Here is a 96,614-nt window from a genome sequence, read left to right as displayed (position 1 = left end):
GCCCGCCGCCGCGTGCAGCACGCTCGGCGTCCGCCCCAGCCCGGGGCGGCCCGCCGCCACCAGCGCCGCCTGGCCCACCGCCCGCGCCACCAGTCGCCGGTCGCCCACCTCGGCCGCCGCCCGCTCGTCGGCGGCCCGCTCCACCAGGAAGCCGACCTGGGCGCTCACCCAGCGCAGCGCCGGATGCGCCGCCCCGGCCAGCTCCGCGAGCCGCACCAGGCGGTGGTGCGCGCCGTCGAGATGGGCCCGCTCGTGGGCGAGCAGCGCGGCGTACTGCGGGTCAGTCAGCGCGTCGCGCATGCCGCGGGTGACCACCACCCAGCCCGGCCGGCCGGGCACCGCGAAGGCCGTCACGGCGGCGTCGTCGACGAGCAGGACGTCGCCGTCGGGGCGCGGGAACGACCGCCCGGCCCGCAGGTCGCGGCGGTGCCGCCGGTGCGTCCACCCGACCGTGGCGACCACCGCCGCCAGCAGCGGCACGCACACCCACGACACCCACGGCACCTCGGCGACGTCGGCCCGGACGATCCGGTCGGACCAGCCCATCAGACGGGCCACGGCCGGGAGTTCGGCGACCGCGTGGAGGGCGAACACCAGCAGGTTCGCCGTCCCGGCCACCGCGACCACCACGGCCGACCAGGTCAGCACCCGCGCGGCCAGCGCGGGGGCGAGCCGCCCCGCGACGAGCGCGGCGACGAGCACGGCCAGCGGCGGCACGACCACCACCGAGACCACGAAGTGATCGAACATGCGGGCACCTCCGGGGCATCAGCCTGCCATGAGATCCGGAACGTCCCGATATAGGGTGGTGCCCCGATGAACACGGACCCTGATGACCACGGACCCCGGTGACCGCGACGGGCGCCGCCCGCCCGGCGGGCTGGAGGCCGCGATCCTGACGGCCCTGCGCGAGGCGGGCCGCTCGCTCACCCCCCGCCAGGTCAGGGACCTGATCGCGCCCGAGGGCGAGTTGTCCTACAGCGCCGTGGTCACCACGCTGACCCGCCTGCACAAGAAGAAGGCGGTGACCCGGCGGCGCGAGGGCCGCTCCCACCGCTACAGCGCCCTGGTCGAGCCGGCCGACCTGGTGGCCCAGCGGATGACCGCCCTGCTCCAGGCCGAGCCCGACCGCTCGGGCGTGCTCCGCAGGTTCGTCGACGACCTGGCCGCCGAGGACGAGCGGCTCCTGCGCCGCCTCCTCGACGACCCCGACGGCGAGGATTGACCGCCTCCGTTCACTCCCCCTTCACCGTTCGATGACGCGGGCGGGTTTTGATCAACCTGCCCGCCGGCGCCAGGCCGGAGGCAGGACACCGGTGGAGGGGCCGTGCCCACATCCCGTTTACGAAGAACCAGCAGGGTCCTGACCGCTCTGCTCGTCATCCTGTCGATGCTGCTCCAGATCGGCTTCCAGCCGGCCGCGCGGGCCGCGACCTCGATCACGCTCGACTTCCCGATGCCCGCGGGGTTCGACCGGGCCGACCTGACCGCCTGGGCGACCGAATTCAACAACCGCAACGACCTGCTCAGCGAGACGATCCAGGAGGAGATCGCCGCGCATCCGGCCGACTTCCCCGGCGCGGAGGACCTGGAACCGCGCGAGTTCGACGGCGCGTTCACCGTGACCGCGACGGGCCTGTCGGTCACGATCGGGGCCGACGTGCACATCGGCGACCTGACCTGGTGGGAGGAGGTGCTGATGTGGGTCAGCGTCACCGCGGGCGGGGTCGTGTTCCGGATCGTGTGCGTGCTGACCCTCGTCCCTGTGATGGCGAACCCGAACTTCGCCAAGGGGATCTGCGCGGGCCTCGCGGTGATCATCAGCAAGGGGCTCATCCTGCTGATCACCGCGCTCAAGCACGGCCCGTCGGACGACTGGCACTTCTGGGAGCGGGCCCTGGCGGCGCTCGTGCTGGAGGCGATCACCGCGGCCGTCTGGGACGCCTGGCTCGGCCCGTGGACCGCGAAGAGCTCGTGGTCTTCGGTCTTCAAGACGATCGGCGACGGGTTCGATTCGGTCGCGAACACGGTCTCCCGCTGGTGGGGCTCGTCCGCCGGCTTCTTCCGGACCCTGGCCGGCGTGGTGCGCGGACGGGGGCCCGGAACCACGGCGAGCACCGTGGAGCGGGCCATGGAACTGGGCTGGATGCCCCGCACGACCGCGCTGCGGGTGATGCCGCTCGGCGACTCGATCACCCACGGCGTCGGCGGTGACCCCGGCGGCGTCGGCTACCGGGCCCGCCTGTGGGACCTGCTGCAGGACGACACGAGCACCCTCGACTTCGTCGGCTCCGTGGACTCCGGGCAGGGCCACATCGCCGACACCGACCACGAGGGACATCCCCGCTGGCGGATCAGCCAGATCGACCGGCTGGCGGCCGAGTGCGCGATCAACCGCCACCGGCCCAACGTCGTCGTCCTGCACATCGGGACCAACGACCTGGCCAACGACGAGGGCGCCGACACCGCCCATCTGCGCCTCGGCACCCTGGTCCGCAGCATCACCGACCTGTCGCCGCTCACCACGGTCATCCTCTCCAGCCTCGTGCCGGCGAAGGACCAGACGGACAACTCGCTGATCGCGATGTACAACTCCCGGCTCCCGGCCCTCGTCACCCTCCTGCGCACCGAGGGCAGACGGGTCAGGCTGGTGGGCAACGGCGCCCTCGGGTTCACCGCGGCCGACCTGGCCGACTCGTTGCACCCCAACAACAACGGCTACCGGAAGATGGCCGACGCCTACCACGCCGCCATCAACGCGGCGATGGACGAGGGCCTGATCATGCCCGCGCTCCAGGGCGACGACCGGCCCTGCACGCCGGCTCCGGCCAACCCGGCGCCGCCCCCGCCGGGCCCCGCCCCGGCCGGCTGGAACTACGTCGGCAGGATCGCCTCGGTCGCCGGCGCGAGCCGGGAGCAGGTGCGCTTCGCGGACCTGAACGGCGACGGCCGCGACGACTACCTTCTGGTGGGCGAACAGGGCCAGGTGAGAGCCTGGATCAACAACCGCGCCGGCCAGGGCGGCGGCTGGAACCACATCGGTGAGATCGCCACCGGGGCGGCCCCCCGCCACCAGGTGCGGTTCGCCGACCTGAACGGCGACGGCCGCGACGACTACCTCGTCGTCGGGGATCAGGGCCAGGTCTCCATGTGGCTCAACACGGGCACCGGTGACGCGGTCGGATGGGCGTCGCAAGGCGTCGTGGCCACGGGTGTGGGCGCGACACGTGACCAGGTGCGGTTCGCCGACGTCGACGTCGACGGCCGCGACGACTACCTCGTGGTCGACGACCAGGGCCGGGTCCGCGCCTGGCTCAATCAGTTCACCCCCGGAGGCGGGGCGTGGTCCTACCGAGGGGAGATCGCCTCGGGCGTCGGGGCCACCCGCGACCAGGTGCGTTTCCACGACCTCGACGGGGACGGCGACGACGACTACCTCGTGGTCGACGGCCAGGGCTACTTCCGGGCCTGGCTGAACAACGTCGGCGGCAACCGGCCGTGGATCTACCAGGGCGCCGTCGCCGGCGGAGTGGGAGTCGGCGGCGCCGGCCTGGCGATGGCCGACATCGACGGGAACGGCCGCGACGACTTCCTGACCGTCGACGACGCCGGTGAGGTCGCCGCCTGGCTGAACGACCGTTACGGCCGCCCCGACCCGTGGGACCGCCAAGGGCAGATCGCCTCCACCGAGGCGCCCCGGGAGCAGGTCAGGTTCGCCGACCTCAACGGCGACGGCCGCGACGACTATCTCCTCGTGGGCGACCAGGGCCAGGTCCAGGCCTGGCTGAACGTCCGGGAGGCCGATCGGGTCGGCTGGGACCACCGCGGCGAGGTCGCCTCCGGCTCCGGCCCGCGCGACCGCATCAGGTTCGCCGACCTCAACGGCGACAACCGCGACGACTACCTCGTCGTCGGCGACCAGGGCCAGGTCGACGCCTGGTTCAACAGCGGCGCCGGGGACGCCGTCGCCTGGTCGGGCAAGGGCCGGCTCGCCTCGGGCGCGGCCCCCCGCGACCAGATCAGGTTCGCCGACGTCGACGGCGACAACCGCGACGACTACCTCGTGGTCGACGACCAGGGCCGGGTCAGGTTCTGGCGCAACATCGGCACCGGCGACGGCGTCTCGTGGAGCAGCCAGGGCGAGATCGCCTCCGGCGTCGGCGCGGCCGGATCCACGGTGACCTTCGCCGACGTCGACGGCGACCGCCGCGACGACTACCTCGTCGTCGGCGACTACGGCCAGCTCCGCGCCTGGATCAACAACCGGGGCGGCTCCGGACCGGCCTGGCTCGCGGCCGGCGAGATCGCCGCGGGCGTCGGCGCGGTGCGCAGCCGGGTCGGCCTGGCCGAGATCAACGGCGACCGCCGGGCCGACTACCTCGTCCACGACGACCTGGGCGGGGTGAAGGCCTGGTTCAACAACGGGGCGAGCGCGTCGACCGGATCGCCCATGCCCGACGACCCCCAGCCGCCCTCACCCGGCGACCTGCCCCTCTGCGTGGCCAACCGATGCTGGTGACCTGAGTCGGGCTCACATCCGGGCCGCCCTCTCCATCCGCTCGACGAACCCCTCCTCCGTGAGGGTCGCGTCGTCGAGGACGAAGTCGAGGAACACCTCGTCGACGCCGGCCTCGCGGAACGCCGCGAGGTCGGCCTCGATCTGCGCCCACGTGCCCTGGAAGGGCCGCCGGCGGGTCCCGGTGAAGCGGACGTTAGCCCGCACGACCACCTCCGGCTCCGGCCGCCCGGCCTTGCGGGCGCTCTCGAACAGGGTCTCCCGCAGGGGCAGCAGCAGCTCCAGCGGCAACCCGCCCGGGAGCCACCCGTCGGCCAGCCGGCCGGCCCGTTCGACCGCGCGGGGGGCGTACACGCCGAGATAGATGCGCGGGGAGGCCGGCTTCGGCTCGAAGGCCGTCTCCGGGACGGTGAAGAACTCCCCCGTGTACGCCGTCGTCCCGGCCGTCCACAGGCCGCGGAGCACCGCGACGAACTCGTCGCTGCGGCGCCCCTGGCCGACGGGCGTGTTCCCGGCCGCCTCGATCTCGTCGAGCGACCAGCCCTGGCCCAGGCCCGCCCGCAACCGGCCGCCGCTCAGCGCGTCGAGCGTGGCCAGTTGCTTGGCCAGCACGACCGGGTTGTGCAGCAGCATGCAAAGGACGCTCGTGCCGAGCGTGATCCGGGAGGTCACGGCGGCGGCGAAGGTCAGCGTCGCGACCGGGTCATAGGCGATCTTCATGGATTCCGGGAGGTTCCCGTCGCGCGTCCCGGGATAGCGGCTGCGCGGCTTGACCGGGTCGAGCAGGCGTTCACCCACCCACAACGAGTGGTAGCCAAGCTCCTCGGCCCGCCGGGCGACCGACGCGATGAAGGCGGGTGAGGCGAGGTGGCCGAGAGACGGCAGGCCGAGTCCGAGTCGCATATACGCGCCCCTTCCCCGATCACCCGCCGTTGACGCTGGACGCGGCGCACGCCGACCCCCTACGGTGCCGTGTGCCTGATGCGTCGACAGAGGGGGACACCGTGCGGCGGTGGGCTGCGGGGATGGTCACGGCCATGCTGGTCGCGATCGTGTGGGGGACGCCGGCGGCGGCCCACGCGGACGACCCCGGGCAGGTGGCGCTCATCGGGGTGCCCGGCCTGATGTGGAGCGACGTCACCGAGGGCGACACCCCCAACCTGTGGCGGCTGGCCGGCGAGAGCGCCGTCGGATCCCTGTCGGTCAAGGCGGTCGGCACCATCACCTGCCCCTACGACGGATGGCTGACGGTGTCGGCCGGGATCAGGTCGGCCGTCGGCTCGCGGTGCGGGCTGCCGCCCGAGCCGGTCGAGGGCACCAACCGGCTGCACGAGTTCGGCTGGTTCGCCTCGGTCGCCGGGGTGCCCACCGCGGGGTCGGTCGGCGTGCTGCCCGGCACGACGGCGGTCGGTCCGGGCGCGGTGCTGGCACTGTCCGACGCACAGGGTTCGGTCGACCGCTACCACGCCACCGTCGACCAGGTCGCCGACTGGTCGGCGCCGGTGATCGCGGTCGACGTCGACACGCTGATCCGCCCCTACATCGACGCCGACGGGAAGCTCTCCCGGGAGCCCGAGGCGGTCGCAACGGCCGACCGGGCGGCGGCGGTCCGGCAGGCCGACGCCCAGGTGGGAGCGGTGCTGGCCAACCTGCCCGCCACGGCGACCGTGCTGGTCGCGGGGCTGGCCGACCACGGGCCGGTGCCCCACCTGCGGGTGGCGATGATGCGGGCGCCCGGCACGACCGGCACCAGCCTGCTCGGCTCGGGCTCCACCCACCGCGACGACATGATCATCCTGCCCGACCTGACCGCGACCCTGTTCAGCGCCGCCGGCCAGGCCGCCGCCATCCCGCCGACCGTCATCGGGCAGCCGTTGCGGGCGGGCGAGCCGATCCCGCTCGACGAGGCCGTCGACCGGCTCAGGAACGCCGACACGGCCGGGCAGACGATCCGGAACATGGGCGGGATCTTCTTCACCACGCTGGCCGTGCTGCAGGTGCTCTTCTACGGGGCGGCGTTCCTGCTGCTGCGCCGCCGGTCGGCGCTGGGCGTGGTCCGGGTGGCCGCCGTGGCGCTGGCCTCGATCCCGGTGTCGACGTACCTGATCAACCTCACGCCCTGGGAGGCCGGCCCCGCGCCGACGCTCACCCTGGTCGGCGGGCTGGTCGCCTGCGACGTCGTGCTCACCGTGCTCGCGCTGCGGGCGGCCCGGCTCACCCGGCCGGAGAACATCCTGGCGCCGCTCATCGTCGTGGCGGGCGTCACCGCCGCCGTGCTGCTCGGCGATCTCCTCTCCGGGACGCACCTGCAGCTCAACAGCGTCATGGGCTACACCGGCGTGGTCGGGGCCCGCTACTACGGCCTGGGCAACATCCCCTTCGCACTGCTGGCCACGGCGGTGCTGCTGGTGGCCACGGCCGTCGCCGACACGCTGGTCCGGCACGGCCGACGGCCGCTCGCGGTCGGCCTGATCGCCGGGCTGGGCGTGTTCGCGATGATCCTCGGCGGCTGGCCCGGGGTCGGCAGCGACTTCGGCGGCGTCATCGCGTTCGTGCCCGGCATCGCGGTCGCCGCGCTCATCGTGGCCGGGCGGCGGGTGTCGGTCTGGAAGCTCGGCCTGTTCTGCGTCGCGGGCGGCGTGACCGTGCTGGCCATCGCCTATCTCGACTACCGGCGCCCGCCCGGCTCGCGCACCCACCTCGGGCGGTTCGTCGGGCAGATCTTCGACGGCACGTTCTGGCCGGTCATCGCGCGCAAGCTCGACGCCATGCTGGGCACCCTGCTCAGCCCCAACCTGATGCCCGTCGTCATCGCCGCCGTGGCGTTCCTGGTGTTCGCGGTGCTGCGGCCGGGCGCGGCGACGGCCGGGGTGCTGCCCGTGGCGTTCGAGCGCGCGCCCACGCTCAAGGCCGGCCTGCTCGGCGCGCTGGTCAGCGGCGGCGTCGGCATGCTGGTGAACGACTCGGGCGCGGCCGTGCTCTCGATGGCGCTGGCCCTGGCGGTGCCGCTGGTGCTGAGCGCCGGGATCAGGGCCATCCAGCTCGACGGGGCCTCACCCGGCGACGGCGGCCGTGCGGAGGGCACGGTAGAGCAGACGCGCGTCGCCTAGCCGGTGGCGCAGCAGCTTCTCCAGCCCGCCGATCGGGACCAGGTTCTGCGGCGCCCTCGGGTCCTTGTAGTCGACCCCGGCCATCGGCGGCAGCGCCACCGTGACCCGGTCGGCCAGCTCGACGGCGTCTTCGGCCGACAGGTCGGCGCCCGCCTCGCAGCGGGCGATCCCGGCCCACGGGGCCGTCGAGATCGTGGGCAGCCGCAGGTACCAGGCGTAGCGGCTCCAGTTGGTGCCCATGAAGAAGACCGGGGTGCGCTGGCCCGGCTTCAGGTCGCTCACCACGGCCGACTGGGCCGGCGGCAGATAGGACGTGTGGTGGGTCTTCACGTAGCCGACCGCGTTGGCCAGGTGGGTGCGCCCCCGCAGCGGCCCGTCGACCACGAGCAACTCGTCGTGCCCGGTCTGCGCGCGATATCCGAGGGCCAGGTCGACTTCGAGCTCGGTCAGTTTCTGCTGGAGCGCCAGTGACCCGTCGTCGTCGCCGGTCACCTCGTGAGAGGTGTACGTCACCGGCCCCGCCACCAGGTCGGCGACCCCCTTGGCCGGGGTGAACACCCCCCTTCTGACCTCGACCGCGACGGGCTCGGCCCCCTCGCCGCACCGCACGATCCCGGCGGCGTAGGAGGCCGCGATGCCGGGCGCGGGCATGCCGCCCTCGGGGTCGTCGACCCAGACCCGGGCGTCGATCCGGCGCACGCCGTCGGCGATCAGCAGCGTCTCGGGCGCTCTCGTCGTCGCGCCGGGCGTGATCGGCCGCCACTGGAGGACGGGGATCTCGACGTCGAGGGTGAGGGCGGCGCTGCTGCCCTCCATCTCGGCCTCGAAGGCCAGGCTCGCGCCGTAGCCGGGGTCCCAGGGATCGACGCTGAACCCGGGGGCGTGGTACGTGGTGGTCACCGAACCACCTTTCTGACGTGGGAGCCGGAGGCGTCGCGGGAGACCTCGAACCGGACCGGAACCCGGTCGGCCAGGGCCGGAACGTGGGTGACGACGCCGATCATGCGTTCATGGCCGGAGGCGAGCTTCTCCAGGGTGGCGGCCACCGTGTCGAGGGTGGCCGGGTCGAGGGTGCCGAACCCCTCGTCGAGGAAGATCGAGTCGAGGCTCCGGGCGGCCGCCGCCGCGAGCCCCGCGACCTGGTCGGACAGCGCCAGCGCGAGCGCCAGGGAGGCCTGGAAGGTCTCCCCGCCCGACAGGGTGCGGGCGCTGCGGCGCAGCCCCGCCTCGGCGTAGTCGACGACCTCGATGTCGCCCCGGCCGCCGAGCACCAGTTCGTACTGGCCGTCGGACAGGTCCTTCAGCGTCTCGGAGGCGGCCGCGACGAGCAACTCGAGCGCCTCGGCGCAGAGCCAGCGCTCGAACTGGTTGGCCCGCAGCAGCAGCGCCAGCTCGTGGGCGACCCGCGCCTGACCTTCGTGATCGGCGACGCGCTTCGCCAGGTCGGCGGCGCGCTCGCGCGCCTCCCGCACCCGGGCGAGCCTCTCGTCGGCCTGCGCGGCGGCTCGGGCGACCTGCTCGGCCATCCGGTCGCCAGAGTTGACCGTGACACCGTGTTCGGCGACCCGCTCGGCCAGCACCCGGCGGGCCTCCTGCGCGGCGGCCCGCGCCCGCTCGAACCGCGCCTCGGCCGCCCCGGCCTCCTGTTTGCGCGCGGCCGCGGCGTCATCGCGCCAGGCCAGCAGGGCGGTCCAGGCGGCGTGGACGTCACCGGGATCGACCGGCGGCGGCACGAAGGCGGCGACGGTGTCACGCGCCGCGTTGAGATCCCGCCACGCCTGCTCGGCCTTGCGCCGGGCCTCCTCGACCGTGCGAGCGGCCTGAGCGGCCTGGCGACGGGCCTCGCGGGCGTCGCGCCGGATGTTCCCGACCTTTCCGGCGGCCGTGTCGATGGCGGCGAGGAGTTTCTCGATCGCGGTGACCCTGTCGGGGTCGGGCGGCGGGGTCGCGGCCAGCTCACGGGCGCGGGTGGTGAGGAGCTCGGCCTTGGCCGCGAGACCGTCATGCCGGGTGCGCGCCTGCTGGCCCTTCTCACGGATCTCGGCCAATCGGCGCTCCGCAGCGGCGAGTTCCTCGACCGGGGAGAGACCGGCCCGCTGGTCGGCGGTCGGGTCAGAGCGATACGGCTCCGGACCGCCGACACGCGCGCTGACTCCTTGAGCGCTCCCCGCACGCGCGGGCAAGTCGTTCGGTCCAGGGCTGCCGGGAAGCGCGGAGACGAGCTGGTGGCAGACCGGGCAGGGGTCGCCCGGAGTCAGGGTGCGGGCCAGGTCGGCGGCCGTGTGGGCGATTCGGGTCTTCGTGAGGTGGCGGTCGGCCTCCTCGTAGTCGCGGAAGGCCGTGGCCAGCGTCTCGGCGGCCTCGGCGAGTTGGGCGGTGACCGTGTCGGCCTCGGCGCGGGCCGCCTCGGCTTCGGCGGTGCGGCGGGTGCGGTCGGTCAGGTCGGCCAGTTCCCGCGTGAGGGCGGTCTGGTCACCCAGGGCCTCCAGTTCGGCTTCCGCCTGTTCCTCCAGCGCGTCGAGGCGGGCCTGTTCCCGGGCCGCCGTCTCGGCGCGTTCGGTGGCGCGGCGGGCCGATTCGGCCAGGCCGGGCACCTCTCCCGGGAGGGCGAGCGCGCCGAGCTGGGCCAGGGCGCGGAGCACGGTCACCCGCTCCGCGTCGGCGGTCTTGGCCGCCTCGTCGAGGGCGCGGAGTTCCTCCAGGTCGGCGCCGACCCGCTCCGACAACGTGTGGAGGGCGGCGGCGCGCTCGCGGGCGGCCTCCTCGGCCCTCTCGTCGGCGTCGTGGAGGCGGGACAACTCGCCCCTGGCGAACTCGGCGGCCTGGTTCTGCCTGCTCTCCTCGGCGACGGCGGCCTTGCGGACCTGTTCGTAGACGTCGGCGTCGAGGAGCTGCACGAGCAGGTCCTGGCGGTCGCTGGGGGTGGCGTGGAGGAACTCGGCGAACCGGCCCTGGGGCAGCACCACGCACTGGGTGAAGAACTTGTATTCCAGGCCGGTGACCTGGGCGACCTCGGCGGCGACCTGTTCGCCTTCGGCCACCGGCCGGGAGGTGGCGGTCAGCTCGACCAGGTCGGCGTCGGCGGGGATCGACGGGTCGAGCAGGTCGAGCCGGGCCTCCTTGGTGCGGACGGTCCCCTTGGCGTCGCGCAGCAGGGTGCGGACGGCGGCGTAGCGGCGGCCGGAGACCTCGAAGACCAGGGCGACCTTGCCCGACGCGGCGGAGGGGGCCAGCGCGTAGGCGACGACGTTCTCCTTGCCCCACCGGGGCACGCTGCCGTAGAGGGCGAAGCAGATGGCGTCGATGACGGTGCTCTTGCCCGCGCCGGTCGCGCCGACCAGCGCGAAGTAGTCGACCTCGGCGAAGTCGACGTCGGCGGCGGCCCGGAAGCTGCCGAAGTTCTCCATGTGGAGCCGGATCGGGCGCATCAGCGGGTCACCTCGTCGTGGAGGCGGTCGAACAGGGCGCCCAGGGCCTCGACGTCCTTGCCCGAGGCGGCCAGGTATTCGCGGACGAGGTCGCGCGGGCCCCTCCCCGCGCCGGTCGCCTGGCGTTTGCGCACGCTCGCGGGCCGGAAGTCGGGATGCAGGTCGACCTGGAGCGCGCCCGGCAGCAGCTCCCTGACGGTGTCGGCCAGGCCCGCCCGGGGCTTCTCGGCCACGATCACCCGGAGCCACGCGTCGCCCAGGTCGGCGGCCATCGCCTCCAGCCGGTCGAGGCTGCCGGTGACGGTGGTCAGCACCTTCGGCTTCTCCAGGGCCACCTCGCGCACCTTCGCCGGTGTGCCCGGCTCGACCTCGACGATCAGCACGCCCGGCTGGTTCTTCTCCTCGCCGAAGTCGACGGCGATGGGCGAGCCGCTGTACCAGATCGGGCACGGCCCCGGCATCTGCTGCCGCCGGTGGAGGTGGCCCAGCGCGGCGTACTGGGCGGTGGGGGGAAACGCAGTCGACTCGAAGTAGTAGGAGAAGATCGTCTGGGCCTGGCGTTCGCCGCCGCCCATCTTCCCGCCGGGGAGGGTGCCGTGGGTGGTCACCAGGTTGACGGTGTCGCCGGTGAAGCCGGAGGTCAGCGCCTCGGCGAGGCGGCCGAAGCGGTCGGCGTAACTGCGGTTGTGCTCCGCCGTCGTCTCGGTGATCAGCTCGGCGGCCCGCACCACGTGGCGGTGGGACAGGAACGGCAGCACCGCGCACTTGACCGGTTCGCCGGTCCGGGCGGTGAACTCGATCAGCCCGCCCTGGTCGGGCCGCCGGAACAGCCCCGACACGTGGATGCCCAACGCCCCCAGCACCGGCCGGTAGACCTCCAGGAGCTGCGCGTTGTCGTGGTTGCCGGCCAGCACGACCACCTCGCGGCCGCCCTCCCGCAACTGCATCAGCGCGTTGACGACCAGGCCCTGCGACTCGGGCGTCGGCGCCGAGGTGTCGAACAGGTCGCCGGCGACCAGCACCAGGTCGACGTCTTCGCGGCGGGCCACGCCCACCAGCTCCCAGAGCACCGCGCGGTGCTCGTCGTGACGCCCCCGGCCCTTGAGGACCTTGCCGACGTGCCAGTCGGCCGTGTGCAGGATCTTCATGACACGCCTCTCAGAACGGGGGGATGTCGTCTTCGGGGGCGGGCAGCCCGGCGAACGGATCTCTGTCGAGTCGCGTGGTGGCCGGGGCCGTCCCGGCCTCGGAGGGCCGGGTCGCCCAGGCGGGGAACGGGAAGTTCACGGCCAGCGGCACGGGGATCTCGGGCTGGACGGCGAACATGGTGCCCGGTTTGGCGATGGTGGCCCGGTCGCGGGCGGTGCCGGTCAGCCAGCCGTATTCCGACCGGGTGGCCTCGGCGGGGTCGAGCCGCCCGGCGATGCGGACCGCGCAGTTGGCGACGATGCGGCGTTCCACCTCGGAGGCGGTCTGCTGGGCCCCGATGAGGATGACGCCGAGCGAGCGGCCGCGCTCGGCGACGTCGAGCAGGATCTCCTTGATCGGCGAGTCGCCGTCGCGGGGGGCGTACTTGTTGAGCTCGTCGAGGACCACGAACAGCAGGGGCCGGGCCGAGCCCGACAGCTCCTTGCGGGCGAACTCGCCGCGCAGCACCACGCCGACCACGAACCGCTGGGCGCGTTCGGGCAGGTTGTGCAGGTCGACGATGGTGACCTGGGCGTCGGAGACGCCGATCGAGTGGGGCCGCCCGGCCGGGAGGTCGCCGCGCACGATCGGGGTGAGCGACCTGATCGAGCTGCGCAGCCGCCGCAGGAACGCGTTGACCGTGCCGAGCGAGGCCGGGAAGCCGGTCCAGGCGGCCCGGCTCGACTCGTCGGCCAGCCGTTCGTCGATCAGGTCGACGAGCTGGGGGTAGGTGCGGCACTCGACGTCGTCGACCTTGACCGCGCCCGAGTCGCCCAGCGGCTCGGCCAGCGTCTTCAGCCGCGCCGCGATCTGGCCGATCAGCAGGCTGTACTGCGCCTTCTCGTCGTCGGCGTCGGCGAACACGTAGCGGAGCAGTTCGGCGTCGCAGAACTCGGCCAGCGTCCAGTAGAAGGAGCTGACGCCCTGGGTGCGGGCCGTGACGTGGGGCACGCCGTGGACGTCGCCGGGCCTCGGCGGCGCGAACACGTGGACGCTCCGGAACGGCTGGGCGGGCAGCCCGAGCGTGGCGTAGGCGGCGCGGGCGGTGTCGTCGACGCGGGTGTTGGCGTGGTCGAGGAACAGCAGGTCCTCGCCCTTGACGGAGAAGATCAGCGCCTTGGTGTTGGCGGCCTCGGGCCCCAGCACCCCGGAGTTGAACACCGAGTAGAGCAGGAACGTCGCGAACGAGGTCTTGGTCGCCACGCCCGACACCCCGGAGATCGACACGTGGGCGCCGCGGGTGCCGTCGAGGAAGTCGAAGTTCAGGAAGGCCGGTTCGCCGTCGCGGCCGAGGCCCATCGGCACCCGGCGCTCCATCACGTCGAAGTAGAGCGCCTGGTCGCGGTCGGCCCCCTTGGCCCGGAACGCCGGCGCCCCCGGCAGCGGCGGCACGAACACCTCGGGCTCGACCCGGGTGACCCGCACCTCCGCGACCTCGACGACGGCCGCCGGCAGCGACCCCTCGGAGATCAGGAAGACGTCGGAGTCGTAGGCGGCCCCCTCGTGGCGGGCCTCGACGTGGGTGACCACCCCGGCGACCAGCACCGGCCCGTGGCCCGGCACCTCGCGCCGCGTCACCACCACCTCGTCGAGCTGCACGACCTTTCCCGGCTCGAGGCCGATCCAGAACGACAGGGGCGAGGCCGACTGTGTGCCCAGCACACGGCCGACAGCCTCCCCAGCAGGGGCACCAGAGAACCCATCCGTCACCCGAGGCAGGGTAGTGCAGCCTTACGACGTTTTCTCGGGCCATGCCCGCGCGAGCAACTCCCGGGTGTCCCGGAGCAACTGTGGTAGGACGCGCGTGTGCCCGACGATCGGCATGAAGTTGGTGTCGCCGCCCCAGCGGGGCACGACGTGCTGGTGGAGATGGGCGGCGATGCCGGCGCCCGCGACGTGGCCGAGGTTCATCCCGACGTTGAAGCCCTGCGCGCCGCTCGCCTCCCGCAGCGTGACGAGCGCCTTCTGGGTGAACTCGGCCAGCTCGGCCGTCTCGGCGGCGTCGAGGTCGGTGTAGTCGGGCACGTGCCGGTAGGGACAGACCATCAGGTGGCCGGAGTTGTACGGGTAGAGGTTCAGGACGGCGTACACGACCTCGCCCCGGGCCACGATGAGCCCGTCGGCGTCGTCCATCTTCGGGATCTCGCAGAACGGGCAGCCGTCGCCGGACCCCGGCCCGGTCGGCTTGTTCTCCCCCTTGATGTACGCCATCCGGTGCGGCGTCCAGAGCCGTCCGAATGCGTCGGGCACGTCTGTCATGTCGGCCAGCATAGGGGGACCAGGTCACGCGACCCCCGCCGACCGGGCCTAACGCCGGACAAACCCTTCGATCTTCCGGCAGAATCCTGCTGACCTGAGGAGATGATCGTGTGACCGACGTCGCGTACGAGCACCAGAACGAGACCCCCTCCGAGGAAGAAGCCCCCGTCGCCGAGGAGAGCGCCCCCGCTCCCCAGATCTCCGTCGCGGGCCTGAAAGGCAAGATCACCGTCGCCGACGAGGTCGTCGAGAAGGTGACCGCCCTGGCCGCCATGCAGGTCCCCGGCGTCGCCGACCTGGGCGGCGACCTGGCTCGCGCCTTCGAGTCGGTGCGCGACCGCATCGGGTTCGGGTCCAAGCGCGCCAACCAGGGCGTGAAGGCCGAGATCCAGGACGGCATGGTCGCCATCGACATCACGATCGTCATCCTCTACGGCCACGTCGTGATGGAGGTCGCCGCCGAGGTCCAGTCGAGCGTGGCGACGTCGGTCGCGCAGATGCTCGGCATGGAGGTCGTCGAGGTCAACGTCACGGTCGACGACGTCAGGCTCCCCGGCGAGGGCAAGGCCGACGAAGCCGCCGCCTGACCGCCACCCCAGGACCAGGCGCACCATCCGAACCACCCGACCGGGCTCCCCGCGGAGCCCGGTCTCGCATGTCCGGGGTGAGGCCACGGTGAGCCGGCTCGATGCGCTCCACCATGGGCGCGCCTCGATCTCGCGAACAAGCTCGACATCCGCGGGTCACCATGCGACCAACCGAACCCATGCGACGGCCGACCCATGCGACCGGCCCAACCTGAGCCACCAGCCCAACCCGAGCCACCAGCCCAACCCGAGCGACCGACCCAACCCGAGCCACCAGCCGAACCCGAGCGACCGGCCGGATCTCAAGCGGGCAGGTTGCCGTCGCCGCCCAGGTTGGCGACCACCCGGCGCAGCACGTTGATGGTCGTCACGTAGTCGTCCTCGTCGATGCCCGCGCGGGTCTTCTCCAGGACCGGTGCCAGCCGCTCCCAGGCGCGCCGCCGGCCGGCCTCCCCGCCCGGGGTCAGGGTCATCGTCCCGTCGTCTTCGGTCAGCCAGCCCCAGCGGACCAGGTCGTCGAAGATCTGGTCGAAGTCGAGGCCGAGGTCCTCCCACGTCGACAGGCGCTCGGCCAGTTCGGCCCGGGTCCAGCGGCCCGGTGCGCCCGCCGCGTGGTTGATCGTCCACCAGTGGGGCTGGGTCAGCCCCTCGACCGCCAGCTCGGCGCGGATCGCGCCCACCACCCGCCGGTAGGCCTCGCCCGTCCACGCCCCGAGGGGCTGGCCGTTCAGGACCTCCGGCGGATACTCCTTGATCGTCGTCATGCCTGACGACGCTAGGACCTCAAGCCGACTTGACGTCAACTAGGCGAGGCGGCGTTCCACCGCGTCGACGATCTCGGCCACCGCCTGGTCGACGGAGACGCCGTTCTTCTGCTCGCCGTCGCGGTAGCGGAACGACACCGCCCCGGCCGCGACGTCGTCGTCGCCGGCCAGCAGCATGTAGGGCACCTTCGACTTCTGCGCGTTGCGGATCTTCTTCTGCATGCGGTCGGAGGAGGCGTCGACCTCGACGCGGATGCCGTGGGCCTTGAGCTTCTTGGCGACGTCCTGCAGGTAGGCGACGTGGTCGTCGGAGATCGGGATGCCGATCACCTGGACCGGCGCGAGCCAGGCCGGGAACGCGCCCGCGTAGTGTTCGGTCAGCACGCCGAAGAAGCGCTCGATCGAGCCGAACAGGGCCCGGTGGATCATGACCGGGCGCTGCCGGGAGCCGTCGGCGGCGGTGTATTCGAGCTCGAAGCGCTCGGGCAGGTTGAAGTCGAGCTGGATGGTCGACATCTGCCAGGTGCGGCCGATGGCGTCGCGGGCCTGGACGGAGATCTTCGGGCCGTAGAAGGCCGCGCCGCCCGGGTCGAGGACCAGTTCGAGGTTCTCGCCCTCGGCGACCTCGCGCAGGACGGCGGTCGCCTCCTCCCAGGTCTGGTCGTCGCCGACGAACTTCACCGGGTCCTTGGTCGACAACTCCAGGTAGAAGTCGTTGAGGCCGTAGTCGCGCAGCAGGTCGAGCACGAAGCGCAGCAGCGAGACCAGCTCGCCGCGCATCTGCTCGCGGGTGCAGTAGATGTGCGCGTCGTCCTGGGTCAGGCCGCGGACGCGGGTCAGGCCGTGGACGACGCCCGACTTCTCGTAGCGGTAGACGGTGCCGAACTCGAAGGTGCGCAGCGGCAACTCGCGGTAGGACCGGCCGCGGGCCCGGAAGATCAGGTTGTGCATCGGGCAGTTCATCGGCTTGAGGTAGTAGCGCGCGCCCTCGAGCTCCATGGGCGGGAACATGCCGTCGGCGTACCAGTCGAGGTGGCCGGAGACCTTGTAGAGGTTGTCTTTGGTGATGTGGGGCGTGTTGACGAAGGAGTAGCCGGCCTCCTCGTGCTTCTTGCGCGAGTAGTCCTCCATCACCTTGCGGATCACGCCGCCCTTGGGGTGGAAGACCGGCAGGCCGGAGCCCAGTTCGTCGGGGAAGGAGAACAGGTCGAGCTCGGCGCCCAGCTTGCGGTGGTCGCGCTTCTCGGCCTCTTCGAGGAAGGCGAGGTATTCGTCCTGCTTCTCGCGGGACTCCCAGGCGGTGCCGTAGATGCGCTGGAGCTGCGGGTTCTTCTCGCTGCCGCGCCAGTAGGCGCCGCCCGACCGCATCAGCTTGAAGGCGGGGATCACGCGGGTGGTGGGCAGGTGGGGACCCCGGCAGAGGTCCTTCCACACCAGGTCGCCGCTCTTGGGGTCGAGGTTGTCGTAGATCGTCAGCTCGGCCCCGCCGACCTCGACGCTCTCGCCCGAGTCGCCCTCGGCGGCGCCGCCCTTGAGGCCGATCAGCTCCAGCTTGTAGGGCTCGGCCGCCAGCTCCTCGCGGGCGGCGTCGTCGGAGACGGCCCGGCGGGCGAAGGTCTGCCCCTGCTTGACGATCTCGCGCATGCGCTTCTCGATGCGCTTGAGGTCGTCGGGGGTGAACGGCGCCTTGACGTCGAAGTCGTAGTAGAAGCCGTTCTCGACGGGCGGGCCGATGCCGAGCTTGGCCTCGGGGAACAGCTCCTGGACGGCCTGGGCCATCACGTGGGCGGTGGAGTGGCGCATGATCGCCCGGCCGTCGTCGCTGCCGATCTCGACCGGCTCGACGACGTCGCCGTCGGCGGCCGGGGCGGCGAGGTCTTTCAGGCCGGCGGGCACCCGGGCCGCGATCACGGTCCGGCCGTCGGCCTCCAGCAGCTCGCCGTACGTCGTGCCCTCCGCTACCGAACGCTCGACCCCTGCGACGGTGACGGTGATAGCGGACACGATGGTTCTCCTCAAACAAGACGAGCGTGGATGTCAGGCCGACTCTACCGGGATTCCCGCACCCCTATTTCGCGCGCCGGTCCGGGGCGCCCAGGGCGAGCAGCTCGGCCACGGTGCCCGCGAAGACGTCGAGATCGAGCGGGCTGGCGGCGTACTGCTGGATGGCCCAGCCGGACCAGGGCGCGGGCACCCGCGGCTGACCGATCGGGCGGCCCGGGTCGGCGATCCACAGCGGATAGTCCGCCAGGCCCTCGCAGTTGCCCTCGGCGGCGAAGTGGAGGTGCGTCCAGACGAACGGGAGCAGCCCGCAGCGGCGGGTGACCTCGGCGCACCAGCGGCGGCCGAACTCGGCGACCTCGGCGGCGGGCAGGCCGTCGGTGGCCTTGAACTCCAGCGCGGCCAGGTCGCCGGGGGCCAGCCGGACCGTCTCCAGGAAGTGCCTGGCCTGGGCACGGGCGTCGCCCAGCGGCCGGGCCACGTGATAGGCGCCGCGCACGAACCCGGCCCGCCCCATGGCCGCCCAGTTCTCCGCGAACCGGCTGTCGGCGAGCCGGTCGCTCTCGGTGGCGCGCGCGAAGGCGAACACCGCGTCGGTCTCGGCCTGGGCCGACCAGTCGACGGGGCCCTGCCAGTCGGACACGTCGATGCCGTGGATCACCGATGAAGGGTAATACCGGCGTCATCGGGTCGCGACCGGTTCGAATATTTGACCGCTCGCTTAGATAGGCCTACCGCCTTGGCATGGCACGATGTCGGGCCACCTGGCCACCGCGCGCACTCGACGACCGGACCACGATTCCAGTCGCCTGGGGGGCGGCGTGGCGGTCTTGCTCTTCTACCGAGGTGGGTCCTCCTGAGGCGAGAAACCTGCACTGGATGATCAACGGCACCAAACGCCCCCGGCCCCAACGGCAACCTCCAGGTGCGCGACCTGGTCCTCGAAGGCGGCCGGGGGACGACTCCGTCCGCGAGCTCGCCGTGCCCGGCCCCTACTTCGACCCGGTGCCCCGCGCCCTGGCCGGTCTTCGCGAACCGCGCGGGTGTGGGCCGCAGCACCTTCTTCCTCTACTACCGATCCGAGGAAGACGCGCTCTTCCCCGACCACGACACGACGCCCGGCTGGAGGCCTCCACGGCGAACTCCGCCATCGCCGCCGTCACCGACGCGCTCCGCATTGTCCTGACCCACCACACATAGGACGCCGAGGTGTCCCCGCGCCGATACCGGCTGCACAGGAGATCGCCAGCCTGGGCAGCGGCTGTTCCGAGTTCATCGGGACGTGGCTGACCGGCCCTCGTGACGCCGACCTGCGCGCCGAGCCGATGTCGGCGTCCGTGGTTGCGGCCCACGACCAGGCTGCGCGGCCGACTCCGCACCGGCGGCACCTACGATCCGACGGGGCCGCTCGACCATGCGCTCCGGTACGTGATCGCGACGTTCTCGCGTGCGGCCTCGCCGCAGGCGGTCATGGAGGCCATGGAGGCCCACCTGCGCGATGAGGCCTTTGGGTTCATAATTGGAAAAGGCAAGGCAGGTAGCGAATAGCGGAATATCCGGCGGTTCGAACGGACGCTACTGCGATAATCTCCGTCATCCCGACCGCGAACACTCGCCACAAGGGAATTCCAGATTTCCCGATCGACACGAAGCACTTGTCGACTCAGAGAAATTCGGCCGCTGGATGAGATTCAACGGACAGGTCTACTAAGCCGATAGGCTGCCGATGATGCGATGTTCGTCTGCGAGTAGCATCCGACCAACTTTGGCCGTTCGATGAATGGTAGAAACGATGCCCTTACGAGTGCGGAACCTCGCCGCCGTTCCGCTTGCCGCTTGCCTGGTTCTTCTGACCTCATGTGCGGATGGGGGCCGGGAGCTCACGCGTGACCAGTGGGCGGAGCAGTACTCGGCGTACGGAATCGCCCTGGCTGTCAATCGTCCGGACTACGGGTCGGGTCTTCTCACCGACTACAGCGAGGCGAAGAACACCCTTCCCACGGATGCGCCGTCGGCCGTCTCGGTCGACCTGGCCCCCATTCCCGGAGGTCTGGGGATATCGCCCACGACGGTGACTCTGACCCCGGATAGAGAGGGAGACTTTGAACTGATCGGGGTGAGCGAAACAGCCGCCACCGAGGTGTTTCACAACGGCTACCTGACGGGAGCCGGGAGATCCGATCAGGAACGCCGCAAAGTGGAGCGCTTCCTCGATGGTCTGGACAAGGCGGTTTCCAACTCGGGCCTGGATCGCCGGAAATTCGGCATCGCCCTCATCGCGGAGCTGGAACAGCCGTTGACGACCCGCGAACTGGAGTCGGCCGGCCTCGACTCGCCGGCCAGCAGGGTGCTGTTCCCGGTCATCGGACCGGCGGACCTTCCGATGTCCTGGTCGGAGGACAACTGCGGCGCCCTCCGCACCCCCGCTTGTGACGGGGTGGACGAGGTCGAACAGTTCCGCGCGTGGTTGAAGAGCCTCCGCCCGGCACAACGCCAAGCGCTGACGGGGAGAGCGTTCGATCTCGGGAAGATGCAGCAAGCCGCCGCCGACGGACGGATATCGGGGCTGATGGTCGATTGGATTGAGCCCAGCGGCGCCCTGGAGATCGTCCGGAATCCGCGTGTGAGCGCCGCGTACATCGTGGGAGTGGTGCAGTTACTCACCTGACCCCACAGCCCCGCTGAGCGTGACGGTCGCGGCGAGTGCCTCAGCCGAAGGAAACAGGGCAACCGCGATCCGACGACGCACGCCCCTATCCATCTCCACGCCCGGTCTCGCGAGCAGAACGGCCCGAGAAGCGTCACCGCCCTCAACTGGGCCGAGGCCGAGCGAGCAAGGCGCTCCAGCCCGAAGACCCCCCGCACGATCTGCATTGGCCCTGGCCCCCGCCCACCTCAAAGCCGCCGCGTCCCTCGCCGACGTGCTCCACGCCCGCACGCCCGGCCCTCACCCTGACACGATGGGGTGGAGCACCGCCGACGTCGGCCGCACCCCGCGCCTGCCGAAGTCGCGCATCTCCCGGTTCTCACCCCAGGCCGACCCGGGCGCCTAGACTTCTCCAGTCCCTACAGACCCTTTCGCCTGACTGGGACCCACGCCGCCTTGTCGGCCTGACTAACCGACACGCGAGGCGGCCGAGCTCCCGCCGGCCTCGGCCGACGGGGGCTCCAACTCCTGTCGAAGACGAACACGGCCCGGAATCAGACCGAAATGCCGACCCGGGCTCATGTTTCCGGGATGCTGCGAATGATCGCCTGGACATCCGCCGGCGTCATCCACCCGGCCGCCACCAACCCGCTCCAGCGCGTCTCGCGTCGGGTCAGCGGCGTTCCAGCAGTTCGGTGAACAGGGCCTCCCAGCGCGGCATGATCGATTCGGCCGTGTAGTTGCGGGCCGTCTCCAGGGCCGCCGCGCCGAGCCGCTTGCGCAGCGTGTCGTCCTCGATGAGCCGGGTGATGCCCTCGGCCAGCGCGGTGACGTCCTTGGGCGGCACCAGCAGGCCGTTGACGTTGTGGACGATCACGTCGCCGGGGCCCGTCGGGCAGTCGAAGCTGACCACGGCCAGGCCGTGGGCCATGGCCTCCAGCATCACCATGGGCAGCCCCTCGAACCGGGAGCTGAGCACGTAGATGGAGGAGTCGGCCAGTTCGTCCCAGAGCCTCTCGGTGCGGCCGCGGAACCGGATGCGCTCCGCTTCGGTGATCTTGTTGAGCAGCTTGGGGAGCGAGGAGCCCTCCCCGTACACGTCGAGGGTCCAGTCCTTGTGCGGGACCTGCTCGAAGGCGGGGATCAGCAGGTCGAAGCCCTTCTGGGTCTTCAGCCGGCCGGCCGCGATGACCCGGCGGTTGGTCAGCTGCGACTGGCGGCGTCCGGCGATGTGCACCGAGTTGGGCATCAGCCGGGTCTTCACTCCGGGGGCGAGGCGTTCGTACTCGTTCTTGTCGGTCTTGGTCAGTACGGTGACCAGGTCGAGGCGGCCGTAGTGGCGGGCGATGTCCTGGCGCACGGGCTCCTTGTGGGTGCGCAGGTTCATGTGCTCCTGGCCGACCCGCACGACGCTCTTGCGGCCGTGCCGGGCGGCGATCAGGTTCAGGCCGGGCCGGGTGGTGACCAGGATGCCGTCGTCGAGGCTCGCGACGTACTCGGTGACGGCCTTCTCGACATGGGCGGTGAACCAGTGGGCGGCGAACTCGCCCTCGGGCACCGCCTTGCCGCGCAGCCGCCGCATGACGCGGTCGGTGAAGGTGACGGGCTCGATCCCGCCGCGCTCGTCGACGACGGCGGTGACCTTGACGCGGGGGTCGATCTCGAACTGGGGGCGGTCGCGGCGCTGCACGGCGCTGACGATCTCGACGTCGTGGCCGCGCTGGGCCATGGCGTTGGCCTGGGTGATGACGGTCCGAATTGTTCCACCCATGCCGTACGCGTGGAGGAGCATATAGCGGATCTTCACTTGGACAGGTACCCCCAGCTAACGCTCATCGGGCGGAGCACGTCGGGAATCTCGGACTCGTCGGGCAGGTCACGCCCCTTCTGGACCTCGCCGGAACGGATCTTGTCCTTCCAGTCGCCCAGGCCCTTCTGCACGACCGTCTGCGCGGAGCCGTAACGCAGCATGCCGGGTTCGAACTGGATGCCGAGGAAGTCGCAGACCGCGCGGATCTCGTTCTCGGGGTCGGCCGTCAGGTCCTCGTAGTGGATCGTGTGGCCCTTGAGGCCCTTGCGGGCGCGTTCGACGGCCTTCATGTAGCGCAGCGCGTCGGCCGCCGCCTCGGTGAAGTCGCGCTTCTCCGGGTCGGCCTCGTGCCACGACCGCGCGATCGAGACGGGGTGGCGCAGCAGGAAGACGAACCGGGCGTCGGGCCAGCAGGCCGCCAGGCGCTCGAAGGCGAAGGCGTTGGCCGGGGTCTTGTCGACGATGTGGCTCTTGCCGCTGCGCAGCAGCTCGCGGTGCAGCACCCGGTCCCACAGCAGGTGCTCCAGATCGGCCTGGTTGTGGCCGAGGGCGTGCATCGCCCGTTCGGCCAGCCCGGTGCCGAAGCCGACGGTCAGGCGGCGGACGTGCAGTTCGTGGGGGGCGTGCAGCAGCGAGTGGGCGTTCAGGATCGAGCGCAGGAGGGTCGATCCCGACCGGACCGGCGACATCACGAAGATCGGGGCGCGCAGCAACCGGTCGGTGCGGGGGTCGGCCGGCGGCCGCACCTCCGAGGCGGGCGCGGGGGCGGGCTTGGCCGCCTTCGCCGCTTTCCCCGCCTTGCCGGTCTTGGACGGGTTCGCGGTCGCGGACTCGCCCATCTTCGTCAGATGAAACCCGGTGAACTCGCCCAGCGCAACGTTCACTCGTTGTTTCCAGTTCATGTGTGGACCTTACGGACTTTCCCTGAGAATTGCCTGGAACTGACCGTAGGTTGGCACATCAATGCCGGTGCGTGTGATCGGGATGGTTGATGTCGCCGGGATGCTCGTAACCGGGCGTTAACACCGCGGCGGCGCAGCGGGCGTCCGCCCACAGAGCGAACCGCCGCCGCCGGGCGGCGTCCAGGAGCGCCGCGCGGATGCGCGGCGCCGCCTCGGCGAGGCTCAGATCCCGTCTCGTGTACGCCCCCACGACGAACACCTCCCCGCCATGGGTCACGTGGTCGCCCTCGGCCACCCGGAACACCGCCTCGGGCACGAGCTCGGCGCGGGTCACCTCGTATTCGGCCGCCACCCCGTTCCGCCAGTGGGTGACGGCACGCGCCGGTCCCGGCCGGTAGCGGTCGGGGTTGGCGGCGTAGTAGCGGCGCACGTCCTCCTCGGAGACCGTGACCCCGGCCGTGAGCTCGCGGTAGAGGGCCTGGGCCAGCCGGTCGCCGGAGAGCACGGCGGCCATGACGCTGCCCAGCTCCAGCCGGGCGGTGGCGGACAACTCCATCGGCGGGCCCGCCCAGGGTTCCAGGCCCCGGCGCGCGGCCTCGGCGGCGACGACCCGTTCGGCGACCAGGAGCTGCACGACCCAGCGGCGGAGCTGGCGGCCCTCGGTGGTGCCGTCGGCCGGGAGCAGGTCGCCGCGGGGACCGCGGCGCAGTGCGGCCATCCGGCCGGCGACCTGCTCCAGCGTGACGGGGGCGCCCTCGACGAGAGCGGCGATCACCGGTGCCCCCGCACCCGAAGCGGCACGGCGGGCGAGTAGCTCACCCGGCCGAACCACATGGCCTTGACCAGCACCCACCAGTCCCCCGGCCGCATGCCCAGCGGCACCTCGGCGACCACGTCGAGCACGGTCTCCTCGCCGGGCGCGATCTCCAGCGGGCGGATGAGCGGCCCGGTGACCTCCCAGGTGCCCCACGGGCCGAGCACCTGGATCTCCCCCCGGATGGCGAAGGCGGCGCGATTGGTCAACGTCACCGGCAGCCGCGACCGCTTTCCCGGGCGGGCCTCGACGCCCTCCTCCGGCACGTCCACCGCGAGCAGCGACGCCGGGCCGGGGCTGACCGGGTGGCCCGATCCGTCGAAGAAGACGACGTCCTCGTGGGTCTGGCCGCCGTGGGCCAGGGTGACCGCCGCCGGCCAGGGGCCCTCCCCCGCTCCGGGCGCGGGCGTCACCGCGACGTCGAAGGTGGTCCAGCCGCGTGGCGGGAGCCGTACCGGACGACGGGACGGCGTGGCGGTCCAGCCGGGCGGCACGACCACGCGGACCTCGCCCTCGGCGGCGGCGTCGACGAGGTCGGAGGCCAGCGAGACCGCGACCCCTCCGGGCACGGCCCGCGCGTGCACGCTCAGCGGCTGGTAGCCGAGCGGCGCCGAGCCTCGGTTGTGCAGCCAGTAGCGCGAGAACACCGGCTGCGCGGGCTCGGCGGCCCGCCCGAGGCGGTCGCCCGGACCTTCGGGGTCGCGCGCGTCGGTCTTCAGCACGAACGTGGCGATCTCGCTCGGCCCGAGGTCGGCGACCAGCACGCCGTCGCGGACCTTGGCCTCGCTCGTCGCGGTCTCCAGCAAATCGGCCACCGCCGCCTCGACCAGCGGGAACGGCGAGGTCACCCGCAACCCGACGGACGTGCCGTGCGGCTCGTAGAACCGCGCGGTCACCCCGGCGCGCGGATCGGCCGGGACCGCCCGGCCGCCCGCCGTCGGGTTCCCGGCCGCCTTGAACGCGGCCAGCACGGCCGCTCCGGCGGGTTCGACCGTCAGCAGGGACGCGGTGGCGGGCAGGCCTCCCGCGTGGGCCGGTTCGACGACCGGGCGCAGCGGGTGGTTGTAGTCGTGCGCCTTGGCGACGATCCCGGCCTCGCGCCAGTCGCCGCCGCCGGAGGCGATGGCGTAGTCGAAGGTGTGGCTCCAGTGCTGGAGGCCGAAGCCGGTCCCGTCGGGGGCGGTCCGGCGCGGCGGGTCGATCCACATGCCCGACGGCCAGCCGGTCGACGACCGCATGAGCGACAGGTGCAGCCGCCCCCTGGTGTCGACGGCGAACCCGGGCACGCCCCGGTTCAGCACTGCGACGGTCCGGCGCTCCTCGGCGTGGTCGGCCCTCTGGTCGACGCGGATCACGTGATCCTCGATAACGTTGTCCGGCGACCCGGCGAGCACCACGACCGGGATGTCGAGCACGCCACGCAGGTCCGACTCGGGGTGGAAGGCCTGCTCGCGGGTGTACCGCGCGGGCAACCAGACCACCGCCGACCCCTTCTCCGCGAGCTGCCGCTCCAGTTCCTCGGTGTACGCCGGCCCGGCCGCCCGCAGGGCCTCGGCGGTGAAGGCGTTCTCGTGCGGCCCGCCGACGGCGAACCGCACGTCGGGCAGGTTCGAGTCGAACGACAACAGGCCGTAGCGGGTGCCGTGGGCGTACGCCGTCGTCGAGGTCACCCCCGACTGGGCGAGCTTCACCGCCAGGTCGCGCGCGCCGGCGGTGTCCTCCTCGTGCGGCACGACGATCTCGGCGACCGCGATCGGCACGCCGGTCCCGTTCGCGAAGGCGATCCGGGCCGGGGCGCTGAGCCCGAACCACTGGTAGGCGGGGTTGTCGAGGGTCCACGGGTGCTCGGCCGTGTCGACGTCGGGGTGCGCGAACGGTCGCCCGACGACGGCGTGGCCGACCTCGGAGACCGGCACCGCGCCCGGCACCGCGCACGGCCAGCGGAGCCGCACCAGCTGGTCGGCGCCGTCGAAACCGTCGACGTGGGTGGCGCAGTCCACCCGCGCGAGGCCGTACCACAGAGTGACCGTCTGCGTGTACGTGACGGAACCGAGCGAACCGGTGACGGTGATCCGCCGGCCGAGCCGCGACCGCTCGGTCGTCACCGAGCGCGCGGGGAGTGCGGCGCTCCCCGTGGAGACGCCCGTCGGCAGCAGGTGCCACGGGCCCTCACGGAAGACCGGGTGTTCGTGGTACTCCTCGTACACCACCAGCTCGTTGCCCACCTCGCCCGGCGTGATCAGCTCGTCGCCCGTGGTCAGGTCGACCAGCGAGACCACGCCGCCGCCCCGCGCCGGGTCGACCGTGAGCCGGTGGAACTCGTTCTCGATCGTGTACGTCTCCTCCACGGCCCATTCCTCCCCGGCACCCGATGCGGCGAGGCGGTAGGAGCGGTAACCGACCGACGGCACGTCCTCGGCCAGGAAGACGATCTCGGCGCGGGTGTCGTCGGCGTGCTCGACCAGACAGGGGACGCCCGCGATCGTGCGGCCCGCCGGCACGGTGACCCGGACGAGGTCGGTGCGCGGCCACGCGTTGGCGTTGTAGACGATCACCGTCTCGCCGTCGGTGGCGGTGCGGGCCGCCAGGTGCCGCAGCGCCGCCGTGTGCACCTCCGCCGCGAGGTCGTACGCCTCCCGCCACCCCGCCAGCAGGTCGAGATAGACCTGGTCGGACTCGGTGCCGGTGATGGCGTCGTGGTGGGCGCCGAACACGAGCTGCCGCCACGCCTTGTCGAGCGCGGCCTCCGGATACTCCGCTCCCCCGGCCAGGCACGCCAGGGCGGCGAACCGTTCGGCGTCGAGCAGCTCGTTCTCGGCCGCCCGCTGCGCCTGCTTGGTGTCGATGTACGACACGTCCTTGCCGGTGTAGATCGGGTTCATGTCCCGGGTCTGCGGCGACAGGCGGCGGCCCTCGGCGGCCAGTTCGGCGGTGACCGCCGAGAAGAACTCGCGCGGGATCGCGCAGTTGAACCTCGGCCAGACGTAGCGGGCGTTCCAGTCGCGGTGGATGTCGGTCAGCCACTTGTTCGGCGGGCTGTAGTCGGTGCCGACCGGGATCAGCACGTTCCGGGTCGCGGCGACCTTCTTGAGGTCGAGGAACAACCCGTACACCGACTGCTCGGCCGCCTCCAGCGTCTGGGCGGAGTCCATCGACCAGCCCGCGCCGTAGTGGGCGGCCATGTAGTGGGTCAGCAGGCCGCGCCCCGACGGGGAGATCCACTCGAACTCGGTGCGGAACTGCATGTCGGAGGGGTCGCCGTGGGGGGTGTCGTAGGTGCCGACCTCCAGGATCGGCCCCCACTGGTGGAACGGCCCGCGCGCCCACGCGCTGGAGGTGAGTCCGGCGTCGGCCATCATGCCCGGGAACTGCGGGTCGTGCCCGAACGCGTCGAGCTGCCAGGCCGTCGAGGGTTCCCCTCCGAGGACGTCGCGCTGGAACCCGACCCCGTAGACGGCGTTGCGGATCGTCGTCTCGGCGCCGGTGAGGTTGGTGTTGGGCTCGTTGTACGTCCCGCCCATGATCTCCAGGCGGCCCTCGCCGACGAGCCGGGTGATGATCGCGCGCTGCTCGGGGAAGGTGTCCCAGTAGGGCTTCAGGTAGTCGACCTCGGCCAGCACGAACTTGTAGTCGGGGTCGCGGCGGGCCAGCTCCAGGTGGGCGTCGATGAGCTGGAACGCGGTGAACTGGAAGCTCATCCGGATCTCTTGGGCGTCCGGCTGGTCCTCCCACTCGCTGGCGTACCCGGCCTGGGTGTTCCACCAGACGGGGTCGTAGTGGAAGTGGGAGACGAGGTGGACGGTCCAGCCGGGCTCGGCGACGAGGAGCGTCGCCTCCTCCCGCAGGTCCCCGGCCCGCACGGTGATCGGCACCTGTTCCCCCGGCCGCGCCCGCGTCGAGACGGGGACCTCGTGGGTCCCCGTACCGGGGACACCCCGCAGTTCCCCCCACGCCCCGCCGGTGACCTCGACGTCGATCGGGCCGGGCCCCGACGTCGTGACGCGCAGGATCTGGCGCGGGGCGTCGGCCGGTCCGGCGAACAGCTCGGTGGACTCGATCGTCAGATTCATCCCTTGACCGCTCCGCCGGTAAGGCCCTTCACGAAGTTCTTCTGCAGGGCGAGGTAGAAGATGAGGATCGGCAGCGTCGCCAGGAACATGAAGGCGAAGACCGATCCGAAGTCCGATTGGTACTGCCCGATGGCCCGGTAGACGCCGACCGTCACGGTCGTGCCGCTGTCCGGGCCGAGCACGATGAGCGGGGTCAGGAAGTCGTTCCAGATCCACACGCCCAGGAAGATCATCACGCTGGCCGACGCGGGCCGCAGCAGCGGGAAGACCACCTGCCAGAACACCCGGAACCGGTTCGCGCCGTCGAGCGCGGCGGCCTCTTCGAGCTCCAGCGGGACGCCGCGTACGAAGCCCATGAAGAGCAGCACCCCGAACGGCACGTAGTAGCCGACGTTCACCAGCACGAGCCCCTGGAGGGTCGTCATCAGGTCGAACCACTTCAGCACGGTCGTGATCGGGGCCATGATGACCGGCACCGGGATCATGAGCCCGCACAGCAGCGTGGCCATGACGACCTTGGCGGCCCAGTGCCTTGCCCGCGCCAGATAGTGGCCGAGCATGGCGGAGAAGACGGTGAGGACCGTCACCGACAGGGCGGTCACGGCGATCGAGTTGATCAGGCCGAAGGTGAACAGGTGGTCGGGCCGGTTCAGCACCGCCGCCAGGTTGTCGAAGGTGGGCGGGAACGGCAGCCCGGCGGGGTCGGCCACCACGGCCGCGCTCGGTTTGAAGATGTTCACCAGCACCAGGTAGAGGGGCAGGAAGAACACCACGCCCACGAACGTGGCGACGATCGGCCGCGCGTTCACCGGGACACCTCTCTCTTCTGCAGGAACCGCAGCACGACCACCGAGATGAACGCGACGATCGCGAGCATCACCGCGGCCAGGGCCGAGGAGTAGCCGATCCGGTTGCTCACGAAGGCGGTCTGCACGACCTGGAAGGCCATGGTCACCGTGGTGCCGTTGCCGGGGCCGCCGTTGGTGATGACCCGGATCTGGTCGTAGGCCTTGAAGCCGGTGATCAGCAGCATGACCACGTTGATGGTCAGCGCCGGGGCGAGCATCGGCCAGGTGACGTTGCGGAAGCGCTGGAGCGCGCTCGCGCCGTCGATCGCGGCGGCCTCGCTGAGCTCGCGGGGCACCCCCTGGAGCCCGGCCAGGTAGACCACGACGCAGAAGCCGAGCATCTGCCAGGCCATGATCCAGGCGATGGAGTAGATCGCCAGGTCCGGGTCGGACAACCAGCCGGGCGGCTCGTCGACGCCGAGCCCGCGCAGGGCCGAGTTGAGCAGCCCGTCGTCGGTGAGAATGGCCTGCCAGATCACGCTGATGACGACCGAGCTGAGCACGACCGGGGTGAAGAACACCCCGCGCAGCAGGATGTAGAGCCTGGTCGGCCGGTCGAGCAGCATGGCGATCAGCAGGCCGCCGACGTTGGCCAGCACGGTGATGATCGCCGTGATGATCACGGTGTTCAGCAGCGCCTGGTGGAACTCGGCGTCGCTCAGCAGGGTGACGTAGTTCCGCAGGCCCACGAACCGGGTGGGCGGGTTGAAGGGGTTGAGGTTGGTCAGGCTGTTGTACGCCGTCATCCCGATCGGCACGAGCACGAAGAATGCGTAGGCCACCAGGCCGGGCAGCGCGAACAGGGCGAACCTGCCCAGGCCGGGCAGGAGCCTGCCGCGTCGCCGGGGACGGGGCACGGGATGGACCTTCTCGGGCGCCCCGCGCCGCATCGTCTGAGTCATCCGGTCACCACGTCGCGTTCGCGGGCCGGGTGAGGGCGCGGGGCCCTGCCTTGCTGGATCTGGGTCATGGTGTTACCGGGCCGGCCGATCGGGTGGGCGCGGGGCGCGCGGACGCGCACCCCGCTGAGCCTGTCTGGACATGGGGGTTACTGGGTCGCCTTGGCGTACTCGTCGTCGAGGAACTCGGCGAACTGCTGGGCGTTCTTCTTCCCGGTGATCAGGTCCTGGACGCCGAGGGCGGCCTTGTCGGCCAGGCCCGGGGGCAGCGCGCCGTCGCCGGCCTCCTGCGAGAAGGCGTCGTAGATCGAGCCCTCCTGCATGCCCTTCTGGTAGATCGCGACGGTCGCGTTGTAGACCGGGCCCATGTCGGCGGGCGGGGTGTAGCCCTTGATCGCCGGGATCGAGCCGTCGGCCTTCACGAACGCGTCGTTGTTCTCCTTGTCCTCGTCGAACGCCAGGGCCCACTTCTTGGCCAGCTCGACGTTCTTGGCGGTCGCGCTGACGAGGGTGCCGCCGCCGGTGAAGGTCGGGGTGACAGGGGAGCCGTCGTCGGTCGGCCACGGGAAGGCGCCGACCTCGAACGAGGGCTTGTTGGCGTCGGCCGAGGTGGCGAACCAGGAGCCCATGGGGTACATGGCGCCCTTGCCGTCGCGGAAGGCCTGCTCGGTGTCGGCGTAGGACCTGCTCAGGCCCGCCGGGTCGATGTACTCGTTCTTGGCCAGGTCCTCGATCTTCTTGGCGGCGGCCACGAAGTCGGGGTCGGTGAACTTGACATTGCCCTGGGCCCGCTGGAGCAGCCAGTCGGGCGTCTTCCGGTAGACGTCGGTGGCCACGGTGCCGGTCAGCGGGTACATGTCCGCCCACGTGTCGGCGCCGCCGCCGCCCACGATGAACGGGGTGACGCCGCCGTCCTTCAGCTTCTTGGAGATGTCCAGAAGCTCCTGATACGTCGTCGGCGTCTGGGTGATGCCTGCTTTGGCGAACATGTCCTTGTTGTAATAGACAACCGGGATGACCTGCGTGTTGTACGGGAGCTGGTAGACCTTGCCCCCGATGGCCCCCGCCTTCGGCGCGATGAAGTTCTTCAGCTCCTCATCGGTGAACGGCGCCAGCTTCCCCGCCTGGGCGAACCCGGCGGGGTTGACCGACTGCAGGATGTCGGGCAGGTTGCCCGCGGCGTCGAGCTGCTTGGCGTACGCCGTGCGGTCGATGTTGGGCGTCACCAGCTTCTTGATGGTCACCTCGGGGACCTTGGCGGAGGCCCGCGCGATGGCGGCGTCCCAGAACGCCGCGTTCAGGTTGGGCGTCTCGAAGACCAGGAAGCTCAGCTCCACCTTGCCGCCGGCCGACGCGCTCGCGCCGCCCTCGGCCCCCGGGGTCTCGCCCACCCCACAACCGGCCGCCGCCAGCACCGCGGCCAGGCCGAATATCAAAGTTCTGCGCATCAGCACAGCCCTCCTCGTTGCCGATCCGGCTCCCCGAAGCCGATTGAGATAACGTTATCCCGATACCGTAGAGTGTTGCGCGGAGGTTTCAAGAGCGAGGCGGGCAACGAATTGGTCACGGGCCGAATGGCGCCAACGGGCGATCATGCGGATGATAGGCGGATGCAGGAGAAGCCGAGGACGCGGAAGGGCCGCAGGCCGACGATGGTCGACGTCGCCCGCGAGGCGGGCGTCGCACTGCGGACGGTCAGCCGGGTCGTCAACGACGACGCCACCGTCGGCGCCGAACTGGTCGAACGGGTCAGGAGCGCCATCGCGGCCCTCGACTACCGCCCCGACGAACGCGCCCGCCACCTGCGCCTGGGCGTGACCGGCACCCTCGGCGCGGCCGTGCGCCAGCTCTCCCACGTGAACCCGGTGCTGCGCGCCGTCGAACGCGCCGCCCGCGCCGCCGGCCTCATGGTGCTCGCCGCCTCCACCGAAGACGACGAGAAGATCGAGCGCCACGTCGTCGAGTCGATGTGCCGCCGCCGCTTCGACGGCATCCTGCTCGAACCGATCGGCGCCGACCACGGCTACCTGGTCCCCGAACTGGCGGCCGGCCTGTCGCTCGTCGCGGTCGACCGCCCGGTGCTCGGCCTGGAGGTCGACTGCGTGCTGTCCGACAACGTGGCCGGCATCGAGACCGCCTTCGCCCACCTGGTCGCCCACGGCCACCGCCGCATCGCCTACATCGGCGACGACGAGCGCATCTACACCGCCCAGGAACGCGCCACCGCCTTCCGGGCCTGCCTGCGAGCGCAGGGCGGCGCCGCCGACGCCATGATCCACACCGGCCCGATACAGCGCGAACGCATCCACCACGCCCTGGAGAGCGCCCTGTCGGGCCCCGACCCGGCGACCGCCGTCATCACCGGGAACGCGACACTCAGCGTCGAGACGGTCCGCTGGTTCCGCGACCACGCCGACGACGTGGCGATCGTCGGCTTCGACGACTCGGAACTCGCGACGCTGCTGCGCCCCGACCTGACGGTGGTCGCCCAGGACGACGCGGCCATCGGCGACACGGCCATCACCATGCTCCGCACCCGCATCGCCGACCCGGCCACCCCGGTCCGGAAGGTCACCGTCCCGGTGACGCTCCAGGCCCGGGGCTCGGGCGAGACGCCACCGAAGCGGACCTGACCCACGGAGACCAGCTCGCGAGTGGTCGCGCCGGTGCGGCGGCACACATGGCAACGCCGTCGGCCGGGTCTGGCCGGACCACGCCGGCACCACCCACAGCAGGTTTCCGTCCCCCGCGAGTGAGCGCCACGTTCGACATTCGCCGTTCAGGTCACGCACCTCGTCCTGAGAGCGTGTCTCCTGTGCGGAAGCGAGCATCCGCACCCGTCGCCATGCGACGTCCCGCCGCGCCCATGCCCTCGGCAATCCGGGTGGGGCCGGTCCGGTGCTACGCGTCGCCCTCGCAGGCGGTCTCCTTCTCGGCCGTGCACAGGTCGGCGCCCGGACCGCCGAAGACCTGGTCGAACGCGCCTTCGTCGCCCATCAGGACATCGTCGCCCCCGTTACCGTCCATGAGGTCGTTGCCGCCCTCGCCTGAGACGAGGTCGCGAGCCGAGCCGCCGTAGTAGAGGTCGCCGTCCGGCCCGAGGAAGGCCTGGGCCGGGAGGGCGGTGTTGTTCCGCACCGTGTCGGCCCCCGTGTTGGTGCGCACCAGCATCTTGGTGATGCCCGTGGCGGCGCACCGGACCGTGCGGGGGTCGACGTTCGTGCAGGTGACGCTGCCCGCGAAGATGGCGTCGTTGAAGTTCCGGACGACGAGGAAACCGTTTGCGACGTTGATGGAGATGTCGTCGCCGGCGAATCCCGCGCTGACGAACAACTGCCCGCCGGACGCCACCACGTTGGTGGCGGCCATCGCGGGTGTGGCGCTGACGGCCGCGAGGGGGACGGCGAGCAGCGCTCCCATCGCCAGCGCGCGGAGACCGTTCTTGAGTGTCACGACTGTTCCCTTCCTGGTGAATGCGACGGTTGTCACGTCAGGAAGTACAGCGGCGTCGTCACCGGCGGAGTATGTCGAACTACCGACTGTGCAAAGGCGGAGTTCCCGCGGGAAGTCACCCGACGGAGGTTCTGCCTCCGGCTGTGCCGACGCGGTTTGCGGTGCGTCGGCCTTGCTCCGCAAGGAAATCGCGTGCGCCCTGGAGAAGACCGCCGGGGCGGCTTTCGCCTCCACCCCGGCGGGCGTTCTCACTGTTCCGCCGGCAGCGCCTCGCGCAGGGCCGCCACAGCCGCGGTCTCGGCCCGGTGGATCTCCGCCAGCCGCTCGCTCAACGCCGGGAAGAAGCCCGGCTCCGGAGGCGTCGCCTCCGCCTTCAGCGCCCACAGTTCGGCGGCCGCCGCCTCTGCGTCCGCCGCCCCGGCCGAGCCCTCGGCCACGGCGGCGCGGACGGTGGCGGTGAGTTCGCGCAGCCGCCGGTTCTCCGCCTCCGGCAGCGCCGTCTCGGCGAAGTCGTGCCACAGGCCGTGGATGCGCCGGAACTCGGCCGCGAGATCGTGCAGGGGCAGGCCGAGCAGGCCGGCCGCCTCGTCGAGGCCGTCGGCGAACAGGTCGCGGTGGTTGCCGCCGTCGGTGCCGACCGGTTCGACGGCCTCCCAGATCGACCGCATCGCGCCGGCCAGGCCGCGGCCGTCGGCGAACACCTTCGGCCAGCCCTTGGCCGCCGAGCCGTCGACGATGGTCCGGCTCCACTTGCGCCAGGCGGGCAGCGAGAACGACGCGGAGGTCCCGCCGAGGTGGGCGGCGCAGTCGCGCAGCCCGGCCAGCACCGCCTCCTCCAGCCGGGGCCGGGCGGGGGTGACGGCGTGCAGCAGGTTCTTGTACGACACCACCCGCCCCCGAGCCGCGTCGAGCCGGGCCCGGTCGACGCGCAGCGGCGCGAGGTTGCGGTCGTCGACCCAGACGCCGTCGCCGTCCTCGCGGTAGACGACGATCGGATGCCCGCCGTAGCCGTCGAGGACGGCGGGGGCGTGCCAGTAGCCGACGTGGTGGCGGTCGGGCAGCACCACGCAGGCCCGGCCCGCCGCCAGCTCGGCCGACAACCGCGCCGACGCGCCCTTCGCCCCGCCCGTGGTGTGGACGTCGAACGGCACCCCGAGCCGGGTCAGCGTGGTGTCCATCCACTTCTGCGGGTACTGCCAGCGGTTGCGGAAGCCCAGCACGACCACGGCCGAGTCGTGGCGTTTGAACTCCCAGAGGATGTAGCCCGCGCCGAGCCCTCCCCCGGCGAGGTAGACGAGCGGCTCGCTGACGGGGAACCCGCCGTTGCGCAGCACGTTGGCCACCGCCGCCGAGGCGGAGTGGCGGCCGCCGTGGAGGGTCCAGCCGTGGTCGGTCTGCGGGCCCGCCGCGCCCGCGACGTGCATGCGGGCGGTGGTGTAGCTCTCGCCGGTCTTGGCCATGCGCGCCCGGATGCGCGCCTTCAGCTGCTTCTTGCCGGTCATGACGGCTCCATCGCGGCACACGCGGACACCCGGTCCACGCCCGCGGTGTTCGCTCCGGCCGCTTCGGTCGTCGCCGTGCACGGTCCGCCGCGCTCCAGAGGCGATGAGGTCCCCTTTGCCTCCGCGTGCGGCGGGCCGCGTGGAGGCCCGCTGAAGGAGGTTGGGCGGTGGAGCCCGCCACCGCCGAACCTACACCTTCGGGATGTCGATCGCGATCTCGTCGCCGAGCCGGTATCCCGTCGCCAGGTCGAGCCGGTCGCCGCTCCAGAACCGTCCCGGGTCGTACCAGTTGGCCGCCTTGCGGCCGGTCAGCAGGCCCATCGCCTCGTACGTCACCGCCACCACCTCGGCGCAGTAGGCCGACTCCAGGGCCATGTCGCGCGAGCGCCGCGACGGCAGCCGCCCGCGTATCCAGCGCCCGGCCAGACGGGCGGTCGAGGGGAACGGGGTGCCGTCGAGGCGGGCGATGGTCTTGAGGACGGCGTCTTCCATCTCGCGGGTGACGTCGGGCTGGAGCTGGCGCAGCCAGCCGCGCTGGCCGTATCTGTTCGACCAGGTCACCACGGCGTCGCGCAGGTCGTGGAGCTGGACGCCGCGCTGGCGTGTGCCCGTCCACATGTCGACCAGGGACTTGCCGAGTTCGGCGTGCCACATCAGCGGGGGCAGGTCCTCGATCACGACGGACATGCCGACGTGGTTGACCGGGCTGTTGGTCGTCATCTGGATCGCCCGGTCGGGGACCGAACGGCCGCGGAACACCCAGACGTCACCGGTCCGGGTCTGGGTCAGCGCTTCGTCGAGGGAGATGCCGCTCATATCGGTAACCTAAGCACATGCGCTGGTGGAAAATCCTGGGCCTGGCCGCCTTCGCCGGAGTCGCGGCGAGCGGAGTCGTCGCGGTGCGCGCCGAGCGCCGCCGCCGGGCCTACACCCCCGAGGAGATCCGCGACCGGCTCCGCGAACGGACGGCCGAGATCTCCTCGTAGGGCGGTCTCCTACCCGCGCACCGATCGGGGCGGCACCGTGTTGCCCGTCAGCGCCGCGTCGTCGATCGAGACGGGGCGGTAGGGCAGGCGGGCCAGCTTTTCGCGCATGAACCCGACCGGGTCGGCCAGGGTGTCGGCGCGGGCGCTGACGAACGCCCATTCGTGCTCGTCGGAGCCGTAGTAGACGACCGAGGGGAACGCCTGGGTGAAGCGCGCCCAGGAGCGGCGCAGCGTGTCGTTGCGCCACAGGGTCATGCATCCGGCCTGGGTCGACACGACCCCGCCGGGGGCCAGCGCCTTGCGGCACATCTCCAGGAACGCGGCGCCGTAGAGGCGGTCGTGCTGGGCGTCGCCCTCGGCGCTCTCGTCGGGCAGGTCGACGACGATGACGTCGTAACCGGCGGCCGACTCCAGGAAGGCGTAGCCGTCTTCGTAGCGCATCGTGATCGGGCCGGCGCCGCGCTCGGCCGCGGCGAGCTCGGCGACGGTGTAGCCGTAGGGCAGGTGGTCGGCGCAGACGCGGACCGCCCGCCGGTCGATGTCGACGTGGTCGACGGCCTGGGCGCCCGCCTCGACGAGGATCTGGCAGGCCACGCCCTCGCTCGACCCGATGACCAGGCAGCGGTCGAGCCGGTCGGCGAGCAGGGCCGGGGGGATGACCAGGGCCTCGTGGTAGACGAGCTGGCTGAACTCGGTCGACTGGCGCTCACCGCCGCAGAACAGGCTCGCGCCCTGCTCCGTCACGGCGACCAGGATGTCTTGGAACGGGGTCGTCTCCTCGTGGAGCACGGCGTCGACCCGCCACAGCCGGCGTGTGCCGGGGGTCGTCGGCTCGTCGATCCACAGGTGACCGTCGTGTTCGATCAAAGGGTTGCCTCCACTCGCTGACCGCCTCTGCCGATGATCCTCGTCGTCACCCGGCCGGGTGTCAGCTCGGCGGCCAGTACGGTCATGGCCTTGCGGGGGTCGGCCCGCTCACCGCAGGTGAAGACGTCGACGAACGCCGCGCGGTGCTGGGGGTAGGTGTGGAGCGAGGCGTGCGACTCGGCCAGCAGGGTCAGCACGGTGACCCCCTGGGGGACGAACCGGTGGGAGACCACCTCCATGACGGTCGCCCCCGCTTCCTTCATGGCCCTGGGCAGCAGCGCGCGCAGCAGGGGCTCGTCGTCGAGGAGCGCCGGGTCGGCGTCCTCGAACTCGACGATGACGTGGATGCCGCTGAACCGGCCGATCTGCGCGGTCATCAGCCCGGCACGCAGAAGGTCGGCAGCGCGGGCAGGCCGTTGACCGCCGCGCAGGAGTAGCTGGAGGTGTACGCCCCCGCGTCCATGATCTCGATGGGGTCGCCGGGGGCCAGCGAGAGCGGCATGGCGTAGTCGGTGTGCTTGTAGAGCACGTCGTCGCCGTCGCTGGTCGGCCCGGCCAGCACGACCGGCCCGTCGGGGCCGAACCCGGCGGGGGCGTGGATGCGGTAGGCGATGGTGTCGTTCTCGGTCTCGACCAGGCCGTTGTAGCGGCCGACGTCGAGGAACACCCAGCGGCGCGGGTCGGCGGGCACGCCGCCGCGGACCGCCACGACCTCGGCGCGGATCATGCCAGACGGGCCGACGAGGGATCGGCCCGGCTCGATGACCAGTCGCGGACGGTCGCGGGGTTCGAAGTGGCGGGCGAGCGACAGGTCGACCGCGCGGGCGAACTCCTCGGAGGAGGCCGCCGGCTCGCGGTAGGAGATCGGGAACCCCCCGCCGATGTCGATGGCCGGCAGCCGCACGCCCTCGGGTTCGAGCATCTGGGCGATCTTGGCGGCGGCGGCGATGCCGGCGTCCCAGGCGGCGAGGTTGCGCTGCTGCGAGCCGACGTGGAACGTGACACCCTGTGGCCGCAGCCCGCGGTCGGCGGCCTCGGCGAGCATCTCGGGCGCCGCCTCCTCGGGGCAGCCGAACTTGGCCCCGAACGGCATCGCGGCGGCCGGCGGGGTCACCTGGATGCGGCAGAACACCTTCGAGCCGGGCGCCTCGACGATGATGTTGCGCAGGTCGCCGGGGTTGTCGAAGGCGAAGGTGCGCACTCCGCGCTCGTAGGCGGCGGCCACGTCGGAGCGCTTCTTCACCGGGTTGCTGAACGACAGCCGGGACGCGGGCACCCCGCGCGCCAGGCAGAGCTCGATCTCGGCGAGGCTGGCGACGTCGAAGCCGGCCCCTAACCGGGCGAGCGTGGTGATGACGCCGGGTGCGGCGTTGGCCTTGACCGCGTAGAGGATCTCGGCGCCGATGAACGCGAGGCTCATGGTCCGGTAGGTCGACTCAAGGGTCGGCAGATCGATGAGCAGGCAGGGACTGGGTGTCTCGTGACGGTCGGCGAAGGCGCGCAGCCGCACTGCGGCCCCCTCCATCGCGCCCTCGACACGTCGCGTGAGAGTCAGGTCTGGCACGGCTCCCCCTTACTTTCCGTGGTATATCGCCCACCGAAAGTAGTCACACGAGAACCCTGATGACCATAACCTGAAGGTGACACGGACCTTACTTAGCGAATTGGTAGAGCCCCGAGGTTTTAACTCTGTGACGGGAAGGGCAGAAGAGGAGATTCCCGTCCGCCCATATGCGGATATTTCACCAATCATCGGCTAGAGGTCCAGGACGACGTCCTCCCGCACCGGCACCGAGCAGCAGATGAGCGCGTCCCCCACCGCCGGCGGCTCCAGCGGCTCGGTCCGGTAGCGGACGGCCCCGGCCAGCAGCCCGGTCACGCAGGTGTGGCACACCCCGGTCCGGCACGACCACCGCACCGGCACGTCGCACGCCTCGGCGAGTTCGAGCAGACTGCCGTACTCCTCGCCCCACCGGACGGTCAGCCCGCTGCGCGCGAAGGTGACCTCCGGCCCGGTCCCCTGGGACGCCGGCGGATGCGGCCGGACGTGCCGCGCGCCCACCACACCGGGGTTGACAGCGGCCAGCGTGCCGAACAGTTCGGTGTGCACCCGGCCGGCCGGGAGCCCCACGCCGGCCAGCGCGTCGGCCATGGCGGTCATGAAGCCGGCCGGACCGCATATATAGGCGTCGGTGTCGGGCGTGATGCCGAGTCCGGCCAGGCCTGAGGCGGTCGGGCGGCCGGTCTCGGCGTGCGGCGGCAGCGGTTCGCCCGGTTCAGGAGCGGTGAAGAACACCTTCTGCCGGGCCCCGGGGATGCGGTCGAGCAGCGCGCGCACCTCGTCGGCGAACACCTGCGTCCTGACAGAACGTGTCACGTGCAGCCACCGGACACCCCGTTCGGCGCCCGTTTCGACCAGCGCGTGGAGCATCGCCAGCACGGGGGTGATGCCGATCCCGGCCGAGATCAGGGCGACCGGCGAGGAGGCGTCGGCCATCGTGAAGTCGCCCCGGGGCGCGGCAACCTCCAGGGCGTCACCCTCGGTGACCCGGGAGTGCAGGTATCCACTGACCTCGCCGCCGGGTTCGTGCTTGACGGTGATTCGATAGCCGGACGATCCAAGCGACAGCGAGTAGCTGCGCACCGAGCCGTCGGGCACCCGTACCGTCAGGTACTGGCCCGGCAGGGCCACCGGCAGCGCCGAACCGTCGCCGGGCGCGAGATAGAAGGAGACGGTGTCGTCGCTCTCCCGCCGCACCCGCGTGACGGCGAGCGGACGGAACCCCGGCCAGGCCGGCCGGGCGACGGGGCTCTCGGCGAGCAGGTCGCGGAAGGAGCCCTGCCAGCCGGGGCTCAGCGCCGGGTTGTCCAGCGCCGCCCGCAGCCGGGCGGGGTCGCGCGGCCCGGGAAGGTAGAGCAGCGCGTCGGCCTCGGTGACCGAGACCTCCCCCGAGCCGACCGACAGCCGCTCGATGTCGTCCCCTGCCGTCACGTCGCCCTCGGTGATCACCCTCAGGTAGAAGCCGGGCCGCCGGTGCCCGACGAGCAGCGAGGCCATCTCGGGCACGCCCATCCGCAGGCCCACCCGGAAACAGGTGACGCGGGGCTGGGTGACCTCGAAGACGGCGGTGCCGATCCGGTAGCGATCGCCGATGCAGACCTCGTCGTCGGGCAGCCCGTCGACGGTGAAGTTCTCGCCGAACTGGCCGTAGGCGAGATCGTCGCGGCCGAGGTGACGGCTCCAGTGGGCGTAGGAGTCGATCTGGTAGACCAGCACGGCGCGCTGCTCCCCGCCGTGTCCCTGGAGATCGCCCTGCCCGTCGCCGTCGACGTTGAGCCGCCGCACCCGCCGCGGCCCCTCGACACTGGTCTTCCAGATGCCCGTGTGGACGGTGCGGCCCTCCCACGGCACGTCCTTGGGCAGGCCCACGTTGACCGACAGCAGTTTTCCGACAATTCCCCCCATACCGGAAACCTACCCGGCTCAGCGCTCGCGGCCCCGGGGCTTGAGCCGGAGAGAGGGCAGCTCAGGGGCGCGGAGCGGATCGCCGTCGTAGCCGGGCACCGGGCCGAGGGCGCCCTCGCCCCACGACCGCCGGAACTCGACGATCTCGTCGTGCGAGCGGCCGACGAAGTTCCACCACATGACGATCCGCTCCTCGAACGGCTCGCCGCCGAGCAGCAGCAGCCGGGCGTCGCCCGCAAGATCCACCGAGGAACGGCCCGCGCCCAGGTAGAGCAGCGGTCCCGGTTCCAGCGCCGTCCCGGCGACCCGCGCCGTCCCCGACAACACCAGGGCGGCGTACTCCCAGGCGGGCTTCAGCGGCAGCCGCGCGGGCGCGGACACCACGATCTCGGCTCCCACGATGGGCGTGTGCGCGGTGGCGGGCGAGGTCAGCCCGGCCAGTTCCCCCAGCAGCACGGTCACCGAGCAGCCCGGCTCGGTCAGCTCGGGCAGGTCGGGGTGGTGCTCGAAGGCGGGGGCGGTGTGCCGGGCGCTCTCGGGCAGCGCGACCCAGAGCTGCGCGCCGTGCAGCCGCCCGAATTCGGACTCCTCGGAGTGGGCGATGCCGCGCCCGGCAGTCATCAGGTTGAGCTGCCCCGGCTTGATCACCTGCTCGCTGCCGAGCGTGTCACGGTGCAGCACCTCGCCCTCGACGAGCCAGCTCACCGTCTGCAACCCCGTGTGGGGATGGGGCGGCACCGTCATCGCGGCCGGTTCGGGCCCGTAGGCGTCGGCGAAGCACCACGCCCCGACCATCCGCCGTCCGGCGGTGGGCAGCGTGCGGGTGACCTTCATCCCGCGGGTCCCGCCCAGCACGACGTCGCGGCCGGGCAGCAGCTCCGGTTCGCCCGCGCCCTCGCCGCCGCAGACGGCCTCCCGGGGGTCGCTTTCGAGGTTGCTCATGTACCGGAATCTACGCCGACACCCATACAGGAGACGACGAAGGCCCCGCTCGCGGACGAGCGGGACCTTCACGACAAGGCGGTTCAGCCGGCGTGGGCGCCGTTCACCGACAGGACCCGCTCGGCCTGCGGAATGGCGGGGAACTGGCCGGTGTCGACGATGCCGTGCTCCAGGTAGGCGGCCTCGATCAGCGCGTGGGCCTTGGCCTCCAGCTTCCAGAGCGAGCGGAACTCCTTGCACATGTCGATCGGCACGCCGGTCTCGCGGGCGATGTCGGCCGCGCGGGGCACGAAGCGCTCCTCGATGGCCTGGTCCCAGTAGGCGCGGGCGGCCTTGATCCACGACGAGCGCTGCATGATGTCGACCGGGGCGGCGACGGGCCGGCGCTGCTCGTCCTCCTCGTCGGCCGGGGCCATCAGGGCGCGCATGGCGGCGCTCTGCTGCGGGGGCTCGGGCTCCCACGGGACCGGCGGGTGGAGGTCGAGCAGGGCGCTGGTGTTGAACAACGCGCCGATCTGCGAGAGCAGCGCCTCCTGGCGCTCGGCGTCGTTGGCGAGGCCGGTGTGCTCGACCGCCTGGTCCATGGCCCGGTCGAGGCGGGCCAGCGCGGCGCGCATGCGACGCTCGGAGGCGCCGGTCTCGCGCAGGTGGCGCGCGCGCTTGGCGGCCAGGGCGACCCGGGTGAGACGGCGGTGGGCGTCGACGTCGCTGGCGGTGCGGTCGCTCGACTCGGCCAGGCCGAGGCGGACCATCGCCCGCTCGGGGGTGAGCCGCCAGTGGATGCGGCTGCGGCCGGTGAGGCGGACCCGCTCGATGGCCATGCCGCGCTCCCAGAGCCAGGCGGCGACCAGCGGGGCGGCCAGGCGGAAGATCGCCTCGGCGACGCTGGCGGCGTCCATGGCCGACAACACGGCCGACAGGCCGGTGAGCACCCAGACGGCCAGGCCGTCGATGCCCGCGGCGTAGTTCTCCCGCATGTTGCGGCGGGCCCGGACGGCCGAGGTGATGACGGCGACCTCGATGAACGCGAAGAGCAGCAGCCGCAGGGGACCGTCGAATCCGAGGACGTCTCCGGCGAACTGCCACATGCCCTGGGCCGACACACCGGTCGCGATGCTCGCCGCGACGATGGTCAGGATGTCTTCGGTCGGCCGGGGGGCGACGTACTTGGTGAAGACACGGCCGGCTCCGCGCCAGACGGCGCGCAGGACATAGAGCAGGATGACGAGCGCCACCAGGGCGAAGACGGCGATGATCGCCGCGCCGACCGGGTTCGCGGAGACCCAGGCGGAGACCTCTTCGAATTCAGGCATACGAACCATCAATCTCGACGTCCGACGGTATAACGACGCGATCATTCCAGAATGTCGCGTGCCACGCGCGCGAAACCCCTGTGACAGCGGGGAAATCGGTGATTCCAGCCTCCTGTCGCGAGAAGCCATATCGGGTACCGAACCGGCCCGAATCGTTGTTAGATGGCCCTCGGCGGAGGAGGACACGAATGGACGTCGCCGACCTCGTCAAAGGGGCCGCCGGTGGAGACGAGACCGCGTGGAACGCTCTCGTGGCCCGGTTCACCGGGTTGTTGTGGGCGGTGACGGCCGGGTTCGGGCTGGGCGACGACGACCGGCGCGACGTCGTGCAGGAGGCCTGGTTACGGCTGGCCGAGCGCCTCGACCGGATCGAGCAGCCCGACAAGGTCGGCGGCTGGCTGGCCACGACCGCCCGGCGCGAGGCCCTGCGCATGGCGAAGGCGGCGGGCCGGGTGACGCCGTCCGGAGACGGCTTCCTCGCCGACGTCCGGTCCCCCGACCGCACCCCCGAGCAGGTGCTCCTCGACGCCGAGCAGGCGGCGCTCGACGCCGCGCGGGCGGCCCGGCTGCTGGCGGCCTTCGAGCAGCTCGGGCAGCGCTGCCGCGACCTGCTGCGGATGCTGTCGGCGACGCCGCCGCTCAGCTACCTGGAGATCGCGGCCACCCTCGACATGCCGGTCGGCAGCATCGGGCCGACCCGCGCCCGCTGCCTGAAGTCGCTGCGCGCGAAACTCGGCGGCCCGGAGTAGGTATCAGGACCGGCCGGTCACCCTCCTACCTTCCGTGACAATCGTGTCTGAACTGAGGGCCGCCTTCGTCGGACGTGACCGCGAACGCGCCGCCCTCCACGCGTGCGCCGGCCGGGCCCGTTCGGGCCGCCCGGCGCTGGTCCTGGTCGACGGCCCGCCGGGGGTGGGCAAGACCGCGCTGGTCCGCAGTGCGCTGGAGGGCTTCCGGGTGCTCGCCGCGAGCGGCGATCCCCTCGAAAGCTCCTTCGATTACGGCTTCGCCCAGCAGTGGCTCCACGACGGCGTCTCCGGCGACCCCATCGACGTCGGCGCCCGCCTGCTGGGCGTGCTGACCGGCTCGGAGGAGCCGGTGGCCCTGGTGGCCGACGACGCGCAGTGGGCCGATGCCCCCTCGGTGCGGGCGCTGGCGTTCGCGCTGCGCCGCCTGCACGCCGGGAACGTGCTGGTCGTCGTGGTCACCCGCGACGAGCCGCCCGACGGGCTGCGGCGGTCGCTGAGCGAGGCGACCCGGTTGTCGCTGACCGGGCTGAGCGTGGCCGAGCTGGGGGAACTCGCCGCGCACCTGTGCCCGGTGCCCCTGGGTGCGGCGGCGCTGGACCGGTTGCGGGCGCACACGGGAGGCTCCCCGCTGCACGCCGAGGCGCTGCTCCGCCAGACCTCGCCCGACGTGCTGGCCGACCCCATGGCGCGGCTGCCGGCGCCCCGGGGGCATGCGATGGACGTACAGGACCGGCTCGGACGGCTCGACGAGCGGACCCGCGCGCTGGTCCGGGCGGCCGGCGTGCTCGGCGAGGAGTGCCCGCTCTGGCAGGCCGAACGGCTGGCGGGCGTCCCCGGCGCGATCCTGCTGCTCGACGCGGCGGTGGCGGCCGGGCTGCTGGTCCACCGGGTCGGCGGGGAACTCATGGTGGGCTTCCCCGATCCGCTGACCAGGGCGGCGGTCTACGAGGGGCTGCGGCCGGGCGAGCGGGCGCGGCTGCACCGGGACGCCGCCGTGATCTGTCCCGATCCGGTCGACCAGGTGCGCCACCGGATCGGCGCCGTCTCCCGGGCCGACGACGCGTTCGCGCGGGAGGTGGCCGCCTTCGCACGGGAGCAGGGGGCGTCCGGGAACTGGGAGGTGGCGGCCGACCACCTGGAGTGCGCCGCCCGGCTGACCGCGTCGCCGCGGGAGCGCGGGGTGCTGCGCGCGGAGGCGGTGCACGCGCTGCTGCTGGCCGGGCGGCCCGGTCGGGCCGCCGAGCTGGCGCGCGAGCCCAACGCCCATCCGGGCGCGCGGGCGTTCGCGGCGGGGCTCGTCGAGGAGGCGAGCGGGGACCGGGCGCGGGCGCGGGGGCTGCTCGAACGCGCCTGGCTCGACCGGGAGCCGGCCTTCGAGGGCGCGGTCGCGACGGCGCTGGCCCGGCTGTGTCTGTCCGACGGCCTGCTGCCCGAAGGACATCGGTGGGCGTTCCGGGCGTCGGGGGTGGGAGCCGGCTTCGTGCACATGGTCTCCCGGTTCGCCGCCGGACGGACGGCCGACGTCCTGGACCTGCGGCTGCCCGACCCGGCGGTGGCCGCGCCCGGGGAGCTCGACCTGCTGACCGGCCGGGCGGCGGTGCGGCTCTGGACGGGCGACGCGGCCGGGGCCCTGGCCGACCTGAGGGGTGTTCCCGGCGAGGTGGCCGAGACGCTGCGCTGTCTGGCCGAAGTGCGTTCGGGGGCCTGGGACGACGCGCTCTCCCGCCGACCCGGCACCTGGACCGCGCCCTACACCGTCGCGGCGCAGGCCATGGTGCACGCCGCGCGGGGCGAGGTCGCGACCGCCCGGACGCTGCTCTCGCACGGATGGGGCGCCGTGAGCGGGCTGGCCCGGATGTTCCTCGACGCGGCGGCGGCGTTCGCCGACCAGGTCGAGGCCGGCGATCCCGATCCCGAGATCGCGCCCGGCGCCGGGTTCGCCGCGTGCGCGGGGATGTTGCCGATCGCGCCGGGCGGGCGAAGGGAGGCGGCGCTCTCCCCCGATCCGTTCGAGCGGGCGCGGGCCGAGTTCGCCGACGGCTCGAACCTGCGAAGGTCGGGGCGGCGCACGGACGCGGCGGTCCGGCTGCGGGCCGCCTGCGACGCCTTCCGGGCGCTGGGCGCCACGCCGTTCCTGGAACGGTCCATGAGGGAGCTGGCCGCATGCGGGCGGTCGAACGACGCGCTGACGGCCCAGGAGAGCACGGTCGCCGGGCTGGTGGTGGCGGGGCTGACCAACAAGGAGATCGCCCGGCGGCTGACGCTCAGCGTGAAGACGGTCGAATATCACCTGTCGAACGTGTTCGCGAAGCTGGGGGTGTCCTCCCGGACCGCTCTGGTGGCGCTGCTGGTGCGGGGTCAGCCCCGGCGGGCGTAGAAGCGCCCGTCGTGGCGGTCGATGCGCAGGGGGCGGCCGAAGCACTCCGACAGGTGCTCGCCCGTCAGCGTCTCCTCGACCGGACCGCCGGCCAGCACCCGGGCGTCGCGCATCAGCAGCGCGTGGGTGGTGGTCGCGGGGACCTCCTCCAGGTGGTGGGTGACCAGCACGGTCGACAGGCGGGGGCGGCCGGCGAGCTCCTCCAGGGCCTCGATCAGGTCTTCGCGGGCGGGCAGGTCGAGGCCGGCGAAGGGCTCGTCGAGGAGCAGGATCTCGGGGTCGGCCATGAGGGCGCGGGCCACCCGGACACGGGCCCGCTCGCCCTGGGAGCAGACGACGAAGAGCCGGTCGGCCAGGTCCTTGCAGCCCAGGTCGGCCAGCAGGGACTCGGCCTTGGCGTGCTCGGCGGGGCCGTACTGCTCCCAGAGGGGGGCGCTGGTGCCGGTGTGGCCGGTCAGCACGACCGTCTTGGCGGTCGCGCCCTCCTCCTCCAGCAGGGACTCGTCGACGAGCCGCTGGCTGGCCGCCACCAGGCCGATGTGGCGGCGCAGCTCCCGCAGGTCGACCTTGCCGAGCTGTTTCCCGAGCACGCGGGCGGTGCCGGAGGTGGGGTGGCGGACGGTCGCGGCGACCGACAACATCGTGGTCTTCCCGGCCCCGTTGGGACCGAGCACCACCCAGTGCTCGCCCTTCCGGACGGTGAGGTCCACGTCGGAGACCAGCGCGCGGCCGACCGCGCGGACGCTCACCCCGTGGAGTTCAAGCGCGAGATCGTTCATCCGCACAGCATGTCAGGGTGTTTCAGGACACCCGGAACCGGCCTCCCACCCGATCGAGGTCGGCGGGGTGGTCGGCGATGTGGATGCGGTCGCCGTGCTTCACCCCGGCGGGGACCGCCGAGTCGAGGTAGGTGTTGACCCCCTTCACCAGGAAGTCGTCGAGCTCGCCGTCGACCAGGCGCAGCAGCGCCGCGCCGCCCTTGGCGGTGATCAGCTCGATCGGCCGCCCGTCGAGTTCGAGGCAGACGGCGCCCTCGTGGTCGCTCTGGGTCAGCACGGTCAGGTAGGCGACGTCGCGCTCGGGGTGGACACGCAGGTAGGCGTCGGCGTGGCCGTGCGTGACCCGGACCCGCGACTCCACGGCGGCGGGGGCCGAGGGGAGGGCGTCGGCGAGGACCGTACAGGGGCGGAGGTCCTCGTCGAGGGACGGCGCCGGGCCGTCGACGACGACCGAGCCGCCGGCGGCGATGTGCGCGGCCAGCAGCGCCTGCACGTGGCGGTGCATGAACGGGCCGCCCGGGACGGTCACGCTCCCGTGCGCGGCCAGGTCGTCGACGGTGGCGCTCTGGAGCTCGACCAGCGCGTAGTCGACCCCCGCGGCGCGGCAGCGCTCGTGGTAGGCGCGCAGCGACCGGCCCAGCTGCGGGGCGTCGGAGCCCTCGGGCGAGAAGGCGGCGATCCCGGCGTAGGGCAGGTAGAGGCCGTAGGCGCCGGCGCGCTCGGGGCGGGACTCCAGGAACTCGGCGCCGTGCAGCGTGAGGAAGTCGGACATCGACTTCAGCGTGTGGGCCTTCGGGGTGGCCTCGCCGTTCTCGTCGATGGGGGCGCAGTCGGGGTAGGGCGACTCGTGCACGTCGTCGAGGTCGTCGGTCCAGCCCGAGGTGTTGACGCCGGTGTAGACGTTGAACCCGGTCGCGCCGGCCGCCAGGGCGAGCAGCGTCTGGTGGTAGGAGGTCGTGCCGTCGGCGTAGGCGGGGTCGTAGAGCTTGGAGAAGCCCCAGTTCTCCTCCAGGTTCGGGCCCGGGGCGCGCTTGGCGGCCGTCACGTAGCGGGCGTGGGAGTCGCGGTTGGCCGAGACGACGCCCATCCAGTTGGTGAAGCCGTAGTTGATGCCGTCCCAGATCTCGGGGCGGACGCGGGCCAGCCAGTCGTCGAACGAGTGGTGGTGCTCGGCCGGCGGGTTCAGGTTGACCACGACCGGGACGCGCGCGGCGACGGCGGCGCTCCAGCGGTGGTAGACCTCGGCCATGTACTCGGCGTGGAAGCGTCCCCAGTCGGCGTAGGACTGCAGCTCCTCCGATCGCGCAGGCCCGGTCCACTCCCTCGGGGGCTCGATGTCGGACCAGTCGCCGATCGCGGTGCCGTGGAGGCGGTCGTACTCCTCGACGGTGCCGTACCAGTCCTTCAGCCGGTCGCGGTAGAAGGCCAGCGCCGAGGCGCTGTAGTCGTAGGCGCTCAGCGGGAGCGCGCCGCTGGTGTAGATGCCCTCGTTGGCGATCTGCATGAGGATGATCGGCCCGTTCGGCCAGGTCGCCGGCTCGATGACCTCCTTGCCGGTCGCGTTGAGCCACTGGGTGACCATGCCGTCGAACAGCGGCGCGAGCGGTGCGGGCAGCGGGTCGCCGAGCCAGTTCGAGGCCTCGCCGGCGGCGTCGAGCACGGCCTCGATCGCCGGGTTGTGCTTCGGGCACACCCAGTCAGGCAGACCGCCGTAGTTGGTCTCGGCGTGGATGAACGGGCCGGGTTTGGCCACCACCTGGATCCCGAGCTCGTGGCAGAGCGCCAGGAATCCCACCACGTCACGGTTCCCCTGGCTCTCCCCCGAGAAGTCAGGCGGCCCGTCCGGGGTCGGCTGGTGGTGCCGCCACGGGAGGTAACACGTGATCACGCGGATGCCCAGCTCGTCGCGGATGGCGATGAGCCGGTCACGCCACACCGAGGGGTCGTCCCGGTAGTAGGGATAGTCGGCCGTCACGAGCACCTGCGGCTCGCCGTCGATGACGGTAACACCGTCGCGGACCTCGATGGCCACGCTCACTCCTTCGCTGGTACACCGTATTGCTCTAATACATAGTCTATATCTTGAAAAAAGTCACCCACGGATCATTGGTAACGCTCCGACCACGTCGGATGACTTATTTTTGGCTCTGATCTAACATGGGCGCAGACGTGGGGGAAGGAAGATCATGGTGAGGCCCGAGCGACGTACCGTCCGCGATCTCCGAAGGGGGAACCGGGCGGTCCTGTTGCGCGCCCTCTATTTCGCGGGACCGACGAGCCGCCACGAGCTGACCGCCCTGACCGGCCTCAGCGCGGCCACCGTCAGCAACGTGACCGGCGACCTGCTCGCCGACGACATCATCGTCGAGGCCGGGCTGGTCGACAGCGACGGCGGCCGCCCGCGGGTGCTGCTGCGGGTCAACCCGACCTACGGCTTCGCGATCGGCGTCGACGTGGGCGAGACCCACGTGCGCGTCGAGCTGTTCGACCTCGACATGAACGAACTGGCCAAGAGCGAGTTCGCGCTGCGCCCCGGCGCCCACGACGTCGACGTCGTCGTGCGTCACGTGTTGTCGGGGATCGACGCCGTCGTGGCCGACAGCGGGGTGCCGCCGTCGAAGGTCCTCGGCGTGGGCGTCGGCGTGCCCGGCATCGTCGAACGCGGCCCCGAGGCGATGATCCACGCGCAGACCTTCGGGTGGGACTCGGTCCCGCTCGGCACCCTCCTGCGCGCCGGCACCCCCTTCCCGCTGCACATCGACAACGGCGCCAAAACAATGGGCCAGGCCGAGATGTGGTTCGGCGCCGGCCGGGGCTCCCGCCACGCGGTGATCGCGCTGATCGGGTCGGGCGTGGGCGCCAGCATCATCGCCGACGGCATGACCTACCGGGGCGCCAACAGCTCCGCGGGCGAGTGGGGGCACACCAAGATCGCCATCGGCGGCCGGTCCTGCCGGTGCGGGGGGCGCGGGTGCCTGGAGGCCTACATCGGCGCCGAGGCCGTGCTGGAACGTGCCGGAATCGACGTCGACACCTCGACCGAGCAGGCGGCCTTCGCCGAACTGGTGACCTCGGGCTCCCCCGTGGTCGAGGAGACGGTCGAATACCTCGGGGCCGGCCTGGCCAACCTGATCAACCTGTTCAACCCCGAGCGCATCGTCGTCGGCGGATGGGCCGGCCTGCTGCTCGGCCAGCACCTGCTGACCACGATCAAGCAGAAGGCCGCCGAGAACTGCCTCACCCAGCCCTATTCGACCGCCTCGATCGTGCTCGGCCGGCTCGGCCCCGACGCCGTCGCCCTGGGCGCGGCCACCCTGGTGGTCGACGAATTCCTCCTCAGCACCACCTCGTCGTCAGTGTCGCGGGAGCCCGCCGTAAGCTAGTTCGGCGCGCTGACCTTACGGATTTCCGTCGCGTGAGGGAGCGCATACCGCAGAATGGCGTCAAACCCCCCACTGGCCGAGGAGATCACTTTGGGCACTTCACGCGACATCCTGGACCTCGCCCTCAGCGCCCGCGAACTGGCCGACAACCAGCCCGCCGGCACCCTGGAGCACGCGGCCGCCACCTCCGTGGCGATCACCTGCGCGACCACGCGAGACGAGGACCAGGCTCGATCGGTGCTGGAGGGGGTGTCGCCGGAGGAGGTCAGGGCCGCGGCCCTGGAACTCTTCGAACGGCTCGCCCAGCAGTAAAGAGGCCCGGCTCCGGCCTGTGGGGGCGCCGGAGCTTCAGGTCGTGCACGCCCTGAGCGCGGCCTGCCCGACGAACCGTCTCAGGTGACCGGGCCCGGCCATCGTCGGCCGAGCGCCCGAACCGGCCGCTCTCCCCGGTTCACTCGGCCCCGGCTGCGGCCTGCCCGACGAACTGTCTCAGGTGACCGGGCCCGACCGCTCTCCCCGGTTCACTCGGCCGCGTCGGCGGGCTCCCCCGCCACCACCTCCAAGACCGACTCACCGTATTTGGCCAGCTTGTTCTCGCCGATGCCGCTGATCGTGCCGAGTTCGGCGAGGGTCGACGGCAGGCGGGTGGCGATCTCCTTCAGGGTCGCGTCGTGGAAGACGACGTAGGCCGGCACACCCTGTTCCTTCGCGGTGGCGGCGCGCCAGGCGCGCAGGCGTTCGAACAGCGGCCTGGCCTCGGAGGACAGGTCGGCCGCCTGGGGCGCGGACTTCGCCACGGCGACCCTGACCTTGCGCTCCGGGTCTTTGCGCATCTCGATCGTCCGCTGACCGCGCAGGACGTCGGCGCTGGCGTCGGTGAGGATCAGCGTCGGGTAGTCGCCGCCCTCGACGTCGAGGATGCCCAGGGCCAGCAGCTGGCGGATGACCGCGCGCCATTCGGGCTCGCGCAGGTCGGTGCCGACCCCGTAGACGCTCAGCGTGTGGTGGCCGTATTGCCGGATCTTCTCGTTGTCGCGGCCGAGCAGGATGTCGGTGATGTGGGCGGCGCCGAACTTCTGGCGGCGTTCGCGGTGCAGGCGCAGGATCGTCGACAGGACCTTCTGGGCGGCGACCGTGCCGTCCCAGGACTCGGGCGGGGTCAGGCAGGTGTCGCAGTTGCCGCACGGCCCGGACTTCTGCCCGAAGTAGTCGAGCAGGCCGACGCGGCGGCAGCCGACCGACTCGCACAGGGCCAGCATCGCGTCGAGGTGGCGGGACAACCGCCGCCGGTGGGCGTCGTCGCCCTCGGAGGTGTCGATCATGCGGCGCTGCTGGACGACGTCCTGCAGCCCGTAGGCCATCCAGGCGGTGGACGGCAGGCCGTCGCGCCCGGCCCGGCCGGTCTCCTGGTAGTAGCCCTCGATCGACTTCGGCAGGTCGAGGTGGGCGACGAACCGGACGTCGGGTTTGTCGATGCCCATCCCGAACGCGATCGTCGCCACCATCACCAGCCCCTCCTCCCGGAGGAAGCGCGCCTGGTGGGCCGCCCGGGTGCGGGCGTCGAGGCCGGCGTGGTAGGGCAGCGCCGGGATGCCGTTCTGGGCGAGGAAGGCGGCCACCTGCTCCACCGAGTTGCGCGACAGGCAGTAGACGATGCCGGCGTCGCCCTTGTGCTCGTTGCGCAGCAGGTCGAGCAGCTGCTTCTTCGGCTCGTTCTTCGGCACCACCCGGTATTGGATGTTGGGCCGGTCGAAGCTGGCGACGAAGTGGCGGGCGTCGTCGAGCTTGAGCCGACTGGCGATCTCGGTGTGGGTGGCCGGGGTCGCCGTGGCGGTGAGGGCCACCCGGGGCACGTCGGGCCACCGCTCGTGGAGGGCCGACAGGGCCAGGTAGTCGGGCCGGAAGTCGTGCCCCCACTGGGAGACGCAGTGGGCCTCGTCGATCGCGAACAACGAGATCTTCGCCCGGTCGAGCAGGTTCATCGTCTGCTCCGACCGGAGCCGCTCGGGCGCGAGGTAGAGCAGGTCGAGCTCACCGGCGACGAACAGCGCCTCGATGGCCTGCCGCTCCCCCATGTCCTGCGTCGAGTTGAGGAACCCGGCCCGCACGCCGAGTGCGGTCAGCGCGTCGACCTGGTCCTGCATCAGCGCGATCAGCGGCGAGACGACCACGCCGACACCCGGCCGCACGAGGGCGGGAATCTGGTAGCAGAGCGACTTCCCGCCCCCGGTCGGCATCAGGACCAGCGCGTCGCCGCCCGCGACGACGTGGTCGATGATCTCCTGCTGCCCCTCACGGAAGGTGTCGTAGCCGAACACCCGGCTCAGCACGTCGTGAGGATCGGTGAACCGGGTCTCCTCGGCCCAGGGGGCCATCTCGAGCCGTGGTTCGTCTTCGTCGTCCCAGTCGGGGGCCTCGGCGTCGGGCCAGGGGACGAGCTCGTCGGGGGAAGCCACCCGCACACCCTAACGAGCCCGGACGACAATCCCGCCACTCCTCCCGAGAGCCGTTCGCGCCCGAACCGACGGATCATGTCGCCGATTAGTCGATGAAGGCAATTGTCGCCCTTTGCCGTGATTGGGCAGCCGAAAGGCCCGAGGTCTCATTTTCCACGGGTATACGCTCGCTTACTTGAAAAAGTCGACGGCACCGTTCCCGGAAACCCTCCGTCGCACCCACTAGAGGGATGAGCATGATCTCAGCCGGGAACTCTCCACCACCATGTCCGGGTCGGCGGAGCAGCTCCTTCCGGCCGCGACGTGCCACGGCGTGCCCGAACCCCTCCTCGGCCGCGCCCCGGATCCCCGTGCACGACGATCTCCTCCCTCGATTCAGAATGACGTTCACTCACCCATGGAAAATGAATGCACAGACCAGTTGGAGCATGTCATGAACATGCATTTCGGCGCGATCGGGAGGTACCTCGCCACGAAGGGATATGACTCGGCGGCCATCGAGGACGCACGCCAGTACGCTTTCATCCAATCGTGGGGAAAGATGAAGGCCGGCGACTGGCACACCATCGAGAACCCGGGAGCATGGCTCAAGAAGGTGGCGCTGCGCCATGCCTCCCGGTCGAACTCCCCCGCCCGCCGTCGCGAGCTTCCCCTCGCCCTGCACGAGCAGGCGCTCACGACGGACGATTTCAGCGAGGAGGTGATCGCCGACCTGATCACCGAGGAGGCCATACGATCCCTCGATCCGATGAGCAGGATCGTGGCCACCATGGACAGAGACGGGTTCACGTCTCACGAGATGGCCCGATGTCTCAGCATCTCAGAGCAGAAGGTCCGCGACCTGCGCAAGAGATATCTCAAACAGCTCAGACGCTTCTTCCTCAAGCAGTCGGCCGGGGAGGTGGGCGGATGAGCGACCACGAGAAGGACCACGGCTTCGACGAGAACGAGACAGGCGATCTGGAGGCCCTGCTCGCCGGGCAGCCCGGATACGCGTCGGTCTATCTCGGAATCATGGAGGCGGAGGAACAGGGACTCATCGGCCCTCCGCTGTCACATCGCCAAACGGCGGCCGAGGACTTACGCGCGCGATGGCTGCACCACCTGATCGGACTTCGAAGCCTGAGGACCCCCGTACCCGACAGGGTGGCCGAGTCGGTCATGGGATTCGCGCAGCGACTCTTACGCGCGCTCAAGCCCGACCTGTTCCATCTCCGCGCCTCCTCCGAGACCTTCGACGTGGGTAGCCATCTGGCCAAGTCCCTCGCCAGCAACCTGTCGCTCAATTTCGTCTCAGATCTCGAGTTGGCGTACGAGCTGGGATGCCAAGATCCCGAGACGATGGACTCAGTGCGTGCCAAGCAATTGGTCGCCGCACTCAGCCGGGCCAGAAACGTCACGCTCGACCGAGCCGGGGCGACCCGGCGAAAGGGTCTGATCTGGCCCAAGGAGAAGCCGCCTCCAGTCCACCGTGTCCTGGAAGCCGTACGGATGCTGGAGACCGGCGACGGACCGTGTTTCTCGGGATCGCCGGACGCCCAGGAACTGGCGGCGACGTGGAGCCGGGCGTCCGGTCGCTCCTCAGGATTCGGCGGCGCCTTCGAACTGGAGGTTGTCGACGACCCTGACAGCCAGAGAGCGTTCAGCATCGGAACCGACATGACCCGCGCCCTCTCGCTCGCCCGGGAGGTCGCGATCGCGCTCGAGATCGTCGAGGACTGCCACCACAAGGAGGCGGACATCGGCCTCCCCCGGTGGCTTCGGAGGCGGCACATGGACGCCCGCGATCTCGACCTTTCACAGACCGGCATCGACGAGCCCGAGCCCCTTGAGGGCCTCATCTGGTCACCCGAAACCCGTCTTCCTCCGGCCGTGGCGGAAGACCTCGAAACGGATTCCATTCACATCGTGGAGGAGACGAGGGTCCGCCACTACCACGCGGACAAGAACCCTGACTGCTCGGCATCGCAATGGAGCATGCTCGGAGCCCCGAAGGTCGACAACATGGTGCTCCTTTTCGCTCTGGCCCCCAGGGCCGCCGGCTAGCCCCGCTGAGACGACGCTGAACCGCGTACGGAGAATCGGCGACCAAGACGCGGAAGGGCCCATCGTCTGGGCCCTTCCGCTCTCGGCTTCCGCCAGCTTGGTCGAGTCGGAGCCTTCCCGCAGTCAGGGGCGGCCGGCCCTGACCATGTCCGCGTACGACACGATCGCCCGTAGTTCCTCCGCGCTCCACGGCATGCGGGCGCTGATCTCCTCGCTGTTCTCGTCCCACATTCTCCGGGTGGCGGCCTCGGTGCCCGTGCCGGCCGTGTGGAATGCGGCGCCGAGGGCGTCCCATTTCGCCACCACGTCGCGGGCCTGGTCCGAATCGGGGGCGACGTCGTTTCGTACACAGGCGAGCAGGGATTCGACCAGTGTCCGGAATTCCTTTTTGGCCGATTCGACGGCTTCGGGGCCGAGGGCCTCGCGGCGGGCGGTCAGGGAGTCCTGTTGTTCGGGGGTGAGATAGGCGTCGAACATGGCCATCAGCTCCAGTGCTTTCAGGTAGTCGTCGGGGTCGTCGTGGTCGAGCAGGCGGGTCAGCTGCGCTTTCAGGGCGTCCAGTTCGGCGGCGCGTTTCGACAGAAAAGCCAGTTGTGCGTGCAGGAGCGTTTCCATGGCCTCGGGAGCCTCCAACGACGCGGCGATTTGCTCCAAGGACATGCCGAATGTCCGCAATGACCGGATGCGATAGAGTCGCCGCAGATCTTCCGGGCCGTAACGGCGGTGCCCGTTGGGGGTTCGTTCCGTCGGGCGCAGGAGACCTATCTCGTCGTAGTGACGCAGCGCGCGTACGGTCGTTCTGGTCGCCTGCGCGAGCTGGCCGATCGTCCACATGCGGCAACCGTACGACCTGCCGTAACGTCCGAATCAAGGGGAGATTCCCATGTTGGTGGCACGACTCCACGGGGCGGCCGATCTGCGGATCCACGAAGAGGCCGATCCGGTGCCGCAGGCCGGGGAGACCGTCGTCCGGGTGACCTCGGTCGGGGTGTGCGGGTCGGACCTGCACTGGTTCGGCGAGGGCGGCATCGGCGACGCCCAGCTGACGCAGCCGCTCGTGGTCGGCCACGAGTTCGCGGGGGTGACGCTCGACGGGCGGCGGGTGGCCGTCGATCCCGCCGTGCCCTGCGAGGTGTGCCCCTCCTGCCTGCGCGGCTACCGGAACCTGTGTCCCAATGTGCGGTTCGCCGGGCACGGGCGGACCGACGGCGCCCTGCGGGAGTACCTGGCCTGGCCGAGCGCCCACCTCCACCCGCTGCCCGACTCGGTGTCCGACCTCGAAGGCGCGCTGCTGGAGCCGCTGGGGGTCGCCATCCACGCGTTCGACCTGGGGCATCTCCCCCTCGGCGGGACCGCGGGCGTGGTCGGGTGCGGGCCCATCGGGCTGATGCTGATCCAATTGCTGCAGATCGCGGGGGCCTCCATGGTCGCCGCGGTGGAGCCGCTGCCCCACCGGGCCGCGAAGGCGCGGGAGCTGGGGGCCGACACCGACCCGCACGGCGACCTCGACGTGGTGTTCGAGGTGGCCGGCACCGACCAGGCCGTCGACACCGCCTTCGAGATGGCGCGGCCGGGCGGGCGGGTCGTGCTGGCCGGGATCCCCGACGAGGACCGCACGGTCTTCCGGGCCTCGACCGCGCGGCGCAAGGGGCTGACGATCGCGATGGCGCGGCGGATGAACGACGTCTATCCGCGGGCGATCAAGCTCGTCGCCCAGGGCAGGGTCGACCTGGTCTCGCTGGTGTCGGGCCGGTTCGCGCTGCAGGACGCGGCCAAGGCGTTCGGCGAAGCGCAGTCACGGCAGGGTCTCAAAATCGTTATCGAGCCCTAAATCGCGATTTGGGCCATACCTAAATCTGGCTACGGTCGGATCGTTAGCGCCTTGAACTAACCCATGAAATTCATGGTCCGTTCCACCCGGTCCGATCGCCCACGTCAGTTTCGATTGTCAACCCGCAAAAGTCAGACAGAAGCGCGCACCTGACGCCGGAAGGCGCTCGAAAGCACCCCTAAAAAGGTTATCAACGTGCCGACTTTTGCCTTGCAGCCGTCAAAAGTCCCGCTTAACATCCGGCAATATGGAGGACACAAACCAGAAACCGGCTGAGTCCGCGCAGGTCATCCTGCGTATGACTGGCATCGGCAAGAGTTTTCTGGGGATCCGCGTCCTGCGCGGAATCGATCTGTCGGCGAACGCCGGAGAGGTGCACGCCGTCGTCGGCGAGAACGGCGCCGGCAAATCCACCTTGATGAAGATCCTCGCCGGGGTGCACCAGCCCGACGAGGGCACCGTCGAGATCGGCGGCACGACGCGGTCGTTCGCGCACCCCGTGGAGGCGCAGCGCGCCGGGGTCGCGATCATCTACCAGGAGTTCAACCTGCTGCCCGAGCGCAGCGTGGCCGACAACGTCTTCCTCGGGCGGGAGCCGACCCGCCGCGGGCTGGTCGACCGGGCCGCGATGGAGGAGGCGACGGCCCGGCTGCTCGATGAGCTCGACGAGCACGGGTTCGGCCCGCGCGACCTGGTCAAGGACCTGTCGGTGGCGCAGCAGCAGGTCGTCGAGATCGTCAAGGCCCTGAGCGTGGACGCCCGGATCGTCGTGATGGACGAGCCCACCGCCGCCCTGGCCGAGCACGAGGTCGAGCTCCTCTACCGGCTGATCCGGCGCCTGCAGGGACGCGGGATCGCCGTCCTCTACATCTCCCACCGGCTCCGCGAGGTGTTCGACCTGGCCGACCGGGTGACCGTGCTCAAGGACGGCGCGCACGTCGCGACCGTGCCGGCCGCGGACGTCACCACGGCCGAGCTGGTGAAGATGATGGTCGGGCGGGAGCTCGACGCCTACTTCCCGCCCCGCGCCGACGCCTCGGCCGTCGGGGAGGTCCGGCTGACGCTGGCCCAGGCCGGCAACGCCAAGCTCGACGGCATCGACCTCGAACTTCGCGCCGGGGAGATCGTCGGCGTCGCCGGCCTCCAGGGATCGGGCCGGTCGTCGCTGGCCAAGGCCATCTTCGGGGCCGAGCCGTTCACCCGCGGCGAGATGACGCCGGTGCGGCCCGCCAGCGTCCGCGAGGGCGTGGCCGCCGGGATCGGCCTGGTCACCGAGGACCGCAAGGCCGAGGGCCTGGCGCTCAACCAGCCGGTCCGCGACAACGCCCTCCTGGTGGCCCGCGCGATCGGCCACCGCTCCCGCACCGCCGTCTCCGACCTGCTGCGACGCGTGCAGCTCTCACCACCCCGCGAGGAGACCGAGGTGAAGTACCTGTCCGGGGGCAACCAGCAGAAGGTCGTGCTGGCCAAGTGGCTGACCGTCGCCCCCAAGGTCCTGCTGTTCGACGAGCCCACCCGGGGCGTCGACGTGGGCGCCAAGGCGGCGATCCACGACCTCATGCGGGAGATCGCCGGCGCCGGGACCGCGATTCTCATGATCTCCTCCGAGTTACCCGAGCTCATCGGCATGAGCGACCGCATCGTCGTCCTCCGCGACGGCCGCGTGGCCGGTCACCTGCCGGCCGGGGCGACCGAGGAGGCCGTCATGGCGCTGGCCGCGGCCGACGAGGCCGCCGCATGACCGGTCGTGTGGTCGCCCTGGTGGCCAACCCCACCCGGGCCGTGTACGCCGCCCTCATCGCCACCCTCGCCATCGGCTGGGCCCTGGTCGCCTTCGACGGCGGCACCTTCACCCTCAACGACCTCGTCGGCATCCAGCAGCGGTCGGCCGCCCTGGGCATCGTCGCGATCGGCCAGACGCTGGCCATCCTGGCCGGGTCGCTGGACCTGTCGGTGGCGTACCTGATCAGCCTGGTCTCGCTCGTCGCGGCCGAGACGATGGCCGGGCAGTCGTCCAACATCCTGACCGCCGTCGTCGTCGCGCTCGGGGTGAGCGCGCTGGTCGGGCTGGTCAACGGCGTCGTCATCACCAAGCTGAAGGTGCACGCCTTCATCGCCACCCTCGGAGTCGCCCTCGTGATCCGGGGTGTGCTCGACCACCTCTACGACGGGCCCGCCGGGCGGGTGCCGGTCGAGTTCCAGCAGCTCGGATACTCCCGCGTCGGCCCTGTTCCGGTCGCGGCGATCCTGTGGGCCGCGGTCGCGGTCGGCGTCTGGTTCCTGCTGCGGCGCACCCGGTTCGGCAACCGCGTCTACGCCGTCGGCGGCGACGTCGAGGTCGCGCGGCTTTCGGGCGTGCGCACCGACCGCGTGGTGATCGCGGCGCACGTGTTGTGCTCCCTCTGCGCGGGCGTGGCCGGGCTGCTGCTGGCCAGCCGTCTCGGCGCCGGGGCCCCCACGGTCGGCACCGACGGCGGCTACGACCTGGAGTCGATCGCCGCGGTGGTGCTCGGCGGCACCGCGCTGGCCGGCGGCCGGGGCGGGGTCGCCGGGACGGTCGGCGGGGTGCTGCTGCTGGCGGTGCTCGACAGCGTCTTCAACCAGCTCGAAGTGAACTCCTTCTTCAAGGACGTCGTGCGCGGCGTCGTCATCGTCGTCGCGGTCGCCGTCTACGCCCGCCGGACCGGCAGGAGGGCGTCGTGAAACGGGCCATCCCCATCTTCGTCGTGCTGGCCGGGCTGCTGGTGGCCATCGCCGCCGCCAACCCCTTCTTCCTCGAACCGGCCGGGTTCCTGGCGTTCCTCAAGCGGGTCGCGCCGCTGGCCATCCTGGCCGCCGGGCAGTACTTCGTGATCGTCTCCGGGGAGTTCGACCTGTCGGTCGGGTCGCTGGTCACCGTCGAGGTGGTGGTCGCGGCGCGGCTGATCGACGGCGACGAGGCGATGACCTGGCCGGTGCTGGCCCTGCTCGTCGTGATCGGGCTGCTGGTCGGCCTGGTCAACGGGCTGGTCACCACCAGGCTGCGGGTGCCCTCCTTCATCACCACGCTGGGCGCGATGCTCATCCTCTCGGGCGCGGTCTTCCTGTGGACGGGCGGCGCCCCGCGCGGCGCGCTCTCGCAGGGGTTCCGGGTGTTCGGCCGCGAGGGCGTGTGGGCGGTCGCGATCCTGGCCGTCGTCGTGGTCGCGGCCGTGCTGCTGATGCGGGCCGACTTCGGGCGCACCCTCGTCGCGGCCGGGGACAACGAGAAGGCCGCGCGGCTCAGCGGCGTCCGGGTCGACCGGGTGCGGGTGTTCGCGTTCATGCTGTCCGGACTGTCGGCCGCCGTCGCCGGGATCCTGCTCGGCGGGTTCGCCGGGGTGTCGGCGCAGGTCGGCCAGAGTCTCGAGTTCCAGGCGATCACCGCCGTCGTGCTCGGCGGGGTCGTGCTCGGCGGCGGGCGCGGTCACGTGGTCGCCGCCATCGCGGGGGCGTTCACCCTCGAAGCTCTTTTCACCCTGCTCAACCTGCACGGCATCTCCGGCGCGCTGGAGTACGCCGTACAGGGAGTGATCATCATTGCCGCCGTGGCGGTCGGGGGCCTGCGGCTCCCGGCCCTGCGGTTGACACCTTCGAAAGTGTAAGGAGTGACGTCCATGCGTCGTTTACTGGTGGCGGTCGCCGCCTTGGCACTGGCCGCCGCGGGATGCGCCAGTGACCTGCCGCCGACCGGGGCGAGCGCCCAGCCGAGCGCCGCGCCCGCCACGTCGGCCGCGGCCTCCGAGGCGGCCTCCGCCGGGACCGGCGAGCAGTCGGACTTCTTCGTCCAGGCCGACTACGACGCCCAGCTCGCGATGCGGACGCAGACGGCCGAGGGGCCGGGCGACAAGCCGTGGGAGCAGGCGATCGCGCCGCAGATGGTCGACACGGCCAAGTACAAGAAGGACGGCCCGTACCACCTGTGCTTCTCCAACGCCGCGGTCAACAACCCGTGGCGACAGGTCGGCTGGACGACCATGCAGGAGGAGGTCGCGCTGCACAAGGAGATCAAGGAGTTCACCGCTCTCGACGCCGAGGGCAAGGACGACAAGCAGATCTCCGACATCGCCGAGCTCCAGTCCAAGGGCTGCGACGCGCTGATCATCTCCCCGAACACCACCGCGACGCTGACCCCGGCCGTCTCGGGCGCCTGCCCCGAGGTCCCGGTCATCGTCTTCGACCGCGGCGTCGAGACCGACTGCCCGGTCACCTTCATCAAGCCCATCGGCGGGTACGCCTTCGGCGCCGACGGCGCCGAGTTCCTGATCGAGAAGGTGCCGGCCGGCGGCAAGATCCTGGCCCTGCGCATCCTCCCGGGCGTCGACGTGCTGGAGACCCGGTGGTCGGCCGCCAAGGTCGCCTTCGACAAGTCCCAGCTCCAGGTGATCGGCGTCGAGTTCACCGACGGCGACGCCGCCAAGACCAAGAGCATCGTGTCCGACTACATCGCCCGGCACGGCAAGATCGACGGCGTCTGGATGGACGCGGGCGCGACCGCCGTGGCCGCCATCGAGGCGTTCGAGGACGCCGGGGTGCCCGTTCCCGCCTTCGTCGGCGAGGACCAGCAGGACTTCCTGCAGAAGTGGAAGGACGGCAACCTGACCGCCGTCGCCCCCACCTACCCGACCTACCAGTGGCGCACCCCGATCATCGCGGCGCTGAAGATCCTCAAGGGCGAGGAGGTGCCGAAGATGTGGAACCTGCCGCAGCCGAAGATCACCCAGGAGAACCTCGGCACCTACCTGCAGCCCAACATGCCGCTGCTGCACTACGCGCTGTGCGGCTGCGAGTCCATGCCCGGCTTCCCCGGGAAGTGGGGCGGGAAGTAGATGCTCCCCATCGGCGTCAACACCTGGGTCTGGGTGTCGCCGCTGACCGACGGCGACCTGGCGGCGCTCGCGCCCCGGGTCGCCGGCTGGGGGTTCGACGTGCTCGAACTCCCCGTCGAGAACCCCGGCGACTGGGATCCCGGGCGGGCCGCCGACGTGCTGGCCGAGCACGGCCTGCGGGCGTCGGTGGCGCTGGTGATGCCGCCGGGCCGTGAGCTCGTGGACGCCTCGGCCGACGTGGTCCGCCGGACCCAGGACTACCTGCGGCACGTCGTCGACGTCGCCGTCCGCGTCGGCGCCCCGGCGATCGGCGGGCCCGCGTACGCCTCCGTCGGCCGGACCTGGTTGTTGTCCGCCGAGGAGCGGCGGGCGGCGTACCGGCAGCTCCGGGAGAACCTGGCGCCGGTCGTCGACTACGCCGCCGAACGCGGCGTGCGGGTCGGGGTCGAGGCGCTGAACCGGTACGAGACCAGCCTGGTCAACACCGTCGAGCAGGTCCTTGAGGCCATCCCGGAGAACTGCGGGATCATGCTCGACTCGTACCACATGAACATCGAGGAGAAGAGTCCCGCCGAGGCCGTGCGCCTCGCCGGTGAGAGGGTCGCGCACATCCAGGTGTGCGGGACGGACAGGGGGGCGCCCGGAGACGACCACTTCGACTGGAAATCCTTCATCGACGCGGTGCACGAGATCGGCTATTCAGGGCCGCTCGTGATCGAGTCCTTCACCGCGGAGAACCGCACGATAGCCACGGCCGCCTCCATCTGGCGGCCCCTCGCCCGGAGCCAGGACGCCCTGGCAACCGACGGGCTCGCGTTCCTCCGGGCTCTCTGACACATCCCGCACCCTCCCAGGGAGCGCCATGCGCAGGTACTTCATCGCATTGATGACCCCGCTGTTGATTCTGTTAGCGCTACCAGCCCCGGCTGCGGCGGCGCCCGTCTTCCGGGCGCTGCTGTTCACCGAGACGGCCGGCTACGTGCACGACTCGATCTCCGCGGGCGTCACGATGGTCAACAACATGGCGGCCGCGAACAACTTCGAGGTCGTCCAGAGCAACAACTCCAGCTCCTTCACCACGTCCAACCTGGCCACCTTCGACGTGATCATCATGCTGCAGAACTCCGGCATGGTCTGGGACAACGACTCCCAGCGCCAGGCCCTGCAGAGCTACGTCGAGGGCGGCGGCGGCATCGTCGCCATCCACAACGCCACCGACATGGGGATCGAGGCGACGTTCCCGTACTGGGACAACCTCATCCAGGCGGGCGCGCACATGCCGGCCCACTCCGCGATCGTCCAGGGCACCGCGAAGGTGGCCGACGACGTTCATCCGTCCACGTCCGGGTTGCCTGACCGCTGGACGCGGACCGAGGAGTGGTACAACTTCGACCGCAGCATCCGCGGCGACGCCCACATCCTGGTGACGGCCGACGAGACGACCTACTCCCCCGGCGGCAACGCCATGGGGCACGACCACCCGATCTCGTGGTGCCGTGAGGTCGGCACGGCCAAGGTCTGGGCGACGGCGATGGGGCACACCGCCTCGACGTACAGCGAGCCCTACTTCCAGCAGCACGTGCTGGGCGGGATCCGCTGGGCCGGCGGCGAACTGCCCGGCGGCTGCGGCGGCACCGTCTGGAACCGGTTCCAGAAGGTGACCCTCGACTCGGCGCCCAACCAGCCGATGCAGCTCGACATCGCGCCCGACAAGACGGTGTTCTACGTCAGCCGGGCCGGCCAGCTCAAGACGATCAACCCGGCCAACGGCCAGATCTCGACCGCGCACACCCTCAACGTCTACACCGGCGGCGAGGACGGCCTGGTCGGCCTGGCACTGGATCCGGCGTTCGCCACGAACCGCTATCTCTATCTCTACTATTCGCCGTCCGGCAGCCAGTCGATCGTGCGGGTGTCGCGGTTCACGTACACCGCCTCGGCCGCGCCCAGCGCCCTGAGCGACGAGCGCGTCCTGCTCACCATCCCGGCCGAGCGCATCGACGAGCCGGGCCACACGGGCGGCTACCTGACGTTCGGCCCGAACGGCAACCTGTACATCGGCGTCGGCGACGACGTGAACCCGAACGCCTCGTCCGGCTACGCGCCGATCGACGAGCGCTCGGGCCGCGCCCACTTCGACGCCCAGCGCACCGCGGCCAACACCAACGACCTGCGGGGCAAGATCCTGCGCATCCACCCGGAGGCCAACGGCACGTACACGATCCCGAGCGGGAACATGTTCGCGCCGGGCACCGCGCAGACCCGGCCCGAGATCTACGCCATGGGCTTCCGCAACCCGTTCCGGTTCGCGGTGAACAAGGAGAACGGCTGGATCTCGATGGCCGACTACGGCCCCGACGCGGGTTCGGCCAACTCCAGCCGAGGCCCGGCCGGCACGGTCGAGTACAACCTGATCAAGTCGCCCGGCTTCTACGGCTGGCCCTACTGCACCGGCAACAACACCCCGTACAACGACTTCAACTTCGCGACCAACACGTCGGGACCGCTGTTCAACTGCTCGTCGCCGACCAACACCTCGCCCAACAACACGGGTCTCCAGACGCTGCCGGCCGCGCGGGCGGCGAACGTCTGGTACACCTACAGCGGCGCGGCCCAGTGGCCCGAGATGGGCAACAGCGGCGGCGCGGCCCCGATGGGCGGCCCGTTCTACCACTTCGACCCGAACAACACCTCGGAGACGAAGTTCCCGCAGTACTTCGACGACACCCCGTTCTTCTACGAGTGGAGCCGGAACTTCATCGCCGAGATGCGTCTCGACAACTCCGGCAACCTGCTGAAGATCAACCGGTTCCTGTCGTCGATGCAGTTCCGCTCCCCGATGGACATGAAGTTCGGCCCCGACGGGTCGCTCTACATGATCGACTGGGGTACCGGCTTCGGCGGCGCCAACACCGACGACGGCGTCTACCGCATCGACTACATCAACGGCTCCCGGGCCCCGATCGCCAGGGCGTCGGGCACGCCGACCTCCGGTCAGGCGCCGTTGACGGTGCAGTTCTCGTCGGCGGGCTCGGCCGACCCCGACGGTGACGCCATCACGTACGCGTGGGACTTCACCGACAACGGCTCGGTCGACTCGACGTCGGCCAACCCGAGCTTCACCTACACCTCCAACGGCAACTACACCGCGCGCCTGACCGTCAGGGACGCCGGCGGCAAGACCGGCACCGCCACCGTGCCGGTCGTCGTGGGCAACACGGCGCCGACCCTCCAGTTCTCGGCACCGCCGAACGGCGGCGCGTTCAACTTCGGGGACACGATCTCCTACACGATCACCGGCAGCGACCCCGAGGACGGGGCGATCGACTGTTCGCGCGTGCAGGTCATCGTCGCCCTCGGACACGACACGCACAGCCACGACGTCGAGCAGCGCACCGGCTGCTCGGCCACGATCACGACCGGGCAGTCGGGCCACGAGCCGACCCAGAACGTGTTCTACGTCCTGTCGGCGACGTACACCGACAGCGGCGGCCTCACCAAGGGCGCCGAGCTGATCCTCCAGCCCAAGCAGAAGCAGGCCGAGCACTTCACGAACTCCTCCGGGGTCCGGGTCGTCGCGCAGGCCGCGGCGGAGAACGGCAACCGGGTCGGCGACATCTCCAACAACGACTGGATCGCGTTCACGCCCATGGCGACCCAGGGGGTGACCGGCATCTCCTACCGGTTGTCCTCCATCTCCACGGGCGGCTCGATCGAGCTGCGGGCGGGCTCGGCGACCGGCACCCTGCTCGCGACGACGTCGGTGCCCTCGACGGGAGGCTGGGACAACTACGTCTCGACGCCCGTCACCAGCGTGACAGGGGTGAGCGGCAGCCAGACGTTCTACCTGGTGTTCAAGCACCCGACGGCCAACCAGTTCGACCTCGACTCCTTCACCCTCCAGGGTCAGGGCGTCGGCGGCGGGACGTCGACGACCGGACCGGTGGCGAACGGCGTCTACCAGATCGTCAACGTCGGTTCCGGCAAGGCCGTGGACATCGAGGGCCAGTCGACGGCCGACGGCGCCAGGGCCGTGCAGTGGACGATCGGCACCGGGACCAACCAGCGGTTCCGGTTCGTGGACGCGGGCAGCGGGGCCTTCCGGCTCCAGGCGACGCACTCCAGCAAGTGCCTGGACGTGTCGGGCGCGTCGACCGCGGCGGGCGCGCTCGTGGTCCAGTGGGCCTGCCACACGAACCCGAACCAGTCGTACCGGTTCACGGCGCAGGGGTCGAACTGGCGGATCCAGGCGGGGCACAGCAACCTGTGCCTGGAAGTGCCTGACACCGCCAACCTGACCCAGCTCCGCCAGAACACCTGTTCCTCGGCCGGCAGCCAGCAGTGGTCGCTGACCCGGATCAGCTAGCCTGACCGACCGGCCCCCGGAGATCGTCCGGGGGCCGGTTCCGGGTGACACCCCGGCGCAGGGCGCGGATCGCCAGCACTGAAAAACGTTTCAACCTATACGGGACGGCAGAGGGCGTTACCGCGCCGTCAATAGCAGGTTTCCCCGCCGTTTCGCCCCAACGGAACACCTCACGTTGCCCCCTGGGACTTATTACGTTTTAATCGACGTCCATGAGCGACGTGGGCATCAAGGATGTCGCCGCGCGAGCCGGAGTGTCGCCGGGCACCGTGTCCAACGTGCTCAACCGACCCGAGAAGGTGTCGCCCGCGACCCGCGAGAAGGTCGAGGCGGCCGTCCGGGAGCTGGGGTTCGTGCGCCACGGGTCGGCCTCCACGCTGCGCGCCGGGCACAGCAAGACCATCGGCCTGTCGGTGATCGACATCGGCAACCCGTTCTTCACCGACGTCACGGCCGGTGTGGAGGAGGTGGCCAGCGATCTCGGCTACGCCGTCATCCTCAGCAACTCGGCCGGGTGCCGCGCCAAGGAGGAGCGCAACCTGCTCGTGCTGGCCGAGCAGCGGGTGCGCGGGGTGCTGATCACCCCGTCCGACGAAGACCCGGCGCGGCTCGACCGGCTGCGCGAGCGGGGCATCAGCGTCGTCCTCGTCGACCATCCGGCCCACCGCCCCGACCAGTGCTCGGTCGCGGTCAACGACATCGGCGGGGGCATGACGGCGGTGCGCCACCTCCTGGAGACGGGCGCGAAGTCGATCGTGTACGTCACGGGCCCCCTCACCATCCGCCAGTGCCTCGACCGCAGGGCGGGCGCCGAACGGGCCTTCGGCCGTCCGCTGCGTGTCGTCGAGATGGGCGCGATGAACCCCCGCGCCGGCCAGCAGGCCGCCGAGAAGCTGCTCGGCGAGGGCGACCTGCCCGACGCCGTCTTCTGCGCCAACGATCTGCTCGCCCTCGGCCTGATGCGCGGCCTCACCCACGCGGGCGTCCGGGTGCCCGACGACGTCGCCCTGATGGGCTACGACGACATCGACTTCGCGGCCGCCTCGGCGGTGTCGCTGACCTCGGTCCGCCAGCCCACCCACCAGCTGGGCCGGGTGGCGACCGAACTGCTGCTCGACGAGTGCGACAACCCGGCCACCCACGCCCACCAGCAGATCATGTTCCAGCCCGAACTGGTCGTGCGCGAGTCGACCCGGTGATCCGTCAGACCGACTCGCTGGAGAGGTAGACCCAGGCGGTGAGCCCCGACTTGAGGGTGCGCAGCCGGCGGGCGTACTCGACGCCCTCGTAGGCGTCGGCGGCGGCCAGCTCCGCGGGGCTGAGCTGGTAGATCAGGCCCAGCACCTCGTCACCGGGCGAGCGCTGGACGATGGGGAACGTGCCGCCGGGGATCGTGATCGTGGTCAGGCGATGGTTCGGGAGGGCGTCGGGGCGACCTTCCAGGCGGCGGCCGAACTGGGCGAGCTGGACCCGTTCGAGCTGGAGGGTGCCGTACGAGAAGAGAAAGATCACCCGCCCAGTGTGCCAGTGAGCAGGGTCTTGCCGAAGACGAGCCTGGCCTCCATGGCGGCGTGCGCCGACGCGGCCTCGGCCAGCGGGAACGTCTGCCCGACGGCCGGCCGGAGCGTGCCCTCGGCGGTCAGCCGCAACGCCTCGGTGAGGTGGCGGACCCGGTCGTCCGCGGAGAGCTGCGCCACCTCGATGCCGGTCGCGGCGACGTCCGGCCGGTCGACCGTGGTGAACGCCCCACCGGCCGCGCCGTGCGCCGAGAACCTGCCGCCGGGGTTGACCAGGGGGACGGCGCGGGCGCCGAGCGCGCCCCCGACGTTGTCCAGCACGACGTCCGCCCGGGGCCATTCCGGGTCGGCGGCGTCGACCAGCACGTCGGCGCCGAACTCCTCGACCCTCGCCAGTTTGGCCGCCCGCGCGACCGCGATCACCTTGGCGCCGCGAGCCCGCGCGAGCTGGATCTCCAGCACTCCGAGTCCGCCACTGGCTCCCACGACGAGCACCGTGTCCGACGGCCCGATCCTCGCCGCCTCGAACAGGGCCAGTGCCGTCGTCGCGTCGTGCAGCAGGGCGGCGGCGGCCTGGAGGGAGACCCCGCCGGGCACCTCCACGACCGAGGTGGCCACGGCCTTGGAGGCGTAACCGCCGTAGCCGTTCGTGTACCCGGCCACCCTCCGCCCGTCGGGGTCCCACCCGGCGACTCCCCCACCGGGGACGTACGGCGGCCGGATCGGCCAGAAGTCCCGCCCCAGCCCCGACCGGACGACGGTCTCCAGTAGCAGGGTGTCGGAGGCCTCGACCTCCACCAGGGTCTGGCCGTCACCCGGGGCCGGATCGGGGGTCTCCACGAGTTCCAGCACGTCAGGACCGCCGAACCTGGTCACCATGACCGCATGTGTCGTCATGTCCGGCAGACTAGGAGTTCAACATTTGTTGAAGTCAAGCCCGGGAGGCCCGCATGACGCTGACGGTGGGAGAGCTGGCCCGCGAGAGCGGCGTGGCCCCTTCGGCGGTCCGTTTCTACGAGACCCACGGCCTCCTCACGGCCGAACGGACCGCGGGCAACCAGCGGCGGTTCCAGAAGTCCGACGTCTGCCGGACCAAGGTCGTCCGCGTCGCCCAGCGCGTCGGCCTGTCGGTGGCGGAGATCAAAGAGGTCCTGGACGACCTGCCCCCGGACCCGTCGCCCGACGACTGGCGGCGCCTGGCCGAAAGCCTCGTGGCCGAGGCCCACCGCCGCATCCGCCACCTCCAGCAGGTCCTCGGCGAGATCACCGGCGGCGGGAGACTGTGCGAAACGGAAGAGCCGGCCGCCATGGGCGGCCGGCTCGGAAATCACTTGGCGTAGCGGCGGCGGAAGCGCTCGACGCGCCCGGCCGAGTCCACCACGCGGCTCTTGCCCGTGTAGAACGGGTGGCTGGCGGAGCTGACGTCGACGTCGACGACCGGGTAGGTCTGACCGTCCTCCCACTCCACCGTCTTGTTCGACCGCACCGTCGACCTGGTCAGGATCGCGAAGCCCGCGCTCGGGTCGCGGAAGACCACGGGACGGTACTCGGGGTGGATGCCCTTCTTCATGCGCTATCGCTCCTCTCGGAAGGTCACGTGCTGCCGGACGACGGGGTCGTACTTGCGCAACTCCATCCGGTCTGGGTCGTTGCGACGGTTCTTCCTGGTCACATAGGTCACACCGGTACCTGCGGTGGACCGGAGCCGGACCAGCGGGCGGAGGTCACTTCGCTTCACGGGATCGAAAACCGTTTTCAAAGCTGGGATATTCCCACGGGATCGAGAACCGGCGCAGCGCCTGCCGATCCATGCTCTCGGCAAGCCCGGACGCCACTAGTCCCCTTCCAGGTGCAGTTCGAGGTCGGCTTCGGCGGCGCAGCGCTCGGCCAGCGCCCTGACCTGCTCGACCGCGTTCCGCGCCGGGTCGTCGCGGACCAGCGTCGACGTCTCGGTCAGTTCGGCGAGAAACTGGGACATCTCTCCCGAGGTCAGGACCAGCGATCCGTAGGGGTCCACGCGCCGCAACATCGGCAGGCGGCTCTCGCGGCAGACGGTCGCGAACACGTCCCGCACGTCGGGGAAGGAATCGGCCACCTCCAGACGGCGTCCCTTCGGACTGGTCCCCTTCCGGATGACGCGCACGACGATCACGTCCACACCCATCAGACCCCTCCCACCGGCCCGCCACGGCGGCCTATGCCTGACGGCCAGAACTGGAATCGCCATTCCTCGAAGTGGCGCCACGCCAGTTCGAAGGCGTCGTCGTCCTCGGGGTCGAAATCGTCGCCGAGAACGGGGCCCGGCAATGGGATGCGATACGCACGCATCAGCCAGGAGCGTTCCGGCGCACCGAGGTCGAGCAACGGCCCGGCAGTGCCCCGGGAATTGGTCGGCCGTACCTTGCCAGAACTGCTGAAGAGTTCGACGGTGCGGTTCTCTCCGCTGACGGGAGGCTCCGCGTCCCACAGTTCGAGCGCGAATTCGGCCTTGTGCCAATATGTCCGGCTGCGCGCGGCCGCCATGTTCGGAGTGGCGGCCAGCCAGTCGCCGTCTTCGTCGGTGCGCTCGAAGAGATCCCACGGATCCAGCGCGTCCGGCCGATCGGAGAGTCCGTCGAGGTCGAGGATCGAGAACGACCCGTAGTCGATCCAGAGAACGCCTGAGACTCGCCTGATCACGACGTCTCACCCTAACCGACGTTATGAAGTCGTTGCTTTCGGCGCTCTTTGAAACCTCCAGGTAACAATCTACGGTGCGGGATAACGTTATCCCATCTCGCCGTCCGGGCTACCACGGAAAGGCACCTCCATGATCAGAACGCGTGGCTTAGCCATGGCCTCCGCGCTCGCCCTGCTCGCCGGCCTGACCACGGCGACGTCCGCGCAGGCCGCCACCCCCACCCCCGACCAGCAGTGGAGCGCCGTCCAGTCGCTGGTCGGGGCGGTCAAGGGGCGCTGGACCAACCAGGCCTACGCCGGGTCGGTGACCGACACCATGCCGGACACCGCGCTCCTCGGGAACGGGGACGTCGGGGTCGTCTCGGGCGGCGGTGAGGGGTTCAAGACGTTCCGGATCGCCAAGGGCGACTTCTGGACGGCCAGCGCCAACCGCTCGCTCGTCGCCCTCGGATCGGTCTCGATCAACCCGGTCGGCAGCGCCGGGTCGCCGAACCTGGCGCTCGGGTCGACGGCGACGGCGTCCAGTTCGCACTCGTCGTTCCCGCCCTCCCGCGCTGTCAACGGGGCCTGGGGGGCCGGGTACGAGGGGTGGGTCTCCAACATCGGCAAGCCGCAGACGATCACCCTCGACCTCGGGTCGGCGAAGACCTTCACGCGGTACCTGCTCCGTCACGACGCCGCCGCCCGGCCCGCCGAGACGGCCAACACCACCAAGGACTGGACGCTCCAGACCAGCACCGACAACGCGACCTGGACGACCCGCGACACCGTCACCAACAACACCGCCGCCACGACCGACCGGACCATCGGGAGCGTCACCGCCCGGTACGTGCGGCTGGCCATCAGCGAGCCCACCCAGGGCACGACCTCCGACAGCCTCACCAACCCCCGGGCGCGCATCGGCCAGTTCGAGCTCTACAACGGGACCGGCGGCGGAGGCGGCGGCACCTCGTTCCTGGAGGAGCAGAACATCCTCAAGGGCGACGTCGACACCACGATGAGCCTCGGCGGTGCGCCCGTCACGATGCGGACGTGGGTCGGCGCGACCGACAACCTGGTCGTCACCCGCATCCAGGCCGCCGCCGCCACGACCGTCCGGGTCTCGAACACGACCCAGATCCAGAACGGGCGGTCGGGCTTCACCAGCACGTCGGGCACGTCGGGCGGCACGATCTGGGCCGCCCGGCAGACCTCCTCGGGTCTGTGGACGTCCCGCGCGGCGCTCGCCACCCGGGTGATCGGCGGCACCCAGTCGGTCGCGAACAACCAGATCACCGTCTCGATCCCGGCCGGCGGCGTGGTCGACGTCGTCACGGGCGTCGCGGGCGGCGGCACGAGCACGAGCGACCCGGCCCCGGCGGCGCGGAGCCTCGCCGACGCCCAGTCGGCGGCGAGTCTCGACACGCAGTACAACGCCCACCTCGAATGGTGGAAGCAGTACTGGCTGAAGTCCTACGTCGACCTCGACGACGACGTGCTGGAGCGCTACTACTACGCCGCCCAGTACTTCATCGGCTCCTCCAGCCGCGCCGGGAAGACCGCGCCGGGCCTGTTCGGCATCTGGGCCACGACGGACTATCCGTTGTGGGGCGGGGACATGCACCTCAACTACAACTGGATCGCCAACTTCTACGGCGTCTACTCCTCCAACCGCCCCGAGCTGGCCCTGCCGGTGTTCGACCTGGTCAGCGCCTACCTGCCGGAGGCCCGCCGCCGGGCGACCCAGGACCTGCGCCGGGTCAACACGGGCTACGTGAACGGCCGCTTCCCAAGCGGCGGCGTGCCGTCGGGCGTGCTGTTCCCGGTCGGCATCGCGCCCAACGGCTCCACCGCCGACGACAACTACCACCAGCAGGTCGGCAACAGCCTGTTCACCGCGACCCAGTACGTCGCCTACTGGCAGTACACCCGCGACCAGACGTGGCTCTCGCAGCGCGGCTACCCCTTCATGAAGGAGGTCGTCACGTTCTTCCAGCACTGGCTGCAGCTGGAGAACAACCGGTTCAACCTCTACTCCGGCCCGCACGAGGGCACCTGGGCACGCAACTCCAGCGCCGACCTCGGCATGCTGAGGACGTTGCTGGCCACCACGATCGACGCCAGCACCCGGCTGAACGTCGACTCGGGTCTGCGCGCCACCTGGCAGGACATGCTGAACCGGCTCGCGCCGATCCCGCGGACGACCTACAACGGCGTGCAGGTGTTCGCCCTGGGCGACCCGGGCACCCTCAGCGACGGCCGGGCCATCCGTCCCGGCGACAACACCGTCAACCTGGAGTTCGTGCACCCGGGTGAGGCGCTCGGCATCAACGGTCCGGCGGCCGACCGCCAGGTGGCGATCCAGACGCTCGACGCGATGAACTCCTGGGGCCAGGACAACTCCTTCCCCAAGGTCTTCACCCAGGCGGCCCGGGTGGGCTACCCGGCGCAGTCGCTCATCGACCGGCTGAAGACGCAGATCACCAACCGGTCGGCGGCCAACCTGCGAGTCACCGACCCGCACCACGGCCTGGAGAAGTCGGGCGCCGTCGAGGCGATCAACAGCATGCTGCTGCAGAGCGACCTCGGGATCCTGCGCGTCTTCCCGGTCTGGCCGTCGGGCAAGAACGGCTCGTTCGTGAAGTTGCGGGCCAAGGACGGCTTCGTCGTCTCGTCCGCGCGCAGCGGCGGGCAGGCGGCCTACGTCGACGTCACCAGCACGGTGGGGGCGCAGCTGCGGCTGCAGAACCCGTGGCCGGGGCGCGGCGTGACCGTCGTCCGGGTCGGCGGCGGCTCGGTGACGCCGTCGTTGAGCAACGATGTCATCACTTTCTCCACCGTTGCGGGGGCGACGTACTCGATCACACCTAACTAGATCACCAGGAAGGCCGGTCACCACGTGTGGCCGGCCTTTTGTGTGCGCAAGAACGACAAACTAATACGCAACTTCCCGACTGTCTTGAACCAGAAATCCCCCATACACGACAAAAGCCCCAAACAACAGGGGGTTGACAGGATTTAAGGGCAATGCAACTCTCGCAAGCATGTTACAAGAATATGAAAATAGATTCGAGTAACTCGAATGCAGAGTGGTCGTAAATCAGCAAGCGTCGACAAGGCATTCGAGCTGGTGCACGCCGTCTCCGACGCCGGGCGCGACGGGATCACCCTGGGCGCGCTCGCGAGCCGCGCCGGGATCGCCGTCAGCACCGCCCACCGGTACGTGACGTCCCTGCTCGAACTCGGAGTGCTCGACCGTGACCCGGCCGGGTCCTACCGGCTCGGGGTCACCCTGATCGTGCTGGCCGGGCAGTACCTCGACGAGGACGGCCTGCGCGCCGCCGCCCGGCCCTACCTGGCCGAGCTGGTGGAGCTGAGCGGGGAGACCGTGCACCTCGGGGTCCTGGTCGGCGAGCAGATCGTGTACGTCGACAAGGTCGAGAGCGCCAAGTCCATCCGCCTGGTGTCGCACATCGGGAAGCGGGCGCCGCTCCACTGCACCGCCATGGGCAAGGCAATGCTCGCCCTGCTCGATCCCACCCGTCGCGACGAGATCCTCTCGGGGCCTCTCGACGTGCGTACGCCGAAGACCCTCACCGGGAACGCCCTGCTCGCCGAGCTGGGCGTGGTGCGGGACCAGGGCTTCGCGATCGACGACGAGGAGAACGAGGAAGGGGTGCGCTGCGTCGGCCTGGCGATCATGAACGCCTCCGGCGAGCCGGTCGGCGCGTTCAGCGTGTCGGCCCCGGCCGCGCGGTTCAGCCGCGACGACTGCCACCGCCTCGCCCCCAAGGCCCGCGCGATGGCCGCCGACATCAGCAAACGCATCGGCGGGCGAACCCCCTATCGAAGGAGCAGCAGATGAGCATTGTGGTGCGGAACCCGGGGACCGGTGAGCCTCTCGGCGAGGTGCCCGACCTGGACGCCGACGCGGTCGTGGCCGCCATCGCGGACGCGCAGAAGGGGCAGCGCGCGATGGCGGCCATGCCCGGCCACGAACGGGCGGCCCTGTTACGCCGGGTGGCCGACCTGATCGAGGGCGAGGCCGAGTCGCTGGCGAGCCTGCTGGCGAGCGAGAACGGCAAGCCCCTGATGCAGTGCCGGGGTGAGGTCGAGGCCGCGGTCCGCATCTGGCGCGGCTACTCCGCCGAGGCGACCCGGTTGTTCGGCCGGCAGACGCCGATGGACGCGGTGCCGGGCATGGAGCGCCACCTCGCGGTGACGATCCGCGAGCCGCTGGGTGTGGTGGCCGCGCTGGTGCCGTTCAACTACCCGGTCGAGTTGTACTCCCACAAGGCCGCCGCCGCGCTGGCCGCCGGGAACGCGGTGATCGTGCAGCCGCCGGCCAAGTGCCCGCTCGCGCTGGTCCGGGTCGCCGAGCTGGTCGACGAGGCGGGCGCGCCCGAGTTCGCCCACCAGGTCGTCACCGGCGGCGTCGCGGTCTCGACCACGCTGGCCGAGGCCCCGGGCGTCGCCGCGATCTCGCTCACCGGCAGCACCAACGCCGGCCGGGCGATCGCCAGACTCGCCTCCGGCACCCTGAAGAAGGTCTTCCTCGAACTCGGCGGCAACGACGCGATGATCGTCTGCGACGACGCCGACGTCGAGGCCGCCGCCACCGCCGTCACCCTCGGGCGGCTGGCCCGCGGCAACGGCCAGATCTGCTGCGCGGTCAAGCGGGTGTACGTCCAGGACGGCGTCCACGACGCCTTCGTCGCGGAGCTGTCGGCCCAGGCGGCCAAGCTGGTCGTGGGCGACCAGATGGACGACGGCACCGACGTCGGGCCGCTGATCACCGAGCAGGCCGCCGAAGAGGTCGAGAATGCCGTCGGGCGGCTGGTCGGCGAGGGCGCGCGGCTGGTCGTCGGCGGTGGCCGCCGGGGCTCGTTCGTCGACCCGGTGGTGCTCGTCGACGTGCCGGTCGAGAGCCCGACCTTCGCCGAGGAGATCTTCGGGCCGGTCGCGCCGATCGCCCGGTTCTCCGACCCGCGCGAGGCCGCGGCGCTGGTCTCCGACTCCCCCTACGGGCTGCACGCCTCGGTGTTCACCCGCGACGTCTCGCGCGCGTTCACCCTGGCCAAGCTGCTCGACGTCGGTGGCGTGATCGTCAACGGGTCGACCGCGATCCGGGCCGAGAACCTGCCGTTCGGCGGCACCAAGGACACCGGCGGCTACCGCGAGGGCCTGCACGAGACCGTGCTCGACTTCACCCGGCAGAAGACCGTGCTGGTCATGGAGGCCTTCGGATGAGCCTTTCGCTCCGGAACGTCCGGAAGAGCTACGGCGACGTGGAGGTGCTCCACGGCGTCGACCTCGTCGGGCGCGACGGCGAGGTCCTCGCCGTCGTCGGGGCCAACGGCGCGGGCAAGTCGACGCTGATCCGGATCTTCTCCGGCGCGCACGAGATGTCGTCCGGCGAGATGCGCATCGACGACGAGCCGGTGCACCTGCGCTCGCCGCACGACGCCCACGAGCGCGGCATTCGCACGGTCTACCAGGAGTTGTCGATCGTGCCCGGCCTGTCGGTCACCGAGAACCTGCTGATGGGCCGGTTCCCGAGGCGCAGGAGCGGCCTCATCGACTGGCCGGCCGCGCACCGCAAGGCCAAGGAACTGCTCGACGCCGCCGGTTTCGGCGCCATCGAGCCGCGCACCGTCGCCGGCCGCCTCACGGTGGCCCGCCAGCAGATGGTGGAGATCGCCAAGGCGCTGGCCGGGGAGGTGCGGGTGCTGGTCCTGGACGAGCCCTCGGCGGTCCTGGCCGGCAGCGACCTGGACGCGCTGTTCGACCTGATCCGCCGGTTGAAGGCGCGCGGGGTCCTCGTCGTGTACGTCTCCCACCGCCTCGCCGAGGTCATGGAGCTGGCCGACTCGATCGTCGTCATCAAGGACGGCGTGATCATCGAGACGACCGAGCCGTCCCGCACGTCGGAGGACGAGCTGATCCGGCTCATGGCCGGACGCCGGCTCGAACAGATCTATCCCGACCGGCGTGACGAACCGGGAGAAACCCGTCTGAAGGTCGATTCGCTCTCGCGGCAGGGCGAGTTCTCGGACGTCTCCTTCGAACTGCGCGCCGGCGAGATCGTCGGCCTCTTCGGCCTGGTCGGCTCCGGGCGCAGTGAGATGGCCCGGTGCGTCTTCGGGGCCGAACCGCCCACGTCGGGCAGCGGGGCGTTCCGCTCCCCCGCCGACGCGATCTCGCACGGACTCGCCCTCGTCACCGAGGACCGGAAACGCACCGGTCTCGTGGGCGGGATGACCGTGCTCGACAACATCGCCCTGGCGACCATGCGGGCCACCACCAGGGGGCCGCTGATCGACATGCCGGGGCGCAGGGAAAGGGTCGCCGGGATGATCGACCGGCTCAGCATCCAGCCCGCCCGGTGCGCCACCATGCCGGTGGCCGCGCTCAGCGGCGGCAACCAGCAGAAGGCCGTGCTCGCCAAGTGGCTGCTGGCCGAACCGCGGGTGCTCATCCTCGACGAACCGACCCGGGGCGTCGACATGGCCACCCGGGTCGACATCTACCGGATGATCGACGCGCTGGCCCGCGAGGGCCTGGCCGTGCTGCTCATCTCCTCCGACCTGACCGAGGTGCTCGGCGCCACCGACCGCGTGCTCGTCATGCGCGAGGGCCGGCTCGCCGGTGAGCTGCGGTCCGAGGGGACCACCGAGGACGAGGTGCTCGCGCACGCGATCGGAGTGGCCGCGTGAGCGTGAACGCCCTGCCCAAGATCTCCCGCGACCTGCTCGTCACGGCGGCCTTCGGCCTGCTCATCGTGGTGATGGTCGTGGTGGCCGCGGTGACGACCGAGTCGTTCCTCACCCAGGCCAACCTGACGAACCTGCTCAAGCAGATGGTCACCATCGGCCTGCTGGCCTACGGGATGCTGGTCGTCATCCTCACCGGCGGCATCGACCTGTCGGTCGGGTCGGTGGTGGCGTTCTCCGGCATCCTGACCGCCGGGATGGTGTCGAGCCTGCCGATCCCGGCCGCGATGGCCGTCGGCGTCGTGTCCGGCATCGGCTTCGGGCTGGTCAACGGCGTGCTGGTGGCCCGGTTCGGGCTGGCGCCCTTCGTGGTGACGCTGGCGTCGTTGACCACCATCCGGGGTCTGGCGTTCGTCTACTCCGAGGTGCCGATCGCGCCGGAGGACCCGGCGTTCTTCACGCTCGGGTCGGCCATGGCCGGCCCGATCCCGGTCTCCACGCTCATCATGTTCGCCGTCTTCCTCGTCGGCGGAGTCTTCCTCACCCGCACCCCGGCCGGGCGGTCGATCATCGCGATCGGCGGCAACGCCGAGACGGTGCGCCTGGCCGGCATCAACGTGCGCCGGCACGTCGTGCTGGCGTACACGATCTCCGGCCTGTGCGCCGGTCTGGCCGGGGTGATCCTGGCCAGCCGGGTCGGCATCGCCCAGCCGAGCGTGGGCGTGGCGTTCGAGCTCGACGCCATCGCCGCCTGCGTCATCGGCGGCGCCAGCCTCGCCGGCGGCAAGGGCTCCGTCCGCGCCACGTTCGGTGGCGTGCTCGTCCTGGTCCTGATCAACAACCTGCTCAACCTGTACGGCGTGCAGAGCTTCTGGCAGCAGGTCCTCAAGGGGTTGATCATCATCGCCGTCATCCTCGCCCAGCGCACCAACCGGGTGCGCGCGTAACCCCCCAGGAGAAACACCGTGATTTCCAAGAGAATCCTGGCCGGCGCCGGCCTCTGCCTTGCGATGCTGACCGCCTGCTCCTCGGGTTCGGAGGAACCGACGACCGGCGCCGCCGCGTCGGGCGACGGCGGCTACACGATCGGCGTCGCCAACTTCATGCTGAGCGGCCCCTACTTCAGCGGCATGGACAAGGCGATCGCCGCCCAGGCCCAGAAGAAGGGCAACGTCGAGATCATCAGCACCGACGCCAACGGCGACGCCGCCAAGCTCGCCAGCAACGTCGAGGACCTGCTGACCAAGAACGTCGACGCCGTCATCATCTCCGGCGGCCCGCTGGAGTCGGCCCCCGCCGTGCTGAACAGCATCAAGGCGGCCGGCAAGCCCGTCGTCCTGGTCGACCGCAAGTTCCAGACCGGCGAGTACACGAGCTGGATCGGCCCCGACAACGAGGCCATCGGCCGCCAGAACGGCGAGTACCTGTCGACCGCGCTGCCCGACGGCGGCAAGGTCGCCATCATCAAGGGCGGCCCGGCCGACAACAGCATCGGCCTGGCCCGCACCAACGGCGTCAAGTCGGTCCTGTCGGCCAACTCCAAGTTCACGCTGGTCGAGGCGCCCGACTTCGGCAACTGGGGCTCCGACGGCGGCCTGACCGTCATGGAGAGCCTGCTCGCCACCAACAAGGACATCAAGGCGGTGTTCTGCGAGAACGACGCCATGTGCCTGGGCGCCCAGCGCGCCATCGCGGACGCCGGCCTGTCGGACGGCATCATCATCGCCGGCGTCGACGGCCAGGCCGAGGCGCTGAAGGCCATCCTCGACGGCACCAACTACAAGGTGACCGGCCTGAACGACGCCGACATCATCGGCGCCAAGGGCCTGGACCGCGCGGTGGAGATCCTCGGCGGCGCGGCCAACGTCGAGAAGGACACGGTCGTGCCCTCCCCGATGGTCACCAAGGACAACGCCGCCCAGTTCCAGAACCCGGACGGCAGCTTCTAGACCTCCTCCTTTCACCCGCCGGGGTGGCGGGCGGCGACGCCACCCCTTTCTCACCCAGAGAGGTTGCGCATTGCGTACACGAAGAGGCACAGCCGCACGCCGAGCGGCGCTGGCGCTGCTGCTGACCAGCTCGGCGCTGACCCTGACGAGCACGCCCGCCCAGGCCGACGACCCGACCCGGCCTGGCTGGACGCTGCTCTACAACGAGAACTTCGCCAACCCGATCAACACCGGCAACGCGCCGTGGGTGCGCGACGACTACTCCCAGCCGTTCGACACGATCATGGACGACCCGGGCCAGTGGTACCGCAACGACTACGGCCCGGCCTGGACGACCGCGCTGAACTCCTTCAACACGTACCGGAAGGAGTTCCCGATCGGGCAGAACGGCTGGCTGACCGCCTCTCTGTCGGCCCGTGACTGGAACAAGGACGGCAACATCGAGTCGCCGCCGAGCCTGACGACCCAGACGCTCGGCAGCGAGAAGGTCGCCGTGATGAACGTGCCCGACCACACGGGCGGCGTCATCCTGCGGCCGTCCCAGAAGCTCCCCGACTACTACCGCATCGAGTACAAGCTCAAGACGCTCGACTTCGGCGGGAAGCGGAACGGGTCGATCGAGTACAACGGCCGCACCAACGGCTACAGCAACACCGGCTGCAAGACGCAGCACCCGTGGGGCGAGGGCCAGAACTCGCCCGGCTGGTCGGGCAACGCCTCGGCCCCCTACTGCGAATGGCAGGACGTCCGGCGCGGCACCTACGGCTACAACGGCTTCCACTTCCTGTCGATCGTCGACTTCGCCAACCCGGCCCCGCGCAACAACCACTTCTGGCACTACCGCCGCAAGGTGTTGATGGACGCCTTCTCCCAGCACCCTGACCGTGTGGGGAGCGGCACCGGCGGCCGGGTCTGCAACGCCGCGACCAACACCTACTACAACTACCGCGACGGCAACTTCAACACCGTCAACATGTGGATCAGCGGGATGCCGAACTGGAACCCCGGCCCCGGCGGCCTGGCCGGCAACTCGCAGTGGTTCATGACCCCCTGCTCGGGCGGCGTCGCCGAGCAGCAGCTCTCGTCAGCGGCCGAACTCCAGCCGGAGCTGATGCCGAACGAGTTCTACACCTTCGCCATCGAACGCGACCAGACCGGTTACGTCCTGGAGGTGACCGGCAACTTCGCCCGTTCGGGCCAGCGCACCATCCGCATGCACCGCCCGTTCGTCGTCAACAACAACCCGATCTGGCACTACAACGTGAAGGCCAGTGAGTACAACGGGCAGTTCAACGGCAACCTGGTGCAGAACGACGACAACGGCTCGACCACCTGGTCCAACCAGTGGCCGGCCGGTTCCGCCTACCCCGACTACTTCGTGATCGGCGACCTCTACACCAACGTGTACGAGGGCAGCGCCTCGCTGACGGACGTCCGGCTGTACGTGCCACAGACCACCGGCACCCCGAACCTGGCGCTGAACAAGACCGCCACCGCCGACTCGTCGTGCGCCGCGAACGAGGGCCCGGCCAAGGCCGTGAACGGCTCGGTGTCCGGCGGCAACACCGACAAGTGGTGCTCGCTCGGATCGAGCAAGTGGATCCGGGTCGACCTGGGCTCGAACCAGAGCGTGGGCAAGATCGTGCTGAAGCACTCCGGGGCCGGAGGCGAGCAGGCGGTCTGGAACACCCGCGACTTCGACGTCCAGGTGAGCACGAACGGGACGACGTGGACCAACGTGGCCCAGCCGCGCGGGAACACGGCGAACATCACCACGCACACCTTCACGCCGCGCGATGTTCGGTATATCCGGGTGAACGTGCTGGCGCCGACGAGTAACTCCGACACGGCGGCCCGCATCTACGAACTGGAGGCGTACGCGAGCTGACGCCCGCCTCGCGAGGGGCCGGTTTCCCAGCGGAAACCGGCCCCTTTTCCGCGTTTGGACGGCGTTGCCGCCGCCGAATTCACCGGGTTACTTTGCTGTGGCTCCGATAAGAAAGGAAAAAGGTGTCCACAGCGAAACGACTGATAAGAAGTAAGCCCCGAATGTGGGGGTGGACGTTCCGATGACGGTGACGGAAGCGAGGATCGCGGGCGTCGGCACCGCCGTCACGCCCGAGTCCTACGGGCAGGCCGAACTCCTGGACATCCTGCGGATCGACGACCCGAAGGCCCGCTCGGTCTTCCTCAACAGCGCCATCGACCGCCGGCACCTCACGCTGCCGCCCGCCGACGAGACCGGCGCGCGCCTCCCCGAGTCGCAGGGCGACCTGCTCGACAAGCACAAACGGCTGGCCGTCCAGATGGGCGCCGAGGCGCTGGAGGCGTGCCTGAAGAACGCCGGCGCCGGCCTGGGCGATCTGGGCCACCTCTGCTGCGTGACGTCGACCGGCTTCCTGACCCCGGGGCTGAGCGCGCTGCTCATCCGCGAGCTGGGCATCGACCGCCACTGCGGCCGGACCGACATCGTCGGCATGGGCTGCAACGCCGGGCTCAACGCGCTGAACGTCGTGGCCGGCTGGGCGTCGGCCCACCCGGGACGGCTCGCCGTCGTGCTGTGCGCGGAGGCGTGCTCGGCGGCGTACGCGATCGACGGGACGATGCGGACCGCCGTGGTGAACAGCCTGTTCGGCGACGGCGCGGCGGCCGTGGCGCTGGTCGCCGGGGAGTCCGTGCCGGGGCCGCGGGTGATCGACTTCGCCAGCTGCGTCATCACCGACGCCGTCGACGCCATGCGCTACGACTGGGACCGCGACCTGGGCCGGTTCAGCTTCTACCTCGACCCGCAGATCCCCTATGTGGTCGGCGCCCACGCCGAGCCCGCCGTCGACCGGCTGCTGCGCGCCAACGGGCTGCGCCGCGACCAGATCTCCCACTGGCTGGTCCACTCGGGCGGCAAGAAGGTGATCGACGCCGTCTCGGTGAATCTCGGGCTGACCCGCCACGACGTCCGGCACACGACCGGCGTGCTGCGCGACTTCGGCAACGTGTCGAGCGCTTCTTTTCTTTTCTCCTATGAACGCCTCACGCAGGAGGACGTCACCTTTCCCGGCGATTACGGCGTGCTCATGACGATGGGCCCGGGGTCCACGATAGAAACGGCGCTGGTGCAATGGTGAACACAATTGAATTGACCCTGGAAATAGACGGGACGGCGCCGATGTCGGCCTCCGTCGTCGAGACGGTGACCGCGTTCTGCGACCGCGTCCACGACCACGGAGGGCCCGGCGTCGCCCGGTTCGCCCTGTCGGGCACGCCCGGCGAGGGCTGGAGCCGCGAGGTGTCGGTCGGGCTGGTGACGAAGTGGGAGCGCACGGTGCGCCGCCTGGAGCAGCTCCCCGTGACGACCGTCGCGCTGGTCTCCGGCGACTGCGGCGGCACCGCCCTCGACGTGCTGCTCACCGCCGACGTGAGGGTCGCGGCGCCGGGCACGCGGCTGATCCTGCCGATGGCCGGTGGGGCGACGTGGCCGGGCATGACCCTCTATCGGCTGGTGCAGCAGGCGGGGGCAGGGGCGATCCGCCGGGCGGTGCTGCTCGGCGCCCCGATCGACGCCGACCGGGCGGTGGCCGCCCGGCTCCTCGACGAGGTGACCGACGACCCGGCGCCCGTCGTGGCCGGAGACCGGGAACTGGCCGTCCGGCGGCTGCTGCTGTCGGAGGCCGCGACGACGAGCTTCGAGGAGGCGCTGGGCGCCCACCTCGCCGCCTGCGACCGCGCGCTGCGCAAGGCGGCGGTCTCGTGACCACCCTGGCGCGGGCCGCCGCGCGGGTCACCGGCCGCGACGAGCGCGGCCGGTTCATGGCCGAGCACGCCACCCACGTCTACGACGAGCTGACCGGCGGCCGGTCGCGCCGCCTGCGCCTGCGCGAGCTGGTCGACGCGGCCCGGCAGGTCTTCCCCACGCTCGTCCCGCCCGAGGAGCGCGGCGTGCCGCAGGCCGCCAAGGAGGGGCGCGAGATCGACGAGGGCGTCTTCCTGCGGGGCATCCTCGACTGCCCCTTCGCGGGCTCTCACCTGCTCGACACCATGCGCCGCCCGACCGAGCGCGCGCTGGCGCTGCTGCCGGAGTTCACCCGGACCGGCCTGGTCGAGATGGAGTCGGTCGTCCTGGAGCGCCGCGATGGGGTGGCCCGGCTGACCATGGTCCGCGACGGCTGTCTCAACGCCGAGGACGAACGCCAGGTCGACGACATGGAGACCGCCGTCGACCTGGCGCTGCTCGACCCGGGCGTCACGATGGGCCTGCTGCGCGGGGGGGTGATGACCCATCCGCGGTACAAGGGCAGGCGGGTGTTCAGCGCCGGGATCAACCTCAAGAAGCTGCACGCCGGGGAGATCACCCTGGTGGGCTTCCTGCTGCGGCGCGAGCTCGGCTACATCGCCAAGCTGGTGCGCGGCCTGAGCGGCGACGGCGGCCGCCCGGCCGAGAAGCCGTGGACGGCCGCCGTCGACACCTTCGCGATCGGCGGCGGCGCCCAGCTGCTGCTCGTCTTCGACCAGGTCCTGGCCGCCTCCGACTCCTACGTCAGCCTGCCCGCCGCCCGCGAGGGCATCATCCCCGGGGCCGCCAACCTGCGGCTGACCAGGGCCACCGGCGCACGGCTGGCCCGCCAGCTCATCCTCCAGGGACGCCGGGTCTGGGCGACCGAACCCGACGCGCGGGCGTTCGTCGACGAGGTCGTGGAGCCCGAACGGCTCGACGACGCGATCGAGGCCGCGCTGGGGCGGCTCGACGGGGAGGCGGTCGTCGCGAACCGGCGCATGCTCCACCTCGCCGAGGAGCCCGAGGACGTGTTCCGCCGCTACATGGCCGAGTTCGCCCTCCAGCAGGCGCTCCGGATGCACGGACCGGACGTCCTGGAGAAGGTGCGCCGGTTCGCATGAGCCGGGTCCGCTACGAGAAGGCCGGCCACGTCGCCCGCGTCACGCTCGACCGTCCCGAGGTCCTGAACGCCATGGACTCCCGCACCCACGAGGAGCTCGCCGCGATCTGGGACGACGTCGAGGCCGACGACGCGGTCCGGGTGGCCGTCCTCGGCGGGGCCGGCGACCGGGCGTTCTGTGTCGGGCAGGACCTGCGCGAACGGGCCCGCCTCAACGAGACGGGCGCGCCCGCGACGACGTTCGGCAGCCGTGGTCAGCCGGGCTGGCCCCGGCTGACCGAGCGCTTCACCCTGACCAAACCGGTGGTCGCCCGCGTGCACGGCTACGTGCTCGGCGGCGGCTTCGAACTCGCGCTGGCCTGCGATCTGATCGTCGCGGCCGACGACGCGGTGTTCGCCCTGCCGGAGGCCCGCCTCGGCCTGGTGCCGGGCGCCGGCGGGGCGTTCCGGCTGGCCAGGCAGCTCCCGCTGAAGGTCGCCATGGGCCACCTGCTGACCGGCCGCCGCATGGACGCCGCCACGGCTCTCCGGCACGGGCTGGTCAACGAGGTGGTGCCCCGTTCGCAGCTCGACCGGTGTGTCGACGAGTGGGTCTCCGACCTGCTCAGGAGCGCGCCGCTGTCGGTCCGGGCGATCAAGGAGAGCGTGCTGCGCTCGCTCGACCTGCCGCTGGAGGAGGCGTTCACCACCACGTACACGTGGGAGGAGCGCCGCCGGGCCGGCAGCGACGCGGCCGAGGGGGTGCGGGCGTTCGCCGAGAAGCGGGAGCCCAGATGGTCAGGCGATTGAAGATTCGACCAACTGCCTGATCGAGCAGTTGGACACGGGAGCGGGCGCCGGCACCGGCGCCCGCTCCTTCGTGTCACCGGGCGTGTCACCGGGCCATCCACTCCTCGATCGCCCGCCAGGCCAGCTCCAGCATGTCGGGCCGCATCAGGTCGGAGTGGCGGCACGGCAGGCCGACCTCCGCGACCGCGCCGTCGACGTGGGGCTGCCAGCGGGGGGCGGCGGCCTCCGGGTTGTCCTTGCCCTCGACGGCGGTCAGCAGCAGCGCGTCGCCACGGAACACGCCCGGCTCGTGGGCCCGCCTGAGCTCCGTGTTGTTGGTGAAGATCTTCGCGATGAGGAGCAGCTCCTCGTCGGAGATCCCGCCGAGGACCTCCCCCACCTCCTCGCGGAACCGCTCGGCGGTCCGCCGGAGCCTCTCCTCGGGATCGGTCTCCTCGGGCGGCGGCCCGGCCGGTTCGGCCAGGCGCTGCTTGAAGGGGTACGCGTCCATGATGACCAGCGCGGCGACCGTCTCCCCCGCCTCCTGGAGCTGCACGGCGATCTCGTGGACGGGGATGCCGCCGAACGAGAACCCCAGCAGGTGGTAGGGCCCCGACGGCTGGACCTCCCGGATGCGCCGGACGTAGTCGGCCGCCATCTCCCGCACGTCCCGGGCGGGCTCGCCGCCCTGGAGCCCGGCCGCCTGGAGCCCGTACAGGGGGATGTCGTCGGGGACGAACCGGGTCAGCGGCCGGTAGCACCAGCTCAGGCCGGCGCCGGGGTGGACGCAGAAGAAGGGCGGACGCTCGCCTCCGGTGCGGATCGGCAGCAGGCCGCCCAGCGAGTCGCCCAGTGACGACAGGCTGAGCCCGGCGATGAGCCCGGCGACGGTCGGCGCGGCGAACACCGCCCGGACGGACGTCGAGACCCCGCGTTCGGCCAGGCGGGTGACGAGCGTGACGGCCAGCAGGGAGTGCCCGCCGAGGTGGAAGAAGTCGTCGTCGACCTGCACCGACGGCACCCCGAGCACCTCGGCGAACGTCTCGGAGACGAGGTTCTCCAGGGCGGTGGCGGGACCCCGGCTCACGGCCGCCCAGGCCGCCGCCGCGAAGTCGGGGGCGGGCAGCGCGCGGCGGTCGAGCTTGCCGTTGCCGGTGAGCGGGAGCGCGTCGAGGCTCACGAACGCGGCCGGGACCATGTGGGCGGGCAGCCGTTCGGCGGCGTACTCCCGGAGGTTCCCGGTCTCGCCGACGACATAGGCGACGAGCCGGTCGTCGCGGGCGACCACGGCGGCCTGCGAGACGTCCGGATGTGCCAGCAGGACGGCGGTCACCTCGCCGGGTTCGACGCGGAAGCCGCGGATCTTGACCTGGTCGTCCGCACGGCCCTGGAAGATCAACCTGCCGTGGGGGGTCCACTTCGCCAGGTCGCCGGTGCGGTACATGCGCTGACCGGTGTCGAAGGGCGAGGCGACGAAACGTTCGGCGGTCAGGCCCGGGCGGGCCACGTAGCCGCGGGCCAGCGGGGCGCCGGCCGCGTAGAGCTCGCCCGTCACGCCGACCGGGAGCGGGTGGAGGGCGTCGTTCAGCACGTACAGGCGGGTGTTGGCGATCGGGGTGCCGAGCTCGACGCCGGCGGTCAGTTCCGCGGTGGTGACGCCGATCGTCGTCTCGGTGGGGCCGTAGTGGTTGAAGATGCGGCGGCCGGTGGCGACGAGGTCGGCGACCAGCGCGGGCGGGGCGGCCTCGCCGCCCAGCACGAGCGAGGCGGCGGGCGTCATCCGTTCGGCGCCGGTCGCGGCGGCGAGCGCGGCCAGGTGAGAGGGCACCGCCTTCAGCGCGTCGATGCGGTGGTCGGCCAGATACCGGGCCACCGCTTCGGGATCGGTGACCGAATCGGGGTCGAGCACGTGAAGGTGCCCACCCGTGGCCAGGCTGGTGAACACGACCGTGTTGCCCAGGTCGGTGACCTGCGGCTGGAGCAGCGCGTAGCGGGTGCCCGGAGTGGTCCAGCCCAGCCGGGCCGAGACCGAGGCGACGTAGTTCGCCAGCGAGCCCTGGGTGACGGCCACGCCCTTCGGCCGGCCGGTCGACCCCGAGGTGTAGATGACGTACGCCAGCGAATCCGGCTCGGCGTCGTGGTCGGGCGGCGTGGCGGGGAGGGTGCTGAGGATCACCTCGGTGAACGGGTCGTCGAGGGCCACCATGCGGACCCGGCCCGCGGGCAGGTCGCCGAGGACGTCCTCGGTGCCGAGCACGACCCTGACCCCGCTGTCGGCCAGCATGAACGCGATCCGCTCGACGGGCAGCGTCCCGTCGAGCGGCAGGTAGGCGGCGCCCGCCTTCCAGACCGCGACGATGGCCGTGATCATGTCGAGCCCGTCGGGGAAGCACAGCCCCACGACCGACTCCGCTCCCACGCCGAGCCCGATCAGATGGCGGGCCAGCCGGTTGGCGCGGGCGTCGAGCTCGGCGTAACCGACCTGGGCGCCGGGTGCGGTGATCGCCACCGCGTCCGGAACGGTCGCCACCTGACGCGCGAAGGCCTCGACGAGCGGGAGCGGGACACCGGGGGCGGCGGTGTCCGTCCAGGCGCCGAGGAGCAGGTCCCGTTCCGCCGGGGCGAGCGGGTCGACCGCGTGGAGGCGCAGGTCGGGGTCGGTGGTCACGACGTCGAGCACGCGGGCGAACCACTCGCCGATCCGGCCCGCCGTGGCGGCGTCGAACAGGTCGGCCGAGGCGGTGACCGCGCCGCGCAGCCCGGCCGGGTTCCCGTCACGGTCGAAGGTCTCGGCCATCGGGAAGTAGAGGTCGAACTTGGCCGGGACCAGCTCGGGACCCGACGCGCCCACCTCCGGGCGTTCCTCTCCGGCGCGTTCGGGGTTCTGCATGGTCAGCACCGTCTGCACCAGCGGGTGGCGGGCCAGGGACCGGGCCGGGGCGAGCTCCTCCACCAGGCGTTCGAACGGCACGTCCTGGTTGGCCAGCGCGCCCAGGCTCGCCTCCCTGACCCGGCCCAGCACCTGCCGGAACGCCGGATCACCGGTCAGATCGGTGCGGATGACCAGGGTGTTGACGAAGAAGCCGACGAGGTCGTTCAGCGCCTCGTCGAGCCGCCCCGCCACGGCGGAGCCGATCGGGATGTCCGAGCCCGCGCCGAGCCGGGAAAGGGTCACCGCGAGAGCCGCCTGTACGGCCATGAAGACCGTCACCCCCTCCTCCCGCGCCAGCCGCACGAGCCTGCGGTGCACGTCGGCGGGGATGCGCAGCGGGACGTGGTGGCCGTAGTGGGTCGCGGTGGCCGGTCGCGGGCGGTCCGTCGGCAACGCGAGCTCGTCGGGGAGCGCGGCCAGGGTCTCGCGCCAGTAGCCGACCTGTTCGGCCAGCAGGGTCTCGTCGAGGAGGTCGTGCTGCCAGAGGGCGTAGTCGGCGTACTGGACCGGAAGGGGGGTCCACTCGGGGGCCCGTCCTTCGAGCCGGGCGGTGTAGGCGGTGGTGAGGTCGCGGCTCAGCGGGGCCGACGACCAGCCGTCGCCGGCGATGTGGTGCATGACCACGACGAGGGTCTGGTCCCGGCCCGATTGGAACAGCCAGGCCTTCACCGGGACGTCGGTCGACAGGTCGAAGGCGTGCCGCCGCGCCGCCGCGGCGGCGGCCGCCATCCCGTCCGGCTCGACCTGCTCCACCTCCAGTGACCAGTCGAGGCCCTCCATCGGGACGACGTGCTGGTACGGCTCGCCGTCGACCGACGGGAAGATCGTGCGGAGCGCCTCATGGCGCTCCAGGACGTCGCGGAGGGCGGCGTTCAGCGCGGTGACGTCCGGTGCGCCGCTCAGGCCGATCGTCATCGGGATGTTGTAGGTCGGGCTGGGGCCTTCGAGCTGGCCGAGGAACCACAACCGTCGCTGCGCGAACGACAGGGGGACCCGTTCGGGCCTGGTGCGCCTGCGCAGCGGCGGGCGGGTGCGGCCCACGTCCGACCCGGCCAGGTGGGCGGCCACTCCGGCGGGGGTGGGGTTGTCGAAGAGGGTCCACAGCGGGACCTCCGCCCCGAGGACGGTCCTGATGCGGGAGACGAGCCGCGCGGCGAGCAGGGAGTGCCCGCCCAGGTCGAAGAAGTCGTCGTCGACGCCGACTCTCTCCAGCCCCAGGACCTCGGCGAAGGCGTTGCAGAGCATGTCCTCCTGGACGGTGGCGGGCGCCCTGCCGGAACCGGTGACCCGCTGGGGTTCGGGCAGGGCCCGGCGGTCGAGCTTGCCGTTCGGGGTGAGGGGGAGTTCGTCCAGCGTGACGAAAGCCGCGGGGACCATGTAGTCGGGCAGCCGCTCGGCGGCGAACTCCCTGAGGCCTTCCGCCCGGCCCACCACATAAGCGACCAAGCGGTCCTCGCGGGCGACCACGGCGGCCTGCGAAATACCCGGACTCTTCAGCAGGACGGCGGCGACCTCGCCCGGTTCGACGCGGAACCCGCGGATCTTGACCTGGTCGTCGGCGCGGCCCTGGAAGATCAGGCGGCCGTCGGGGGTCCACTTGGCCAGGTCGCCGGTACGGTACATGCGCTGGCCGGTGTCGAAGGGTGAGGCCACGAACCGCTCACCGGTGAGATCAGGGCGGCCGAGATACCCCCGCGCCAGACCCAGACCGGCGACGTACACCTCCCCCGCGACCCCCGGCGGAACCGGCGCGAGCCGATCGTCGAGCAGATAGACCCGCGAGTTGGCGATCGGCCGCCCGAACGAGATCGGCCCCTCCTCATCGGCGTCGACCTCACCGGCGGCGACGATGACCGTGGCCTCGGTCGGCCCATAAGCATGGACGAGCCTTCGGTTCCGCGCCCAGCGGCGGGCGACGGTCTCGGTGATGCCCTCCGCACCCACCACGATCGGCCCGATATGCGAGAAATCGGCCGGGTCGAGCACGTTGAGCAGCGAGGGAACCACACTGGCCGCCCCGACCCCGGTCAGCTCCCGCAGCAGTTCAGGCTGGGCCCGCCTGCCCTCATCCGCGACGACCAGCGTCGACCCGGTCGCCAACGCCACCGCGACATCCAGCACCGAGGCGTCGAACCCGAACGAGGCGAACTGCAACAACCCCACACCCGGCCCCGCACCCAGCAAAGGCCCGAACACCTCGACCAGATTGACCAGCCCGCGATGACTGACCGCCACTCCCTTCGGAGTGCCCGTCGACCCGGACGTGTAGATGACATACGCCAGCGAGTCCGGCTCCACCCGAACGTCGAGCGGACCCTCCTCGCCCGACAGGCCCGGCCCGTCCCCGGTCCCCGCAGAGGCCGGCACCGCCGAATCCTCCACGGCCGCAAGGCCCGGCTCATCCCCGATCCCCACAGAGACCGGCACCGCCGAATCCCACGTGCCCGTGAGCTGAACGATCTCCATCCCGGCGGGAACCAGCTGCCGGGTTTCGGCACAGGCCAGCACGCACGCCACCCCGGCATCGGTCAGCACCGCCCCCACCCGCTCAGCGGGATTGCCGGGGTCGACGGGCAGGTAGGCCGCGCCCGCCTTCCACACGCCCACGATGGCGGTGATCATGTCCGCGCCACGCGGCAGGCAGACGCCGACGATCGACTCCGGACCGACGCCCACGGCAAGCAACCGCCGCGCCAGCCGGTCCGACCGGCGATCCAGCTCGCCGTAGGTCAGCTCACCCTCGACCGCGAAGGCGTCAGGGGCCTGCCGGCTGATCAGGTCCACGATGCTCGAAGAGGGCACCTCGCGGGCCGTGTCGTTCCAGCCGCGCAGAACCCGCTCCCGCTCCCCCTCCGCCAGCACGTCCACCGCATGCACCCGGACATCCGGTTCCGCCGTCACTTGTTCCAGCACGCGGGTGAAAGCGCCGATCAGGCGTCCCGTGGTCGCGGCGTCGAACAGGTCGATCGAGGCGATCATGGAGCCTTGGAGACCGGCCGGGCGACCCTTGTCGTCGAAGGTCTCGCGGATCGCCACGTCGAGGTCGAACTTCGCGGGAACCAGCGCCGGGCCCTCCGGACCGGCCGGTGCGGACCTCCCACCGGCCCGGACCTCGGGCAGGTCGAGCGAGGCCCGCTCCGTGTTGCGGACCAGCAGTGCCACCTGGAACAGCGGGTGCCGGGAGAGCGAGCGGGCGGGCGCCAGGGTCTCCACCAGGCGTTCGAACGGCACGTCCTGGTGTTCCAGCGCGTTCAGCCCGGCCTCTCTGACCCGGCCGAGTACCTCCCGGAACACCGGGTCGCCCGACAGGTCGGTCCGGATGACCAGGGTGTTGATGAAGAAGCCCACCAGGCCGTCGAGTGCCTCGTCGGTCCGCCCGGCCACGGCCGAGCCGATCGGGATGTCGGTCCCGGCGCCGAGCCGCGACAGCGTCACCGCCAGCGCCGCCTGCACGACCATGAACACCGTCGCGCCCTCGGCCTGGGCCAGTTCCGTCAGGCGGCGGTGGACGTCGGCCGAGGTCCGCATCGGCAGGGCGTGCCCCCGCCGGGACGACACGGCGGGCCGTACCCGGTCGGCGGGCAGGGTCAGCTCCTCCGGCGCCCCGGCCAGCGCCTCCCGCCAGTAGGCGACCTGACGTGACAGCGGACTGGCCGGGTCGGACTCGTCGCCGAGCAGATCGCGCTGCCAGAGGGCGTAGTCGGCGTACTGGACCGGCAGCGGCGACCATACGGGCGCCTCGCCCCGGAGCCGGGCGGCGTACGCGGCGGACAGGTCCGCCGCCAGTGGGGCGAGGGACCATCCGTCGGTGGCGATGTGGTGCATGGCGAGCACGAGCACCTGTTCGCCGTCCGCGGCCTGAAACAGCGTCGCCCTGATGGGGAGCTCCCGTTCGAGGTCGAAGGCGTGCCACCGGGCCCGGTCGACGGCGTCGGTGAGGTCGTCCGCGGCGACCTGGACGACGTCCAACAGCCGGCCGAGCCCGTCGAGGTCGACGACCTGCTGGTAGGGCTCGCCGTCCTGCGAGGGGAAGACCGTGCGCAGCGACTCGTGGCGGCCGAGCACGTCGCGCAGCGCGGCGTCCAGGGCCTCGACGTCTACGTGTCCCCTGAGGGGGATCGCGACCGGGATGTTGTACGTCGGACTCGGCCCCTCCAACTGCGCGAGGAACCAGAGGCGCCGCTGCCCGAACGAGAGCGGCACCCGCTCAGGACGCGCCCGCCGCGCCAGAACCGGCCGCGTGTCCGGCCCGGCCAGCAGCGCGGCCAGCCCGGCGGGGGTGGGCGCCTCGAACAACATCCTGATGCGCACCTCGGCGCCGAGCCGGGCCCTGATCCGCGACAGCAGCCGGATCGCCAGCAGCGAGTGCCCGCCGAGCTGGAAGAAGTCGTCGTCGACCCCGACCGACTCCAGACCGAGGACCTGGGCGAACACCTCGCACAGGGCCGCCTCCCGCTCGTCGGCGGGCTCCCTGCGGACAACCGGCCGGTCGGGGTCGGGCAGCGCCGCCCGGTCGAGCTTGCCGCTGGAGGTCAGCGGCAGCGCGGACAGTGCGACGAAGGCCGTGGGGACCATGTAGGCGGGCAGGCGCTCGGCGGCGAACTCCCGCAGGCCCTCCGTCTGGCCGACGACATAGGCGATCAGGCGGTCATCCCTGGCAAGGACCGCAGCCTGCGAAATATCCGGATATCTCAGCAGAACGGATTCGACCTCGCCGGGCTCGACCCGGAAGCCGCGCACCTTGACCTGGTCGTCGGCGCGGCCCTGGAAGATCAGCCGCCCGTCGGGGGTCCACTTCGCCAGGTCGCCGGTCCGGTACATGCGCTGACCGGTGTCGAAGGGCGAGGCGACGAAGCGTTCGGCGGTCAGTCCGGGGCGGGCCACGTAACCACGCGCCAGCCCGGCCCCGGCCGCATACAGTTCCCCCGTTACGCCGGGCGGAAGCGGATTCAGCGCCTCATCCAGCACATACAGACGGGTGTTGGCGATCGGGGTGCCGAGCGCCACCTCGCCGGTCAGTTCGGCGGTCGTAACGCCGATGGTCGTCTCGGTGGGCCCGTAGTGGTTGAACACCCGCCGGCCCGTGGCGACCAACTCGGCCACCCACTCCGCCGAGGCCGCCTCTCCACCCAGGACCAGCGAATCTGCCGGCATCAAAGCCTCGACCCCGGCCACCGAGGTGAGCGCGGCCAGGTGCGAGGGCACCGCCTTGAACGCGTCGATCCGATGCTCGGCCAGATACCCCGCCACCGCCTCGGGATCGGTGACGGCCTCCTCATCCAGGATGTGCAGCATGCCGCCGGTGGCCAGGCTGATGAACACCACCGTGTTGCCCAGGTCGGTCACCTGAGGCTGAAGCAGCGCATACCGGGTTCCCGGCTCACTCCAGCCCAGCCGCTGCGACACCGAAGCGACATAGTTGGCCAGCCCCGCCTGGGTGACCGCCACCCCCTTGGGAGTCCCGGTCGAACCTGAGGTGAAGATCACATACGCCAGGTCACCCTCACGATGCCCAGCCCCGGTTTCGGGAAGATCGGACAGGTCGTCCAGCACGATCTCAACCCCGGCGTCGGCCAGCATCGCCTCCACCCGCGAAGCGGGCAGTTCCGGATCGATCGGCAGATAGGCCGCACCGGCCTTCCACACGCCCAGGATCGCCGCGATCATGTCCGCGCCACGCGGCAACCGCAACCCCACCACCGGCGCGTCCGCCACTGCGGCCGCGACCTTCCGGGCCGACTCGTCGAGCTCTCGGTAGGTCAGCTCGCGGCCGTCGGCGACCACCGCCACCGCGTCCGGACGCAGTGCCACCTGCCGCTCGAACAACCGCAGCACCGGCTCCGCCACCCCGCCGGAAGCGGTGTCGTTCCAGGTGCCCAGGAGCGCGTGGACCTCCTCGCCGAGGACGTCCACGGCACGCAACGCCAGGTCGGGAGAGGCCGACAGGGCCTCGGTGACGTTCTTGGTCGCGGTCCGCATGAGCGACCCGACCGCCTCGCCGTCGATTCCGGCGGCCGCGAGGATGCTCAGGCTGAGTCCATCCGCACCCCGGTCGTTGACCGAGACGGTCAGCGGATAGCTGTTCTGGACGCGGGTCAGCACGTTGCGGATCCCCGGCACCTCCGGCTGCCGTTCGTCCCGTTCGCCGCCCTGCCCGGCGAAGCGGTAGTTGAGCAGGGAGGTGAACAGCGGCGTGTTGCCCTCCAGGCCCGCCGCCTGCTGGGCCAGGGCCAGCGGCGCGTGCTCGTGTTCGAGCAGCCCCGCCAACTGCGCCCGCATCCCCTCCACGGCCTGCCTGATCCCGGCACGACCCGAACGCACCCGCACCGGAAGGGTGTTGATGAACGGCCCCACCACCCGGTCGGAACCCTCACCCGCGTTCATCCGCCCGAACAACACCGTCCCGAACACCACGTCGTCCCGGCCCGACACCACCGACAACACCCGCGCCCACGCCACATGCATGATCGTCGCCACGCTGACACCGAGGTCCCGCGCCGCCGCGCGGAGGGCGGTGACGGTCTCGTCGGGGATGGTGACCAGCGACGACGTCGCGTCAGCCCCGTCGCCGTGCACGTCGAGCACCCCATAGGGGGCGGTCGTGCCGGTGACGTCGCCGAGCAGGTCGGCGAAGAAGCGTTCGTGCTCCTCGCGGGAGACTCCGTCGCGGGCCTGGGCGACGAAGTTGCGGAAGGGCAACGGCGCGGCCAGCCGACCGGGCTCGCCGGAGAGGACCGCGCGGAGCTCCCTGACCAGCACGTCCAGGCCCTGGTGGTCGGAGACCATGTGATGCATGCGCAGCAGGCCGAGCAGGCGGCCGTCGGCGGTCTCGGCGACGTGGAGATCCATGAGGGGGGCGCGGCCCAGATCCATCGCCGAGCCCACGGCCTCCACCAGGGTGACGCCCGACTCCTGGCGGTCGTGCTCGACGACCTGGAGTTCGGCGTGCCGCCTCACCACCTGGACGGGTTCGCGCAGACCGTCCCAGACGATGCCGGTCCGGTAGATGTCGTGCCGGGCCACCACCTGGCGCAGCGCGTCGGTGAACGCGTCGAGGCGGTCGCGGGAGTCGAACTCCAGAACCTGCTTGCGCACATAGGCGTCGACGCCGTCTCCGGCGAGGAGGTGGTGGAAGAGCATGCCCTCCTGGAGCGGGGCCAGCGGATAGACGTCCTTCACGTTGGCCGCGCCGCCCTCGGCCGAGGCGACGACCCGGCCCAGCTCGGCCTCGGTCAGGTCGACCAGCGGGAGCATGTCCGGGGTCAGGCGGACGGCGTCCTCGGGGATCCGGTTGGCGGGGACCTCGACGGCGGTCGTGGCCGCCGCACGCGCCAGTCCCGCCGGGGTCGGCGACTCGAACAGCGCCCTGACCGACACCGGCACACCCCGCTGCCGGAGCACCTCCACGAGCCGGACCGCCAGCAGGGAGTGCCCGCCGAGGCGGAAGAAGTCGTCGTCCACACCGACCCGTTCCAGGCCCAGGACCTGGGCGAACGCTGCGCAGAGCACTTCTTCTCTGACGGTGGCGGGAGCGCGTCCCATGCCGCTCGCGAACTCGGGCTCGGGGAGGGCCCGGCGGTCGAGCTTGCCCGAGGCGGTCAACGGGAGTTCGTCCAAGGCGACGAAGGCGGCGGGGACCATGTAGGCGGGGATACGCTCGGCGGCGAACTCCCGCAGGCCCTCCGTCTGGCCGACGACATAGGCGATCAGCCGGTCATCGCGGACGATCACCGCCGCTTGTGAGACATCGGGATGTTTCACCAGAACGGCCGCGACTTCACCGGGCTCGACCCGGAACCCGCGCACCTTGACCTGGTCGTCGGCCCGGCCCTGGAAGACCAGCCGGCCATCTGGGGTCCACTTCGCCAGGTCGCCGGTACGGTACATGCGCTCCCCCGCCGCGAAGGGCGAGGCCACGAACCGTTCGGCGGTGAGAGCGGGCCGGGAGACATAGCCACGCGCCAGACCCGCCCCGGCCGCATACAGCTCACCCGCCACGCCGGGCGGGAGCGGGCTGAGGGTGTCGTCCAGCACATACAGGCGGGTGTTGGCGATCGGGGTGCCAAGCTCGACGCCCGTGGTCAGTTCGGCAGTGGTAACGCCGATGGTCGTCTCGGTCGGCCCGTAGTGGTTGAACACCCGACGGCCCGTGGCGACCAACTCGGCCACCCACTCCGCCGAGGCCGCCTCCCCGCCCAGAACCAGCGAATCGGCCGGCATCAACCGCTCGACCCCCGCCACCGAGGTGAGCGCCGCCAGATGCGAGGGCACCGCCTTGAACGCATCGATGCGATGTTCGGCCAGATACGCGGCCACCAGCTCGGGATCGGTGACAGCCTCCTCATCCAGAATGTGCAACGTCCCGCCGGTGGCCAGGCTGATGAACACCACCGTGTTCCCCAGGTCGGTCACCTGCGGCTGAAGCAACGCATACCGGGTACCCGGCTCGCTCCAGCCCAGCCGGGCCGACACCGAGGCGACATAGTTGGCCAGCCCCGCCTGGGTGACCGCCACCCCCTTGGGAGTCCCGGTCGAACCGGAAGTGAAGATCACATAGGCCAGATCGCCTTCACGTCCGGACAGGTCCCCGGCTTCGGGCAAGTGGTCCAGCACGATCTCGACCCCGGCGTCGGCCAGCATCGCCTCCACCCGTGAGGCGGGCAGTTGCGGATCGATCGGCAGATAGGCGGCGCCCGCCTTCCACACACCGAGAATCGCCGCGATCATGTCCGCGCCACGCGGCAACCGCAACCCCACCACCGGCGCATCGCCGACCTTGGCCGCGACCCTCCGGGCCGACTCGTCGAGCTGTCGGTAGGTCAGCTCGCGGCCGTCGGCGACCACCGCCACCGCGTCCGGACGCAGTGCCACCTGCCGCTCGAACAACCGCAGCACCGGCTCCGCCACCCCGTCGGAAGCGGTGTCGTTCCACTCGTGCAGGACCTGGCGGCGCTCGTCCGGGTCGAGCACGTCGACCTCGTGGAGCCGGATGCCCGGGGCGGCGGTGACCTGGTCGAGCACGCGGGCGAACCGGGCGGCCAGGGTCGCGGCCGTGCCGGCGTCGAACAGGTCCGTCGAGGCGGTGAGCGAGCCCCGCAGTCCTGCGGGGCGGCCCTGGTCGTCGAGGAGCTCGCTCAAGGACAGGTCCAGGTCGAACTTGGCCGTCGCCGTCCGCGACTCGGGCGGGGCCGCGCCGCCCCGCACGCCCGGCATGCTCAACGACGTCCGTTCGATGTTCTGCAGGGTCAGCATCACCTGGAACAAGGGGTGCCGGGAGAGCGAGCGTTCCGGGGCCAGTTCCTCCACGAGCCGCTCGAACGGCACCTCCTGGTGGGCGAGGGCGTCGAGGCTCGCCGCCCGTACCCGGGCGAGGACCTTGCGGAACTCGGGGTCGCGGGACAGGTCGGTGCGGATCACGAGCGTGTTGACGAAGAAGCCGATCAGGTCGTCGGCGGCCTCGTCGGTGCGTCCGGCGACGGCCGCGCCGATGGGGATGTCCGTGCCCGCGCCCAGACGCGACAGCGTCACGGCCAGCGCGGCCTGGACGACCATGAAGACCGTCGCCCCCTCGGCCCGTGCCACGTCCACAAGCCGGCGGTGCACCTCGGCCGGGAGGTGCAAGGGGACGCGGTGCCCCAGGTGGCCGGTCACGGGCGGGCGCGGGCGGTCGGCGGGCAGCCGGAGCTCCTCCGGAGTACCCGCCAGGACGCGCCGCCAGTGGCCGACCTGGGACGAGAGCAGGTCCTCGCCGAGGAGATCGGCCTGCCAGAGGGCGTAGTCGGCGTACTGGACCGGGAGCGGCTCCCATTCGGGTGCGCGGCCCTCCACACGGGCGGCATAGGCGTGGGAGAGGTCGCGGGCCAGCGGGCGCATCGACCAGCCGTCGGCGGCGATGTGATGCAGTACCAGCACCAGCGTGTGCTCCACGTCGCCGGTGAACAGCGACGCCCTGATGGGGATCTCGGCCGACAGGTCGAAGGCG

At 71.2% G+C, this 96,614-nt stretch carries 71 protein-coding genes (1 of these 71 only partly in view); 34 read left to right on the top strand and 37 right to left on the bottom strand.

The features are described from left to right. The coding region (locus GT755_RS35475) for a M48 family metalloprotease (protein WP_161483927.1) at positions 1–750 on the bottom strand (750 nt) is incomplete at its 3' end. 82 nt (positions 751–832) lie between these two features. Here GT755_RS35475 and GT755_RS35470 point away from each other — a divergent pair. Together GT755_RS35470 and GT755_RS35465 are read left to right on the top strand one after the other, a co-directional pair. After that, positions 833–1,225, top strand: a complete 393-nt coding sequence (locus tag GT755_RS35470) for a BlaI/MecI/CopY family transcriptional regulator (protein WP_161483926.1) — start codon at positions 833–835, stop codon at positions 1,223–1,225. 102 nt (positions 1,226–1,327) lie between these two features. After that, positions 1,328–4,519: an FG-GAP-like repeat-containing protein gene (locus GT755_RS35465; RefSeq protein ID WP_161483925.1), complete on the top strand. Its 3,192-nt coding sequence runs from the start codon at positions 1,328–1,330 to the stop codon at positions 4,517–4,519. Between the two features lie 12 nt (positions 4,520–4,531). On the opposite strand, the gene GT755_RS35460 is transcribed toward GT755_RS35465, so the two are convergent. After that, positions 4,532–5,419, bottom strand: coding sequence for a TIGR03619 family F420-dependent LLM class oxidoreductase (locus GT755_RS35460; protein WP_161483924.1), 888 nt, complete (start codon positions 5,417–5,419; stop codon positions 4,532–4,534). A gap of 101 nt (positions 5,420–5,520) precedes the next feature. Between GT755_RS35460 and GT755_RS35455 the strand changes: the two genes are divergently transcribed. Continuing rightward, positions 5,521–7,626 carry an alkaline phosphatase family protein gene (locus GT755_RS35455; RefSeq protein WP_161483923.1) on the top strand — a complete coding sequence of 702 codons (2,106 nt, stop codon included), beginning with the start codon at positions 5,521–5,523 and terminating at the stop codon, positions 7,624–7,626. Here GT755_RS35455 and GT755_RS35450 read toward each other — a convergent pair. The 5 genes from GT755_RS35450 to GT755_RS35430 all read right to left on the bottom strand — a co-directional run bounded on the left by GT755_RS35450 (position 7,570) and on the right by GT755_RS35430 (position 14,501). After that, positions 7,570–8,526: a hypothetical protein gene (locus tag GT755_RS35450; protein WP_161483922.1), complete on the bottom strand. Its 957-nt coding sequence runs from the start codon at positions 8,524–8,526 to the stop codon at positions 7,570–7,572. The genes GT755_RS35455 and GT755_RS35450 overlap by 57 nt on opposite strands. After that, entirely contained in the window at positions 8,523–11,054 is a 2,532-nt protein-coding gene (locus GT755_RS35445; RefSeq protein WP_161483921.1) for an AAA family ATPase, read from the bottom strand. Before GT755_RS35445 ends, GT755_RS35450 begins: the two co-directional genes overlap by 4 nt. Beyond that, positions 11,054–12,202, bottom strand: a complete 1,149-nt coding sequence (locus GT755_RS35440; RefSeq protein WP_161483920.1) for a metallophosphoesterase family protein — start codon at positions 12,200–12,202, stop codon at positions 11,054–11,056. Before GT755_RS35440 ends, GT755_RS35445 begins: the two co-directional genes overlap by 1 nt. A 10-nt stretch (positions 12,203–12,212) precedes the next feature. Next, positions 12,213–13,904 carry an ATP-binding protein gene (locus GT755_RS35435; RefSeq protein WP_328794731.1) on the bottom strand — a complete coding sequence of 564 codons (1,692 nt, stop codon included), beginning with the start codon at positions 13,902–13,904 and terminating at the stop codon, positions 12,213–12,215. 69 nt (positions 13,905–13,973) lie between these two features. Then, the gene (locus tag GT755_RS35430) at positions 13,974–14,501 is read right to left on the bottom strand and encodes an HIT family protein (protein WP_231515693.1); all 528 of its coding nucleotides are present in this window, start codon (positions 14,499–14,501) and stop codon (positions 13,974–13,976) included. Between the two features lie 110 nt (positions 14,502–14,611). On the opposite strand from GT755_RS35430, the gene GT755_RS35425 reads away from it, so the two are divergent. After that, the gene (locus GT755_RS35425) at positions 14,612–15,088 is read left to right on the top strand and encodes an Asp23/Gls24 family envelope stress response protein (protein WP_161483918.1); all 477 of its coding nucleotides are present in this window, start codon (positions 14,612–14,614) and stop codon (positions 15,086–15,088) included. 302 nt (positions 15,089–15,390) lie between these two features. Here GT755_RS35425 and GT755_RS35420 read toward each other — a convergent pair whose 3' ends face one another. The 3 genes from GT755_RS35420 to GT755_RS35410 form a co-directional block, all read right to left on the bottom strand. After that, positions 15,391–15,852, bottom strand: a complete 462-nt coding sequence (locus GT755_RS35420; protein WP_161483917.1) for a MarR family transcriptional regulator — start codon at positions 15,850–15,852, stop codon at positions 15,391–15,393. Positions 15,853–15,891: 39 nt separating this feature from the next. Further along, on the bottom strand, positions 15,892–17,856 hold the full coding sequence (thrS, locus tag GT755_RS35415; RefSeq protein ID WP_161483916.1) for a threonine--tRNA ligase: 1,965 nt from the start codon (positions 17,854–17,856) through the stop codon (positions 15,892–15,894). A gap of 64 nt (positions 17,857–17,920) precedes the next feature. Next, positions 17,921–18,514 (bottom strand): glycoside hydrolase family 25 protein, encoded by a 594-nt coding sequence (locus GT755_RS35410; protein ID WP_161483915.1) that lies wholly within the window; start codon positions 18,512–18,514, stop codon positions 17,921–17,923. A gap of 1,143 nt (positions 18,515–19,657) precedes the next feature. Between GT755_RS35410 and GT755_RS35405 the strand changes: the two genes are divergently transcribed. Continuing rightward, on the top strand, positions 19,658–20,521 hold the full coding sequence (locus tag GT755_RS35405) for a hypothetical protein (protein WP_161483914.1): 864 nt from the start codon (positions 19,658–19,660) through the stop codon (positions 20,519–20,521). 205 nt (positions 20,522–20,726) lie between these two features. Continuing rightward, complete coding sequence (locus tag GT755_RS35400; protein ID WP_161483913.1) at positions 20,727–20,906, top strand: hypothetical protein; 180 nt, start codon at positions 20,727–20,729, stop codon at positions 20,904–20,906. Between the two features lie 267 nt (positions 20,907–21,173). Here the strand turns inward: GT755_RS35400 and GT755_RS35395 are convergent, their stop codons facing one another. From GT755_RS35395 to GT755_RS35365, 7 genes are all read right to left on the bottom strand, one after another. Then, positions 21,174–22,292, bottom strand: coding sequence for a glycosyltransferase family 4 protein (locus GT755_RS35395; protein WP_202610908.1), 1,119 nt, complete (start codon positions 22,290–22,292; stop codon positions 21,174–21,176). An 11-nt stretch (positions 22,293–22,303) separates the two neighbouring features. Then, positions 22,304–23,194 carry a sulfotransferase family protein gene (locus tag GT755_RS35390; protein WP_328794730.1) on the bottom strand — a complete coding sequence of 297 codons (891 nt, stop codon included), beginning with the start codon at positions 23,192–23,194 and terminating at the stop codon, positions 22,304–22,306. A 76-nt stretch (positions 23,195–23,270) separates the two neighbouring features. Further along, positions 23,271–23,987 (bottom strand): DUF7158 domain-containing protein, encoded by a 717-nt coding sequence (locus GT755_RS35385; RefSeq protein ID WP_202610907.1) that lies wholly within the window; start codon positions 23,985–23,987, stop codon positions 23,271–23,273. Continuing rightward, the gene (locus GT755_RS35380) at positions 23,984–28,096 is read right to left on the bottom strand and encodes a glycoside hydrolase family 38 N-terminal domain-containing protein (protein ID WP_161483910.1); all 4,113 of its coding nucleotides are present in this window, start codon (positions 28,094–28,096) and stop codon (positions 23,984–23,986) included. The genes GT755_RS35385 and GT755_RS35380 overlap by 4 nt, the downstream gene beginning before the upstream one ends. Further along, positions 28,093–28,905, bottom strand: coding sequence for a carbohydrate ABC transporter permease (locus tag GT755_RS40255; RefSeq protein WP_202610906.1), 813 nt, complete (start codon positions 28,903–28,905; stop codon positions 28,093–28,095). Before GT755_RS40255 ends, GT755_RS35380 begins: the two co-directional genes overlap by 4 nt. Then, positions 28,902–29,846, bottom strand: coding sequence for a carbohydrate ABC transporter permease (locus GT755_RS35370; protein ID WP_161483909.1), 945 nt, complete (start codon positions 29,844–29,846; stop codon positions 28,902–28,904). Before GT755_RS35370 ends, GT755_RS40255 begins: the two co-directional genes overlap by 4 nt. Positions 29,847–29,992: 146 nt before the next feature. Then, positions 29,993–31,291 carry an ABC transporter substrate-binding protein gene (locus tag GT755_RS35365; RefSeq protein ID WP_161483908.1) on the bottom strand — a complete coding sequence of 433 codons (1,299 nt, stop codon included), beginning with the start codon at positions 31,289–31,291 and terminating at the stop codon, positions 29,993–29,995. Between the two features lie 162 nt (positions 31,292–31,453). On the opposite strand from GT755_RS35365, the gene GT755_RS35360 reads away from it, so the two are divergent. Beyond that, a complete protein-coding gene (locus GT755_RS35360) occupies positions 31,454–32,476 on the top strand; it encodes a LacI family DNA-binding transcriptional regulator (protein ID WP_202610905.1) in 1,023 nt (340 codons plus the stop codon). Positions 32,477–32,744: 268 nt separating this feature from the next. On the opposite strand, the gene GT755_RS35355 is transcribed toward GT755_RS35360, so the two are convergent. From GT755_RS35355 to GT755_RS35345, 3 genes are all read right to left on the bottom strand, one after another. Further along, positions 32,745–33,296, bottom strand: a complete 552-nt coding sequence (locus GT755_RS35355) for a hypothetical protein (RefSeq protein ID WP_161483907.1) — start codon at positions 33,294–33,296, stop codon at positions 32,745–32,747. Positions 33,297–33,544: 248 nt separating this feature from the next. Beyond that, positions 33,545–34,798, bottom strand: a complete 1,254-nt coding sequence (locus GT755_RS35350; RefSeq protein ID WP_161483906.1) for a BtrH N-terminal domain-containing protein — start codon at positions 34,796–34,798, stop codon at positions 33,545–33,547. A gap of 189 nt (positions 34,799–34,987) precedes the next feature. Beyond that, positions 34,988–35,614 carry a hypothetical protein gene (locus GT755_RS35345; RefSeq protein WP_161483905.1) on the bottom strand — a complete coding sequence of 209 codons (627 nt, stop codon included), beginning with the start codon at positions 35,612–35,614 and terminating at the stop codon, positions 34,988–34,990. Between the two features lie 17 nt (positions 35,615–35,631). On the opposite strand from GT755_RS35345, the gene GT755_RS38915 reads away from it, so the two are divergent. Continuing rightward, positions 35,632–35,784, top strand: a complete 153-nt coding sequence (locus GT755_RS38915) for a hypothetical protein (protein ID WP_169807662.1) — start codon at positions 35,632–35,634, stop codon at positions 35,782–35,784. A gap of 9 nt (positions 35,785–35,793) precedes the next feature. Here the strand turns inward: GT755_RS38915 and GT755_RS35340 are convergent, their stop codons facing one another. From GT755_RS35340 to GT755_RS35315, 6 genes are all read right to left on the bottom strand, one after another. Next, on the bottom strand, positions 35,794–36,651 hold the full coding sequence (locus tag GT755_RS35340; protein ID WP_161483904.1) for a spermine/spermidine synthase domain-containing protein: 858 nt from the start codon (positions 36,649–36,651) through the stop codon (positions 35,794–35,796). Further along, the gene (speD, locus tag GT755_RS35335; RefSeq protein ID WP_161483903.1) at positions 36,648–37,028 is read right to left on the bottom strand and encodes an adenosylmethionine decarboxylase; all 381 of its coding nucleotides are present in this window, start codon (positions 37,026–37,028) and stop codon (positions 36,648–36,650) included. Before speD ends, GT755_RS35340 begins: the two co-directional genes overlap by 4 nt. Continuing rightward, positions 37,028–38,215, bottom strand: a complete 1,188-nt coding sequence (locus GT755_RS35330) for a type III PLP-dependent enzyme (RefSeq protein ID WP_202610904.1) — start codon at positions 38,213–38,215, stop codon at positions 37,028–37,030. The genes speD and GT755_RS35330 overlap by 1 nt, the downstream gene beginning before the upstream one ends. Positions 38,216–38,407: 192 nt before the next feature. Beyond that, on the bottom strand, positions 38,408–40,117 hold the full coding sequence (locus tag GT755_RS35325; protein ID WP_161483902.1) for an MOSC and FAD-binding oxidoreductase domain-containing protein: 1,710 nt from the start codon (positions 40,115–40,117) through the stop codon (positions 38,408–38,410). An 18-nt stretch (positions 40,118–40,135) separates the two neighbouring features. After that, the gene (locus GT755_RS35320) at positions 40,136–41,059 is read right to left on the bottom strand and encodes a pirin family protein (RefSeq protein WP_161483901.1); all 924 of its coding nucleotides are present in this window, start codon (positions 41,057–41,059) and stop codon (positions 40,136–40,138) included. An 83-nt stretch (positions 41,060–41,142) separates the two neighbouring features. Beyond that, positions 41,143–42,372: a hypothetical protein gene (locus GT755_RS35315; protein ID WP_161483900.1), complete on the bottom strand. Its 1,230-nt coding sequence runs from the start codon at positions 42,370–42,372 to the stop codon at positions 41,143–41,145. 188 nt (positions 42,373–42,560) lie between these two features. Here GT755_RS35315 and GT755_RS35310 point away from each other — a divergent pair, with 188 nt between their 5' ends. After that, positions 42,561–43,121, top strand: coding sequence for an RNA polymerase sigma factor (locus GT755_RS35310; RefSeq protein ID WP_161483899.1), 561 nt, complete (start codon positions 42,561–42,563; stop codon positions 43,119–43,121). Positions 43,122–43,164: 43 nt separating this feature from the next. Next, positions 43,165–45,498, top strand: coding sequence for a helix-turn-helix transcriptional regulator (locus GT755_RS35305; RefSeq protein ID WP_161483898.1), 2,334 nt, complete (start codon positions 43,165–43,167; stop codon positions 45,496–45,498). Here the strand turns inward: GT755_RS35305 and GT755_RS35300 are convergent. Together GT755_RS35300 and GT755_RS35295 are read right to left on the bottom strand one after the other, a co-directional pair. Continuing rightward, positions 45,480–46,277: an ABC transporter ATP-binding protein gene (locus tag GT755_RS35300; protein ID WP_161483897.1), complete on the bottom strand. Its 798-nt coding sequence runs from the start codon at positions 46,275–46,277 to the stop codon at positions 45,480–45,482. The two genes, GT755_RS35305 and GT755_RS35300, sit on opposite strands and share 19 nt — an antisense overlap. Positions 46,278–46,299: 22 nt before the next feature. Beyond that, positions 46,300–48,309, bottom strand: a complete 2,010-nt coding sequence (locus GT755_RS35295; protein WP_161483896.1) for a beta-galactosidase — start codon at positions 48,307–48,309, stop codon at positions 46,300–46,302. Positions 48,310–48,463: 154 nt separating this feature from the next. Between GT755_RS35295 and GT755_RS35290 the strand changes: the two genes are divergently transcribed. Both GT755_RS35290 and GT755_RS35285 read left to right on the top strand, forming a co-directional pair. Beyond that, positions 48,464–49,660 (top strand): ROK family protein, encoded by a 1,197-nt coding sequence (locus GT755_RS35290; RefSeq protein ID WP_202610903.1) that lies wholly within the window; start codon positions 48,464–48,466, stop codon positions 49,658–49,660. Between the two features lie 90 nt (positions 49,661–49,750). After that, the gene (locus tag GT755_RS35285; RefSeq protein ID WP_030456848.1) at positions 49,751–49,972 is read left to right on the top strand and encodes a hypothetical protein; all 222 of its coding nucleotides are present in this window, start codon (positions 49,751–49,753) and stop codon (positions 49,970–49,972) included. A 209-nt stretch (positions 49,973–50,181) separates the two neighbouring features. Here GT755_RS35285 and recQ read toward each other — a convergent pair whose 3' ends face one another. After that, the gene (recQ, locus tag GT755_RS35280) at positions 50,182–52,116 is read right to left on the bottom strand and encodes a DNA helicase RecQ (RefSeq protein ID WP_328794729.1); all 1,935 of its coding nucleotides are present in this window, start codon (positions 52,114–52,116) and stop codon (positions 50,182–50,184) included. Between the two features lie 313 nt (positions 52,117–52,429). Between recQ and GT755_RS35275 the strand changes: the two genes are divergently transcribed. Together GT755_RS35275 and GT755_RS35270 are read left to right on the top strand one after the other, a co-directional pair. Continuing rightward, a complete protein-coding gene (locus GT755_RS35275; RefSeq protein WP_161483895.1) occupies positions 52,430–53,029 on the top strand; it encodes an RNA polymerase sigma factor in 600 nt (199 codons plus the stop codon). Beyond that, positions 53,026–54,162 carry a hypothetical protein gene (locus GT755_RS35270; protein WP_161483894.1) on the top strand — a complete coding sequence of 379 codons (1,137 nt, stop codon included), beginning with the start codon at positions 53,026–53,028 and terminating at the stop codon, positions 54,160–54,162. Before GT755_RS35275 ends, GT755_RS35270 begins: the two co-directional genes overlap by 4 nt. A gap of 123 nt (positions 54,163–54,285) precedes the next feature. On the opposite strand, the gene GT755_RS35265 is transcribed toward GT755_RS35270, so the two are convergent. After that, positions 54,286–54,996 carry a MerR family transcriptional regulator gene (locus GT755_RS35265; RefSeq protein WP_161483893.1) on the bottom strand — a complete coding sequence of 237 codons (711 nt, stop codon included), beginning with the start codon at positions 54,994–54,996 and terminating at the stop codon, positions 54,286–54,288. Between the two features lie 49 nt (positions 54,997–55,045). On the opposite strand from GT755_RS35265, the gene GT755_RS35260 reads away from it, so the two are divergent. The 8 genes from GT755_RS35260 to GT755_RS35225 all read left to right on the top strand — a co-directional run bounded on the left by GT755_RS35260 (position 55,046) and on the right by GT755_RS35225 (position 66,405). After that, positions 55,046–55,993 (top strand): zinc-dependent alcohol dehydrogenase, encoded by a 948-nt coding sequence (locus GT755_RS35260; protein ID WP_161483892.1) that lies wholly within the window; start codon positions 55,046–55,048, stop codon positions 55,991–55,993. A gap of 298 nt (positions 55,994–56,291) precedes the next feature. Then, the gene (locus GT755_RS35255; protein ID WP_235968074.1) at positions 56,292–57,734 is read left to right on the top strand and encodes a sugar ABC transporter ATP-binding protein; all 1,443 of its coding nucleotides are present in this window, start codon (positions 56,292–56,294) and stop codon (positions 57,732–57,734) included. Further along, on the top strand, positions 57,731–58,696 hold the full coding sequence (locus tag GT755_RS35250) for an ABC transporter permease (protein WP_161483891.1): 966 nt from the start codon (positions 57,731–57,733) through the stop codon (positions 58,694–58,696). Before GT755_RS35255 ends, GT755_RS35250 begins: the two co-directional genes overlap by 4 nt. Next, entirely contained in the window at positions 58,693–59,616 is a 924-nt protein-coding gene (locus GT755_RS35245) for an ABC transporter permease (protein WP_161483890.1), read from the top strand. Before GT755_RS35250 ends, GT755_RS35245 begins: the two co-directional genes overlap by 4 nt. A gap of 3 nt (positions 59,617–59,619) precedes the next feature. After that, the gene (locus tag GT755_RS35240) at positions 59,620–60,840 is read left to right on the top strand and encodes a substrate-binding domain-containing protein (RefSeq protein ID WP_407929445.1); all 1,221 of its coding nucleotides are present in this window, start codon (positions 59,620–59,622) and stop codon (positions 60,838–60,840) included. Beyond that, positions 60,841–61,674, top strand: a complete 834-nt coding sequence (locus GT755_RS35235; protein WP_161483888.1) for a sugar phosphate isomerase/epimerase family protein — start codon at positions 60,841–60,843, stop codon at positions 61,672–61,674. A 28-nt stretch (positions 61,675–61,702) separates the two neighbouring features. Next, entirely contained in the window at positions 61,703–65,206 is a 3,504-nt protein-coding gene (locus tag GT755_RS35230) for a ThuA domain-containing protein (RefSeq protein WP_161483887.1), read from the top strand. 212 nt (positions 65,207–65,418) lie between these two features. Next, positions 65,419–66,405 carry a LacI family DNA-binding transcriptional regulator gene (locus GT755_RS35225; protein ID WP_161483886.1) on the top strand — a complete coding sequence of 329 codons (987 nt, stop codon included), beginning with the start codon at positions 65,419–65,421 and terminating at the stop codon, positions 66,403–66,405. A 4-nt stretch (positions 66,406–66,409) separates the two neighbouring features. Here the strand turns inward: GT755_RS35225 and GT755_RS35220 are convergent, their stop codons facing one another. Together GT755_RS35220 and GT755_RS35215 are read right to left on the bottom strand one after the other, a co-directional pair. Continuing rightward, entirely contained in the window at positions 66,410–66,718 is a 309-nt protein-coding gene (locus GT755_RS35220; RefSeq protein ID WP_161483885.1) for a gamma-glutamylcyclotransferase family protein, read from the bottom strand. Further along, positions 66,715–67,620, bottom strand: a complete 906-nt coding sequence (locus tag GT755_RS35215) for a zinc-binding dehydrogenase (protein WP_161483884.1) — start codon at positions 67,618–67,620, stop codon at positions 66,715–66,717. Before GT755_RS35215 ends, GT755_RS35220 begins: the two co-directional genes overlap by 4 nt. 53 nt (positions 67,621–67,673) lie before the next feature. Between GT755_RS35215 and GT755_RS35210 the strand changes: the two genes are divergently transcribed. After that, on the top strand, positions 67,674–68,063 hold the full coding sequence (locus GT755_RS35210) for a MerR family transcriptional regulator (protein ID WP_161483883.1): 390 nt from the start codon (positions 67,674–67,676) through the stop codon (positions 68,061–68,063). Here GT755_RS35210 and GT755_RS35205 read toward each other — a convergent pair. From GT755_RS35205 to GT755_RS35190, 4 genes are all read right to left on the bottom strand, one after another. Beyond that, entirely contained in the window at positions 68,051–68,293 is a 243-nt protein-coding gene (locus GT755_RS35205; RefSeq protein WP_062339748.1) for a type B 50S ribosomal protein L31, read from the bottom strand. The two genes, GT755_RS35210 and GT755_RS35205, sit on opposite strands and share 13 nt — an antisense overlap. A 3-nt stretch (positions 68,294–68,296) precedes the next feature. After that, the gene (gene rpmG, locus GT755_RS35200) at positions 68,297–68,461 is read right to left on the bottom strand and encodes a 50S ribosomal protein L33 (protein WP_062354197.1); all 165 of its coding nucleotides are present in this window, start codon (positions 68,459–68,461) and stop codon (positions 68,297–68,299) included. A 96-nt stretch (positions 68,462–68,557) separates the two neighbouring features. Further along, positions 68,558–68,887: a hypothetical protein gene (locus GT755_RS35195; protein ID WP_161483882.1), complete on the bottom strand. Its 330-nt coding sequence runs from the start codon at positions 68,885–68,887 to the stop codon at positions 68,558–68,560. After that, positions 68,887–69,402, bottom strand: coding sequence for a hypothetical protein (locus GT755_RS35190; RefSeq protein ID WP_161483881.1), 516 nt, complete (start codon positions 69,400–69,402; stop codon positions 68,887–68,889). Before GT755_RS35190 ends, GT755_RS35195 begins: the two co-directional genes overlap by 1 nt. Positions 69,403–69,532: 130 nt before the next feature. Between GT755_RS35190 and GT755_RS35185 the strand changes: the two genes are divergently transcribed. The 11 genes from GT755_RS35185 to dpgD all read left to right on the top strand — a co-directional run bounded on the left by GT755_RS35185 (position 69,533) and on the right by dpgD (position 83,721). After that, positions 69,533–72,256 (top strand): discoidin domain-containing protein, encoded by a 2,724-nt coding sequence (locus tag GT755_RS35185; protein WP_161483880.1) that lies wholly within the window; start codon positions 69,533–69,535, stop codon positions 72,254–72,256. Between the two features lie 207 nt (positions 72,257–72,463). Further along, positions 72,464–73,246: an IclR family transcriptional regulator gene (locus tag GT755_RS35180; RefSeq protein WP_161483879.1), complete on the top strand. Its 783-nt coding sequence runs from the start codon at positions 72,464–72,466 to the stop codon at positions 73,244–73,246. Next, the gene (locus GT755_RS35175; protein ID WP_161483878.1) at positions 73,243–74,631 is read left to right on the top strand and encodes an aldehyde dehydrogenase family protein; all 1,389 of its coding nucleotides are present in this window, start codon (positions 73,243–73,245) and stop codon (positions 74,629–74,631) included. The genes GT755_RS35180 and GT755_RS35175 overlap by 4 nt, the downstream gene beginning before the upstream one ends. Continuing rightward, positions 74,628–76,097 (top strand): sugar ABC transporter ATP-binding protein, encoded by a 1,470-nt coding sequence (locus tag GT755_RS35170; protein ID WP_161483877.1) that lies wholly within the window; start codon positions 74,628–74,630, stop codon positions 76,095–76,097. The genes GT755_RS35175 and GT755_RS35170 overlap by 4 nt, the downstream gene beginning before the upstream one ends. After that, entirely contained in the window at positions 76,094–77,041 is a 948-nt protein-coding gene (locus GT755_RS35165; protein ID WP_202610900.1) for an ABC transporter permease, read from the top strand. Before GT755_RS35170 ends, GT755_RS35165 begins: the two co-directional genes overlap by 4 nt. Before the next feature lie 18 nt (positions 77,042–77,059). Then, entirely contained in the window at positions 77,060–78,043 is a 984-nt protein-coding gene (locus GT755_RS35160) for a substrate-binding domain-containing protein (protein WP_202610899.1), read from the top strand. A 70-nt stretch (positions 78,044–78,113) separates the two neighbouring features. Continuing rightward, entirely contained in the window at positions 78,114–79,931 is a 1,818-nt protein-coding gene (locus GT755_RS35155; protein WP_202610898.1) for a discoidin domain-containing protein, read from the top strand. Between the two features lie 181 nt (positions 79,932–80,112). Further along, the gene (gene dpgA, locus GT755_RS35150; RefSeq protein ID WP_161483876.1) at positions 80,113–81,165 is read left to right on the top strand and encodes a 3,5-dihydroxyphenylacetyl-CoA synthase DpgA; all 1,053 of its coding nucleotides are present in this window, start codon (positions 80,113–80,115) and stop codon (positions 81,163–81,165) included. After that, the gene (gene dpgB / locus GT755_RS35145; RefSeq protein WP_328794728.1) at positions 81,162–81,791 is read left to right on the top strand and encodes an enoyl-CoA-hydratase DpgB; all 630 of its coding nucleotides are present in this window, start codon (positions 81,162–81,164) and stop codon (positions 81,789–81,791) included. Before dpgA ends, dpgB begins: the two co-directional genes overlap by 4 nt. Beyond that, positions 81,788–82,933: a (3,5-dihydroxyphenyl)acetyl-CoA 1,2-dioxygenase DpgC gene (gene dpgC, locus GT755_RS35140; RefSeq protein WP_328794727.1), complete on the top strand. Its 1,146-nt coding sequence runs from the start codon at positions 81,788–81,790 to the stop codon at positions 82,931–82,933. The genes dpgB and dpgC overlap by 4 nt, the downstream gene beginning before the upstream one ends. Continuing rightward, positions 82,930–83,721, top strand: coding sequence for an enoyl-CoA-hydratase DpgD (gene dpgD / locus GT755_RS35135; protein ID WP_161483875.1), 792 nt, complete (start codon positions 82,930–82,932; stop codon positions 83,719–83,721). Before dpgC ends, dpgD begins: the two co-directional genes overlap by 4 nt. A gap of 85 nt (positions 83,722–83,806) precedes the next feature. Here dpgD and GT755_RS35130 read toward each other — a convergent pair whose 3' ends face one another. Next, positions 83,807–96,614 carry the 3' portion of a non-ribosomal peptide synthase/polyketide synthase gene (locus GT755_RS35130; RefSeq protein ID WP_235968119.1) on the bottom strand. 12,533 nt of this gene lie beyond the right edge of the window, so 12,808 of the gene's 25,341 nt are visible here — the last part of the coding sequence; the start codon falls outside the window, past its right edge; it ends in the stop codon at positions 83,807–83,809.

Origin of the sequence: Herbidospora solisilvae (genome assembly GCF_009901565.1) — a bacterium.
In the GTDB taxonomy this organism is placed as follows: Bacteria; Actinomycetota; Actinomycetes; order Streptosporangiales; family Streptosporangiaceae; genus Herbidospora; species Herbidospora solisilvae.
This window is presented reverse-complemented; position numbering and strand designations above follow the sequence as displayed.

Coding starts and splice junctions, on each gene's coding strand:
- GT755_RS35470 (WP_161483926.1), top strand. CDS start 833: ATGACCACGGACCCCGGTGACCGCGACGGGCGCCGCCCGCCCGGCGGG.
- GT755_RS35460 (WP_161483924.1), bottom strand. CDS start 5,419: ATGCGACTCGGACTCGGCCTGCCGTCTCTCGGCCACCTCGCCTCACCC.
- GT755_RS35445 (WP_161483921.1), bottom strand. CDS start 11,054: ATGCGCCCGATCCGGCTCCACATGGAGAACTTCGGCAGCTTCCGGGCC.
- GT755_RS35440 (WP_161483920.1), bottom strand. CDS start 12,202: ATGAAGATCCTGCACACGGCCGACTGGCACGTCGGCAAGGTCCTCAAG.
- GT755_RS35430 (WP_231515693.1), bottom strand. CDS start 14,501: ATGACAGACGTGCCCGACGCATTCGGACGGCTCTGGACGCCGCACCGG.
- GT755_RS35420 (WP_161483917.1), bottom strand. CDS start 15,852: ATGACGACGATCAAGGAGTATCCGCCGGAGGTCCTGAACGGCCAGCCC.
- GT755_RS35395 (WP_202610908.1), bottom strand. CDS start 22,292: ATGCTCCTCCACGCGTACGGCATGGGTGGAACAATTCGGACCGTCATC.
- GT755_RS35380 (WP_161483910.1), bottom strand. CDS start 28,096: ATGAATCTGACGATCGAGTCCACCGAGCTGTTCGCCGGACCGGCCGAC.
- GT755_RS35370 (WP_161483909.1), bottom strand. CDS start 29,846: ATGACTCAGACGATGCGGCGCGGGGCGCCCGAGAAGGTCCATCCCGTG.
- GT755_RS35365 (WP_161483908.1), bottom strand. CDS start 31,291: ATGCGCAGAACTTTGATATTCGGCCTGGCCGCGGTGCTGGCGGCGGCC.
- GT755_RS35360 (WP_202610905.1), top strand. CDS start 31,454: ATGCAGGAGAAGCCGAGGACGCGGAAGGGCCGCAGGCCGACGATGGTC.
- GT755_RS35350 (WP_161483906.1), bottom strand. CDS start 34,798: ATGACCGGCAAGAAGCAGCTGAAGGCGCGCATCCGGGCGCGCATGGCC.
- GT755_RS35345 (WP_161483905.1), bottom strand. CDS start 35,614: ATGAGCGGCATCTCCCTCGACGAAGCGCTGACCCAGACCCGGACCGGT.
- GT755_RS38915 (WP_169807662.1), top strand. CDS start 35,632: ATGCGCTGGTGGAAAATCCTGGGCCTGGCCGCCTTCGCCGGAGTCGCG.
- speD (WP_161483903.1), bottom strand. CDS start 37,028: ATGACCGCGCAGATCGGCCGGTTCAGCGGCATCCACGTCATCGTCGAG.
- GT755_RS35325 (WP_161483902.1), bottom strand. CDS start 40,117: ATGGGGGGAATTGTCGGAAAACTGCTGTCGGTCAACGTGGGCCTGCCC.
- GT755_RS35320 (WP_161483901.1), bottom strand. CDS start 41,059: ATGAGCAACCTCGAAAGCGACCCCCGGGAGGCCGTCTGCGGCGGCGAG.
- GT755_RS35315 (WP_161483900.1), bottom strand. CDS start 42,372: ATGCCTGAATTCGAAGAGGTCTCCGCCTGGGTCTCCGCGAACCCGGTC.
- GT755_RS35310 (WP_161483899.1), top strand. CDS start 42,561: ATGGACGTCGCCGACCTCGTCAAAGGGGCCGCCGGTGGAGACGAGACC.
- GT755_RS35300 (WP_161483897.1), bottom strand. CDS start 46,277: ATGAACGATCTCGCGCTTGAACTCCACGGGGTGAGCGTCCGCGCGGTC.
- GT755_RS35290 (WP_202610903.1), top strand. CDS start 48,464: ATGGTGAGGCCCGAGCGACGTACCGTCCGCGATCTCCGAAGGGGGAAC.
- GT755_RS35270 (WP_161483894.1), top strand. CDS start 53,026: ATGAGCGACCACGAGAAGGACCACGGCTTCGACGAGAACGAGACAGGC.
- GT755_RS35265 (WP_161483893.1), bottom strand. CDS start 54,996: ATGTGGACGATCGGCCAGCTCGCGCAGGCGACCAGAACGACCGTACGC.
- GT755_RS35260 (WP_161483892.1), top strand. CDS start 55,046: ATGTTGGTGGCACGACTCCACGGGGCGGCCGATCTGCGGATCCACGAA.
- GT755_RS35255 (WP_235968074.1), top strand. CDS start 56,292: ATGACTGGCATCGGCAAGAGTTTTCTGGGGATCCGCGTCCTGCGCGGA.
- GT755_RS35250 (WP_161483891.1), top strand. CDS start 57,731: ATGACCGGTCGTGTGGTCGCCCTGGTGGCCAACCCCACCCGGGCCGTG.
- GT755_RS35235 (WP_161483888.1), top strand. CDS start 60,841: ATGCTCCCCATCGGCGTCAACACCTGGGTCTGGGTGTCGCCGCTGACC.
- GT755_RS35230 (WP_161483887.1), top strand. CDS start 61,703: ATGCGCAGGTACTTCATCGCATTGATGACCCCGCTGTTGATTCTGTTA.
- GT755_RS35225 (WP_161483886.1), top strand. CDS start 65,419: ATGAGCGACGTGGGCATCAAGGATGTCGCCGCGCGAGCCGGAGTGTCG.
- GT755_RS35215 (WP_161483884.1), bottom strand. CDS start 67,620: ATGACGACACATGCGGTCATGGTGACCAGGTTCGGCGGTCCTGACGTG.
- GT755_RS35210 (WP_161483883.1), top strand. CDS start 67,674: ATGACGCTGACGGTGGGAGAGCTGGCCCGCGAGAGCGGCGTGGCCCCT.
- GT755_RS35205 (WP_062339748.1), bottom strand. CDS start 68,293: ATGAAGAAGGGCATCCACCCCGAGTACCGTCCCGTGGTCTTCCGCGAC.
- GT755_RS35195 (WP_161483882.1), bottom strand. CDS start 68,887: ATGGGTGTGGACGTGATCGTCGTGCGCGTCATCCGGAAGGGGACCAGT.
- GT755_RS35185 (WP_161483880.1), top strand. CDS start 69,533: ATGATCAGAACGCGTGGCTTAGCCATGGCCTCCGCGCTCGCCCTGCTC.
- GT755_RS35180 (WP_161483879.1), top strand. CDS start 72,464: ATGCAGAGTGGTCGTAAATCAGCAAGCGTCGACAAGGCATTCGAGCTG.
- GT755_RS35175 (WP_161483878.1), top strand. CDS start 73,243: ATGAGCATTGTGGTGCGGAACCCGGGGACCGGTGAGCCTCTCGGCGAG.
- GT755_RS35170 (WP_161483877.1), top strand. CDS start 74,628: ATGAGCCTTTCGCTCCGGAACGTCCGGAAGAGCTACGGCGACGTGGAG.
- dpgA (WP_161483876.1), top strand. CDS start 80,113: ATGACGGTGACGGAAGCGAGGATCGCGGGCGTCGGCACCGCCGTCACG.
- dpgD (WP_161483875.1), top strand. CDS start 82,930: ATGAGCCGGGTCCGCTACGAGAAGGCCGGCCACGTCGCCCGCGTCACG.